This is a genomic window from uncultured Caulobacter sp., from assembly GCF_947036865.1.
Taxonomy (GTDB): domain Bacteria; phylum Pseudomonadota; class Alphaproteobacteria; order Caulobacterales; family Caulobacteraceae; genus Caulobacter.
The window spans coordinates 1-86,629 of record NZ_CAMQSF010000013.1 but is presented as its reverse complement, the minus strand read 5'-3'; the positions used below and the strand labels follow the sequence as shown (position 1 = coordinate 86,629).

The 86,629-nt window shown below is 69.3% G+C and carries 90 protein-coding genes and 3 pseudogenes; 60 read left to right on the top strand and 33 right to left on the bottom strand.

All coding sequences use genetic code 11. From position 1 onward, the window contains the following. The 3 genes and pseudogenes from Q0V34_RS10020 to Q0V34_RS10010 form a co-directional block, all read left to right on the top strand. Positions 1 to 151, top strand: a pseudogene (locus tag Q0V34_RS10020) (MarR family transcriptional regulator); the annotation flags it as partial. Beyond that, positions 148 to 849: a response regulator gene (locus Q0V34_RS10015; RefSeq protein WP_297511260.1), complete on the top strand. Its 702-nt coding sequence runs from the start codon at positions 148 to 150 to the stop codon at positions 847 to 849. The pseudogene Q0V34_RS10020 and the gene Q0V34_RS10015, both read left to right, overlap by 4 nt. A 3-nt stretch (positions 850 to 852) precedes the next feature. Beyond that, a complete protein-coding gene (locus Q0V34_RS10010; RefSeq protein ID WP_297511258.1) occupies positions 853 to 2,193 on the top strand; it encodes an ATP-binding protein in 1,341 nt (446 codons plus the stop codon). A gap of 48 nt (positions 2,194 to 2,241) precedes the next feature. Here Q0V34_RS10010 and Q0V34_RS10005 read toward each other — a convergent pair whose 3' ends face one another. The 4 genes from Q0V34_RS10005 to Q0V34_RS09990 all read right to left on the bottom strand — a co-directional run bounded on the left by Q0V34_RS10005 (position 2,242) and on the right by Q0V34_RS09990 (position 4,582). Further along, entirely contained in the window at positions 2,242 to 2,796 is a 555-nt protein-coding gene (locus Q0V34_RS10005) for a TetR family transcriptional regulator (protein WP_297511274.1), read from the bottom strand. Between the two features lie 40 nt (positions 2,797 to 2,836). After that, positions 2,837 to 3,619 (bottom strand): pyrroline-5-carboxylate reductase, encoded by a 783-nt coding sequence (gene proC, locus Q0V34_RS10000; RefSeq protein ID WP_297511256.1) that lies wholly within the window; start codon positions 3,617 to 3,619, stop codon positions 2,837 to 2,839. 56 nt (positions 3,620 to 3,675) lie between these two features. Continuing rightward, on the bottom strand, positions 3,676 to 4,182 hold the full coding sequence (locus Q0V34_RS09995) for a YbjN domain-containing protein (RefSeq protein ID WP_297511253.1): 507 nt from the start codon (positions 4,180 to 4,182) through the stop codon (positions 3,676 to 3,678). Positions 4,183 to 4,312: 130 nt separating this feature from the next. Further along, positions 4,313 to 4,582, bottom strand: a complete 270-nt coding sequence (locus Q0V34_RS09990) for an accessory factor UbiK family protein (RefSeq protein ID WP_297511251.1) — start codon at positions 4,580 to 4,582, stop codon at positions 4,313 to 4,315. Positions 4,583 to 4,748: 166 nt separating this feature from the next. On the opposite strand from Q0V34_RS09990, the gene lgt reads away from it, so the two are divergent. Genes lgt through pgeF form a run of 3 tightly spaced genes read left to right on the top strand, consistent with a single transcriptional unit; the run spans position 4,749 to position 7,604 of the window. After that, positions 4,749 to 5,669, top strand: a complete 921-nt coding sequence (gene lgt / locus Q0V34_RS09985) for a prolipoprotein diacylglyceryl transferase (RefSeq protein ID WP_297511249.1) — start codon at positions 4,749 to 4,751, stop codon at positions 5,667 to 5,669. After that, complete coding sequence (locus tag Q0V34_RS09980; RefSeq protein WP_297511247.1) at positions 5,656 to 6,819, top strand: class I SAM-dependent methyltransferase; 1,164 nt, start codon at positions 5,656 to 5,658, stop codon at positions 6,817 to 6,819. Before lgt ends, Q0V34_RS09980 begins: the two co-directional genes overlap by 14 nt. Then, positions 6,816 to 7,604 carry a peptidoglycan editing factor PgeF gene (pgeF, locus tag Q0V34_RS09975; protein ID WP_297511245.1) on the top strand — a complete coding sequence of 263 codons (789 nt, stop codon included), beginning with the start codon at positions 6,816 to 6,818 and terminating at the stop codon, positions 7,602 to 7,604. Before Q0V34_RS09980 ends, pgeF begins: the two co-directional genes overlap by 4 nt. 6 nt (positions 7,605 to 7,610) lie before the next feature. Here the strand turns inward: pgeF and Q0V34_RS09970 are convergent. Then, positions 7,611 to 7,727 (bottom strand): annotated as a pseudogene (locus tag Q0V34_RS09970) (hypothetical protein); the annotation flags it as partial. 189 nt (positions 7,728 to 7,916) lie between these two features. On the opposite strand from Q0V34_RS09970, the gene Q0V34_RS09965 reads away from it, so the two are divergent. The 5 genes from Q0V34_RS09965 (at position 7,917) to Q0V34_RS09945 (ending at position 12,847) form a co-directional block, all read left to right on the top strand. Continuing rightward, positions 7,917 to 8,855, top strand: a complete 939-nt coding sequence (locus Q0V34_RS09965) for a ribose-phosphate pyrophosphokinase (RefSeq protein WP_297511243.1) — start codon at positions 7,917 to 7,919, stop codon at positions 8,853 to 8,855. Between the two features lie 273 nt (positions 8,856 to 9,128). Then, positions 9,129 to 10,190, top strand: coding sequence for a hypothetical protein (locus tag Q0V34_RS09960; RefSeq protein WP_297511241.1), 1,062 nt, complete (start codon positions 9,129 to 9,131; stop codon positions 10,188 to 10,190). Between the two features lie 294 nt (positions 10,191 to 10,484). Continuing rightward, a complete protein-coding gene (locus Q0V34_RS09955) occupies positions 10,485 to 11,084 on the top strand; it encodes a 50S ribosomal protein L25/general stress protein Ctc (RefSeq protein ID WP_297511239.1) in 600 nt (199 codons plus the stop codon). A 204-nt stretch (positions 11,085 to 11,288) separates the two neighbouring features. Beyond that, on the top strand, positions 11,289 to 11,906 hold the full coding sequence (gene pth, locus Q0V34_RS09950) for an aminoacyl-tRNA hydrolase (RefSeq protein WP_297511237.1): 618 nt from the start codon (positions 11,289 to 11,291) through the stop codon (positions 11,904 to 11,906). A gap of 188 nt (positions 11,907 to 12,094) precedes the next feature. After that, positions 12,095 to 12,847, top strand: a complete 753-nt coding sequence (locus Q0V34_RS09945; RefSeq protein ID WP_297511235.1) for a hypothetical protein — start codon at positions 12,095 to 12,097, stop codon at positions 12,845 to 12,847. A 7-nt stretch (positions 12,848 to 12,854) separates the two neighbouring features. Here Q0V34_RS09945 and Q0V34_RS09940 read toward each other — a convergent pair whose 3' ends face one another. Genes Q0V34_RS09940 through Q0V34_RS09930 form a run of 3 tightly spaced genes read right to left on the bottom strand, consistent with a single transcriptional unit; the run spans position 12,855 to position 15,795 of the window. Next, the gene (locus Q0V34_RS09940; RefSeq protein WP_297511232.1) at positions 12,855 to 13,217 is read right to left on the bottom strand and encodes a hypothetical protein; all 363 of its coding nucleotides are present in this window, start codon (positions 13,215 to 13,217) and stop codon (positions 12,855 to 12,857) included. Further along, positions 13,214 to 14,113, bottom strand: coding sequence for a hydroxymethylglutaryl-CoA lyase (locus Q0V34_RS09935; protein ID WP_297511230.1), 900 nt, complete (start codon positions 14,111 to 14,113; stop codon positions 13,214 to 13,216). Before Q0V34_RS09935 ends, Q0V34_RS09940 begins: the two co-directional genes overlap by 4 nt. Continuing rightward, entirely contained in the window at positions 14,110 to 15,795 is a 1,686-nt protein-coding gene (locus Q0V34_RS09930) for a glycosyltransferase family 39 protein (protein WP_297511228.1), read from the bottom strand. Before Q0V34_RS09930 ends, Q0V34_RS09935 begins: the two co-directional genes overlap by 4 nt. 56 nt (positions 15,796 to 15,851) lie before the next feature. On the opposite strand from Q0V34_RS09930, the gene Q0V34_RS09925 reads away from it, so the two are divergent. Both Q0V34_RS09925 and Q0V34_RS09920 read left to right on the top strand, forming a co-directional pair. After that, a complete protein-coding gene (locus Q0V34_RS09925; RefSeq protein WP_297511226.1) occupies positions 15,852 to 16,589 on the top strand; it encodes a glycosyltransferase family 2 protein in 738 nt (245 codons plus the stop codon). Between the two features lie 108 nt (positions 16,590 to 16,697). Then, positions 16,698 to 17,120, top strand: a complete 423-nt coding sequence (locus Q0V34_RS09920; RefSeq protein WP_297511224.1) for a hypothetical protein — start codon at positions 16,698 to 16,700, stop codon at positions 17,118 to 17,120. Between the two features lie 22 nt (positions 17,121 to 17,142). Here the strand turns inward: Q0V34_RS09920 and Q0V34_RS09915 are convergent, their stop codons facing one another. Both Q0V34_RS09915 and Q0V34_RS09910 read right to left on the bottom strand, forming a co-directional pair. After that, positions 17,143 to 19,167, bottom strand: coding sequence for a protein arginine N-methyltransferase (locus tag Q0V34_RS09915; protein ID WP_297511222.1), 2,025 nt, complete (start codon positions 19,165 to 19,167; stop codon positions 17,143 to 17,145). 38 nt (positions 19,168 to 19,205) lie between these two features. Beyond that, a complete protein-coding gene (locus Q0V34_RS09910) occupies positions 19,206 to 19,670 on the bottom strand; it encodes a tRNA (cytidine(34)-2'-O)-methyltransferase (protein WP_297511220.1) in 465 nt (154 codons plus the stop codon). A gap of 203 nt (positions 19,671 to 19,873) precedes the next feature. Between Q0V34_RS09910 and petA the strand changes: the two genes are divergently transcribed. From petA to Q0V34_RS09895, 3 genes are read left to right on the top strand one after another with little or no spacing between them, the layout of a single operon-like run. After that, entirely contained in the window at positions 19,874 to 20,425 is a 552-nt protein-coding gene (gene petA, locus Q0V34_RS09905) for a ubiquinol-cytochrome c reductase iron-sulfur subunit (protein ID WP_297511218.1), read from the top strand. 5 nt (positions 20,426 to 20,430) lie between these two features. Continuing rightward, positions 20,431 to 21,717 (top strand): cytochrome b/b6, encoded by a 1,287-nt coding sequence (locus Q0V34_RS09900; RefSeq protein WP_297511216.1) that lies wholly within the window; start codon positions 20,431 to 20,433, stop codon positions 21,715 to 21,717. Between the two features lie 5 nt (positions 21,718 to 21,722). Further along, positions 21,723 to 22,574, top strand: coding sequence for a cytochrome c1 (locus tag Q0V34_RS09895; protein WP_297511214.1), 852 nt, complete (start codon positions 21,723 to 21,725; stop codon positions 22,572 to 22,574). Positions 22,575 to 22,637: 63 nt separating this feature from the next. Here the strand turns inward: Q0V34_RS09895 and Q0V34_RS09890 are convergent, their stop codons facing one another. Beyond that, on the bottom strand, positions 22,638 to 23,405 hold the full coding sequence (locus tag Q0V34_RS09890; RefSeq protein WP_297511212.1) for a hypothetical protein: 768 nt from the start codon (positions 23,403 to 23,405) through the stop codon (positions 22,638 to 22,640). 91 nt (positions 23,406 to 23,496) lie between these two features. Here Q0V34_RS09890 and Q0V34_RS09885 point away from each other — a divergent pair, with 91 nt between their 5' ends. Next, positions 23,497 to 24,198 (top strand): TMEM175 family protein, encoded by a 702-nt coding sequence (locus Q0V34_RS09885; protein ID WP_297511210.1) that lies wholly within the window; start codon positions 23,497 to 23,499, stop codon positions 24,196 to 24,198. Positions 24,199 to 24,244: 46 nt separating this feature from the next. Here Q0V34_RS09885 and Q0V34_RS09880 read toward each other — a convergent pair whose 3' ends face one another. From Q0V34_RS09880 to Q0V34_RS09870, 3 genes are all read right to left on the bottom strand, one after another. Next, on the bottom strand, positions 24,245 to 24,853 hold the full coding sequence (locus tag Q0V34_RS09880) for a TetR/AcrR family transcriptional regulator (protein ID WP_297511208.1): 609 nt from the start codon (positions 24,851 to 24,853) through the stop codon (positions 24,245 to 24,247). An 82-nt stretch (positions 24,854 to 24,935) separates the two neighbouring features. Beyond that, the gene (locus Q0V34_RS09875; protein ID WP_297511206.1) at positions 24,936 to 25,583 is read right to left on the bottom strand and encodes a TetR/AcrR family transcriptional regulator; all 648 of its coding nucleotides are present in this window, start codon (positions 25,581 to 25,583) and stop codon (positions 24,936 to 24,938) included. Beyond that, positions 25,580 to 25,810: a hypothetical protein gene (locus Q0V34_RS09870; protein WP_297511204.1), complete on the bottom strand. Its 231-nt coding sequence runs from the start codon at positions 25,808 to 25,810 to the stop codon at positions 25,580 to 25,582. Before Q0V34_RS09870 ends, Q0V34_RS09875 begins: the two co-directional genes overlap by 4 nt. A gap of 332 nt (positions 25,811 to 26,142) precedes the next feature. Between Q0V34_RS09870 and Q0V34_RS09865 the strand changes: the two genes are divergently transcribed. Together Q0V34_RS09865 and Q0V34_RS09860 are read left to right on the top strand one after the other, a co-directional pair. Further along, positions 26,143 to 26,346: a twin transmembrane helix small protein gene (locus Q0V34_RS09865; protein WP_297511202.1), complete on the top strand. Its 204-nt coding sequence runs from the start codon at positions 26,143 to 26,145 to the stop codon at positions 26,344 to 26,346. Positions 26,347 to 26,389: 43 nt separating this feature from the next. Then, the gene (locus Q0V34_RS09860) at positions 26,390 to 26,968 is read left to right on the top strand and encodes a cob(I)yrinic acid a,c-diamide adenosyltransferase (protein ID WP_297511200.1); all 579 of its coding nucleotides are present in this window, start codon (positions 26,390 to 26,392) and stop codon (positions 26,966 to 26,968) included. A 138-nt stretch (positions 26,969 to 27,106) separates the two neighbouring features. Here the strand turns inward: Q0V34_RS09860 and Q0V34_RS09855 are convergent, their stop codons facing one another. After that, positions 27,107 to 27,382: a hypothetical protein gene (locus tag Q0V34_RS09855; protein WP_297511198.1), complete on the bottom strand. Its 276-nt coding sequence runs from the start codon at positions 27,380 to 27,382 to the stop codon at positions 27,107 to 27,109. Positions 27,383 to 27,589: 207 nt separating this feature from the next. On the opposite strand from Q0V34_RS09855, the gene Q0V34_RS09850 reads away from it, so the two are divergent. The 4 genes from Q0V34_RS09850 (at position 27,590) to Q0V34_RS09835 (ending at position 33,727) form a co-directional block, all read left to right on the top strand. Then, positions 27,590 to 28,336 (top strand): electron transfer flavoprotein subunit beta/FixA family protein, encoded by a 747-nt coding sequence (locus Q0V34_RS09850; RefSeq protein ID WP_297511196.1) that lies wholly within the window; start codon positions 27,590 to 27,592, stop codon positions 28,334 to 28,336. Then, on the top strand, positions 28,336 to 29,277 hold the full coding sequence (locus tag Q0V34_RS09845) for an electron transfer flavoprotein subunit alpha/FixB family protein (protein ID WP_297511194.1): 942 nt from the start codon (positions 28,336 to 28,338) through the stop codon (positions 29,275 to 29,277). The genes Q0V34_RS09850 and Q0V34_RS09845 overlap by 1 nt, the downstream gene beginning before the upstream one ends. A 187-nt stretch (positions 29,278 to 29,464) precedes the next feature. Beyond that, positions 29,465 to 31,129 (top strand): ATP-binding protein, encoded by a 1,665-nt coding sequence (locus tag Q0V34_RS09840; protein ID WP_297511192.1) that lies wholly within the window; start codon positions 29,465 to 29,467, stop codon positions 31,127 to 31,129. Between the two features lie 132 nt (positions 31,130 to 31,261). Next, entirely contained in the window at positions 31,262 to 33,727 is a 2,466-nt protein-coding gene (locus Q0V34_RS09835) for a TonB-dependent receptor (RefSeq protein WP_297511190.1), read from the top strand. Between the two features lie 231 nt (positions 33,728 to 33,958). Here the strand turns inward: Q0V34_RS09835 and efp are convergent, their stop codons facing one another. Next, positions 33,959 to 34,525, bottom strand: coding sequence for an elongation factor P (gene efp, locus Q0V34_RS09830; protein WP_297511188.1), 567 nt, complete (start codon positions 34,523 to 34,525; stop codon positions 33,959 to 33,961). Between the two features lie 121 nt (positions 34,526 to 34,646). On the opposite strand from efp, the gene epmA reads away from it, so the two are divergent. From epmA to Q0V34_RS09795, 7 genes are all read left to right on the top strand, one after another. Beyond that, positions 34,647 to 35,693 carry an EF-P lysine aminoacylase EpmA gene (epmA, locus tag Q0V34_RS09825; protein WP_297511186.1) on the top strand — a complete coding sequence of 349 codons (1,047 nt, stop codon included), beginning with the start codon at positions 34,647 to 34,649 and terminating at the stop codon, positions 35,691 to 35,693. 222 nt (positions 35,694 to 35,915) lie between these two features. After that, positions 35,916 to 36,101, top strand: coding sequence for a hypothetical protein (locus tag Q0V34_RS09820; RefSeq protein ID WP_297511185.1), 186 nt, complete (start codon positions 35,916 to 35,918; stop codon positions 36,099 to 36,101). Then, the gene (locus Q0V34_RS09815; protein ID WP_297511183.1) at positions 36,092 to 36,520 is read left to right on the top strand and encodes a TerB family tellurite resistance protein; all 429 of its coding nucleotides are present in this window, start codon (positions 36,092 to 36,094) and stop codon (positions 36,518 to 36,520) included. The genes Q0V34_RS09820 and Q0V34_RS09815 overlap by 10 nt, the downstream gene beginning before the upstream one ends. Positions 36,521 to 36,582: 62 nt before the next feature. Next, a complete protein-coding gene (locus Q0V34_RS09810) occupies positions 36,583 to 37,284 on the top strand; it encodes a VIT family protein (protein WP_297511181.1) in 702 nt (233 codons plus the stop codon). 48 nt (positions 37,285 to 37,332) lie between these two features. After that, positions 37,333 to 38,370: a lysine-2,3-aminomutase-like protein gene (locus tag Q0V34_RS09805; protein ID WP_297511179.1), complete on the top strand. Its 1,038-nt coding sequence runs from the start codon at positions 37,333 to 37,335 to the stop codon at positions 38,368 to 38,370. A gap of 136 nt (positions 38,371 to 38,506) precedes the next feature. Then, positions 38,507 to 39,385: a 3-hydroxybutyryl-CoA dehydrogenase gene (locus Q0V34_RS09800; protein ID WP_297511177.1), complete on the top strand. Its 879-nt coding sequence runs from the start codon at positions 38,507 to 38,509 to the stop codon at positions 39,383 to 39,385. Positions 39,386 to 39,657: 272 nt separating this feature from the next. Further along, a complete protein-coding gene (locus Q0V34_RS09795) occupies positions 39,658 to 40,686 on the top strand; it encodes a helix-turn-helix domain-containing protein (RefSeq protein WP_297511175.1) in 1,029 nt (342 codons plus the stop codon). Positions 40,687 to 40,691: 5 nt separating this feature from the next. Here Q0V34_RS09795 and feoB read toward each other — a convergent pair whose 3' ends face one another. Beyond that, positions 40,692 to 42,602 carry a ferrous iron transport protein B gene (gene feoB, locus Q0V34_RS09790; protein ID WP_297511173.1) on the bottom strand — a complete coding sequence of 637 codons (1,911 nt, stop codon included), beginning with the start codon at positions 42,600 to 42,602 and terminating at the stop codon, positions 40,692 to 40,694. A 4-nt stretch (positions 42,603 to 42,606) separates the two neighbouring features. Continuing rightward, positions 42,607 to 42,927 carry a FeoA family protein gene (locus tag Q0V34_RS09785; protein ID WP_297511171.1) on the bottom strand — a complete coding sequence of 107 codons (321 nt, stop codon included), beginning with the start codon at positions 42,925 to 42,927 and terminating at the stop codon, positions 42,607 to 42,609. 189 nt (positions 42,928 to 43,116) lie between these two features. Here Q0V34_RS09785 and Q0V34_RS09780 point away from each other — a divergent pair, with 189 nt between their 5' ends. The 3 genes from Q0V34_RS09780 (at position 43,117) to Q0V34_RS09770 (ending at position 45,901) form a co-directional block, all read left to right on the top strand. Further along, a complete protein-coding gene (locus Q0V34_RS09780) occupies positions 43,117 to 44,394 on the top strand; it encodes an EAL domain-containing protein (protein ID WP_297511169.1) in 1,278 nt (425 codons plus the stop codon). Positions 44,395 to 44,492: 98 nt separating this feature from the next. Further along, positions 44,493 to 45,218 (top strand): methylated-DNA--[protein]-cysteine S-methyltransferase, encoded by a 726-nt coding sequence (locus Q0V34_RS09775; protein ID WP_297511168.1) that lies wholly within the window; start codon positions 44,493 to 44,495, stop codon positions 45,216 to 45,218. Beyond that, on the top strand, positions 45,215 to 45,901 hold the full coding sequence (locus Q0V34_RS09770) for a 2OG-Fe(II) oxygenase (RefSeq protein ID WP_297511167.1): 687 nt from the start codon (positions 45,215 to 45,217) through the stop codon (positions 45,899 to 45,901). Before Q0V34_RS09775 ends, Q0V34_RS09770 begins: the two co-directional genes overlap by 4 nt. 52 nt (positions 45,902 to 45,953) lie before the next feature. On the opposite strand, the gene Q0V34_RS09765 is transcribed toward Q0V34_RS09770, so the two are convergent. Continuing rightward, on the bottom strand, positions 45,954 to 46,520 hold the full coding sequence (locus Q0V34_RS09765; RefSeq protein ID WP_297511165.1) for an NnrU family protein: 567 nt from the start codon (positions 46,518 to 46,520) through the stop codon (positions 45,954 to 45,956). A gap of 145 nt (positions 46,521 to 46,665) precedes the next feature. On the opposite strand from Q0V34_RS09765, the gene Q0V34_RS09760 reads away from it, so the two are divergent. From Q0V34_RS09760 to Q0V34_RS09725, 8 genes are all read left to right on the top strand, one after another. After that, on the top strand, positions 46,666 to 47,526 hold the full coding sequence (locus tag Q0V34_RS09760; RefSeq protein ID WP_297511272.1) for a TIGR01459 family HAD-type hydrolase: 861 nt from the start codon (positions 46,666 to 46,668) through the stop codon (positions 47,524 to 47,526). Between the two features lie 59 nt (positions 47,527 to 47,585). Then, positions 47,586 to 48,008, top strand: a complete 423-nt coding sequence (locus Q0V34_RS09755; protein WP_297511163.1) for a MaoC family dehydratase — start codon at positions 47,586 to 47,588, stop codon at positions 48,006 to 48,008. After that, positions 48,008 to 48,949 (top strand): bifunctional riboflavin kinase/FAD synthetase, encoded by a 942-nt coding sequence (locus Q0V34_RS09750; protein WP_297511161.1) that lies wholly within the window; start codon positions 48,008 to 48,010, stop codon positions 48,947 to 48,949. Before Q0V34_RS09755 ends, Q0V34_RS09750 begins: the two co-directional genes overlap by 1 nt. Positions 48,950 to 49,182: 233 nt before the next feature. After that, entirely contained in the window at positions 49,183 to 50,289 is a 1,107-nt protein-coding gene (locus Q0V34_RS09745) for a trypsin-like peptidase domain-containing protein (RefSeq protein ID WP_297511159.1), read from the top strand. A gap of 164 nt (positions 50,290 to 50,453) precedes the next feature. Then, positions 50,454 to 50,498 (top strand): hypothetical protein, encoded by a 45-nt coding sequence (locus Q0V34_RS09740; RefSeq protein WP_175582077.1) that lies wholly within the window; start codon positions 50,454 to 50,456, stop codon positions 50,496 to 50,498. A gap of 77 nt (positions 50,499 to 50,575) precedes the next feature. Beyond that, positions 50,576 to 53,485, top strand: a complete 2,910-nt coding sequence (gene ileS / locus Q0V34_RS09735; RefSeq protein ID WP_297511157.1) for an isoleucine--tRNA ligase — start codon at positions 50,576 to 50,578, stop codon at positions 53,483 to 53,485. Between the two features lie 143 nt (positions 53,486 to 53,628). Continuing rightward, the gene (gene lspA, locus Q0V34_RS09730; protein ID WP_297511155.1) at positions 53,629 to 54,135 is read left to right on the top strand and encodes a signal peptidase II; all 507 of its coding nucleotides are present in this window, start codon (positions 53,629 to 53,631) and stop codon (positions 54,133 to 54,135) included. Positions 54,136 to 54,243: 108 nt separating this feature from the next. Next, the gene (locus tag Q0V34_RS09725) at positions 54,244 to 54,813 is read left to right on the top strand and encodes a DUF3035 domain-containing protein (protein ID WP_297511153.1); all 570 of its coding nucleotides are present in this window, start codon (positions 54,244 to 54,246) and stop codon (positions 54,811 to 54,813) included. A 232-nt stretch (positions 54,814 to 55,045) separates the two neighbouring features. Here the strand turns inward: Q0V34_RS09725 and Q0V34_RS09720 are convergent, their stop codons facing one another. Beyond that, a complete protein-coding gene (locus Q0V34_RS09720) occupies positions 55,046 to 55,984 on the bottom strand; it encodes a TraB/GumN family protein (protein ID WP_297511150.1) in 939 nt (312 codons plus the stop codon). Between the two features lie 57 nt (positions 55,985 to 56,041). Next, entirely contained in the window at positions 56,042 to 57,052 is a 1,011-nt protein-coding gene (locus Q0V34_RS09715) for a TraB/GumN family protein (protein WP_297511148.1), read from the bottom strand. A 143-nt stretch (positions 57,053 to 57,195) separates the two neighbouring features. On the opposite strand from Q0V34_RS09715, the gene mutL reads away from it, so the two are divergent. After that, positions 57,196 to 59,124 (top strand): DNA mismatch repair endonuclease MutL, encoded by a 1,929-nt coding sequence (mutL, locus tag Q0V34_RS09710; RefSeq protein WP_297511146.1) that lies wholly within the window; start codon positions 57,196 to 57,198, stop codon positions 59,122 to 59,124. Positions 59,125 to 59,280: 156 nt separating this feature from the next. Here the strand turns inward: mutL and Q0V34_RS09705 are convergent. The 4 genes and pseudogenes from Q0V34_RS09705 to Q0V34_RS09690 form a co-directional block, all read right to left on the bottom strand. Next, positions 59,281 to 59,385, bottom strand: a pseudogene (locus tag Q0V34_RS09705) (TipAS antibiotic-recognition domain-containing protein); the annotation flags it as partial. A gap of 40 nt (positions 59,386 to 59,425) precedes the next feature. After that, the gene (locus Q0V34_RS09700; protein ID WP_297511144.1) at positions 59,426 to 60,673 is read right to left on the bottom strand and encodes a hypothetical protein; all 1,248 of its coding nucleotides are present in this window, start codon (positions 60,671 to 60,673) and stop codon (positions 59,426 to 59,428) included. A gap of 96 nt (positions 60,674 to 60,769) precedes the next feature. Beyond that, positions 60,770 to 61,936: a hypothetical protein gene (locus Q0V34_RS09695; protein WP_297511142.1), complete on the bottom strand. Its 1,167-nt coding sequence runs from the start codon at positions 61,934 to 61,936 to the stop codon at positions 60,770 to 60,772. A 74-nt stretch (positions 61,937 to 62,010) separates the two neighbouring features. Beyond that, on the bottom strand, positions 62,011 to 62,604 hold the full coding sequence (locus Q0V34_RS09690; protein WP_297511266.1) for a GNAT family protein: 594 nt from the start codon (positions 62,602 to 62,604) through the stop codon (positions 62,011 to 62,013). 159 nt (positions 62,605 to 62,763) lie between these two features. Between Q0V34_RS09690 and Q0V34_RS09685 the strand changes: the two genes are divergently transcribed. Together Q0V34_RS09685 and Q0V34_RS09680 are read left to right on the top strand one after the other, a co-directional pair. Then, positions 62,764 to 64,068, top strand: a complete 1,305-nt coding sequence (locus Q0V34_RS09685) for an acyl-CoA dehydrogenase family protein (protein ID WP_297511140.1) — start codon at positions 62,764 to 62,766, stop codon at positions 64,066 to 64,068. Positions 64,069 to 64,253: 185 nt separating this feature from the next. Next, positions 64,254 to 64,793: a methylated-DNA--[protein]-cysteine S-methyltransferase gene (locus Q0V34_RS09680; protein ID WP_297511138.1), complete on the top strand. Its 540-nt coding sequence runs from the start codon at positions 64,254 to 64,256 to the stop codon at positions 64,791 to 64,793. On the opposite strand, the gene Q0V34_RS09675 is transcribed toward Q0V34_RS09680, so the two are convergent. From Q0V34_RS09675 to Q0V34_RS09665, 3 genes are all read right to left on the bottom strand, one after another. Continuing rightward, a complete protein-coding gene (locus Q0V34_RS09675) occupies positions 64,743 to 65,462 on the bottom strand; it encodes a hypothetical protein (protein ID WP_297511137.1) in 720 nt (239 codons plus the stop codon). The genes Q0V34_RS09680 and Q0V34_RS09675 overlap by 51 nt on opposite strands. A gap of 88 nt (positions 65,463 to 65,550) precedes the next feature. Beyond that, positions 65,551 to 65,976 (bottom strand): DUF4345 family protein, encoded by a 426-nt coding sequence (locus Q0V34_RS09670; protein WP_297511135.1) that lies wholly within the window; start codon positions 65,974 to 65,976, stop codon positions 65,551 to 65,553. A gap of 8 nt (positions 65,977 to 65,984) precedes the next feature. After that, the gene (locus tag Q0V34_RS09665; protein WP_297511133.1) at positions 65,985 to 66,368 is read right to left on the bottom strand and encodes a VOC family protein; all 384 of its coding nucleotides are present in this window, start codon (positions 66,366 to 66,368) and stop codon (positions 65,985 to 65,987) included. A 172-nt stretch (positions 66,369 to 66,540) separates the two neighbouring features. Here Q0V34_RS09665 and groES point away from each other — a divergent pair, with 172 nt between their 5' ends. From groES to Q0V34_RS09645, 4 genes are all read left to right on the top strand, one after another. Continuing rightward, positions 66,541 to 66,831 carry a co-chaperone GroES gene (gene groES / locus Q0V34_RS09660; RefSeq protein WP_010918572.1) on the top strand — a complete coding sequence of 97 codons (291 nt, stop codon included), beginning with the start codon at positions 66,541 to 66,543 and terminating at the stop codon, positions 66,829 to 66,831. 57 nt (positions 66,832 to 66,888) lie between these two features. Further along, the gene (gene groL / locus Q0V34_RS09655; protein WP_297511126.1) at positions 66,889 to 68,517 is read left to right on the top strand and encodes a chaperonin GroEL; all 1,629 of its coding nucleotides are present in this window, start codon (positions 66,889 to 66,891) and stop codon (positions 68,515 to 68,517) included. A gap of 255 nt (positions 68,518 to 68,772) precedes the next feature. Further along, positions 68,773 to 68,904: a hypothetical protein gene (locus Q0V34_RS09650; RefSeq protein ID WP_297511125.1), complete on the top strand. Its 132-nt coding sequence runs from the start codon at positions 68,773 to 68,775 to the stop codon at positions 68,902 to 68,904. Positions 68,905 to 68,942: 38 nt separating this feature from the next. Next, a complete protein-coding gene (locus Q0V34_RS09645) occupies positions 68,943 to 69,257 on the top strand; it encodes a hypothetical protein (protein WP_297511264.1) in 315 nt (104 codons plus the stop codon). Position 69,258: 1 nt separating this feature from the next. On the opposite strand, the gene Q0V34_RS09640 is transcribed toward Q0V34_RS09645, so the two are convergent. Then, positions 69,259 to 70,107: a hypothetical protein gene (locus Q0V34_RS09640; RefSeq protein WP_297511123.1), complete on the bottom strand. Its 849-nt coding sequence runs from the start codon at positions 70,105 to 70,107 to the stop codon at positions 69,259 to 69,261. A 142-nt stretch (positions 70,108 to 70,249) separates the two neighbouring features. Here Q0V34_RS09640 and Q0V34_RS09635 point away from each other — a divergent pair, with 142 nt between their 5' ends. Next, positions 70,250 to 71,401: a DUF3089 domain-containing protein gene (locus Q0V34_RS09635; RefSeq protein WP_297511121.1), complete on the top strand. Its 1,152-nt coding sequence runs from the start codon at positions 70,250 to 70,252 to the stop codon at positions 71,399 to 71,401. Between the two features lie 43 nt (positions 71,402 to 71,444). Here Q0V34_RS09635 and Q0V34_RS09630 read toward each other — a convergent pair whose 3' ends face one another. Beyond that, positions 71,445 to 71,627 (bottom strand): DUF1328 domain-containing protein, encoded by a 183-nt coding sequence (locus Q0V34_RS09630; RefSeq protein WP_297511119.1) that lies wholly within the window; start codon positions 71,625 to 71,627, stop codon positions 71,445 to 71,447. A 106-nt stretch (positions 71,628 to 71,733) separates the two neighbouring features. Here Q0V34_RS09630 and cobT point away from each other — a divergent pair, with 106 nt between their 5' ends. From cobT to Q0V34_RS09590, 8 genes are all read left to right on the top strand, one after another. Beyond that, the gene (gene cobT, locus Q0V34_RS09625; RefSeq protein ID WP_297511117.1) at positions 71,734 to 73,659 is read left to right on the top strand and encodes a cobaltochelatase subunit CobT; all 1,926 of its coding nucleotides are present in this window, start codon (positions 71,734 to 71,736) and stop codon (positions 73,657 to 73,659) included. Further along, on the top strand, positions 73,656 to 74,741 hold the full coding sequence (locus tag Q0V34_RS09620) for an esterase-like activity of phytase family protein (RefSeq protein WP_297511115.1): 1,086 nt from the start codon (positions 73,656 to 73,658) through the stop codon (positions 74,739 to 74,741). The genes cobT and Q0V34_RS09620 overlap by 4 nt, the downstream gene beginning before the upstream one ends. A gap of 204 nt (positions 74,742 to 74,945) precedes the next feature. Beyond that, a complete protein-coding gene (locus Q0V34_RS09615; protein ID WP_297511113.1) occupies positions 74,946 to 75,257 on the top strand; it encodes a hypothetical protein in 312 nt (103 codons plus the stop codon). A 252-nt stretch (positions 75,258 to 75,509) separates the two neighbouring features. After that, positions 75,510 to 75,809 carry a hypothetical protein gene (locus Q0V34_RS09610; protein WP_297511111.1) on the top strand — a complete coding sequence of 100 codons (300 nt, stop codon included), beginning with the start codon at positions 75,510 to 75,512 and terminating at the stop codon, positions 75,807 to 75,809. A 235-nt stretch (positions 75,810 to 76,044) separates the two neighbouring features. After that, the gene (locus Q0V34_RS09605) at positions 76,045 to 77,958 is read left to right on the top strand and encodes a PAS domain-containing protein (protein ID WP_297511109.1); all 1,914 of its coding nucleotides are present in this window, start codon (positions 76,045 to 76,047) and stop codon (positions 77,956 to 77,958) included. Between the two features lie 113 nt (positions 77,959 to 78,071). After that, positions 78,072 to 78,875: a prolipoprotein diacylglyceryl transferase family protein gene (locus Q0V34_RS09600; RefSeq protein ID WP_297511107.1), complete on the top strand. Its 804-nt coding sequence runs from the start codon at positions 78,072 to 78,074 to the stop codon at positions 78,873 to 78,875. Further along, positions 78,796 to 80,178, top strand: a complete 1,383-nt coding sequence (locus Q0V34_RS09595) for a radical SAM protein (protein ID WP_297511262.1) — start codon at positions 78,796 to 78,798, stop codon at positions 80,176 to 80,178. Before Q0V34_RS09600 ends, Q0V34_RS09595 begins: the two co-directional genes overlap by 80 nt. Beyond that, complete coding sequence (locus Q0V34_RS09590) at positions 80,178 to 80,420, top strand: hypothetical protein (protein ID WP_297511105.1); 243 nt, start codon at positions 80,178 to 80,180, stop codon at positions 80,418 to 80,420. The genes Q0V34_RS09595 and Q0V34_RS09590 overlap by 1 nt, the downstream gene beginning before the upstream one ends. A gap of 112 nt (positions 80,421 to 80,532) precedes the next feature. On the opposite strand, the gene rpmB is transcribed toward Q0V34_RS09590, so the two are convergent. Beyond that, positions 80,533 to 80,832, bottom strand: a complete 300-nt coding sequence (gene rpmB, locus Q0V34_RS09585; RefSeq protein WP_010918547.1) for a 50S ribosomal protein L28 — start codon at positions 80,830 to 80,832, stop codon at positions 80,533 to 80,535. 256 nt (positions 80,833 to 81,088) lie between these two features. On the opposite strand from rpmB, the gene Q0V34_RS09580 reads away from it, so the two are divergent. Then, the gene (locus tag Q0V34_RS09580; protein WP_297511097.1) at positions 81,089 to 81,541 is read left to right on the top strand and encodes a DUF3617 family protein; all 453 of its coding nucleotides are present in this window, start codon (positions 81,089 to 81,091) and stop codon (positions 81,539 to 81,541) included. Between the two features lie 312 nt (positions 81,542 to 81,853). Here the strand turns inward: Q0V34_RS09580 and Q0V34_RS09575 are convergent, their stop codons facing one another. Beyond that, positions 81,854 to 82,429, bottom strand: a complete 576-nt coding sequence (locus Q0V34_RS09575) for a methylated-DNA--[protein]-cysteine S-methyltransferase (protein WP_297511095.1) — start codon at positions 82,427 to 82,429, stop codon at positions 81,854 to 81,856. A gap of 82 nt (positions 82,430 to 82,511) precedes the next feature. Between Q0V34_RS09575 and Q0V34_RS09570 the strand changes: the two genes are divergently transcribed. Next, complete coding sequence (locus Q0V34_RS09570; protein ID WP_297511093.1) at positions 82,512 to 84,158, top strand: amidohydrolase; 1,647 nt, start codon at positions 82,512 to 82,514, stop codon at positions 84,156 to 84,158. A 12-nt stretch (positions 84,159 to 84,170) separates the two neighbouring features. On the opposite strand, the gene Q0V34_RS09565 is transcribed toward Q0V34_RS09570, so the two are convergent. Beyond that, positions 84,171 to 84,713, bottom strand: a complete 543-nt coding sequence (locus tag Q0V34_RS09565; protein WP_297511091.1) for a DUF1003 domain-containing protein — start codon at positions 84,711 to 84,713, stop codon at positions 84,171 to 84,173. A 126-nt stretch (positions 84,714 to 84,839) separates the two neighbouring features. Here Q0V34_RS09565 and Q0V34_RS09560 point away from each other — a divergent pair. After that, a partial coding sequence (locus Q0V34_RS09560) for a helicase-related protein (RefSeq protein ID WP_297511089.1) occupies positions 84,840 to 86,629 on the top strand: 1,790 nt, incomplete at its 3' end.

Below are 86,629 nucleotides of genomic sequence, written 5' to 3'. Positions count from 1 at the left end.
CGAGCAGCGCACGGCCGAGCGGCTGCGGGCGCTGCTGGCGCGCGCCTACCGCACCGGCGGGCTCGACGGCGTGGGCGGGGCCCGGCGCATCCTGGCGGCGCTGGCCGGCTCGCGGCAAGGCGTGGGCCCGGCCCGGCGGATGGTCCCATGACCCCCGACGAACGCCGCGAGCGCCACATCCTGGTCGTCGACGACGACGACCGCCTGCGCAAGCTGATCAAGGAGTTCCTCAGCCGCGCCGGCTTCCGCGTCACCGCCGCCTCGGACGCGGCCGGGGCCGATCGCCTGTTCGAGGCGTTGGACTTCGACCTGATGGTGCTGGACGTGATGATGCCGGGCGAGGACGGCATGGCCTTCACCAAGCGCCTGCGCGGCCGGGGCGGCGAGAGCGGCCGCACGCCGATCCTGATGCTGACCGCCCGCGACCAGACCGCCGACCGGATCGAGGGCCTGTCCAGCGGGGTCGACGACTATCTGGGCAAGCCGTTCGAGCCGCAGGAGCTGCTGCTGCGCATCGAGGCCATCCTGCGCCGCTCGGCCGCGCGGCCGGTGGGGCCCAAGGCGCTCAGCCTGGGTCGTTGCAGCTTCGATTCCGATCGCGGCGAGCTGACCTGCGACGGGGAGGCGGTGCGGCTGACCGAGGCCGAGGTCACCCTGCTGCGGCGCCTGGCCCGCTCGGCCCACGAGCCGGTCGACCGTCTGGAGTTGGCCCGCGACACCGCCGACGCCACCGGCCGGGCGGTCGATGTCCAGGTCACCCGCCTGCGCCGCAAGATCGAGCCCGACCCGAAGAACCCCCGCTACCTCCAGACGGTCCGAGGGATCGGCTACCGGCTGGCGCCGGACTGATTGATGCGCCCGCGCACCAAGCTCTACATCCCGCGCGTCATCAAGCGCTGGCTGCCGACCACGCTGTTCGGGCGCAGCCTGCTGATCATCGTGCTGCCGGTGGCGCTGATGCAGATCGCCGTCACCTGGGCCTTTTTCGACGCCCACTGGCAGACCGTGACGGCGCGTTTGTCCGAGGGCCTGGCCGGCGACATCGCCTGGGCCGTGCGCTCCTACGAGGACGACCCCAGCCCCGCCGCCGTCGACAAGCTGGCCAAGCGGGCCGAGGAATCGATGTCGCTGTCGATCGCCTTCCAGAAGGGCAAGAAGCTGCCGACCGGCCGCCGGCCCTCGCTGTTCGCGGCCCTCGACCGCTCGCTGCAAAAGGCGCTGGAGGAGCGGCTCGACAGTCCGTTCTGGTTCGATACCACCCGCTACACCGCCTATATCGACATCCGGGTGCAGGTGAAGGACGGAGTGCTGCAGATCTACGCGCTGCGGGACCGGGCCTACGCCACGCAGGGCCACATCTTCATCCTGTGGATGGTGGTGGCGACCATGCTGCTGACCGCCATCGCCATCCTGTTCATCCGCAACCAGGTGCGGGCCATCGAGCGCCTGGCCGAGGCGGCCGACGCCTTCGGGCGCGGCGAGGACAACGACTTCAAGCCGCACGGCGCGCGCGAGGTGCGCCAGGCGGCCCAGGCGTTCCTGGCCATGAAGGCCCGCATCGTCCGCCATATCGAGCAGCGCACCGCCCTGCTAGCCAGCGTCAGCCACGACCTGCGCACGCCCCTGACCCGCCTGAAGCTGGAGATGGCGCTGGCCGAGCCCAGCGAGCAGCTGGAGGCGATGAAGGGCGATCTCGCCGAAATGGAACACATGATCGACGAATACCTGGCCTTCGCCCGGGGGGAAGGCGGCGAGGCGGCCCAGATGGTGAACCTGTCCGAGCTGGTCGAGGGCGTCGTGGCCGACGCCGAGCGGGCCGGCGCGCTGGTGGAGACCGCGATCACCCGCGACCTCGAGGCCCGCCTGCGCCCGCTGGCCTTCCGCCGGGCGCTGGCCAATCTGATCGACAACGGCGTGGCCCACGCCCAGCGCGTGCGCGTGACCGCGCTCCCGCGCGCCGGCGGCGGGGTCGAGATCGCGGTCGACGACGACGGCCCCGGCATCCCTGAGGACCGCTACGAGGAAGCCTTCAAGCCGTTCTCGCGCCTCGACGAGAGCCGGAACCAGAACGAAAAGGGCGTCGGGCTCGGCTTGGCGATCGCCCGCGACATGGCGCGCGGGCTGGGCGGGGACCTGGTGCTGTCGCGCTCGGCGATGGGGGGACTGAGGGCGACGATCCGGTTGCCGGGGTAACCTCGGCCGTCTTCCCCGCTTTCGCGGGGAAGACGGCCTTGGTTGTCGCTAAAACCCCGCCCCGATCTTCCCGAGTTGCTCGGCCATCTGTTTCAGGCGCTTGTCTAGCTCGGCCATGGTGCGGTTCAGAGCGCCTTCGTCGTCGCGCCAGACCTGGACCGCTCGGGCCCAGACAGCGGTCATGGCCGCGAGGCGCGCGGCGGTGGCCTCGACGCCCGCCGCCTCCAGGATCGCGCGGGCGGTCTTTGGAAAGCGGATCGCCGCCGCCAGCGGACCTTCGGCCCGGGCGATGGCGATCAGGGCCGCGCGGTGCGGCTCCATCGCTTCCAGCCGCGCCATGGCCGCGTCGAACAGGCGGTCATGCACCGCCGCGCTCTCGGCGTAGTCGACGCCCAGGGCCGCGCGGTCGAAGCGGGCCGACAGGTGGGCCAGCACGCCGCGCTTGCTGTCGGCGGCGGCGTAGAGCTCGGCGAACGGGATCTCGGCCTTGCCGGCGATGTCGCGCAGGGCGATGGCGGGCCAGGGGCGATCGGCCGCCAGGGCCAGGGCGGCGGCGGCGGCGCGGTCGAGGATGTCGTCTCGGGCGGTCTGGGCGGCGGTCATGCGCGTCACATGGCGGCGCGATGCGACGAGAGCAAGACAGTCACCCCCCAAGTTCCTTCGAGCGCGCCACGGCGGCGTCCATCGCCCGAGGCAGGAGGTCGCCAAAGCCGCCCTCGCCCATCAGCACGGCGAGCGCGGCGGCGGTCGTACCGCCCGGCGAGGTGACTTGCTTGCGCAGCTCCGCCGGCTCCTCGCCGCCGCGTTCCAGCAGGGCCGCCGCGCCGATGATCGTCGCGCGCGCCAGCCGGGCGCTGTCGGCGGGATCCAGGCCCTGCCCCGCCCCGGCGGCCTCCAGGGCCTCGACGAAGGCGTAGAGATAGGCCGGCGCGGAGCCGGACACGGCGGTGGCCGCGTGCATCAGCTCCTCGCTGGCCAAGTCGACCACGGTCGCCACCGGCGCGAACAGGGCGTGGGCCGCCGCGCGGGCCTCGGCGTCCTCGGCGAAGACCGAGGCCGTCCCCCGCCCGATGGCCACGGCGGTGGTCGGCATCACCCGCGCCACGCGCCGACCGCCGAACGCCTCGGCGAGATCGGCCGCGCGGATCCCGGCGGCGATCGACACGATGACGGCGTCCGGCGCCAGATGCGGAACCACATCCTTGACCGCCTCGCGCCAGATCTGCGGCTTGACCGCCAGCAGCACGGTCCTGGCCGCGCCGAGCGCTTCGAGCGGCGGATTGACCAGAGCGCCCGTAAAGGCGGCGGGATCGATATTGGGGTCGCGGACGATCAGGTCCGAGGCGGCGAAGGCGCCGGCGACCCGCCAGCCCTCGATCAGAGCGCCGCCCATGCGGCCCGCTCCGAGGAGAAGGATGGGGGTCATGGAGCGCACCTCGATCTCTGTCCCCTTCTCCCGCAAGGGGAGAAGGATTTAAAGGCCTAAGCCTGGCCCACCGTCTCGAACATGCAGGCGGCCATGGCCTGGTCCGGGGTCTTGGCGCCTTGCAGCAGGAACTCGAAGGCCGGGAAGAAGCGGTCGGCCGCCTCCACCGCCGCGTCGATCATCGAGGCGGCCTGGGCCATCGTCGGGCGCTCGCCGGCCGGCAGGGCCAGGGCGTGGCGGAAGACCACCTCGCCGTCCTCGGTCCAGACCTCGAAATGGCCGAGCCAGACGCGCTGGTTGATCAGGGCCAGCAACTCGTAGGCGTTGGCCCGCTTGCTCTTGGGGGCGCGCAGATCCAGCGACAAGCACAGCTGCAGGCAGTCGGCCTCGGGCCGCCAGGCGAACCACAGCTCGTAGTCCTTCCAGTCGCCCTTCAGCGCGAAGGCGAGATCGCCATCCTCGGTGCGGTCGAACGTCAGGTTTTCCGCCGACAGCACGTGCTCGACCACCTCCAGGGGGTCCAGCGCGATCATGACGTCGTCTTCTTCCGGTTGGGTGTCCATGAGAATCCTACGTCCCCGGCGGCGCTGGCGGGGATGACCCCCACTCCAAATCGCCCACGTTCGAGGACTCTAATCTGCTTCGCGGCGTTCGTCTCAACTCGCTTCACGCCTTGAGCGAGCGCGCGGCTGGCTATTCGCCTGAACTCGCGGTTTTTCCCGGAGCGCTTTTCGCGGGCGTCTTCTTGGCGGCCTTCAGCGCGGCGACTTCCTCGCGCAGCGCCGCCACCTCGGCCTTCAGCGCCTCGAAGTCGTCGCGGCGGATCAGGTCGAACTCGGCCGCCAGACGGTCGGCCTGGGCCCGCATCGCGGTCTTCGCCTCCTCGCCGGCGGTCTGGGCGATGCCCATCGCCGCCTGGGTCAGCTTGGCGAATTCGTCGAGAAAGGGGTTCTGGCTGTGCATCGCGGTTCCGATGGCCCGACGGTGGGCCGACGCTCCATATATGGGAAACGCCGCGTGAATGCGAAGCCCGATCGCGTCCTTAGGCGCCGGTCGCCCGCCAAAAGCGCTCACACTTTCGCCTCGCCCGCTCTATAGGTGCGACGATCTGTCCCGACGGAGCCAGAGCGTGATCTTTCCGAACATCGATCCCGTGGTCCATCTCGGCCCCTGGGCGCTGCAATGGGGACCGCTGGCGCTGCGCTGGTACGCCCTGGCCTATGTGGCCGGGATCCTGCTGGGCTGGCGCTACGCCATCCGGATGACGCGGACGCCCGGCCTCTGGGGCGGTCGCGCCCCCACGGCGACGGCCTTGCAGATCGACGACCTGGTGCTGTGGGTCACGCTGGGCATCATCGTCGGCGGACGCCTGGGCTATATTCTCTTCTACATGCTGCTGAACGGCGACCAGCGCGCCTGGCTGCTGAGCCACCCCCTGGACGTTTTCAAGATCTGGGAAGGCGGCATGTCGTTCCACGGCGGCTTCCTGGGCGTCTGCGTCGCCGTCACGCTGTTCGCGCGCCAGCAGAAGATCGACATGCTGAAGCTGGGCGACTTGGTGGCGCCCGTGGCGCCGATCGGCCTGTTCTTCGGCCGGATCGCCAACTTCATCAACGGCGAGCTGTGGGGCCGCCAGACCGATGTGCCCTGGGGCATGGTGTTCTGCAACGAGACCATCAAGGCCGCCAACCGCGGAACCTGCCCGGCCGGCGGGTACCCGCGCCATCCCAGCCAGCTCTACGAGGCGGGCCTGGAGGGCGTGCTGCTGTTCCTGATCCTGGCCTTCTGCGTCTACCGCCTGAAGTGGCTGCGGCGGCGCGGGGCGATCGTGGCGACCTTCCTGATCGCCTACGGCCTGTTCCGGCTGTCGCTGGAGAACGTCCGCAATCCCGACATCGGCATGCCCGACTTCCCGTTCGGCCTGACCATGGGCATGATGCTGTCGACGCCGATGATCCTGGTCGGCGGGTGGCTGCTGTGGAAGGCTTTGACGGCGCCGCTCGAACCGGACCTCGAACAGGCGCAAGACGCGGCGCATGAGCCTGCTTGACCGCCTGAAGGCGCAGATCGCCCAGGATGGGCCGATCGGCGTTCCCGAGTTCTTCACCCGCTGCCTGCACGACCCGCGCGACGGCTATTACGCCACGCGGCCCGGGTTGGGCGCGACGGGCGACTTCGTCACCGCGCCGCTGGTCAGCCAGATGTTCGGCGAGCTGATCGGCCTATGGGCCGTCGAGACCTGGACCCGAATGGGCCGGCCCGCGCCGTTCCGCCTGGTGGAGCTCGGGCCCGGCGACGGGACGCTTATGAGCGACCTGCTGCGCGCGGCGCGGCTGGAGCCGGCGTTCCTCGAGGCGGCCGACCTGTGGCTGGTCGAGGTGTCCGCGCCGCTACGGGCCAAGCAGGCCGAACGCCTGGGCGACCGGCCCCGCTGGGCCTCGCGCCTCGACGAGATCCCCGGCGGCGCGCCGCTGATCCTGATCGCCAACGAGGTCCTCGACTGCCTGCCGGCGCGGCAGTTCACGCGCATGAAGGACGGCTGGGCCGAGCGGGTGATCGGGCTCGGCGAGGATGGGGAACTGGCGTTCGGGTTGCGGAGCTTGGGCAAATCCCCCCTCCCCCTTGATGGGGGAGGGGCGGGGGTGGGGGTGGCCGCTGAGCGCGATGCGGCGCGCCGTCGCCAAGCGGCTTCCGCCGAGATCACCCCCATCCCCGATCCTTCCCCCATCGAGGGGGAAGGGAGCATCTGGGAATCCTCCCCCGCCCAGGCCGCCCTCGCCGCGGACATCGCTCACCGCCTGGTCGCCGACGGCGGCGCGGCGCTGCTGATCGACTACGGCCGCGCGACGCCCGAGCCCGGCGACACGCTGCAAGCGGTCCAAGGCCACCGGAAGGTCGATCCGCTGGCGACCGCGGGCCTCGCCGACCTCACGGTCTGGGCCGACTTCCCGTCGGTGATCACCGCCGCGCGCGAGGCCGGCGCCAAGGCCGGTCCGATCCTGACCCAGGCCGCGTTCCTGCTGGCGCTCGGCGTCGTCCAGCGCGCCGAGGCCCTGGCCGCCGCCCGCCCCGATCGCGCCGACACCCTCGCAAGACAGCTTGATCGTCTGGTCGGCGAGGCGCAGATGGGCGTTCTGTTCAAGGTCGCCTGCCTTTGCGCGCCCGACCTTTCGCCCCCCCTCTTCGAGGACGCGACATGACCCATGCGCCCGACCTGCCGACGATCCAGTCGCCGCTGCTGTCCAGCCTGCCCGGCGTGCGGCACGCCTTCTTCACCCGCCAGGGCGGGGTCTCGAAGGGGATCTACGCAAGCCTGAACGTCGGGCGCGGCAGCCAGGACGAGCCCGCCGACGTCGAGGAGAACCGCGCGCGAATCGCCGCCTGGTTCGGCGGCGGCCCGGAGGACCTGAACGTCTGCTACCAGATCCACTCGACCATCGCGATCAAGGCCGACGGCTCGTGGGGCGACGCCCGCCCGCAGGGCGACGCGGTGGTCAGCAAGACGCCCGGCGTCATCTGCGGCGCCATGGCCGCCGACTGCGCCCCGGTGCTGCTGGTCGATCCCGAGGCTCGGGTCGTCGCCGCCGCCCACGCCGGCTGGCGCGGGGCGCTGGACGGCATCGTCCAGGCCGCCGTCGACGGCATGGTCGAGCTGGGCGCTCGCCCCGACCGGATCACCGGGGTCGTCGGCCCCTGCATCGGGCCCAAGTCCTACGAGGTCGGCCTGGAGTTCCTGCAGAAGTTCGAGGCCGATTGCCCAGGCTCGGGCCGGTTCTTCCGGCCGGGCGTGGCCGAGGACAGGCGATTCTTCGACCTGCCGGCCTTCGTGCTGGACCGCTTGGCCACCGCCGGGGTCCAGCGCCGCGAATGGGTCGGCCGCGACACCCGCGCCGAGGAGGCCTGGTTCTTCTCCAACCGCCGCGCCTTCCTGAACCACGAGGGCGACTACGGGCGCCTGCTGTCGGCGATCATGCTGGAGGCGTGACCGCTCGAAACCTCGCCCTTCGACAAGCTCAGGGTGAGGTTTCGATTGAAAAGCCGAGCGCTCGCCCTGGTCCTCACCCTGAGCCTGTCGAAGGGCGAGGACCACGCACGGTCTCCGTCCGATGACGGAACGTAGCAATTTGCCACGTTAACGCTTGCCCCCCCGCCGTTCGCTGCCATCGCCGATCGCGCGGCGATCGGCGAAGCCCTTGTAAAGTTTGCGCGTGGCGGGCGCCGAAACCGGGTTCCACTTTCGGCTGCCACGCTCTAGAAGGCCCCGCATCGGCGTCCCCCCACCCCCGAGCGATCTGCCATGAAGCTGCTGTCCGGCAACTCCAACCGCCCGCTGTCCCAGGCGATCGCGGAATATCTCGACATGCCGCTGACCCGCGCCCAGGTGCGCCGGTTCGCCGATCTGGAGGTGTTCGTCACCATCGACGAGAACGTGCGGGGCGAGGACGTCTTCGTCATCCAGTCGACCAGCTATCCGGCCAACGACAACCTGATGGAGCTCCTGATCTGCATCGACGCCCTGAAGCGCGCGTCGGGCAAGCGGATCACGGCCGTGCTGCCCTATTTCGGCTATGCCCGCCAGGACCGTAAGACCGGCGGCCGCACGCCGATCTCGGCGAAGCTGGTGGCCAATCTGATCACCCGCTCGGGCGCCGACCGGGTCCTGACCATGGACCTGCACGCCGGCCAGATCCAAGGCTTCTTCGACATCCCGACCGACAACCTCTTGCCCTCGCGGCTGCTGGCCGACGACATCCGCATGCGCTACCCGATGGGTCCCGACCTGATGGTCGTCTCGCCCGACGTCGGCGGCGTGGTGCGGGCCCGCGCCCTGGCCAAGCGGCTAGAGGACGCCGACCTGGCGATCGTCGACAAGCGCCGCTCGGGGCCCGGCCAGTCGGAGGTGATGAACATCATCGGCGACGTGCAGGGCCGCCGCTGCATCCTGTTCGACGACATCGCCGACTCGGCCGGCACGCTGTGCAACGCCGCCCAGGCGCTGATCAATCACGGCGCGACCTCGGTCAGCGCCTATGTCACCCACGGCGTCCTGTCGGGCGCCGCGGCCGAGCGCGTGGCCAATTCGGTGCTGACCGAGCTGGTGGTCACCGACTCCATCGAGGCCTCGGACACCGCCAAGGCCTGCCCCAAGATCCGCTACGTCTCGTGCGCGCCCCTCATCGGCGAGGCCATCCGCCGCATCGCCAACGAAGAGTCGGTGTCGAAGCTGTTCGACTAGAGTCTCGTTCCGATCCTACCGGCGAACGCCGAGGGCCCAGATCGCGCGCTTGGGACGACGGCGAGGCCCTGGCGTCCCTCGAAGACGCCCCAGCGCTTTTCCATCTGGGCCTCGGCCTTCGCCGGGGAAGCGGTGCTTGGGAGAATAGCCGCCAATCCGCTCGCCTCTCGCACGGCTACGCTTGTAAAAGCTTGGTTAACGGGGCGACAGTCACATTCCTGCCCGCCCGGGCTGCTATGCGCGCCGCCAAGACCTGATGGGGAAGTTCACAACATGCGATCCGTTTCGCGTACGCGCGTCGTCCTGACGACGACCGCCGCGGCCTTGGCCGCGCTCGTCGCCGCCTGTAGCTCCCCCGCGCCGCCGCCGCCGCCGCCGCCGGTGGTGCAGGCGCCGCCGCCTCCGCCGCCGATCACCCTGTCGGCCAGCGTCGTCGAGCGGGCCAGCGCCTTCCGGGGCTACATGGCCCGCGCCGGCGCCGTCTCGTCGGCGTTCCAGAACGGCGACCAGATCCAGGCCTCGCTGAAGATCGGCGCGGCCTACGAGCCCAAGTCGTTCATGAACGGCGCGGTGGCCTACGCCGCCGTGCTGGCGCTGCAGGACCCGACCTTCGTCGCCTCGGTGCGCGAAGTGGCGGCCAACCCGACCCAGCGCCAGGAGATGATCAACAACATCTTCTCCAACCCGTCCTACGCCGCCGTGTTCAAGGGCGCCGACAGCGCCGCCGGCCTGATCATCGACACCATCGGCGGCGACGGCCTGAAGGTCTACATGGCCGGCAAGGCCGTGAAGCAGGCGGCCTATGACGTGCAGAAGGCCTCGTGGTCGAAGAGCACGGTCGTCGACCGCGACGGACGCCTGGCCTCGACCAAGACCCTGTCCTCGACTCCCGCCCTGGCCGAAAGCGCCGATGTCGCGGTGCTGCAGCAGGCCTCGACCGGCGGTCAGTCGCTGGGCCTGTCGCCCCGCACGGCCGCGGCCCCTTACCAGCCGGTGGTGATCCGCGGCCTGGCCGTAGCGGCCCTGGCGGCCCTTGGCGCGGCCGGCGACCAGAACCTCGCCTCGATCGACGCGCTGAGCAATGATCCGGGCACGGCCAACTGTCTGAACATGGCCAAGCTGAACCTCTATCAGTGCCTGGCTGTGTCCAAGCCGCACTACGAGGACATCTTCTGCCTGGGCCAGCACATCCTGATGGACACCGGGGCCTGCATGGTGAAGGCCGCCGGCGCCAGCCTGCCGCCCGAACCGCCGCCGCCCCCGAAGCTGGAGCCGGTCAAGAAGACCGTCGCCAAGAAGGGCCCGGCCAAGAAGGCGCGCGCCAAGAAGAGCTGACATCCGATACGCCACCGTCATCCCGCGCTTCATGCGCGGGACCTATGTCTCCGCCGCAGGTGCGGAGCGGAAGCTTCCTCCCACCCGAAAGCTGAACCCTGGGTCCCGCGCATGAAGCGCGGGATGACGGGCGGGGTTTCGACCCTCTTGGAGGCTCCAAACCCCGAGATTGCGTCGCCCGGCCCTTTTGTGTATGTAGCGCGACCCCGAAACGACCGGGTGAGCGTGGCGATCCAGCCATAGGCGCCTTGGTCCTTAGAAGAGAGCATCCGGCTCTCTAGAAAGAACCCGACGATGGCCGAGATCATCCTGAACGTTGAAGTCCGCGACGGCGCCGGCACCGGCAATGCCCGCGCCACCCGCCGCGCCGGCAAGGTTCCGGGCGTCCTGTACGGCGGCGGCAAGGCCCCGGTGAACATCGCCGTGCGCGCCAACGAATTCCGCAAGTCGCTGTACACCGGCAAGCTGCTGGGCCACCTGGTGACCCTGAAGTACGGCGAAGAGACCCAGCCGGTCATCGCCAAGGCCGTCCAGTTCCACCCCGTCACCGACGAGCCGGTCCACTTCGACCTCTATCGCGTCGACGAGCACCAGCTGATCAAGATCGAAGTGCCGGTGCACTTCAAGAACCACGAAACCTCGGTCGGCCTGAAGAAGGGCGGCACGCTGGAAGTCATCCGTCACACCGTCGAGCTGGCCTGCCCGGCCGACCAGATCCCCGAGGAGCTGGTCATCGACCTGGCCTCGCACGACCTGGGCGACGTGATCCGCATCTCGGAAGTCAAGCTGCCGGCCGGCGTGAAGCCCGCCATGGACCGCGACTTCGTGATCGCCAGCATCAAGACCTCGGCCTCGGCCCAGTCGGACGCCGGCGACACCACGACCGAAGGCTAATCGTCTGGCGGTCGGATCACCGATCTGATTTGAGAAGGGCGGGCTTTCGGGTCCGCCCTTTTTCGTTCGAGGCCCCGCGTCCTTCGAGGCCCGCTATCGCGGGCGCCTCAGGATGAGGGACTCACCGCACTGAATGCCTCATCCTGAGGTGCGCGCTCGCGAGCGCGCCTCGAAGGACGCAGGGCCTCGCCACAGGGACCACGCATGCTGATCCTCGCCGGCCTGGGCAATCCCGAGCCCAAGTACGAGAAGAACCGCCACAATGTCGGCTTCATGGCCGTCGACGCCCTGGCGCGAAAGTGGGGGACCGCGCCCTGGCGCGCCCGCTTCCAGGGCCTGGCCTGCGAGGGCCAGGTCGGAACGCCCGACGGCCCGGTCAAGCTGCTGCTGCTGAAGCCCAAGACCTATTACAACGAGAGCGGCCGCGCCGTGGGCGAGGCGATGAAGTTCTTCAAGCTCAAGCCCGCCGACGTCATCGTCTTCCACGACGAGATCGACATGGCCCCGGGCCGCTTCCGGATGAAGGCCGGCGGCGGGGCGGCGGGCAACAACGGCATCCGCTCGGTGACCAGCCAGGTCGGCGACGCCTTCCGCCGGGGCCGCATCGGCGTCGGCCATCCGGGCCACAAGGACGCGGTCATGCACTATGTGCTGGGCGACTTCCACAAGGCCGAGCACCAATGGCTGGACCCGATGCTGGACGCCATCGCCGACGCCCTGCCCTTCGCCGCCGCCGGCGACGACGAGCGCTACCAGGCCGAGGTGATGCGCCTGGCCCCCGCGCCCAAGGCCGATCCGCGCAAGCCGGCCAAGGAAGACTGATCTCTTTCTCCGATCTTCCCCGCGAAAGCGGGGATCCATGCGGCGGTCGGGCATGCGTTCGGCCAGCGAGACAGGTTGAGAGTCAGCTTGGGTCCCCGCTTTCGCGGGAATAGTCGGTTGTTAGGGGCGCGAGGTTGACGGCCGCGCACCCGCGCGAGAAAGACCAGGAACACGTCTCGGGGTCGTCCATGTTCTCGCTGCCGCTGCCGCTGATCGGCCTGTCGTTCCTGATCGCGATCGCCCTGTGCGTCCACGTGGTGCGCACCCATCGCGAGATGTACTGGCTGTGGATCATCCTGGCGTTCCAGCCGGTGGGCGGCATCGTCTATTTCGTCGCGGTGATCGCGCCCGAGCTGTTCGGCGGCCGCACCGCGCGCAAGATGGGCCAGGCGGCGCGCAAGGCGCTGGATCCGCAGCGCGAATACCGCGAGGCCCGCCAGGCCGTCGACGACGCCCCCACCGTCGCCAATCGCGTGCGCCTGGCCGTCGCCGCCACCGAGCTTGGCAAGCACGCCGAGGCCGAGCGCCTCTATGCCGACAGCCTGACCGGCATGTACGCCGACGACGCCCAACTGCTGCTGGGCCGCGCCAACGCGCTGATCGAGCTCAACCGTCCGGCCGAGGCCCTGCCGTTGCTGGAGAAGCTGGGCGAGCAGCCGAACGCCGGCCGCACCCCGCACACCATGCTGGCCCTGGGCCGCGTCTATCACGCCCTGGGCCGCGAGGAGCAGGCGGCGACGGCCCTCTCCTGGGCCGCCGACCACTATCCGGGCTTCGAGGGCATCGCCCGTTACGCGGTGTTCCTGGCCCAGACCGGGCGCAAGGACGAGGCCCGCGCCCAGCTCGTGGAAATCGAAAAGCGCCTGTCCAAGACCCACGCCCACTTCCGCAAGGAAGCCAAGAGCTGGCGCGACTTCGCGGCCGCCGGGATCGGGGCCTGACGCGGCGCTACATCGGGCCGATGGTCTCGAACCGCAGCCGGTCCGGCCCTTCGATCGAGGTCGGCGCCTTGAGGTTCCGGTCTGGCAGCAGGGCGCGATAGCGCTGGTACATCGCGCGGGCGTCGCGGCCGGGCTTGGCCGTCAGGCACTGATCGAACTCGCCTTCACGTCCCCAGGGCTTGATTTCGGCGCGCGCGACGTCGCGGTCGGCCTTGACCGTCGCGGCGACCTTGTCAGCCAGCGCCCGGTCGATCCCGCCGCCATAGCTGCCGAACTTGATCGTCACGTCGCAGCGGGCGGGGCCCGGCGTGACCGGCGCGGCGGCGCAGGCCGAAAGGGCCAGGACGGCGAGGGCGGCGAGACGGATCATGCGGGGAACCCTCCGGCGCGGGCCAGGGACGAGGCGGGCGCCTTGCCCAGCTTGGCGCTGATCTCGCGACCCAGGGCCAGGGTCGCGGAGAGGTCGTAACCGGTCTCGAAGCCGGCTCGTTCCAGCATGTAGACCAGATCTTCCGTGCCGATATTGCCCGTGGCGTTCGGCGCGAACGGGCAGCCGCCCAGGCCGCCCACCGAGGCGTCCAGCACGTCCACGCCCGCCTCGACGCTGGCATAGGCGTTGGCCAGGCCCGTGTTGCGGGTGTCGTGGAAGTGCATGCGCAGGCGGGCGTCCGGCGCGGCCTCGCGAACCGCTTCGATCCGCCTACGGACGGTCGACGGATCGGCGACGCCGATCGTGTCGCCCAGCGCGATCTCGGGCACGCCCAGGGCGGCGGCCTCGCGAACGATGGCGACCACCTGATCTTCGCTGACCTCGCCGTCGAACGGGTCGCCGAACGCCACCGAAAGGGTCATGGTGATCGGCGGGCCGCCCTCGGCCGCCCGGCGCTCGACGATCGCGGCCAGGGCCTCGACCTGCTGGCGCACGGTGGAGCCCTGATTGCGCGTCGCGAAGCCGTCCGAGGCGCAGACCACGACATTGGCCTCGTCGCACTGGGCGGCGACGCAGCGCTCCCAGCCGCGCATGTTGAGCACGAGCCCGATCCGCGAATGCGTCAGGTCGGCCGGCAGGGCCGCCATGATCTCCTCGGCGCCGGCCATCTGCGGCACGCGGTTCGGATTGACGAACGACACCACTTCCATGCGCTTGGCCCCGCAGGCCTCGAGCTTGCGGATCAGGTCGAGCTTCTCCTCGACCGACAGGCTGAGCTTTTCGTTCTGCAGGCCGTCGCGCGGACCGACCTCGACGATCTGGATGAAGCGGCTCAAGGCTGGGTCTCCGGCTGGTCGTCGACCTGGGGCTCGCCGCGATAGATCGTCAGCCGCTCCTGGTCGCCGTCGGAATAGTTCAGGCCGGCGATCGTTCCGACGGGATGAGGGGTGAGGCCCAGCTGGGCCATGGCGGCGCGGAACGGCTTTTCCTCGCGGCCCTCGACCACCGCCGGGCGACCCTCGGAAATGGCGTCGGCGGCGCCGTCGCCGTCGGTCAGCTCGGTGGCCGTGCCCAGCTGGAAGATCAGGCTGGGCTCGGCATAGCCGGTCACGGCCACCGGCCCGGCGGCGCCCGAGCGCGGGGAGAGCCGGGCGCGGTCGAGCGCGTCGGCGACGTCCTTGGACAGGAACAGCGGCTCCAGGCGCGGCAGCAGGCCCGCCGTCAGGGCCACGTGCGCGCCGACGCCCAAGGCCCCGGCCATCACCAGGGCTCGCGCCGAATGGCGGCGCAGCAGCAGCACCGCGCCGACGATCCCGGCGGCCAGCGCCAGGGCGGCGGCCAGGATGGTCCAGGCAAGATCGGCGCCCGTCCCGAACTGCTTCTGGCCATAGATCGCGACGGCGGCCAGCAGCGCGCCCATCAGCACCGACAGCCCGCCGCCGATCCAGCGGACGACCCCGCCCAGCGGCGCGCGCACGGCCGCGGCCATCAGCATGGCCAGGGCGCCATAGGCCGGCAGCTCGTAATGAACGAGCTTGGTGGGCAGGGCCTCGAACATCAGCCAGGTCGGAACCAGCCAGCAGACGGCGAAGCGCACGCCCGGCTCTTTGCGCTTGGTCCAGGCCACGACCAGGCCCGCCGGCAGCAGCAGGGTGGCCGGAAACGCCAGCAGCGGCGCCAGCAGGGCGTGGTAGCCGAACGGCCCGGCGTGGCCCTCCTGGCCGCCGGCCATCTTCGGCGCGAGGTCTCCGCCCACCGCCGCGCCCCAGAAGCCGCCGTCGGTGGCGACGGTGATCATCATCGCCCACGGCAAGGTGACGGCGGCGAACAGGATCAGACCCCAGGTCCAGCCCAGATCCTTCATCCAGGCGGCCTTGCGGTCCCAGATCGCCAGGGCCACGAGGGCGAACAGCGCGACCAGCAGGCCGACCGGACCCTTGATCAGGGCGGCGACCGACAGGCCCAGCCAGAAGGCGAGCTTGGTCGGCTTGCCCGCCGACTCGCCCTTCAGCTGGGCGGCGTAGATCCGGGCCAAGGCCGCCATGGCCAGGGTCGTTGTTCCGCAGAGGGCCGCGTCGGTCTTGGCGATGAAGGCCTCGGACGACAGCAGGAAGGTCGCGCCCAGGATCGCGCCGGACAGCAGGCCCGTCCGCGGATCGAACAGCGCCGCGGCGCCCCAGGCGCAGGCCGCCGCCGCCAGCATCGCGCCCAGCAGCGACGGGATGCGATAGGCCCAGATCCGCCGATCCTCGGCGTTGGACAGCAGCGTGACGCTGGCGGCCTGCAGCCAGTGAATGCCGACCGGCTTCTTGAAGCGCGGCTGGTCCTGGAACTTGATGACCACGTAGTCGCCGGTCTCCAGCATCTGCGAGGTGGCCTGGGCGAAGCGCGACTCGTCGCGGTCCAGCGGCGGCATGGCGAACAGGCCCGGCAGGCCGGCGACCAGGGCCACCAGCGCGGCGAACAGAGGGCCGCGCCACCCTCGGCTCCAGTCGTCCAGGCGAGATTCAAGCGTCATGGCCGCAGCTTTAGCACGATCCTTTCGTGTCGCGACTTTTGCTGTATGAGGAGGCGATGAGCTCCCGCGCCATCGCCACGCCTGATTTCTCGATCGTCGTGCCCGTCTTCGACGAGGGCGAGGCCGCCCCGAAGCTGGCGCGCGAGATCGCGGCCGCCTTCGCCGGCGAGGCCTATGAGATGATCTTCGTCGACGACGCCAGCCGCGACGACACCAAGGCCCGGCTGATCGCGCTGAAGGCCGAGATTCCGCAGTTGCGCGTTCTGGGCCACCGCAAGAACTCGGGCCAGAGCCGCGCCGTGCGCAGCGGCGTCCTGGCCGCCCGCGCCCCCATCGTCATCACCCTGGACGGCGACGGGCAGAACGATCCCGCCGACGCGCCGCGCCTGGCCAAGGCGCTGCAGGCCGGTCCCGAGACCCTGGCCCTGGTCGGCGGCGAGCGGGTCAAGCGGCAGGACAGCCAGGCCAAGCGGCTAGCCTCGAAGTTCGGCAACGGCGTGCGCAAGCGCCTCTTGAAGGACACCGCCAACGACACCGGCTGCGGGCTCAAGGCCTTCCGCCGCGAGGCCTTCCTGCGCCTGCCCTATTTCGATCACATCCACCGCTACATCCCGGCCCTGATGCTGCGCGAGGGCTATGAGGTGGCGTTCCAGCCGGTGAACCACCGGCACCGCGAAACCGGCGTGTCGAAATACACCAATTTCGGCCGGCTGAAGGCTTCGGTCTCGGACCTGCTGGGCGTGATGTGGCTGCAGTCGCGGTCCCGCAACCCGCAGGGCGTCGACGAGGCCTGAGGCGCCAAAACCGCGTCCTGGGCGAGCCGGCTTCACCGCAACGGAATTTGCGGCTAGGGCTTAACCATGGCGATGAGGATGAACCACGACGCCAGAGGGGGAAATTCGATGTTCGCGGCCGTTCCGCTGCTGGCCTTGCCGGTGATCATCTACAATCTCGTGGCCCTGACCCTGGCGGGCGGCTTCAAGGCCGTCGACGCCGGCGCGCGGATGGGCGGGACGCTGTTCACCATTCACATGACCTCGCGGGCCGAGTGGGCGGTCAGCCTGGGCGACCTCTTGCTGGCCGCGTCGCTGGTGGTGCTGTTCGTCGAGCTGCTGAAGTCGACCACCAGCCGCAAGATCGCGATCATCAATCACTCGCTGTCGATGATCCTGTTCATCCTGTGCCTGGTCGAGTTCCTGCTGGGCCCGGCCTTCGCCACCTCGACCTTCTTCCTGATCACCCTGATGGTGCTGCTCGACGTGCTGGCCGGCTTCATCGTGACCATCGTCGCCTCGCGCCGCGACATCGACTTCGTCGAGCATTGAGGCCGAGCGCGTCCTCGCCCCTCTAGGCCAGCCTCAACCCCATCGCCGACAGCGGCCGCTCCAGCGGCGCGCCCAGGATGTTGGGCGAGCCCGCGTCGCCGTGCCACCAGGCGGCGTAGCCCAGGGATTTCAAGAGCTTCAGAGAGTGTCGGCTGCGCTTGTCGGGCTGGCATTCCATGTAGATCAGCGGCCGATGCCGCGCGATGGTCCGGCGCGCGCCGCGCAGCACGTCGATTTCCATGCCCTCGACGTCGATCTTGATCAGGTGGCAGGCGGCCAGGTCCAGGCTGTCGAGGGTGATCCGCTCGACCTCCTCGCCGGCCTCGTCGTCGCGATAGGTCAGGGTGCGCGCCCGCTCCCGATCGGGGGACAGGGTCATCATCCCGAAATTGCTGGGCTCGCCATAGTCGATGCTGGGCAGGCGCATCCTGCCCCGTCGCGCCCCGACCAGCTTCATGTGGCAGTGGGCGTTGGTCCAGCTGTTCAGGGCCACGGTGGCGACCAGGGCCTGGAACATGATCCGCTGCGGCTCGAAGGCGTGGACCGTCCCGGTCGGCCCGACGAAGTTGCAGAAGGCCAGGGTGTGCGAGCCCATATTGGCCCCGACGTCGAGCACGGTCTGGCCCGGCTGGATCAGCCGCGCGAACAAGTCCATCTCCTCGGGCGACCAGACGCCGGTCTCGCGGATGCCGGCGAAAACGAAGAGGTCGTTGCGGTTCAGCAGCATCGGGCCATAGCGCGACGGAACGATCTCGTTGAATTCAGGGCGCGGCGGCGGCTCGGGCGGCGGCATGTCGGCTTCGATGGCGACCGAGGCGAGGTCCTCCGGCGTCAGCCTCCGCGCGCCCGGACACGCCGTCCAGGCCCGCCAGAGCCAGGCGCCGACCGCCATCGGCGCGGCGTTCCCGGGCCAGGCCAGGGCGGCGTGGCGCAGGGCGGCGAGGAAGCCGTCGGCCGCCTGTCCGGCGCGCACGCCGATCAAGTCCTGACCGACCTGGCTCCACAGCAGTCCCTCCGCGATAGCCAGGGATGCGCCCTGGTCGGCCTCGGGCAGCAAGCGCGCCGGATCGGCGGTGAAGACGAGACGCGGATGGGCCATCACCACGTCGCCGCCGACCGCCGCCCCGACCACGGCCAGGGTGCGCAGCCGGATCAGGCCGAAGCGGCCGTCGAGGCTGGCGGCGGGGTTGGCGACGAGGGTCTCGGTCGAGACGCCGGCGCGCTCCGGCCGCGCTTCGGCCCAGGCCCTGATCGTTTCGGCCACGCCCGCCGAGGCGTTGCACAGATGCAGGTGGACGCTCCAGTCCGGCGCCGTGGTTTCCAGCCCTTCGGCCTGCCGCAGCGCCGCGCGCGCCTCCTGATCGCCGAGCGCCACGACCAGAACGGTGCGCGGCGCTCGTCGCGCGACGATGTCGAAGGCCTCCGGCGCGGCCAGGCCGGCTTCCGGCGCCCTCGCCGGCCATTCGACCTCTCGCCCCAGGCGCTCAAGCGCGGCGGCGAGGCAAAGCGCGGCGACCCCGTCGGACGAGGCGTCCAGGGCGACGGCCTGGCGGGCGGCTTCCACGCACCCGGCGTGATCGCCGCGCGCCAGTCGCACGACGGCGAGGCCGAACCAGGAGGGGCCGTGACGCGGCCCGTTCTCCAGGCCCCGGAGAAAGCACGCCTCGGCGGTGTCGAGATCCTCGCTGAACCTCAGGACCATGACGCCGCAGTTGTAGTGATGCTCGACGATCCCAGGCCAGCGGTCGCGCGCGGTCTTCAGCGCCTCGAAGGCCTTGTCCAACTCGCCGAGGCCGGCGGCGGCCAGGCCGAGATTGGACAGGGTCAGCCCCTGGTCGGCCTCGATCCCGAACAGGCGCTGGGCCGTCTCGGTCGCCTCGGCCATGCGGCGATAGCGCTGGTAGTGGAAGTCGCGCGTCGCCTGGATCAGCAGGTCCAGTTGCACGGGCTCCAGCGCGTCCCGGATCGACAGCGGCGCCAGCGGGATCCAGGACAGGCGCGCGCGCAGGTAGGCCATGTCCATGCCGGCGCGTCGGGAATCGCTCATGCGCCGATCTTAGCAGGCGCGGTCGCGAGGCCAGACCGTCAGGCCGCGCCGGGGAAGCCGTTGGTCTGCCGCAGCGCCTCGCCCAGGGCCATGGCCGCGGTGGTGGCCAGGTTCATCGACCGGGCGTCGGGGGCGATCGGGATCACCAGCCGCCCCTGCGCGGCCGCGTGGACCTCCTCGGGCGCGCCGCGGCTCTCGTTGCCGAACAGCAGCGTATCGCCGGGCGCGAAGGCGAACCGGTGGAAGGCCGTGGCCCCCTTGGTCGTGAACAGCAGAAGGCGCCCTTCGGTCCGTTCCGGCGCCTTAAGGAACGCCTCCCAGCCGTCGTGGCGCTTCAGGCGGGCGAGCGGACCGTAATCCAGGGCGGCCCGCTTCAAGCTCTTGTCGTCCAAGGGAAAACTGCACGGCTCGATGACGTCGAGCCCGACGTCGAAGCAGGCCGAAAGCCGAATGGCCGCGCCGACGTTCTGGGGAATACCCGGTTGAAAAAGTGCGATGCGCATAATAAGCGAACCAACCACAAGGGCAGCAGGGGCTTTGCCGCGAATCGAAAGGGCTTGCGGACTTTGTCCGCGCGTCCGATAGGACGATCCGACCGCTGCCTTGTGGCGGGGATCCGCGTGCGGGTCCAGCAAGATATGGCGCTGGAAAGCGCTTCTCCAAGCCGGCCGTTTCCGCGGCTGGCGGAATCGAAGGGTGACGTAAGGTGGCCGACACCGCCGTGGGCGCAACGACCGAGCCGGAACACGGGAGCGATCCCTCCCGGCGCGACTTCATTCATATCGCCGCGATCGCGGCCGCCGCCGGCGGCGCCGCGAGCCTGGTGTGGCCGTTCATCGACCAGATGAACCCGTCCGCCGACACGCGGGCCCTGGCCTCGACCGAGTTCGACCTGACCAAGGTCGCCGAAGGCCAGCAGGTCACGATCAAGTGGCGCGGCAAGCCGCTGTTCGTGCGCAACCGCACCAAGGCCGAGATCGCCAAGGCCGTCGCCGACGACAGCGCGGCGATGAAGGATCCGGAAAAGGACGCCGCGCGCGTGAAGCCGGGCAAGGCCCAATGGCTGATCGTCGGCGGCAACTGCACCCACCTCGGCTGCGTGCCCACCTTCGGCGGCGGCGAGTACGGCGGCTGGTTCTGCCCGTGCCACGGCTCGGTCTACGACACCTCGGGCCGTATCCGTAAGGGCCCCGCGCCCAAGAACCTCGTGGTTCCGGAATACGCCTTCCTGTCCGACACCAAGGTCAAGATCGGTTAATCCAGATGAGCGGACATTCGACCTATCAACCCAAGACCGGTTTCGAGCGCTGGCTCGACGCCCGTCTGCCGATCATCCGCCTGGGCTATGACTCGTTCGTCGACTATCCCACGCCGCGGAACCTGAACTACTGGTGGACCTTCGGCGGCATTTTGTCGCTGTGCCTGGCCTCCCAGCTGATCACCGGCATCATCCTGGTGATGCACTACACGCCGAGCGCCCAGGGCGCCTTCGCGTCGGTCGAGCACATCATGCGCGACGTGAACTACGGCTGGCTGATCCGCTACATGCACGCCAACGGCGCGTCGATGTTCTTCATCGCCGTCTACATCCACATGATGCGCGGTCTCTACTACGGCTCGTACAAGGCCCCGCGCGAAGTGCTGTGGCTGCTGGGCTGCGTGATCTACCTGCTGATGATGGCCACCGCCTTCATGGGCTACGTGCTGCCCTGGGGTCAGATGTCGTTCCACGGCGCCGTCGTGATCACCAACCTGTTCGGCGCCCTGCCGCTGGTCGGCGAGAGCATCACCACCTGGCTGTGGGGCGGCTTCGCGGTCGACAACCCGACCCTGAACCGCTTCTTCTCGCTGCACTACCTGCTGCCGTTCATGATCGCGGGCGTCGTGATCCTGCACGTCTGGGCGCTGCACGTGGTGGGCCAGAACAACCCGACCGGCGTCGAGCCGAAGTCGAAGGCCGACACCGTGCCCTTCACCCCGTACGCGACGGTGAAGGACGGCTTCGCGATGAGCGTCTTCCTGATCCTCTTCGCCTTCTTCGTCTTCTACATGCCCAACGCCCTCGGCCACGCCGACAACTATATCGAGGCCAACCCGCTGGCCACGCCGTCGCACATCGTTCCGGAATGGTACTTCCTGCCGTTCTACGCGATCCTGCGCGCCGTGCCGGACAAGCTGATGGGCGTGCTGGCCATGTTCGGCGCCATCGCCTGCCTGTTCGCCCTGCCGTGGCTGGACACCTCGAAGGTGCGCTCGATGCGCTACCGCCCGACCGCGAAGGTCTACTTCCTGTTCTTCGTGGTGGCCTGCTGCATCCTGGGCGTCTGCGGCGCCAAGCTGCCGGACGATCCGGTGATCCCGCACCTGACCACCTTCCAGGTGATGGGTTCGGACCTGAACAGCTTCGTGTGGCTGTCGCGCGCCGCCTCGCTCTACTACTTCGCCTTCTTCCTGGTCGTGCTCCCGGTCCTGGGTCTGGTCGAAAAGACCCTGCCGGTTCCGGACTCGATCGCCTCGCCGGCCCTGTCGGCCGAAGCTCACAAGGGTTGATCCCGATGCTCCGCAAACTCTCGGTTATCGCGGCGGTCGGTCTCCTGACGGTCGGCGCCGCCGCCCCGGCTCTGGCCCAACACGGCGCCCTGGAGCCCAAGGACGTCCACTGGTCGTTCGAAGGCCCGTTCGGCAAGTTCGACCAGGCCCAGCTGCAGCGCGGCTACAAGGTCTATCGCGAAGTCTGCTCGGCCTGCCACTCGCTGAAGCTGGTGTCCTTCCGGAACCTCGGCGACAAGGGCGGCCCGTTCTACAGCGAGAAGTATCCGAACTCGAACGACAACCCGTACGTCAAGGCGATCGCCAAGGACTACGAGGTCGCCGACATCGACTCGGAGACCGGCGACGCCATCAAGCGTCCGGCCACCGCCGCCGACCGCATCCCCTCGCCCTACGCGAACGAAGCCGCGGCCCGCGCCGGCAACGGCGGCGCCCTGCCGCCGGACATGTCGCTGCTGGCCAAGGCCCGCGAGGGCGGCCCGGCCCACATCTATTCGATCGTCACCGGCTACAAGGATCCGCCCAAGGGTCTGAAGGTCGGCCCGGGCCAGCACTACAACCCGTACATGGCCGGCGACCTGTCGTCGTACTGGTCGGGCAGCAAGGAACACGTCCCGCCGGGCGGCTTCATCGCCATGCCGCCGCCCCTGAAGGACGGCCTGGTCAGCTTCGACGACGGCACCAAGTCGACGATCGACCAGCAGGCCAAGGACGTCGCGGCCTTCCTGATGTGGGCCGCCGAGCCCAAGCTGGAAGAGCGCAAGCAGACCGGCTTCGCCGTGCTGATCTACCTGCTCCTGCTCTCGGGCCTGCTGTACGCCAGCTACAAGACGGTCTGGCGCAACGAGTCGCACTAAGCGGCTTTGAAGACCTGACAACGGAAAGGCCCGGCGGCGACGCCGGGCCTTTTTCGTTGCGGGTCAGTTGGCGATGGCCAGGCTCTTGCCGTCGGCCGCCAGGCGCAGGCGATGACGGGCCCACAGGCCTGTGCCCAGGGTTCCGGCGATCCCGTCGGGCAGATCGTCGGCGAGGCTGGCGGGGACGTTCTCGGCCAGCACGCCGTCCAGGGACAGCGCGCGAAGGGTCGCCGGCGCCAGATTGCGGGCGCTCGCGTCCAGCTTCCCCGTCGCGGCCGCGCCCCGCGACGCCAGCCGCGTCATCGCCTTCGACGCCGTGTCGAGGGCGAAGGCGCCGCTCAGGGCGCGCGGCCCATCGCTGACGGCGGCGGAGATCGTCGGAAGCCCGTCGATCACCATGACCGGCAGGACCACCTGCCGCCCCGCGCGCCAGGGTCGGTCGATGCGCAGCCGGCAGCGCCTGAAGTCGATCTCCACGCCATGGCCGGCCAGGACGTCCATGCCGATCACCCCGGCGATGGGGGTGACGAACCCCGCGCCCCGGGCGTCGAGATCGGCGACCTTCACCGAGACCCCCGCCGCCTTCAGGCCCGCGACCTCGACCGGCAGGGTGATTTCGGGGTCCGTGATCCCCTCCATCTGCGCCTTGGTCTCGTGCAGCAGGGTGCGCGGGGCCGAGAGGTCGATCACATAGTCCCCCGCCATCACCCCGATCACCGCCGGCGCGACGACGGCGCCGTTCTCGAACCAGCAGGCCGTCTCCCCCGCGCGCGCGGCGCCCGCCAGCGACAACGGCAAACCCAAGGCCAACAGAAGAACGCAACGACGCATTTCCGCAGCCTAGCTCAGCGCCGCCGAGCGCGCGACGGCCTCGACACGTGCGCCGAACCTTGTTCATCTTGGCGCGAGCGGAGGGGCGGGCATGATCGAGGGGCACAATCCGGAACTGGAGGCGGCTAAGCGCCTGGACGCCTTCGTCGACGCGGCCTTCGCCTTCTCGGTCACCCTGCTGATCATCGCCGGGGCCGAGCCGACGGTCAGCATCGAGGCGCTGTGGCGAGCGCTAGGCCGCATCCCGGCCTCGCTGGGGGCGTTCGTCCTGATCGTGATGTTTTGGATGGCCTATCGCGAGTACGGCCGGCTCGTCCCCCGTCGCGACACGGTGTCTACCCTGAACGCCCTGGCCATCGTGTTCACGGTGATGGTCTATGTCTTCCCGCTGCGGATGCTGGTGCAGGCCGGCTTCATCTGGCTGTCGCGCGGTTGGCTGCCCGGCGAGCCGATCGTCCGCACCCTGGGCGATCTGAGCGCGCTGTTCCGGGTGTATGGCGTGGGCTTCGCCGTGCTGGCCGGCCTGTTCGCCACCCTCTATTTCCGCGCCCTTCGCCATGCCGAGCGATTTGGCGTGGCTCCGGAGAGCCATCGCTCGATCCGCATCAGCATCGAGGTCTGGACGATCTCGTCGATCGCGGGACTGTTGTCGGCGGCCCTGACCTTCACCCCGGCGGCCAGCTGGGCCCCGGGCTTCGCCTATTGGCTCATTCCCGTGGCGATCACCCTGCGCGAACCGCTCCGCCGCGCCTGGTCCCGAAAGGGCGGCCAGCCCACGCGGAAGGCGTCTTGATCCGGCAGACGACCGCCACGGCGAGCCTCGCCCCGGCGCGGCGCCCCTATCTCGGCCGCCAGCCTTCGGCGATCATCGCTATCTGCCGGTCCATCGCCGCCGACATCTCGCCCGGCGGCAGATCGCCGCCCGCGGTCGCGGCCAGGCGATAGTTCCACGCATAGAGGGCCTTCAGGGTCTCGGCGATCAGCGGCAGGTCGAGATCCTCGCGAACCTCGCCCTTGCGCACGCCGTCCTCCAGCACGTCGAGCAGCATCTGGCTCAGGCGCGGGTTGCGGCCGTAGGGCGTGACGCCCGGGTCGTTGTTGGGATTGTAGGACGCGGCGATGTGCGCCAGGAACAGCTTCACCCGCCGGGTCTCGAACTCGTAGTGGATGGCGAAGATCGAGCACAGCCGGTCGGCGGTGCTGCCGCGCAGGTACGGCAGGACGCGATCGAACTCCGCGTAGAGTTCGGCGAGCCGATGGTTCATGACGTGACTGAGCACTTCGGCCTTGGAGGCGAAGGTCGTGAACACGCTGCCGACCGAGACGCCCGCCCGCTCCGCGATGGCGCGGATGGTGGTCTCCTCGTAACCGACGTCGTTGAACAGGTCACGCGCGGCTTCGAGAACCTTCTCCCGCGTCGCCGCCTTCTGTTCGTCTCTTACGCCCACGCACGTCCCCCTCGAACACGCCAGCGTCATTGTTGAAATCGAAGGCGCTCCGAACCCCCGAACGGAGCGCCTTCGTACGTCTTTAAGCGCGGGCGCCCGCGAGAATGACCTTCAGTTGTTCCGAAAGCCGCGCCAGCAGCGCCTCCACCGTCCAGCCGTCGTAGACCGCGCGACGATAATTGGCGAGATACACGTCGAAGGTCATTTCGGCCAGGAGCTTGGCGTCGATGTCGGCCTTCAGCTGACCTTGCTCCACGCCGCGCCGCAGAGCGTCGGCGAGCAGGCGGAAGATATGCTTCAGATCCGAGCGGGCCCGGCGCTCGGCGGCTTCCGAACGGGTCCACGAGACCGCGATGCTGGCCCGCAGCAGCGGCAGTTGCTCGACGTGGAAGCCGTAGGCGATGGCGAACAGGCCCAGCAGGGCCTCATCGACCGTCTTGGCGTTCCGCGACGCCTGGGTCATCTGAGCGTGGATGACCTCGTAGTCGGCGGTCAGAATCTCGTCGAACAGCTCCGACTTGTCGGCGAAGCTGGCGAACACCGCGCCGGTCGACATCCCGGCGGCCTGGGCGATGTCACGGATGGTCGCGCCTTCGTAGCCGCGCTCGCTGAACAGGCGGCGCGCGGCGGCCAGGACGCGTTCGCGGGTGCGCTGCTTGGCCAGCGCCCGGCGGGTCAGCTTCACCGGCGCGTCGGCGGCCGACTCGATCTTGACGGACACAAAGCTCATGCGGCGGCCTCCAGACGGGCGAGAGCGGCTTCCGCGCGCTTCTCGAACTCAATGCAGTACTCATCGACGACGTTTTGAAGGACGTCGGCGTAGCGGCGGGCCAGCTGACGGCCGTCCTGCGCGGCGTCGCGCAGGTCGATGATCAGTTGGCGGACTTCAGCCAGGGCTTCTTCGCGATCGGACGCGGAGAGCCCGGCGGCGGACGAGAGCGTGGCGCTCTGAGCCATTGCGGTTATCTCCTGCCTCCCCGCTGGGGTGGGTACAACGTCGAACGATCCGCGGTGAGGGGTTGATCATGTTCAACGAACGCGTACTGAAAAATAGGAAGCGGGCGCAATAGCGCCAGGGGTGGGCCATTGCAACCGCCAAAAAGAACAAAAATCGCCGAGTGACGACTTACGGTTAAGATATGACACCGGTCTCAAAGCGTCACTGCGACAAAAGAACTCAGCGAACAAGTTCGTCGAGCTGACTCAACGGACCGCGTTCCGGCCCCCGCGCGGCGGCGGACCGAAAGGCTCTATGGCGCGGCGGAGCTCCGCGCCCTATCTTCCGCGCCATGGCTCACCTGTTCGACTTCCTCGTCCCGATCGCCCTGGGCGCCGTTCTGATCGCCCTGGCCGCCGGCCTCTACGCCCTCTTTCGCGGCGGCGATTTTGGCCGGTCCTATTCGAACAAGCTGATGCGGTTGCGCGTCCTCTTGCAGTTCATCGCCATCATCGTCCTGGTCGCCGCCGCCTTCTGGTGGCGCCAGGGCGCGTGACGGACCCTCATAGCTCGGTTCGAAGAACGGGAGTCCGCGACCGATGGTCACGCTGAACCGCATCTATACCCGGACCGGCGACGACGGCTCGACGCGTTTGGCCACCGGCGCCCCGGTGAGCAAGGCTTCGCTGCGGGTCGAGGCCTATGGCGGGGTTGACGAGACCAACGCCGCGATCGGTCAGGCGCGACAGCATGTCGCGACCGATCCGACGCTCGACGCGATGCTGGAGCGGATCCAGAACGACCTGTTCGACCTGGGCGCGGATCTGGCGACGCCCGAACAGCACGGCAAGCCGGATTGGGAGCCGCTGCGCGTCCTCGACAGCCAGGTCGAGCGGCTGGAGCGCGAGATCGACCAGCTGAACGACGAGATGGCGCCCCTGACCTCGTTCGTGCTGCCGGCGGGGTCGCCCGCCGCCGCCGCGCTGCACGTGGCGCGCACCGTCTGTCGGCGGGCCGAGCGGACCTGCGTGGCGTTGGCGGAGACCGAGGGCGAGATCGTCGGCGAACCGGCGCTGAAGTATCTGAACCGCCTGTCGGACCTGCTGTTCGTCGCGGCCCGCTGGAGCAACGACAAGGGCCGCGCGGACGTGCTGTGGACGCCGGGCGCGACGCGCTAGGTATCAGGCGACCCCGCCATCGCGCGACGTTCGCGGGACCGATCTAGCCATCGCAAGCGAAGCGCGGACGACGCTCTCACGTAGAAGCTGAACCATGGGTCCCGCGCATGCCGCGCGGGATGACGATTAGGTTGAGATTTACTTCTTCTCGGAAGGCGCGGGAGCGGCCGCCCCCGCCTCCGGCTTGATCCGCGCCTCGCCATTGATCGGCGGCACATTGCTGGGGCGACGCGTCAGGGTCTCGATCGAATAGACCGTCGCGCACTTCATCCAGCGACCCGCCCAGGCGCCGCCGCGCGCCTCGCAGCGTTCCTTCGGCCAGACCCACAGGGCGTGATAGGCTAGCACCCCGGCGCTGCCGAGCAGAAAGAGGCCGAGAAAGATGTACTTCAGGCGCGTGAACGTCTTGGTCATGCCGGCCCCTTACCGCCTTTACGCCCTTAAGGGAATGCGGGCTCGCGAGCGGACACGGGCGGCCCGCGCGAGAAATCCTACAACCGTTTGAACCGCAGGCGCGTTATCGCATTACGCTTACGCAAAGGGAAACTTGCATTGCGGCGCCGAAACGCTAAGTCGGTTGCCCAGCAGGAGAAAACACAAGCCTGGAGGCGGTGGAAACCGATGAAGGTCCTAGTCCCGGTCAAACGGGTGATCGATTACAACGTGAAGGCCCGCGTGAAGGCGGACCAGACCGGGGTCGACCTCGCGAACGTCAAGATGTCGATGAACCCCTTCTGCGAGATCGCGGTCGAGGAAGCCGTGCGCCTGAAGGAAAAGGGCGTGGCCACCGAGGTGGTCATCGTCAGCATCGGCCCGGCCCAAGCCCAGGAGACCATCCGCACGGCCCTGGCCATGGGCGGTGATCGCGGCATCCTGATCACCACCGACACCGACGTCGAGCCGCTGGGCGTGGCCAAGCTGCTGGCCGCCGTGGTCGCCGAGGAAAATCCGAACCTCGTGATCATGGGCAAGCAGGCGATCGACGGCGACAACAACGCCGTGGGCCAGATGCTGTCGGCCCTGCTGGGCTGGCCGCAGGCCACCTACGCCTCGGCGGTCGAAGTCTCGGGCTCGAGCGCCAAGGTCACCCGTGAAGTCGACGGCGGTCTGCAGACCCTGGACGTCGACCTGCCGGCGGTGATCACCGCCGACCTGCGCCTGAACGAGCCGCGCTACGCCAGCTTGCCGAACATCATGAAGGCCAAGAAGAAGGAAATCGCCTCGAAGACCGTCGCCGACTACGGCGTCGACGTCGCGCCGCGCCTGAAGGTCCTGAAGGTCGCCGAACCGGCCAAGCGCTCGGCCGGCGTGAAGGTGGAAACCGCCGCCGACCTCGTTTCCAAGCTCAACACCGCGGGGGTGCTGTAATGGCTGTTCTCGTCGTCGCCGATAACGACAACGCGCACCTGCGCGACGCCACCCACAAGACCGTGACCGCCGCCCAGAAGATCTCGGGCGACATCGACGTGCTGGTCCTGGGCAAGGACGCCAAGGCCGTCGCCGACCAGGCCGCCAAGATCGCCGGCGTGCGCAAGGTGCTGCTGGCCGACAGCGACGCCCTGGGTCACGGCATCGCCGAGGCTCAGGCCGACGCGGTGCTGGCGCTGGCCGGCAACTACGACGCCATCCTGGTTCCGGCCACCTCGGGCGGCAAGAACTTCGCCCCGCGCGTCGCCGCCAAGCTGGACGTCGCCCCGATCAGCGACATCGTCGAGGTCGTCTCGGCCGACACCTTCACGCGCCCGATCTATGCCGGCAACGCGCTCGAGACGGTGCAGTCGTCCGACGCCAAGAAGGTGATCACCGTGCGTCCGACCGCCTTCGCCGCCGCCGCCGAGGGCGGCTCGGCCTCGGTGGAGACCGTCGGCGGCGCCGACGCGGGCAAGACCCGCTTCGTCAGCGAAGAAATGGTCAAGTCCGACCGTCCGGAGCTCGCCGCGGCCAAGATCGTCGTCTCCGGCGGTCGCGCCATGGGTTCGGCGGAAGAGTTCCAGCGCGTGATCGAACCGCTGGCCGACAAGCTGGGCGCCGCCGTCGGCGCCTCGCGCGCGGCCGTCGACGCCGGCTACGCCCCCAACGACTACCAGGTCGGCCAGACCGGCAAGGTCGTGGCCCCGCAGCTCTACCTGGCCATCGGCATCTCGGGCGCCATCCAGCACCTGGCCGGTATGAAGGACTCCAAGGTGATCGTCGCGATCAACAAGGACGCCGACGCGCCGATCTTCCAGGTGGCCGACTATGGCCTGGTCGCCGATTACAAGACCGCCGTTCCTGAACTGATGGAAGCCCTGGCGGCGGCGGGCAAGTAAATATCGGCCAAGATGGCTGAACACTCGTAAGGAAAAAGGCTCGGAGGCGACTCCGGGCCTTTTTGCTTCGCCGATACCACGCGCCGCCTTGCAACCACCGGACACCGCGCTATGAAGCTTGGTAACGGTAAAATTCCTTAGGGCGGGGGGCTCTTTGCCGCGATTTGCCGAGTGGCTTGACCAGGACGTGACCTCGGTCACGGCGCGCAGCCTTCCGACCCTGGGCGTGCGGCTGGCGATCTGCGCGGCGACCGCGCTGGTCTACGCTCTGGCGGTCGACATGCGCGGCGGCTTGCTGTGGGGCTTGGCCGTCGCCACCGCCGAGGCGGGCGTGTGGGTCTGCAGCCGTCCGCAGCGCGACGAGCGGCCGGTCGGCGCCGCCCAGCGCATGGCCTATGTGGCCGCCGTGACCTGGATGAACGTCGTCTGGTGGTCGCTGGCGATCATGCTCTGGCGGCGGGAGACCCCGGCGCTGCGGCTGGCGGCGTTCTGCGTCGTCTCGTCCTTCCTGGTTCACGCCCAGGCCTTCACCGCCCGGTCCAAGACCCTGCTGCTGATCATCGGCGGCGGATCCTCGACCCTGCTGCTGTTGCTGTGCGGCGTCTTCAACGACTTTCCGCTCTCGCAGCGCGTGGCGCTGTGCGCCTCGGCGATCATCCTGATCACCTATACCGCCAAGGCGGCGCAGACCAATGGTCAGCAGGGCCGGGCGCTGGAGCGGGCCAAGAGCGAGGCCGAGGCCGCCAGCCAGGCCAAGTCCGAGTTCCTGGCCCTGATGAGCCATGAACTGCGCACGCCGCTGAACGGCATGCTGGGCCTGTCCCAGGCCCTGAAGCTGGGTCGCCTGGCGGCGGAGCAGCGCGACCAGGTCGAACTTCTGGAGGAGTCCGGCCGCACGCTGATGGGCCTGCTAAACGACGTGCTCGATTTCGCCAAGATCGAGGCGGGCAAGCTGGAGATCGCGCCGATCGCCGGCGACCTGCGCCAGCTGGTCGACCGGGTGGTGCGGATCAACGAACCTCAGGCCCGGGAAAAGGGAACCACGATCACCCTGCGGGTCGACGACTCCGTCCCGGCCGAACTGGTCTTCGACCCGTTGCGCGTTCGCCAGTGCCTGGCCAATCTGATCTCCAACGCCGTCAAGTTCACGCCGTTCGGCCAGATCCTGGTGCGGGTGGCCTGCGAGCCCGCCGAGGCCGACCGCCTGCGCATCAAGGTCTCCGTCGCCGACACCGGCATCGGCATCCGGCCGGACGTGCTGGAGCGGCTGTTCACGCCTTTCGTCCAGGCGGACGCCGCGACCGCGCGGCGAACCGGCGGCACGGGCCTGGGCCTCAACATCACCCGGCGACTGGCCCAGATGATGGGCGGCGCGGTCACGGCCCGCAGCGAGGTCGGCAAGGGCTCGACCTTCGTCCTGACCTTCCTGTGCGACCTGCCCGTGGCCAAGCTCGCCGAGGCGGAGCCGGTGTCGCCGCTGCGGTTGCTGGTGGTCGACGACTATCCGATCAATCGCAAGGTCATCGAGCGGATGCTGACGCCGCTGGGCTATGAGGTCGCCGAGGCCGGCGACGGCGAGGGCGCGATCGAGGCCCTGGGCCAGGGCGACTTCGACATGATGCTGATCGACTTCAACATGCCGCGGATGAGCGGACTGGAAGCCACGCGCCGCATCCGCGCCGAGCGCCGCTGGGACAAGATGCCGATCATCTGTCTGACCGCCGGGGTGATGGACGACGAGCGCTCCGAGGCGCTGTCGGCGGGGATGGACGCCTTCATCGAGAAGCCGATCGAGATGGCGACCCTGGTCTCGACCATCGGCCGCCTGAACCGCCGCGCGGCGGCGGGCTGACGCAAGGCGACGGCGCGCGTTAACCACTGTTGCGGCGGCGCCACAATCACACGCCCGTCGCGGTTCTGTCGCGGCATCGTCTTATGGCGTCCCTATCCCCGGCCAATCGCACCGCGAAGGGGGATACCGCAGATGTCATCCACACGTTCGATCCAGCGCCAGACGACGCTCTGGTGCGGCGCGGCGATCGCCGCCCTGATGGCCGGCGCCGCCCAGGCCGCCGAGACCGCCCCGACGACGCCCGCCGCCGACACCGACGCCACCAATGTCGAGCAGGTCATCATCACCAGCCAGCGCGAGACGCGCTCGGCGGTGGCCATGGAAGCCCAGCAGATCCAGCGCGTCCTGCCCGGCGCCAGCCCGCTGAAGGCGATCCAGTTCCTGCCCGGCGTGATCTATCGGACCGCCGATCCGTGGGGCAACAACGAGCAGAACCTGTCGCTGTTCGTCCACGGCTTCTCGACCCAGCAACTGGGCTACACGATGGACGGGGTGCCGCTGGGCGACCAGCAGTACGGCAACTACAACGGCCTGTCGGTCTCGCGCTCGGTCACCAGCGAGAACGTCTCGCGCGTCACCCTGTCCTCGGGCGCCGGTTCGCTGGGCGTGCCCTCGACCAGCAACCTGGGCGGCGCGATCGAAACCTTCAGCCGCGACCCGGCGGCCGAGCGCGGCCTGACCGTCAACCAGACCGTCGGCAGCCACGACGCCTTCCGCACCTTCGTGCGTCTTGAGGGTGGCGACCTGGGCAACGGCTTCCGCGGCTACGTCTCGTACCTGCGCCAGGACGCCAAGGCCTGGGACTTCAACGGCCACCAGCGCGGCCATCAGGTGAACCTGAAGCTGGTCCGCGACACCGAGCACGGCGCCCTGACCTTCTACGCCGACTGGCAGATGAAGGTGGAGCCGAACGAGGACGCCACCGCCTTCGGCAACCAGCAGACCGCCGCGGCGCAGAACTTCACGCCCTATAGCCGCGCCTTCATCTATCCGGACCTGGCCGGCTGCGTCGCCAATCTGACCGGCGGCCCGGGCACCCCGCCGCCGGCCCAGGGCAACAACTTCTCGAACTGCTTCAGCGCCGCCCAGCGCGAGGACATCCTGTCGTACGTGAAGTACGCCTGGAAGCCGACGCCGAACTTCACCTGGACCAACCAGGCCTATTATCACTACAACTTCGGTCGCGGCATCGTGGCCGGTCCGGTCAACACCGCCGGTCTGCCGGGCCTGTTCGCGACCTACTATCCGAGCCTCGTGGTCGGCACGACCACCAGCCCCGCGACCCTGACCAACATCGTCAACCTGTTCGGCGGCACCGGCTACGCCGTGCGCACCACCGAGTACCGGATCAACCGTCCGGGCGCGATCTCGACGGTCGAGTGGACCCTGGGCGACCACCAGCTCAAGGGCGGCGTCTGGTTCGAGCACAACGAACCGGCCCAGCAGCGCGCCTGGTATCCGATGACCAAGGAGAACAACGACCTGTCGCCGTACGACGTGCCGCGCGGCAAGAAGGTGCTGACCCAGTACGCGGCCGAGTTCTTCACCAACGACATCCAGCTGCACCTGCAGGACCAGTGGCGCGTGACGCCGAAGCTGCTGCTGCAAGCGGGCTTCAAGTCCAGTCTGCAGACCGCGCACGGCAAGTTCCCGATCAACCAGCAGAACCTGCCCACGGTCGCCGTGCCGGTCCGCTATCCGACCGGCTCGATCGAGTCGAACAAGTGGTTCCTGCCGCAGGCGGGCCTGCTGTGGGACGCGACCGAGAACGAGCAGGTCTTCGTCAACGTCCAGCAGAACATGCGCCAGTTCATCCCGTACGGCGCCGGCAGCGGCTTCTACGGCTTCTCGGCCTGGAGCCTGGGCACGCAAGCCGCGTTCGAGCTGTTCAAGACGACGGTGAAGCCCGAGACCTCGTGGACCTATGAAGCGGGTCTGCGCAGCCGCCACAGCGTCAACTGGGGCGTGATCACCGGCTTCGAGGGCCAGATCAACGCCTATGACGTCAAGTTCAGCAACCGCCTGCTGAACATCGCGCCGTTCAACTTCATCAACCCGGCGCCGGCCATCCTGGCCAATGTCGGCGGCGTCACCACCAAGGGCGTCGACGTGGCCGGCACGCTGAAGTTCGGCGAGCACTTCCAGCTCTACAACGCCGTCTCGTACAACCAGTCCAAGTACGACAGCGACTACCAGTCGGGCACCACGGTCGTGAACGGCGTCACCCAGCCGGTCACGGTCGCCACCGGCGGCAAGTACGTGCCGCTGACGCCGAAGTGGATGAACAAGACGATCGCCCGCTTCAACTATGGCCGGTTCGACGCCCAGATCAGCGGCGACTATGTCGGCCGCCGCTACGTGACCTATCTGAACGACCTGTCGGTCAAGTCGATGATGCTGGTCGACCTGCAGGCCGGCTACACGTTCGACATGCCGGCGGGCGCCATGGTCAAGGGCGTGCGCCTGACGGCCAACGTCACCAACCTGTTCGACAAGAAGGGCGTCTCGACGGCCTCGGTGACCAGCAACTCGGGCGGCTACGGCGCCTTCCCGCAACCGCCGCGCATGGGCTTCCTGACCCTGTCGGCGGAGTTCTAGGCTGCCGCCGTTCTTCTTGAGAAGAACGGCGACGGACTTCGAAGGCCTAACCCACCTTGTCATCCCGGAAGCCTCGCAGAGGCTGTCCGGGACCCAGGAGCCACGCCCGGCGCGGTTGCCCTGGGTCCCGGCTCTCCGCTTCGCCGCGGCCGGGATGACAAGCTTTTCGGAAAATAAAAAGGCCCGGTGGTCTCCCACCGGGCCTTTCGTCGTTCGGAGGCCGAAGGACGCTTAGTCCTTGGCGCGTTCCACGTACGAGCCGTCTTCCGTCAGGATCACCACCTTGGTGCCCGAGGTGATGTAAGGCGGCACGGTCGTCTTGACGCCGTTGCTCAGCACGGCCGGCTTGTAGGACGAGCTGGCGGTCTGGCCCTTCACCGACGGTTCGGTGTCGACGATCTCCAGGATCACCGTGCGCGGCAGCTCGATGGCGATCGGCACGTCGTTGTGCGTCGACAGGATGACGGTCATGCCTTCCTGCAGGTACGGGGCGGCGTCGCCGACCACTTCCTCGGTGGCCACCAGCTGGTCGTAGGTCTCCGGGTTCATGAAGTGGAAGCCGTCGCCGTCCTGGTAGAGGAAGGTGTGGTCGCGGTCGTCGACGAAGGCGCGCTCGACCTGCTCGGTCGTGCGGTAGCGTTCCGAGACCTTCACGCCGTCCGAGATGCGGCGCATGTTCAGCTGGGTCACCGGGGTGCCCTTGCCGGGGTGGATGTTCTCGGCGCTCAGAACGACATAGAGCTTGCCGTCCATATCGACGACGGAGCCTTTGCGGAGCGAGCTGGCTGCGACCTTCACGTACGTACCGTCCTTGGGAAGAATGCGCGCGCGAGGTCGCGGGCGCGTTCGTGCTATTGATCCGTGAGCGCCCTCGTATAGCGAAAGGGGCGAAATCTCCAGCCTCTTCGGTTTCCGAGCCTTGACCACACCTTCGTCGACCTGGTGGCGCGCCGACGTCCACGCTGACCGGCGGCCGTTCCTGCTGGCCCGCAACCGGATCACCAAGGCCGTCCGCGCCTGGTTCGACCGCGAGGGCTTCGAGGAGGTCGAGGCCGCCGCCCTGCAGGTCTCGCCCGGTAACGAGGCTCATCTGCACGCCTTCGCGACGGAGGCTCTGACCACCTCGGGCGAGGCCAGCCCCCTCTATCTGCACACCTCGCCGGAGTTCGCCTGCAAGAAGCTGCTGGCGGCGGGCGAGGAAAGGATCTTCAGCCTGGGCAAGGTTTGGCGCAATCGCGAGCGCGGGCCGCTGCATCATCCCGAGTTCACGATGCTGGAGTGGTATCGCGCGGGCGCGGCCTACGAGGTCCTGATGGACGACTGCGCGACCCTGCTGGCCCTGGCGGCCGAGACGGCGGGGACGCGGCGCTTCGACTTCAGGGGCATGGCCTGCGATCCGTTCGCCGCGCCCGAGCGCCTGTCGGTGGCCGAGGCCTTCGCGCGCCATGCCGGGGTCGAGCTCCTGGCCAGCGTCTCGGCGGACGGGTCGACCGACCGCGACGCCCTGGCCGCCGCCGCCCGCGCCGCCGGGATCCGGGTGGCCGACGATGACGGCTGGGCCGACGTCTTCAGCCGCATCCTGGTCGAGAAGGTCGAGCCGCGCCTGGGCGAGGGCCGCGCGACCATCCTGTGCGAATACCCGATCTCGGAGGCCGCCCTGGCCCGCCCGAAGGCCGCCGATCCGCGCGTGGCCGAACGGTTCGAGCTCTATGCCTGCGGGGTGGAGCTGGCCAACGCCTTCGGCGAACTGACCGACCCCGCCGAACAGCGCCGGCGCTTCCTGATCGAGATGGACGAGAAGGCCCGCGTCTATGGCGAGCGCTATCCGCTCGACGAGGACTTCCTGGCCGCCCTGGCGCACATGCCCGAGGCCTCGGGCTCGGCCCTGGGCTTCGATCGGCTGGTTCTGCTGGCCGCCGGCGCGCGGCGCATCGAGGACGTGATCTGGACGCCGGTGGCGGGGTGAAGACGCCCTCCTCGGAAATTTTCGGAAAGGCCTCTTGCGGCCGCCAAGGCGTCGCCCAAATCCAATAGGCGGGCCGGGCCCCTCTGGCGTTTCGACACCCCTGGTCGAACGTGATGTCGGACCGCATCGGGTGCGCTCGATGTCGGGTCCAGGCGGCCGTCCCCTCCCGCCGTTCCCAAGCCCGCCGTCGAGCGCGCCCCCACATAAGGAGGAGCGCTGACCTTGACCTTGTTGAACGCCCGACAGATGCGCGCCGAGATCGCGCGGATGACGCGCGCCCTGTACGAGGAGGCCCGGAAGCCGACGCCGGACAGAGGCATGATGCGGCTTTGGGACCTTCGTCGCGAGCGCCTGCGCGAACAGCTCGGAGGCCTGGAGATGAACGCCACGGCCGCGCGATGGCGATAAGTCCCTTCGCGACCGGCGCGCTCGGCCCGGTCCAGGCCCTGGTCGCGGCGTGCCTGCTGATCGCCCAGGCCGATGGCGAGGTGACCCCTGACGAGCGCGGCCGGATGATCGAAAGCCTGGGGGCGCGCGCGCCGCCCTCTGGCGACGAGGGCGTCGCCTTCATCGACGACGCGCTGACGGCGTTCGAGGCCTTGGAGGCCGGCTTCGAGGCGCGACCGGAGGAAGCCTGGGCCGAAGCCGAACTGATGATCCGCGCCTTGAAGGGACGATCGGCGGCCCCCGACATCGCGGCCGCCGCCACGGCGGTGGCGATCGACGGCGGCTTGACGGCCGAGGAGCGGTCCCTGCTGCTCGACATTTGCGATTGGCTGGACGTGCGCCCGACGGCGCTCGTGCTTTGGCCCAGACCCAGCGCTTGACCGCGATCAACGCCCGGCGTCCCCTTCTGGTCCAAAGTGGCGCGAGCGAAGGGGAGCGGCCAATGGCGCGGGACAGGGCTCACGACGAACGACACGCCGTCTCGCGGATCGGCTGGCTGCGCGCGGCCGTGCTGGGCGCCAATGACGGCATCGTCTCGACCGCGGCGCTGATCGTCGGGGTGGCGGCGGCGCAGGCCACGCGCGGCCCGATCGTGCTGGCCGCGAGCGCGGGCCTCGTGGCCGGGGCGATGTCGATGGCGGCCGGCGAATACGTCTCCGTCGCGTCCCAGGCCGACAGCGAGTCCGCCGACCTGGCCCGCGAACGGCTGGAGCTGGAGACCCAGCCCGAGGCCGAACTCGAGGAGATGACGGCGATCTATGTCGCGCGAGGCCTGACGCCGGACCTGGCGCGACAGGTGGCGGTGCAGTTGAACGCCGGCGACGCCCTGGCGGCCCACGCCCGCGACGAGCTGGGGATCTCCGAGCACCTGACCGCCCGTCCCGTCCAGGCGGCCCTGACCTCGGCGACGACCTTCGCCGTCGGGGCGGTCATGCCGCTTCTGGTGGCGATCCTCGCGCCCCTGCCGGTGATCCTGCCCGTGGTCACGGTCGCCACCCTGATCTTCCTGGCCGTCCTCGGCGCGCTCGGCGCCTGGGCGGGCGGCGCCCCGCCGCTGAAGCCGATGCTGCGCGTGACGTTCTGGGGCGCGCTGGCCCTGGCCGCCACGGCCCTGATCGGCAAGCTGTTCGGAGCGGTGGTCTAGCCGGGGCATTTGCCTAAGCGCCGGAAATCCCGCATATCCCGGCCCCTCATGACCGCCGCCAAGACCCTCCGTGACGCGCGAGCTCTGGCGCGAGCCGGGCTGATCCCGCCCGAGCGCCTGCCGGCGCTGGAGGCGGTGGCCGCGCGCTACGCGGTGGCGATCACCCCGGCCATGGCCGCGCTGATCGATCCGGCCAACGCCAATGACCCGATCGCCCGCCAGTTCGTCCCCGCGCCCGAGGAGCTGATCGCCAGCCCCGGCGAGGACGGCGACCCGATCGGCGACGCGGTCCACAGCCCGGTCGAAGGCATCGTCCATCGCTATCCGGACCGGGTGCTGCTGAAGCCGACCCACACCTGCGCGGTCTATTGCCGGTTCTGCTTCCGGCGCGAGATGGTCGGGCCCGAGGGGCTGTCGACCCTGACCCCGGAGCAGCTGGACGCCGCCTTCGCCTATATCGCCGGCCGCCCTAAGATCTGGGAGGTGATCATCACCGGCGGCGATCCGTTCGTGCTGTCCCCTCGCCGCCTGGCCGACCTGATGGACCGGCTGGAGGCGATCGCGCACGTCAGGATCGTCCGCTTCCACACCCGCGTGCCGGCCGTCGATCCCGAGGCGGTGACGCCCGATCTGATCGCGGCGCTGAAGCGCTCGACCAAGACCGTCTATGTCGCCCTGCACGCCAACCACGTCCGCGAGCTGACCCCGGCCGCCCGCGCGGCCTGCGCGCGAATCGTCGACGCGGGGATTCCGATGCTGTCCCAGACCGTGCTGCTGCGCGGCGTCAACGACGACCCCGAGACCCTGGCGGCGCTGATGCGCGGCTTCGTCGAGACGCGGATCCGGCCCTACTACCTGCACCACGGCGACCATGCCCCCGGCACCGCCCACCTGCGCACGACCCTGGCCGAGGGCCAGGCGATCATGAAGGCCCTGCGGGGGACCGTCTCGGGCCTGGCTCAGCCGACCTATGTGCTGGACATCCCGGGCGGCCACGGCAAGGCGCCGGTCGGCCCCAACTATCTTTCCGACGGCGCGGTCGAGGACCCGAACGGCGCGGTCCACCCCTATCCGCCAAGGCCCTGACGCCCGGGTTCCCCCCTGCCTCATTGCGTCGCAGCAAAGCCTTGGCGAGCGCGGGGTTTCTCGTGCTAGAAAAGTCGTCACAGTCGAAGGCGTGGGCGCGAAGGCCCGGCGCAAATCAAGCGAAGGCTTGGCGTTCATGAGTGAAATCAAGACGGTCGGCGTGATCGGCGCCGGCCAGATGGGGTCGGGCATCGCGCATGTCGTCGCCCTGGGCGGCTATGACGTGCGTCTCCACGACGTCTCGCGCGAGCGGATCGACGGGGGCCTGGCCGTCATCGAGAAGAACATGGCCCGCCAGGTCGGCCGTGGGATCATCGACGACGAGACCATGAAGGCGGCCCTCGCGCGCATCAAGCCGGCGGAGACGCTGGAAGAGGTCGGGGCCACGGACCTGGCCATCGAGGCCGCCACCGAGAACGAGGAGATCAAGAAGTCGATCTTCCGCAGCCTGCAGCCGCACCTGAAGGAAGGCACGCTGCTGGCCTCGAACACCTCGTCGATCTCGATCACGCGTCTGGCCTCGGCGACCGACCGGCCCGAGCGCTTCATCGGCCTGCACTTCATGAACCCCGTGCCGCTGATGAAGCTGGTCGAGATCATCCGGGGCATCGCCACCGACGTCCCGACCTATGAGACGGCGGTCTCCTTCGCCAAGTCGCTGGGCAAGATCACCAGCAACGCCGAGGACTTCCCCGCCTTCATCGTCAACCGCGTGCTGGTGCCGATGATCAACGAGGCGATCTACACGCTGTACGAGGGGGTCGGCACGGTCGACGCCATCGACACGGCGATGAAGCTGGGCGCCAACCACCCGATGGGCCCGTTGGAGCTGGGCGACTTCATCGGCCTCGACACCGTGCTCAGCATCATGAACGTGCTGCACGAGGGTCTGGCCGACAGCAAGTACCGGCCCTGTCCGCTGCTGGTGAAGTATGTGGAAGCCGGCTGGCTGGGCAAGAAGACGGGGCGCGGGTTCTACGACTATCGCGGGGAGCACCCGGTCCCGACCCGTTGAGGTCGGCCGCCCCGCCGGGGCGAAACGCGCGCCTGATCGGAGGATCGGGCGTTTCGTCGGCGCGAAAAGGGGATCACGCCGACGACCCGCCCCGACCTCCCATGGGCATGGGAGGCTGGTCCGCCGGGCCCTGGGGGACCCAACGACCCATCGCGAAGCGCCCTGTACCCCACCGGCGCCCGCGAGCCCCCCTTTTGGCGCGCGAGCCGGGGGTCTGTCATTGACCGGCGATCCACGTTCTATTGCCCCACGGTTTTGGAGGCCGAGGCGTCATGGCGGATGATCGTCCGCGTAGAGATCTTTGGGTGCTGGACGCCCGCGAGCACGCGGACGCGGCCGAGCAATATCGCCGGTCCTGCGCTCACCTGTTCGACATCACCCTGTTGTCGCCCGAGGCCACGTTCCACAATTCGATGGACGGCTACAATCTGGGCGGCGTCGTGTTCGGCCTCTGCGAAGGCGCGCCGCAGCGGTTCGACCGCCGGCTGAGCCATGTCGCGGCCGACGCCTCGGACACCGTGATGGCGGTGCTGGAGCTGCGCCCAACCGGCTGGACGGCGGACTATGACGGGCGGGCGGCCAGCGGCGCGATGGGCGAGATTCGCCTGGTGGACATGGCGCGCCCCTTCAGCCTGACCATCGAGCAGCCGTTCGAGTCCCTGTACTTCGTTATCCCGCGCGCCCAGCTCGACCCGCAGGTGGCCGGCGTCGACTTCCATGGCCGCGTCGTCGCCGAGGCCGCCGGGCCCGGCCGGCTGCTGGGCTCGCATCTGCGGACCCTCTGGGAGGCGATCGGATCGCTGACGACCACCGACGCGACCTTGGCCGCCCGGGCCGGCGTCGCCCTGATGAGCGCGGTGATCCTGGCCCACGGCGAGCCGGCGGCCACCGATCCGCGCCCCATCGAGAAGATGCTGCTGGCCGAGGGTCAGCGATATGTCGACCAGCATCTGGACGATCCCGATTTGTCGCCCGAGACGGTGCGCCAGCACCTCGGGGTGTCGCGCAGCCTGCTCTACAAGGTGTTCGAAGCGCGGGGCGGGGTCAGCGCCTTCATCCAGGCTCGGCGGCTCGACCAGACGTTCGACGTCATCCTGCAGGACCGGACCGAACAGCACACCCTGGCCGAGATCGGCTATCGCCACGGGTTCCGCTCGGACGCCCACTTCAGCCGCGCGTTCCGGGCGCGGTTCGGCGTGACGCCCGGCCGGCTGCGCAAGCTGGGCGAGGCGGCGCGGCGGGAAGGCCTCTCGGCGCTGGAGCGGCCCGACGACGTCTGGGCCTGGTTTCGCAGTCTCTAAGGCGCTCAGCCGCCGCCCAAAGCCACGGCCACGTGATAGGTCACGAACGAGGCGAGGTAAGCGAGGCCCGTCATGTAGGCGAACATCACCGCCGGCCAGGTCCAGCCGTTGGTCTCGCGCTTGACGACGCCCAGGGTCGCCGCGCACTGCGGGGCGAAGACGTACCAGGCCAGGAACGACAGCGCCGTGGCCAGCGACCACTGGTGTTGCAGCAGCGTGCTCAAGGCGGCGTGGGAGTCGGCGTCGCCGCCGACGGCGTAGACCGTGCCCAGCGTCGCCACGGCCACTTCCCGCGCGGCGAAGCCCGGGATCAGCGCGACCGTCATCTGCCAGTTGAAGCCGATCGGCTGCATGATCGGGGCCAGCAGGTGGCCCAGCCGGCCCGCCAGGCTGTAGTCGATCGCCGGACCGGTCGCGCCCTCGGGCGGGTTGGGGAAGCTCGACAGCACCCAGACCAGCACCATCAGCGGCAGGATGATGCGGCCGGCCCGCTCCAGGAAGATCCGCGCCCGCGTCCACAGGTTCATGGCCACGTTGCGCGGCTCGGGCCAGCGATAGGTCGGCAGCTCCATCATGAACGGCTCGACCGCGCCCCGCCAGAACACGCGGCGGATCACGAACGAAACCAAGAGGGCGCTGACGATCCCGGCCGCGTAAAGGCCGAACATGACCAGGCCCTGCAGCGACAGGAAGCCATAGACCGTCCGCGCCGGGATGAAGGCGGCGATGATCAGGCCGTACACGGGAATCCGCGCCGAGCAGGTCATCAGCGGCGCGACCAGGATGGTCGTCAGGCGATCGTGGCGGTTGTCGATCACCCGCGTCGACATGATGCCCGGAATGGCGCAGGCGAAGCTGGACAGGAGCGGAATGAAGGCCCGCCCATGCAGGCCCGCCCCGCCCATGATCTTGTCCATCAGGAAGGCCGCGCGAGCCATGTAGCCGCTGTCCTCCAGCATCAGGATGAAGAAGAACAGGATCAGGATCTGCGGCAGGAAGACGAGCACGCTGCCGACCCCGGCGATCAGGCCGTCGGAGACGAAGCTGGCGAACAGCCCGCCGGGCAGGTGCTGACCGGCCCATGCGCCCAGGGCGCCGAAGGCCGCGTCCAGCGCGTCGGCCGGGACCTTGGCCCAGGTGAACACCGCCTGGAACATCACGAACAGCAGGGCCATCAGGATGGCCAGACCGGCGACCGGATGCAGCAGCACCGCGTCGACCTTCCCGGTGACGGTGTCGGGCCGTTCGGGCGGCTTAACGCAGGCCTTGAAGATCCGCTGGGCCTCGGCGTGGGCGGCGCGGATCTCGGCGGCGGTCGGCTCATGCCAGACGCTCGCGGCGGCGGTCGCGTGGTCGGCGGCGATCGCCTCGACCTTGTCGAGCAGCTCGCCGATACCGCGCTTGCGCGTCGCGACCGTGGTGACGATCGGCGCGCCGATCTCCTTGGACAGGCGCTCCAGATCAATCCGCAGGCCCTGGCGCTGGGCGATGTCGTACATGTTGAGGGCCAGCACGAACGGCCGGCCCACCTGCTTGAGCTCCAGCACCAGGCGCAGGACGAGGCGCAAATTGGTGGCGTCGGCCACGCAGATCAGCGCCTGGGGCGGGGCCTCGCCGGCCAGCTTGCCGAGCACCGCGTCGCGCGTGACCACCTCGTCGGGACTGCGGGCGCGCAGGGAATAGGTGCCGGGCAGGTCCAGCACCCGGATCGGGCGGCCGCTGGCCGTGGTCAGCGCGCCTTCCTTGCGCTCGACCGTGACCCCGGCGTAGTTGGCCACCTTCTGGCGGCTGCCGGTCAGGGCGTTGAACAGCGCCGTCTTGCCCGAGTTCGGATTGCCGACAAGGGCGATCCGGGCCGGGGCCGGGGCGGAAGCGGTCGTGTCGGCGGCGGCGGCGAAGCGGGTGTCGGAAGCCAAGGCCCTAGCGTCCGTCGAACTTCACGCTGACGGCGCCCGCCTCGCGGCGGCGCAGGGCGACCCGCGTGTCGTCCACCCGCACCGCGATCGGATCGCGGCCGAACAGGCCCTCGTGAAGCACCTCGATGGTCGCGCCCTCGACGAAGCCCATCTCCAGCAGGCGTCGCTCCAGCTCCTCGGCCGCCACCGCCTCGGCGGCGCCCGAGACGCCAGTGACTCGCACGATCACCCCCCGGTCGCCGCGCCGCGCCGAGGCCAGAGGGCGGGCGCCGGCGTCCGTCGCGGCGAGGTCGAATTGCGGGGATAGCGCGAGCGCCTGGGACATCATGGCTCCGTTCGTATTGCGAACGATTATCAGTCGAAGCGGAGAATGTCGATTCAGTGATCCTACGGATCTAGGATATGTTTGAATCTCTTCAGGGCCTTGAGACGGAATGGCGCAGTCGCGTTAATCCATTCGACTCCCGCCGCGCGGACCGGTCTGATTGTCCGTATCGATTCGTGTAGGCGAAGAATGCGTAAGCTGTCGTTCACGCTCTGGACTGTGGGGTATCTCAGCCTGGCCCTGATCGTCTCGCTCCTCCTCTGGAGGACGGGGGCGACGCCGGCCACGGGTCTGGCCGCGTTCATCGGCACGCTGGCGCTGTGCTACGCCTTCCACGGCCTGATCACCCAGACCCTGACCGACGGCGGCGTGCGGCTGGAGATCGAGACCATCCGCGAGGCGCACGCCATCCTGCTCGACCAGGTCGAGAAGGTGGACGCCCGGATCTCCGACCTCGTCGAGTCGGTCGCCCAGGACGCCCAGCGCCGCTCCGAGGCTCTGTCGACCGAGGTGCATCAGCTGGAAGACCTGATCCAGCAGATGAACGACCGGCTGGAGCACCAGCTGAGCCATCAGATGGCCGCCGCCTCGGCGCGCAGCACCAGCCTTGGCGGCCGCGAGCGCGCGCCGCACGCCAGCCACATGCTGCAGGTGGTGCAGGACGCCCTGGCCGAGAACCGGGTCGACCTCTATCTGCAGCCGATCGTCAGCCTCCCCCAGCGCCGGACCGTCTTCTACGAGAGCTTCTCGCGCCTGCGCGACGAGACCGGCCGGGTGATGATGCCGGCCGAATATCTGGCCGTGGCCGAGCCCGAGGGCCTGATGACGGCCATTGACAACCTGCTGCTGTTCCGCTGCGTGCAGATCGTCCGCCGCCTGGCCAAGCAGGACCGCAAGGTCGGGATCTTCTGCAACATCTCGCTGGCCAGCCTGGGCGACGAGAGCTTCTTCCCGCAGTTCCTGGAGTTCATGCAGGGCAACAAGGACCTGGCGGGCGCGGTGATCTTCGAGCTGGGCCAGGGCGCCTTCGAGCGGCGCGGTCCGGTCGAGGCCCGCCACATGGCGCGTCTGGCCAGCCTCGGCTTCAGCTTCAGCCTGGACAAGGTCAGCGACCTGGATCTCGACTTCCAGGACCTGGCCCGCGCCGACGTGAAATATCTGAAGGTCGGCGCCCAGATGATGCTGGACCAGCTGGAGGAGCAGGACGGCAAGCTGGTCATCGCCTCGCTGCCGGACCTGAACGCCACCGACTTCGCCGCCCTGACCCGCCGCTACGGCATCGAGGTCATCGTCGAGAAGGTCGAGGCCGAAAAGCAGATCGCCGAGATCCTGGATCTCGACATCGGCTACGGCCAAGGCCACCTGTTCGGCGAGCCGCGCGCGATCCGCGACGCGGTGCTGGCCGAGGCCGAGCCGCCGGCCGACTTCATCCGCGGCGCCATGCGTCGCCGCGCGGTGGGCTGGTAGGTCCAACGCTGCTGACAGGTTTGGGCGTCGCGCCGCAAGCTTCGGAATGATTTCCGGAGCGGTCGGGCGCAGGGTCTCCTCGCGAAAGGAGATCCCTCATGACCGCTCCGACCTATGCCGACGACGACGCGCGCTGGGCCGCCGCCCGCGCCAAGGACCGCGCCGCCGAGGGCGCCTTCTACATCGGCGTGCGCACCACCGGCGTCTATTGCCTGGCCAGCTGCGGCGGCCGGCCGCTGCGAAAGAACGTCGCCTTCCACGCCACCCGCGAGGCGGCCCGCGCCGCCGGTCTGCGAGCGTGCCTGCGCTGCAAACCCGACGAGGATCTGGAGACGCTGCGCTTCGGCCTGGTCGAGACCGGTCTGGGCCTGGCGCTCGTGGCGCGGTCCCAAGCGGGCCTGCGTCTCGTCACGCTGGGTGACGATCCCGAGGCGTTGCGAACCGAGCTCGCGACCCGCTTCAAGCGCGCGCGGATCGTGCTGGACCCCGAGGGCCTGGCCCAGGATCTGAAAGCCGTCGCCGAGGCGATCGACCATCCGGGGCGGGCGCTGGTCCTGCCGCTCGACGCCCGGGGCACGGCTTTGCAGCAGGCGGTGTGGGCGGCGCTGCGGGCGATTCCGGCCGGAACCACCGCCTCCTATGCCGAGATCGCCCGCGCCATCGGCCGGCCGACCGCCGCCCGCGCGGTGGCCCAGGCCTGCGGGGCCAATCCGCTGGCCGTGATCACGCCCTGTCACCGGGTGGTCCGGGGCGACGGCGGCCTTTCCGGCTATCGCTGGGGCGTCGAGCGCAAGCGGGCGCTGCTTCAGCGCGAGGCCGCGTGACCCTGGACTGGACCCGCATCGCCGCCGAGCTCGACGCGCGCGGCTGGGCCCTGACCGGCCCCATGCTGAAGCCCGAGACCTGCGCGGCGATCGCGGACCTCTATCCGCGCGACGAGGGCTTTCGGAGCCGCGTGGTGATGGCCCGCCACGGCTTCGGGCGCGGCGAGTACAAGTATTTCAGCTATCCCCTGCCGGACGTCGTCCAGCGGCTGCGACAGGGGCTCTATGGCCCACTCTCGACGATCGCCAACCGCTGGGCCGAGCGGCTGGGCGAGGATCGGCGCTTTCCGGAGACGCTGGACGGCATGCTGGACCGCTGCCGCGCGGCGGGGCAGACGCGGCCGACGCCGCTGCTGCTGACCTACGGCCCCGGCGACTACAACTGCCTGCACCAGGACCTCTATGGGGAGCATGTCTTCCCGCTGCAGGTGGCGTTCCTGCTGGACGGGCCCGGCCGCGACTTCGAGGGCGGCGAATTCGTGCTGGTCGAGCAGCGGCCCCGGCAGCAGAGCGCGCCGCACGTCGTGCCGCTGGCTCAGGGCGAGGGCGTGATCTTCGCGGTGCGCGAACGGCCGGCGCAAGGCGCGCGCGGCGTGCATCGGCGGATCTTGCGCCACGGCGTCAGCGAGGTCCGGGCGGGCCGGCGGCGGACGCTGGGCGTGATCTTCCACGATGCGACGTGAGGGGTAAAACGCTCCCCGCGCCTTGGGGGAGGAGGAGTGAAGACGCGCTGGCTCACCCCAGCGGCGAGACCCCGAACAGCACGCGGTGCAGGCCCATGACGAACACGGCGTAAAGCACGGTCCCCGCGACCACCGCGATCACATCGGCCATCGGCTTGGTCACGACCGGCGGCGGCTCGTCGCGCCCAAGCGCCGAGGCCAGGGCCGCGATCGCCCAGACCAAGAACGACCCGAACAGGATCGCCGAGGCCTGGTCGCCATTGGCCAGCAGGTGCCCCGCCGACCACAGGATGGTCCCCAGCAGCATCGGGTGGCGGACCGTCGCCTTGATCCGGCCGACCGGCCCATTGGCGCCCGCCAGCAGCACGAAGGCGATCCAGACCAGGGCCATGGTCGCGTGCCGCCCCCAGGCGGGCGGATCATACAGCAGCGGCGCGACGGGGCGGACCTTGATCCAGCCCACGATGATCAGAACAAAGCCCAGGCCCGAGGCCAGGGAATAGAGCCCCTTCCAGCGGCGCGGACTGGCGGCGATCTGGCCGTCGCGAAACGGCCCGGCCAGGATCCGCGTGGAGTGTACGCCCAGGAAAATCACCAGGCCCAGGATCAGAATGGTCATTGGCCCCTCCCAATTCACGGGAGGATAGCCACGGAACGCCGACCTTCGAAAGCTTCGCCGCGCGCGCCTTGAATTGCTCGCGATCGGACGTAGCTGAGACCTCGGCGCGTTGACGCCCAGCCTCTCGACCGGTACCGCCCAGACCATGATGGATTTTCCCGCCGGCCTCTCCGCCCTCTCCGAGCGCTACGACGTGGTGCTGTGCGACGTCTGGGGCGTGATCCACAACGGGGTGCGCAGCTTCCCCGAGGCCTGCGACGCCCTGACCCGGTGGGCGGAGACCCAAGGCCCGGTGGTGCTGATCTCGAACTCGCCGCGCCCGTCCAAGGATGTCGTGGCGCAGCTGGACGGCCTGGGCGTGCCGCGCTCGGCCTGGCGGGGCTTCGTGACCTCGGGCGACGCCACCCGCGCCCTCCTGGCGCCGCGCGCCGGCGCCAAGGTCTGGAAGATCGGCCCCGAGCGCGACGCGCCGCTGTGGGCGGGCTTCGACCTGACCCTGGCGTCTCCGGACGACGCCGACTTCGTGCTCTGCTCGGGCCTCTATGACGACGAGAACGAGGTCCCCGAGGACTATCGCGACCGCCTGAAGGTCGCCGCCGATCGCGGTCTGCTCTTCATCTGCGCCAATCCCGACCGCGTGGTGCAGCGGGGCGAGCGGCTGATCTTCTGCGCCGGCGCCCTGGCCGATCTCTACGAGACCCTGGGCGGCGCGGTGGCGATGGCCGGCAAGCCCTATGCCCCGATCTACGATCTAGCCCTGGCCGAGGCCGAAAGGCTGCTGGGCCGTCCCGTCGAGCGCCAGCGCGTGCTGTGCGTCGGCGACGGCGTCATCACCGACGTGAAGGGCGCCCACGATCAGAAACTGCCCTGCCTGTTCATCGCCAAGGGCATCCATGGCGAAAAGGCCTTGGGTCCTGACGGCAAGCTCGATCCGAACGCGGTGCTGGCCCTTCTCGAGGCCGAGCACCTTGGCGCGACCCACGCCATCGGCGATCTGGTCTGGTGACGGACGCGTGAACCGCTACAGTGTGTGCAACGCACAATAAAATCCGCAGGGGACGCGTCATGCAGGGCAAGTATCTCGAAGAACTGACCGTGGGCCAATCGGCCGAGCTGGTCCGCACGGTCGGCGAGGCCGACATCCAGGCCTTCGCCGAGGTCACGGGCGACAACAATCCGGTCCATCTGGACGCCGCCTACGCCGCGACCACGAGCTTCGGCGAGCGGATCGCCCACGGCATGCTGTCGGCCGGCTACATCTCCGCGGTGCTGGGGACCACCCTGCCCGGCCCCGGCGCGATCTATCTGTCCCAGACCCTGCGCTTCAAGCGGCCGGTGAAGATCGGCGACAGCGTCACGGCGCGGGCCACCATCACCGAAATCGACGAGGCCAAGGCTCGCGTCACCTTCGCCACGGTCTGCCTGGTGGGCGGCAAGCCGGTGGTCGACGGCGAGGCCGTGGTCATGGTCCCCCGCAAGGCCGCCTGATGCCCCTGAAGACGATCAACGCCTGGAAGAACCTGTCGCCGGAGGATCGCGGCGCGGCCGTGGCGCTCGGCAATTTCGACGGCGTGCATCGCGGTCACCAGCAGGTGATCGCCCAGGCGGCCAAGGCGGCGCTGGCTCAGCAGGTTCCGCTGGGCGTGATCAGCTTCGATCCGCACCCGCGCCGCCTGTTCCGGCCCAGCGAGCCGGCCTTCAAGCTGATGACCCACGCCCAGCAGGCCCGCGCCCTGGCCAGCCTGGGGGTCGACCGCTTCTACCTGCTGCCGTTCGACTTCGAGATGGCCAGCTTCGGCGACCGCGAGTTCGTCGAGAAGGTGCTGGTCGAGGGCCTGGGCGTCAAACATGTCGCCGCCGGCTTCGACATCTCGTTCGGACGCGGCCGCACGGGCAGCGGCGATCTGCTGAAGACCTATGGCGACGAGTACGGCTTCACCGTCTCGATCGCCGAGCCGGTGGCCGGCGGCGACGGCGAGAAGTTCTCCTCGACCGCGGTGCGCGACGCCCTGCGCGAGGGCCGCCCCGACCAGGCCGCCCGGATCCTGGGCCGGCCGTTCGCCATCGAGGGCGTGGTCCGGCGCGGCCAGCAACTGGGCCGGCAGCTGGGCTTCCCCACCGCCAATGTCGAGGTCGAGGACTATGTGGTCCCCAAGCTCGGCGTCTACGCCACCCGCACGCGCCTGCCCGACGGGCGCCAGGTGCCGGGCGTGGCCAATCTGGGCAACAACCCCACGACCGGCGAGGTCGAGACGCGGCTGGAGACCTGGCTGTTCGACTTCGACGAGGACCTCTACGGCCAGGTCATCGAGACGGACCTGATCGCCTTCCTGCGTCCCGAGCTGAAGTTCGACAGCATCGACCTCTTGGTCGAGCAGGTGCGCCAGGACGAGCAGGCCGCGCGGGCGATCGTGGCGCCGGGCTTCTGACGACATCCTACCCTCCCCCTTGATGGGGGAGGGGCAGGGTGGGGGTGATGCTGCGTGGATGCCGCGCCTAGGCGGCGGACGGTGTCACCCCCATCCCCAACCCTTCCCCCATCAAAGGGGGAAGGGGGTGATACGCACCGCGCCACCTCGCCCGTTGGCTCGCGGTTCGCGCGAAACCCTTTCCCCGATCCGCCCCACCCGTTAACCTTGGTTAACTTCCGGGTGGGGATCGGATGCTCAAGGGGCGCAAGTATCATCATTTCGCGCGGGCCAGGCGGCCGGTCGCCCGCCGCGCGCACGAGATCCTGGCCTATCCGGACGGCGCCCAGTTCGTGTTCGACACGGGCAAGGCCCAGGAGGTCGAGGGCGGCTATTGCGCCCTGCCCGACGGCGATCTCCTGGACGCCTATTCGAACGCCGTGGTCCGGGCCGTGGAGCGGGTGGGCCCCAGCGTCGTGCGCATCCATCCGATGCTGGACGATCCGCGCCTGTCGGGCGTCGGCTCCGGCTTCGCGATCGGACCGGCGGGCGAGGCCAGCGGCGGGCTGATCCTGACCAACAGCCACGTGGTCCAGGGCGCCAACCGCTTCGTGGTGATCACCGCCGAGGGCCGCAGCCTGACGGCCCGCTGCGTCGGCGACGATCCCGACACCGACCTCGCCCTGATCAAGATCGACCAGCCGGCCGACATCCCGACGGCCCGGCTGGGCGACAGCAAGCGGCTGCGGCGCGGCCAGCTGGTCATCGCGATCGGCGCGCCGCTGGGCTTCGAGGCCACGGTGACCACCGGCGTGGTCTCGGCCATGGGCCGCTCGCTGCGGGGCGAGCGCGGGCGGCTGATCGAGGACCTGATCCAGACCGACGCGGCGCTGAATCCCGGCAACAGCGGCGGGCCGCTGGTCAATTCCACCGGCGAGGTCGTCGGCATCGCCACGGCGATCATCGCCGGCTATCAAGGCCTGTGCTTCGCGGTGGCGGCCAACACCGCCCGCTTCGTCATCGCCGAGCTCCTGGCCCACGGCCACGTGCGGCGCGGCTCGATCGGCGTCGTCGCCCAGCAGGCTCCGATCCCGCCCGCCCTGGCCAAGGCCACCGGCGTCGCCCAGCCCTACGCGGTCTATGTGGCCTCGGTCGATGTCGGCGGACCGGCGGCCAAGGCGGGGCTGAAGGAAGGCGATTTGCTGATCGCGGCCGGGAACCAGGCCCTGACCGGCCTCGACGACCTCTTGCGGGCGCTGGACCACCACAGCATCGGCAAGGCGCTCGAGTTCCTGGTCATCCGCAACGCGCGCCTGATGACGGTGACCGTGACGCCGAGGCTGAGGAAGCCGGGGGCTTAGCCGCGCCAAGATGCTCGCCTCTGGGGGAGCTGTCGGCGAAGCCTGAGCGGGCATCTCCGCGTAAGCCGCGCAGCCCCCTCCGGTCGCTGCGCGACCACCTCCCCCAGGAGGGGAGGATCTTGACGCACTGGCCTTGCCGCCAACCCTCTGCTATCCCCACCGCCATGAGTTTCGTTCGGAAGATTTCGCGAATTATCCGCCCGGCGTGACGCCGCCGGTCGATGGTCCAGCGCGCGCCGGGTTTTCCCGCCCCCTTCCGATCCCTTTGACAGCCGGACACCGATCCATGGCCGACGACGCCACGCCCGCCCGCGACTATCGCGAAACCGTCTTCCTTCCCGACACCCCGTTCCCGATGCGCGCGGGCCTGCCCAAGAAGGAGCCCGAGATCCTGGAGGGCTGGGCCGCCCTCTCCGACAAGGGTCTCTACGGCGCGGTCCGCGCCAAGCGCCAGGCCGACGGCCGCCCGCTCTACGTGCTGCACGACGGCCCGCCCTACGCCAACGGCGCGATCCACATCGGCCACGCGCTGAACAAGATCCTCAAGGACTTCGTGGTCCGCAGCCGCTTCGCCCTGGGCTACGACGTCGACTACGTGCCGGGCTGGGACTGCCACGGCCTGCCGATCGAGTGGAAGATCGAGGAGCAGTTCCGCGCCAAGGGCCGCCGCAAGGACGAGGTCCCGGCCGAGGAATTCCGCCGCGAATGCCGCGCCTATGCCGGCGGCTGGATCGAGGCCCAGAAGACCGAGTTCCAGCGCCTGGGCGTGCTGGGCGACTGGTGGAACCGCTACGCGACCATGGACTTCTCGTCCGAGGCCACGATCGTCGCCGAGTTCCACAAGTTCCTGGCCACCGGCCAGCTCTATCGCGGCTCGAAGCCCGTGATGTGGAGCCCGGTCGAGCGCACCGCCCTGGCCGACGCCGAGATCGAGTACCACGACCACGTCTCGCCGACGATCTGGGTGAAGTTCCCGGTCACGCAGGGCTCCGATGCCGCCCTCGGCGCCAAGCTGGTCATCTGGACGACCACGCCGTGGACGATCCCGGCCAACCGCGCGGTCTCGTACAATCCGGACATCCCCTACTCGGTGTTCGAGGTGACGGCGCTTGAGGAAGGCCTCGAGTTCGAGCCCTGGGCCAAGCCGGGCGATCGCCTGATCGTCGCCGACAAGCTGGCCGAGGACGTCTTCAAGGCCGCCAAGGTCGCCGCGTGGAAGCAGGTCGAGGCCGTCGACTGCGAGGGCATGGTATTGGCCCACCCGCTGGCCGACCTCGACAGCCACTACGGCTTCGCGGTGCCGATGCTCTCCGGCGACCACGTGACCGACGACGCCGGCACCGGCTTCGTCCACACCGCGCCCGGTCACGGCGCCGACGACTATCAGGTCTGGCTGGCTCACGGCCACCGCGAGATCCCCGACACCGTCGATCCCGACGGCGCGTACTACGATCACGTCCCGCTGTTCGGCGGCCTGAAGGTGCTCGAAACCGAGGGCAAGAAGGTCGGCAAGTTCGGGCCCGCCAATGGCGCGGTCATGGAAAAGCTGATCGAGGCCGGCAATCTGCTGGCGCGCGGCCGGATCGAGCACAGCTATCCGCACAGCTGGCGCTCGAAGGCCCCGGTGATCTTCCGCAACACGCCGCAGTGGTTCATCCGCATGGACCACGCCGTCGATAGCCTCGGCGGCAAGACCCTGCGCGAGGTCGCGGTCCAGTCGCTGGCCGACACCGCCTTCCACCCCGAGGCCGGCCGCAACCGGATCGGCGCGATGGTCGAGACGCGTCCCGACTGGCTGATCAGCCGCCAGCGCAACTGGGGCACGCCGCTGGCCATGTACGTGGACAAGCACACCGGCCAGCCGCTGAATGACCCGGACGTCAACGCCCGGATTCTCGCCGCCATCCGCGAGGGCGGCGCGGACGCCTGGTTCACCCGGCCCGACGCCGACTTCCTCGGAAACCACGACCCGGCCCAATTCGAGAAGGTCACCGACATTCTCGACGTCTGGTTCGACAGCGGCTGCACCCACGCCTTCACGATCGAGGGCCGCGCCGACAGCCACTGGCCGGCCGACCTCTATCTGGAAGGCTCGGACCAGCATCGCGGCTGGTTCCAGTCCTCGCTGCTGGAAGGCTCCGGCACGCGCGGCCGCGCGCCCTACAAGGCCGTCCTGACCCATGGCTTCACCATGGACGAGAACGGCGAGAAGATGTCCAAGTCCAAGGGCAACACGGTCGAGCCGCAGGCGATCACCAAGGAGTCCGGGGCCGAGATCCTGCGCCTCTGGGCGGCCATGGTCGACTATTCGGAGGACCAGCGGATCGGCAAGACGATCCTGGCCACCACGACCGACGCCTATCGCAAGCTGCGCAACACGATGCGCTACCTGCTGGGCGCCCTGGCCGGCTTCACCGAGGACGAGCGCGTCACCGACTACGCCGACTTCCCGCCGCTGGAGAAGTACATCCTGCACCGCCTGTGGGAGCTGGATGGCCAGGTGCGCGAGGCTTACGAGAGCTACCGCTTCTCGGACGTCATCCGGCCGCTGATCGAGTTCTGCCAGGGGGATCTCTCGGCGCTCTATTTCGACGTCCGCCGCGACAGCCTCTATTGCGACCGCCCCGACGCCCTGAAGCGCCGGGCCTATCGCACGGTGCTGGACGAGGTGTTCAACCGCCTGACCATCTGGCTGGCCCCGCTGGCCAGCTTCACGATGGAAGAGGCCTGGGTGACCCGCTTCCCCGAGGCCGGCCCCGTGGCGCTGCGGGTGATCCCCGAGCGCGTGGACGCCTGGCGCAACGACGCCGAGGCCGCGCGCTGGGAGAAGGTCCAGGCGGTCACCTCGGTGGTTACCGGGGCGCTGGAAGTCGAGCGCCGCGAGAAGCGGATCGGCTCGGCGCTGGAGGCCGCGCCGGTGGTGCATGTCGCCGACGCCGACCTGCTGGCCGCCTTCGAGGGCCTGGACCCCGCCGAGGTGTTCCGCACCTCCGCCGCGACCCTGGTCGCCGGCGACGGCGGCGCGTTCCGAACCGACGAGGTCAAGGGCGTCTCCGTCGATCCGAAGCTCGCCGAGGGCAAGAAGTGCGCCCGCTCGTGGCGCATCCTGCCGGAGGTCGGAACCGATCCGCGCTATCCGGAGCTTAGCCTTCGCGACGCCGACGCCGTGGCCTACTGGGACGCGACGCACGGCTAGTTCTTTACCCTTCTCCCCTTGCGGGAGAAGGTGGCCTGCGAAGCAGGTCGGATGAGGGGTCTCGCCGAGATCGCCGCGCAACCCCTCATCCGTCGCTGCGCGACACCTTCTCCCACAGGGGGAGAAGGAAAGTTGAGGACGAAATGTCGTCACTGAACATCACCCGCCTGGGCTGGACCGCCTACGCCGTCGCCGCCGCCACCCTGATCCTGGACCAGGTCTCCAAGCTGTGGATCCTGTCCGTGCTGGGCCGCGAGCAGGGCGCGTCAATGCACCTCTTCGGGCCGCTGTACCTGACCATGGTCCACAATCACGGCATGAGCTTTGGCCTGCTGCGCGACACCGACTGGGGGCGCTGGCTGCTGATCGGCTTCTCGATCCTGGTCGTGGTCGGCCTGAGCTGGTGGGTGCGCAAGGCCAGCAAGCCGCTGCCGGCCGTCGGGATCGGCCTGATCATCGGCGCGGCGATCGGCAACAACCTGATCGACCGGGTGCTGTACGGCTATGTCGTCGACTTCATCGACGTCTCGCGGCTGCACTTCCCGTGGGTGTTCAACGTCGCCGATTCCGGGATCAATATCGGCGTGGCGCTGCTGCTGCTGGACAGCTTCCTGGGCGAGGAAAAGAAGCTCGCCCATCAAACCGAGTAATGGGCCGAATGACGCCGCAATCGCGTGGGAGATTGGCGCCCGCGCGATGATGTCGTATCGAGTGCGTCCGAAAATCGGGCCGGGGGTCGGCCGCTGGAGCATGGTTTGATGAGTTTCAATCGGGTCGCGACCGTGAGCGCCCTGACCGCCGTGGCCGCGATCGGCCTGGCTGGCTGCAGTTCGACCCAGAAGGCTCTGGGCATGAGCAAGGTGGTCCCCGACGAATTCCGCGTCGTCAGCAAGGCGCCGCTGGCCGTGCCGCCGGACTACGCGCTGCGCCCGCCGGCGCCCGGCGAGCCGCGTCCGCAGGAGCTGCAGCCCGAAAGCGCCGCCCGCGCCGCCCTGATCGGCCAGAGCAACGCCGCCAACCGCTCGGAAGGCGAAAAGCTGCTGGTCGCCCGCGCCGGCTCGGACAAGGCCGATCCGCTGATCCGTTTCGTGGTGGACGACGAGAACGGCGACCTGGCCCACAAGGACGAGAGCTTCGCCAGCAAGGTGATGTTCTGGAAAAAGGGTCAGCCCAAGACCGACGTGACCACCGCCGCCCAATCCGGCGCCAATTCCCCGGCCGAGGTCGACCCCGCCGCCGAAGAAGCCCGCCTGAAGAAGCTGGTCGGCCCGGGCGGCGTGGTGATCAGCCGCGAGAAGAAGGGCGGCATCAAGCTGCCGGGCCTGTAAGGCCGGACTTCCGCCGAGATTTGAGAACGGCCCGGAGGCGATGCTTCCGGGCCGTTTTTGTTTCTAGCGTTGTCCGGCGAGGTTGGGAAACTTGGTCCCCTCCCCCTTGATGGGGGAGGGGCAGGGGTGGGGGTGATGCGGCGGTGAAAGCCGCGCGCAGCCTAACCTCGGCAGGTCACCCCCATCCCCGCCCTTCCCCCATCAAGGGGGAAGGGAGAAGGCTGGGCCAGCCCTACCCGTCCCCCGGCGTCTTCACCGTGATCCCCCGCGCCCGCAGCTTGTCCAGCACGCCGTTCTCGGCGACCAGGGCCCGCAGGGGGAAGAACGCCACAGCGTGGCCGGGGGTCTTGAGGAGGTCCGTCAGGCCCTCGACCTCGTCGTCGACCAGTTGGCGCTTGAGATCGGAGACGCCGGGCATCAGCAGCTCGCAGCGCTCGGCGCTGCGCGGCCCGGCCAGGGCGTCCTTGACGCGGCCCTGAGCCCAGGCCTCGGCGGCGACGCGCACCGGAGCGGGGCCGGCCTCGACCGCGTCGAGGGTCTCGGACAGGCAGGTCAGCCCCGCCGCCTCGCTGTGCTCGCGCACCAGGGACGTCAGCATCGGCATGGCCTTGTGGACCGCCGCCGGCCGCGCCTTGACCCGCCGGTCGCGAGCCAGTTTCTGGATGGTCCGATCCGGCTCGGACATCTGCAGCTCGGCCTGCTTGTTGGCCTTGCCGTTCAGTCGCAGCGCGACGAACAGCGGCTTCCACTTGCGCCAGCCGTCGTCGTTCTTGTCGACCGCGGTCCACGCCTTCTGGGTCCGCGCCGCCAGCTCCGGCGCCCGCGCGGTCCAGCCGCCGTCGTCCTTCAGGCTGCCGCGCAGCCGGAGCATGGCGGGAATGTCGGTCAGCCCGGCCTGCCAGATCGGCGGCGTCAGCAGGGCGAAGGCGCCGTCGAGCCGCCGCTCCAGCACCGAGCGGTCCCAAGCCTGCCCCTTCGGCAGCGACGACGGCAGACCGAGCACATAGATCGTGGTGTCGGCGTCGGAGACCCGCCACCAGGCGGGGCCAGGCAGCTTGGCGCTGACCACCAGGGCCTCGACCACATTGGCCTGCGGATCGTCGATCGCCTGGGCGCGCGCGGCGCCGGCCAGCGCCAGAACAAGCCCCAGGGCCGTCAAGGTCACGCGCATGTCTTCCCCCTTCTTCGCCGCGCGACCCTGATCGGCCTCGATGGCGGAAGCTTGACCCTATTCCGGCGGCGTTACGGTGAAGCCCTTCGCCCGCAGGCGATCGAGCACCCCGTCCCGCGACAGCAGCGAGCGCAGCTCGATGATCGCCACGGCCTTGCCGGGCTTCTTCAAGGCCGTGGCGATGGCCTCCACGGCGTCGTCCTGGCCGTCCTTGAATTGGCGCGCGATCCACGGGGTCGAGGCCAGGCAGCGCTGGAAGCCGCGATCGGCCGAAACGACCTCGCGCACCTGGCCCCGGGCCCACTGGTCGGCGGTCTCGCGCACGCTGGCCAGACCGTTCTCGGCCTGGCGCAGGCCCGCGTCCAGGCAGAGCTCCTGAAGGGGCGGGGGCGCCTCGCTCAGCGACTTGACCAGGCCGATCAGGTCGTAGTCGTCGAGCTTCTTGATGCGGGGCGCGGACTTGAGGTCCTTGTCCTTCGCGAGGCTCCGAATGCGTTTGGTCAGCTCGTCGAGGGTCATGGTGACGTTTCCGCCCCGTCCCTCGGCGATCATGAAGCCGGCCAGGGCGGGCTTGAGGTCGTCGAACTCGTTGAGCGGCTTCTTCTGGGCGGCCAGTTGCCGCTCCAGGCGCGCGCGCAGGTCCGGCGGCAGGGTCTCGCGCATCGGCCGATCCATCAGGAACGGCTTCCCGCGACCAGGGATCAGGGCCAGCAAGCTGAGGATTCGGAACTCCGGCTGCTGGCCGATGATCAGCACGTTGGCCCCGTCCAGTCGTCGCCGCAGGACCGAGTCGTCGAAGTCGAGCTTGTCCGGAACGAAGGCCGGCATGCCCATCACATAGACGGTGGTGTCGGCGTCCGAGACCTTCCACCAGGCCGGCCCCGGCAGGCGGGCATTGACGATCAGCTCCTCGACGAGGTTGGCCTGGCTGTCGACCGGGGTCAGGTCCACCGGCTTGGTCTGGTGGATCGAGACCTCGTTCCTGCCCTCGACCTGGGCCAGGGCCGAGCCGCACAGCAGCAGGGAGAGCGCCAGGCCGGCGGCGGCGGCGATGCGGGGCGGGGTCAAGACGGCTGTTCCTCGAACGGCGGCGGAATCGCGCTAGATATGTCGGTCGTCCTTGCTTGGCCGACCGCCGTCCGGCCGGTCAAATTAAGGAGTCGCAATGGTGGCGCTCGGTCGCCGGCGCGCTCCGCCCGAAAGTCCGCTTGATGCCCATCCGCCGCCTGCCGCCCGAGACCGTCAACCGCATCGCCGCCGGCGAGGTGGTCGAGCGGCCGGCCAGCGCGATCAAGGAGCTGGTCGACAACGCCATCGACGCCGGCGCCACGCGGATCGAGGTCGAGGCCCACGGCGGCGGCCTGACGCGGATCCTGGTGGCCGACGACGGCTGCGGCCTGTCGGCCGAAGAGCTGCCGATCGCCATCGAGCGCCACGCGACCTCCAAGCTGGCGCCCGACGCCGACGGCCTGTGGGACCTCTTGCGGATCCACACCATGGGCTTCCGGGGCGAGGCCCTGCCGTCGATCGGCTCGGTGGCGCGGCTGTCGATCGCCTCGCGCGCCAAGGGGGCCAGCGACGCGTTCTCGATCCTGGTCGAGGGCGGCCAGGTCGGCGACGTCGCGCCGGCCGCCTTTCCGGGTCCGCACGGCGCGCGGATCGAGGTGCGCGACCTCTTCTACGCCACCCCGGCCCGCCTGAAGTTCATGAAGTCCGAACGCGCCGAGGCCCTGGCGATCACCGAGGAGATCAAGCGCCAGGCCATGGCCCACGAGTCCGTGGGCTTCTCGCTGGACATCGACGGCCGCCGCGTGTTGCGCCTGCCGCCGGAGCATCCGGGGCCGCGCGGGCGCCTGGCGCGCCTGGCCGCCGTGCTGGGCCGCGAGTTCCAGGACAACGCCCTGGAGATCGACCAGACGCGAGACGGCGTGCGCCTGTCGGGCTTCGCCGGCTTGCCGACCTATAATCGCGGCAACGCGGCCCACCAGTACCTGTTCGTCAACGGCCGGCCGGTGCGCGACCGGCTGCTGCAGGGCGCCCTGCGCGCGGCCTATGCCGACTTTCTCGCGCGCGACCGCCACCCGACGGCGGCGCTCTATGTGACGCTGGAACCGACCGAGGTCGACGTCAACGTTCACCCGGCCAAGGCCGAGGTGCGGTTCCGCGATCCGGCCCTGGTGCGCGGCCTAATCGTCGGCGCCCTGCGCCACGCCCTGGCCGGCGCCGGCCACCGCGCCTCGACCACGGTGGCCGCCCAGGCCCTGGACAGCATCCGCGCCCAGCAAAGCCCGTTCCCGGGGTATCAGCCCGGTCCCTCCGCCGCCGGCTTCTCGGCCTGGCGCGAGGGCGGCTGGACGCCGCCGACGCAGCGGCCGATGGACCTGCCGGGGCTGAACGAGGTTTCGGCGCGGGTGGAGGGAGATTTCCCCCTCCCCCTCGCGGGGAGGGGGCCAGGGGGTGGGGGCGCCGGCTCGGAATGGGCCGCGCCGGACTGGACCGACGCCGAGCCGACACCCCCACTCCCAACCCTCTCCCCGCAAGGGGGAGAGGGCTATGTCGACTATCCCCTCGGCGCGGCGCGGGCTCAGGTGCACGAGACCTATATCGTCGCCCAGACCCGCGACGGCATGGTCATCGTCGACCAGCACGCCGCGCACGAGCGGCTCGTCTATGAGCGGATGAAGGGCGAGATGGCGGCCGGCGGCGTGGCCCGCCAGACCCTGCTGCTGCCCGAGGTCGTCGACCTCGACCCGGCCGAGGCCGAGCGGGTGGTCGCGCGAGCCGACGAGCTGGCCAGCCTGGGTCTGGTCGTCGAGAGCTTCGGCCCGGGCGCGGTGCTGGTGCGCGAGACCCCGGCCCTGCTGGGCAAGACCGACGCGGCCGCCCTGGTCCGCGACATCGCCGACGACCTGGCCGAGAACGGCGCGGCCCTGGCGCTGAAGGAGCGGCTGGAGGAGGTCTGCTCGACCATGGCCTGTCACGGCAGCGTCCGCGCCGGCCGCCGCCTGAACGCCGCCGAGATGAACGCCCTGCTGCGCGAGATGGAGGCCACGCCCCACTCGGGCCAGTGCAACCACGGCCGCCCGACCTATGTGGAGCTGAAGCTGGCCGATATCGAGAAGCTGTTCGGGCGGCGGTAGGGCTTTAGCGTCTTTTCACCGTGTCATCCCGGCCGTAGCGCAGCGGAGAGCCGGGACCCAGGGGGTGAAGGAACGCCATGCGCACCGCCCCCGGGTCCCGGATAGCCTCTACGAGGCTTCCGGGATGACACGCGTTTTGATCCCGAGCCAGGCCTGCTACCGCCGCTCCGCGAACACCCGCATCGCCTCGGCGAGGTACTCGGTCAGGCCAGGCGCGATCGCCTCGTAGCGCGCGGTGAACTCCGGGTGCTCCTGGTAAAGGCAGGTCTGACGTCGCGTGAGGGTCAAGCGGCGAAATCCTTCAGGCGGCGCTTTGGGTCGCCAGTTCGCCGGCGGGGTCTTCGACCGGCCGGTCCAGCAGCGCGGTGACCGCCGGTCCCTGCACGCGCGCGACGCCCGCGACCTTGCAGGCCTCCAGCTCGACGGCCGAGGCGACATTGGCGACGCCCTGGGCCACGCCCTTGGCGGCGTAGGCGGACTTGCGCTCGACGAATTTGAGGATCTGCTTCAGGCGCGCCGGCTCGGTCTCGCCCGACAGGACCAGGGTGACGCTTTCCAGCAGCTCGGGGGGCAGGCCCTGGACGGGGAAGGTCGGATCGGTGATCCGCAAGTCCATGGCGGCGAAGGCCCCCGTCAGCAGCGCCCGCATCTGCTGCAACATGCCGATCGAGGCTTCGCGCGGGGCGCCATAGATCGAGGCGGTCAGTCGCGACCGCGCGTCGAGCGGCAGGCGCGACAGGCGCGCCTTATAGGCTTCCTGGGACGTGGGCGTGATCAGATTCCAGAACCCGAACGAGGCCTGGATTTCGCCGAAGGGGGCGGCCTTCAGCGCCGTCTGAAGGTCGGTGAGCGCGACGAGGTCCCGCTTCAGCAGCTTGGCGTCGTCCTCGGGCGGCGGCTCGCTCAGATCGGCCCGCATGCCGATCGCCGAACCGGCGAAGGCGCTCTTGGCCAGGTCATAGACGCCCCACCAGCCGGTCTCGGCCGGCTTGGCGGCGGCGGGCTTGGGCTTTTCGATCGGCGGCGGCGCGGGCGCGGCCTTGGCGGTCGGCTTGACCGGCTCCGGCGCGGGCGGCGGCGCCGCCGTCCGGGCCTTCTCGGCCGCGAGAGCCTTGGCCTCCTCGCGCGTGGCCGGCAACGGCTTGACGGCGTCGGCGGTGACCATGTGCACGCGGCCCGGATCGCCGCCGTAACCCTCGCCGGCCATCAGGGCCGCCAGCTCCTTCTGGGACAGGGCGGAGAAATGCAGGACGGCCGTCTCGTCGCCCTCGAACATCATCAAGGCGATCTGGCCGATGGGGCGGCTGGGGAACAGAACCTTTTCGAGCTGGATCGCCAGGCCCTGCACCTCGGCCGGGTCCAGCTGCTCGATGCGATGATCGGCCAGCACGAAGGCCAGCGGCGCGACGGCGCCGCATTTCCGGGGCGCGCGCCACTTGGCCTTTAGGAACGCATCCGCCACCCCCTGCGCCTTGTGCTTGGGGATATCGCCGGGGCGAATGTCGCCGTCGACGGTGAACAGGATCCGAAGGCAGGCGATAGCCGTCATGCGCGAAACATGCCCTGTCATTCCTCGCCAATTCGTTAGGCGGGGCTGGATTTTCCCGCCCCGTGGCGAAACGCCTCAGCGATCCGGCCCGGACCTTCAAGCCCTGAGCGGGAGCTCGCTCAGCGGGACCGCCTGGTCGGCGACCGGCGCCGCGAACAGGGCGCTCACCAGCGGTCCTTCGACGTACTGGGCGCCCATCCGCGCCGCGAGCTCCAGCTCGCGCGGCGCGCGCACTCCGGCCAGTCCCATCGTCAACTTTCGGCCCAGATACTGGCCGCGCGCCGACAGGAAGCGCTGGGCCTTGAGCAGGCGCGCCTTCTCGTCCTCGTCGGGCAGCTGGAGGAAGACGCGGTCGACCAGGGCGTCCGGCAAGGCCTGGGCGTAGAAGCCCGGATCGCTCACCCGGAGCCCCACCCGCGCGAAATGAGGCCGCACCAGCTCGCGCAAGGCGCCGATCGCCGAGAAGGGCGGATCGCGCGGCGCGTCATAGACGAGGGCGCCGAGCCGCTCGCGGACCAAGGGCGAAATCGCCGCAAACCGCTCGCCACAGGCGTCGCGCAGGCCGGCGCGCGCGATGCTCCAGAGGCGCACGCCGACCCAGGCCCGGAGCTGAGGAGCCTCCTCCAGGGCGGCCACGGCGCGTTCCAGCGCCAGGAGGTCCCTGTTCATGAAATCGGCGTCCGTCCGAGGCTCGACCTCGCCGGGCTTCAGGAAGGACTGGATATGGCTGGCCTCGAACCTCTGGCGGGGGAGGCTGTAGACGCCGCGCCAGCCGAGGCGCGCCGGGGCCGGCGGCTCGGCCTTGGGCTTGTCGGCGACCACCCGGGGCGTGGAGCCCCAGGGCGCGAGCTCGCGCACGCCGTCCTGGCTGACGATCCGGGTGCGGCCCGGCTGGGGCGGCGGCTCCTCGCCTCCGCGCATGCCCAGCAGTTCGGCCTCCGGCAGGGTGGTGAAGTTGAGAACCTGCTCCTCGTCGCCCTCGAAGGTCAGCATGCAGAGATCCTGCTGACCCTGGGCGCCGAACAGATGCCGTTGCAGCTCGGCCGCCATCTGGCGCAGCTCCTCGCCGTCCAAGGCCTCGGCGACGGGATCGATCAGCAGGTAGGCGCCCGGACCCACGCGGCCGTGACGGCGCGGCGCCCGCCAGCGCAGATCGATATAGCCCGCGGCCGCCTTGTCGATCTTGGCCGGCGTCACCCCGTCGATCGCGACGGTTCGCGCGCCGTGTTCGATGCAGATCCGCAGACAAGCCATCCCCGCCATGGGCGGGTATTCACGGCCAAGCTTGCTTTACAAATTATTGGTCCGGGCCGGCCCGCGTCCGAATGCCGCGGACGTCAGGCGAAGGTCTCGCTGAGCCGGAACTCCAGCCGCTCGCGCACGGCCGGCCAGTCGTAGTCGGTGATCGAGAACACCGCCGTGTCGCGGATATGGCCGGTCCAGGTGACCTTGTGATTGCGCAGCACGCCTTCCTTGGTCGCGCCGAGCTTGAGGATGGCGGCCTGGCTGCGGGCGTTGCGCACGTCGGTGACGAACTCGACCCGGATCGCGCCGCCGTCGAAGGCGTGCGCCAGCAGCAGGCGCTTGCTCTCCGGATTCACCGGACCCGAGCGCGCTTCGGGATTGAGGAAGGTCGCGCCGATCTCCAGCCCGCCGTGCAGCCGGCGGATGTTCAGGTAGCTGGACGTACCGACCACCTTGCCGTCGGACTGGCGGCGGATCGCGAAACCGATCCGTTCGCCCCGGTCGGTCTCGCCCTGCAGCGCGCCCCAGAAGTCCTCGAAGCCCTCGCCGCAGCCGTTGACCGACATGATCTCCCAGCTTTCGGGATCACAGTCGATCGCCCCCTTCAGTTCGTCGCGATGGTCGACGGTGATCGGTTCGAGCCGGACATAGCGGCCCTGGAGGGTGTCGGCGGTCAAGGTCAGCATGGGGCTGTTTTCGGACAGGACCCGCGCCATGACAACCCGCTCCCGCGCCGATTGCTTGTCCTTACGCGCCTCTGCCCGCTTGCCCCTCGCGTCAAGGCGGTGTTACAACCACTTCAAACAACTGTTTGACACACCGATAAGCGGGCAGAGGGAACGGCCATGGACTTCGACATCTCCCCCAAGCAACGCCTGTTCATGGATCGCGTCGTCGCGTTCATGGACGAGCACATCTATCCGGCCGTCCCGGCCTACGAGGCCGAGATGAACGTGCTGGGGGCCGAGCGCTGGAAGGTCGTTCAGGTCGTCGAGGACCTGAAGAAGAAGGCCAAGGCCGCCGGCCTGTGGAACTTCTTCATGCCGCCGCACAGCGGCCAGACCCATGTCGACGACACCTTCGAGTTCGAGGGCGAGCAGCTGACGAACCTCGAATACAGCCTGATCGCCGAGCAGATGGGCAAGGTCGGCTTCGCCTCGGAAGTGTTCAACTGCTCGGCGCCCGACACCGGCAACATGGAAGTGCTGATGCGCTACGGCACGCTGGCGCAGAAGGAGCGCTGGCTGCGCCCGCTGATGAACGGCGAGATCCGCTCGGCCTTCCTGATGACCGAGCCGGCGGTGGCCAGCTCGGACGCCACCAATATCGAGACCCGCATCGAGCGCGACGGCGACCACTATGTGATCAACGGCCGCAAGTGGTGGAGCTCGGGCGTCGGCGATCCGCGCTGCAAGGTGGCGATCGTGATGGGCAAGACCGATCCGACCGCCTCGACCCACAGCCAGCAGAGCCAGGTCCTGGTGCCGCTGGACGCCCCGGGCATCGAGGTCGTCCGCATGCTGCCGGTGTTCGGCTATGACGACGCCCCGCACGGTCACGCCGAGGTGGTGCTGAAGGACGTGCGCGTGCCGATCGAGGACGCGCTGCTGCTGGGCGAGGGCCGCGGCTTCGAGATCGCCCAGGGGCGCCTGGGCCCCGGCCGCATCCACCACTGCATGCGCACCATCGGCACGGCGGAAGTCGCGCTGGAAAAGATGGTCAAGCGCCTGATGACCCGGAAGGCGTTCGGCAAGTACATCTCCGACCACTCGGTCTGGGAGCAGCGCATCGCCGAGGCCCGCATCGACATCGAGATGTGCCGCCTGCTCTGCCTGAAGGCCGCCGACATGATGGACAAGGCCGGCAACAAGTCGGCCCGCCTGGAAATCGCGATGATCAAGGTCGCCGCCCCGCGCCTGGCCCTGAAGGTCATCGACGACGCCATCCAGGCGCACGGCGGCGGCGGGGTCACCACCGACTACGGCCTGGCCAAGGCCTATGCCGGCATTCGCACCCTGCGCCTGGCCGACGGTCCGGACGAGGTCCACTGCCGCACCATCGCCCGCATGGAAATGTCCAAGTACGGCGACCTCGCCTACAAGCAGAAGGCCGACAAGGAAGCCGCCCTGCACGTGCCGGGGATCCGGTAGGCTCCTTCTCCCCTTGCGGGAGAAGGGTCGGGGATGGGGGTGATCGCTGAGTTGGCGGCGTCGCGCCGCATCAACCACCGTGGTCACCCCCACCCCTGCCCCTCCCCCATCGAGGGGGAGGGATTCACTAGACAAACCGCAAATTCCGGGCGGACAGCCTGGCCTCGACCGGCGACCATCGCCGCATGAGTCGTCCCGCCCGCCTCGTCCTCGACCGCGCGCCTTCGCCGATCGGCGAGGTGCTGCTCGTCAGCGACGAGGCCGGCGTCCTGAGGGCGCTGGATTTCCATGACCACGAGCACCGGTTGGATCGCCTGCTCAGGACCCACTACGGCGCGCTACGCCCGGAGCCGGGCGCCGCGCCGGTCGCGGTCCGCCGGGCGCTCGAGGCCTATTTCGAGGGCGCGTTCGCGGCGCTCGCCGCCGTCCCCTGGGCGACGAACGGGACGGCGTTTCAGATCGCGGTGTGGACCGCGCTGACGCGGATTCCCGCCGGCCAGACGATCACCTATTCCGAGCTCGCGCGGCGGGCCGGGCGTCCGAACGCGATCCGCGCCGCCGGCCAAGCCAACGGGGCGAACCCCTTGAGCCTCGTCGCGCCCTGTCACCGGGTGATCGGCCTGAACGGGGCGCTGACCGGCTACGGCGGTGGGATGGAGCGCAAGCGCTGGCTGCTAGCCCACGAGGCGGGGGGCGGGCGCGCCGGCCACCTCGCCGCGTTGTAGGGCGCCCAGCAGCGCCTCGCCTTCGGCGCCGGCCCACCGGGTGCGGGCGTTGGCCCGCATCTCCGCCGTCGGCAGTTGACCGGGCTCGAGCTTGAGGTCTAGCGGCGCGCCGAACTGCCGGGCCAGCACCCGACCCTCTTCGTCGACCAACAGATTACAGGGCAGGTTGCCGCCCAAGCCGGAGCCGCCGGGCCTTTCGCGTAGGGCGAGCGTCTCGAGCAGGACGCGCGACCCCGGCGAACGGTCGATCGTCACCTCCATCGTCTCCGCGCCGACCTTGGCGAGCGCGGCGCGCGCTTCGCCCAGGGAGATCTCGCCCCGCGGCCCCGTCAGCACAGGCAGCATGCGAAAACGCTTGCCTTCAAAGAGCCGTCGCCGCGCCGCCAGATCCCTCAATTCCACCAGGCAAGGCGCGCACCAGGGCGCCCATAGCGACAACAGGGTCAGGCCGGGCTGGAATCGAAGATCGCGGAGGCCGGAAGCGCCCTCGACCTTGACGCGGGGGACGGTTAGGCCGGCCGGCGGTTGCTTGAAGCTCAGCGCCAGGATGTTTCTCTTCAGCGCGGGCGTGTCGAGGATGTCGGCGCGTGGCGTCGGGTCCTTGTAGACCACGGGCGGCTTGCTCCCGTCGTCCGCCCGCGCCGCGCCGGCCGCGATGGCGGCCGCCAAGGCGCCGCCGATCAAATCTCGCCGTGAAGCCGTCATGCCTCTCTCCCACAATCTCCGGGAGAGCTAGAGCGGGACCTTGCGGCGGAAATTAGGCCAACGCCGCGCCGCGCAGCAGAACACGGCCGACTTGGAAAAACGGCAGGCTGAGCGTGATCCCGATCAGGGCGTTGAAGACCATCGATCCGGCGTTGAAGCGCCCCGCCTCGCCGTCCAGCGCCGCCGAGAGCGCTCGGCCCGCCGCCGCCCCCAGCCAGGCGACCGCCAAGGCGAGCGCCATGGCCGCGCCGATCCTCGGCTGATAGCCCAGATACAGCGCCGCCACCCCGTGCGAGGCGATCAGCACGCCGCCCATCGCCCGGCCCTCGGCGAACAGCGGCGGCTTGGGCGTGTCCTCGTCGGCCAGACCCGCCAGACCCAGCATCGTCTGCGGCCGCGCCAGGATCATGCCGCCCAGCGCCCCGCCGATGACGCAGGCCACCACCGCCAGGAACAAGGACAGGACATAGCTCGACATGGTTTTCCCTACTCCGGCGACCGACAGACGGCCTCGACGTTGAAACCGTCCGGATCCAGAACGAACGCGCCGTAATAGTCCGGATCGTAATGTGGGCGAAGTCCAGGCGCCCCATTGTCTTTTCCGCCGGCGCGCAGCGCGGCGTCGTAAAAGGCGTCGACCTGGGCGCGGGTCTCGGCCGCGAACGCGACATGCAGCCTGCCGCGCGTGGCGTTGTCGCCGCTCACCCAGAACATCGGGCGCTCTCGACCGTAGCCGACCACGTCCACGCCGTTCGTGAAGGCCTTGGGAACGACATAGAGCTGTCGGACGCCCAGCGGCGCCAGGGCGGCGTCGTAGAACGCCGTCGAGCGCTGGAAATCAGCCGTCCCCAAACCCATGTGGTCGAACATCGATGCCTCCCCTTGGCGTATTTCGAAAAAAGTTCGCCGGCGCCGTTCTTGACTCCCTTCGAGCCACTGCCTAACTCACCGGCGTCGTTGGCACTCGAAGGGAGCGACTGCTAACAGCAGCGCCTCCTCGGTCGACGAAGCCATTATTAAACCGTTCCGACGGAGAACCAGAATGAAGTTTCGTCCCCTGGGCGACCGCGTCCTCGTGAAGCGCGTCGAAGAAGAAACCAAGACCAAGGGCGGGATCATCATCCCCGACACCGCCAAGGAAAAGCCGCAGGAAGGCGAAGTCGTCGCCGTCGGCCCCGGCGCGCGTAACGACAAGGGCGACGTCGTCGCCCTGGACGTCAAGGCCGGCGACCGCATCCTGTTCGGCAAGTGGTCGGGCACCGAAGTCAAGGTCGACGGTCAGGACCTGCTGATCATGAAGGAAAGCGACGTCCTGGGCGTGGTCGAGGCCTAAGGCCTCCCGCTCCCGAGCGCTTTCTCCCCCTAACCTCATTCCAGAAAGGCACCTAAAATGGCCGCCAAAGACGTCTATTTCTCCTCCGACGCGCGCGACAAGATGCTGCGCGGCGTCAACGTCCTCGCCAACGCGGTGAAGGTCACCCTGGGCCCGAAGGGCCGCAACGTCGTCATCGAAAAGTCGTTCGGCGCCCCGCGCACGACCAAGGACGGCGTCTCGGTCGCCAAGGAAATCGAACTGGCCGACAAGTTCGAGAACCTCGGCGCTCAGATGATCCGTGAAGTCGCCAGCAAGACCAACGACAAGGCCGGCGACGGCACCACGACCGCCACGGTCCTGGCCCAAGCCATCGTGCAAGAAGGCCTGAAGTCGGTCGCCGCCGGCATGAACCCGATGGACCTGAAGCGTGGCATCGACAAGGCCGTCGCCATCGCCGTCGAGGACATCAAGGCCTCGTCGAAGAAGGTCACGACCAACGCCGAAATCGCCCAGGTCGGCACCATCTCGGCCAACGGCGACAAGGAAGTCGGCGAGATGATCGCCAAGGCCATGGACAAGGTCGGCAACGAAGGCGTCATCACCGTCGAAGAAGCCAAGACCGCCGAGACCGAACTCGACGTCGTCGAAGGCATGCAGTTCGACCGCGGCTACCTGTCGCCGTACTTCATCACCAACGCCGACAAGATGGAAGTTCAGCTGGAAGAGCCGCTGATCCTCCTGTTCGAAAAGAAGCTGTCGTCGCTGCAGCCGCTGCTGCCGGTGCTGGAAGCCGTCGTCCAGTCGGGCCGTCCGCTGCTGATCATCGCCGAGGACGTCGAAGGCGAGGCCCTGGCCACGCTGGTCGTCAACAAGCTGCGCGGCGGCCTGCGCGTCGCCGCCGTCAAGGCTCCGGGCTTCGGCGACCGCCGCAAGGCCATGCTGGAAGACATCGCCATCCTGACCGGCGCTCAAGTCGTCAGCGAAGACCTCGGCATCAAGCTCGAGAACGTCTCGCTCGACATGCTGGGCCGCGCCAAGAAGGTCTCGATCACCAAGGACGACACCACGATCGTCGACGGCATTGGCGAGAAGGCCGACATCGAGGCCCGCATCGCCCAGATCAAGCGCCAGATCGAGGACACCACCTCGGACTACGACAAGGAAAAGCTGCAAGAGCGTCTGGCCAAGCTGGCCGGCGGCGTCGCGGTCATCCGCGTCGGCGGCTCGACCGAAGTCGAGGTGAAGGAAAAGAAGGACCGCGTCGACGACGCCCTGAACGCTACCCGCGCGGCCGCCGATGAAGGCATCGTCCCGGGCGGCGGCACGGCCCTGCTGAAGGCCTCGAAGGCCCTGGCGGGCGTGACCGGCGACAACGACGACCAGACGGCCGGCATCGCCATCGTGCGCCGCGCCCTGCAGTCGCCGATCCGCCAGATCGCCGAGAACGCCGGCGTCGAAGGCTCGATCGTGGTCGGCAAGATCCTGGAAAGCGACAGCAGCTCGTTCGGCTTCAACGCCCAGACCGAGCAGTATGTCGACCTGGTCGCCGACGGCGTCATCGACCCGGCCAAGGTGGTCCGCACCGCCCTGCAGAACGCCGCTTCGGTGGCCGGTCTGATGATCACCACGGAAGCCGCGATCGTCGAGGCTCCGAAGAAGTCGGCTCCGGCCGCGCCGGGCGGCATGGGCGACATGGACTTCTAAGGAAGTCCATACAGTCGCCCATTCTCCAAAGAGATCTGGATCGGCCAGGCCGATCCAGAGCGGCGACATGGACTTCTAAGAAGTCCATCAAGTCCGAAAGCTGAAACGGATGAGGGCGGAGCCGCGAGGCTCCGCCCTTTTTCGTGCGTCGCGCGGGCGCCCCGACACTTTTTCGCCGGTTTTTGACATCGCCCGGCGTGCGCCCGGCCACGGTCGCGTTAACGCTTTCGCGAGACCTTGAGCATGGAGGCGGTGATGTCGTTCGTGCGTATCCTTCCCAACCATCGTCGGCGGCGGACGCCGAGGTCGGTGCTGGTCGTGATCGGCCTGTCGGCCTGGCTGGCGCTGGGCCTGGTCAGTCAGGCGGCGTTCCAGCTGATCGGCTGACCCTTTCGCCCGGCGGCGCGCGAGGCTACATGCGGCGGATGTTCCGCCAGCGCCCCGACGCCGATCTGATCGTTCAAGGCTGGGTCATCGGCGTCATGGTCGAGGTCCCGGGCGAGCGCGCGCCCGTCCGCCACTACTTCGCCGTCGGCAAGGCCGACCGGGCCCAGGCCGAGTGGGCGGCCGTGGACCTGGCGATGAACGCGGGCTCCGTGGCTTCGAGCCCCGTCGGCGGCCAGGAGCCCGTCGAGGCCCTGCGCGAGATCGTCGCCTACCGCATGCGCGAGCTTGGCCTCAAGCCCGGAGAGGCGCGGGCCCTGGGCGACAAGAACCCCCGCCGGTGGCTGTCGCTCTGACCTAGTGGGACTTGCCGCCGCCGCAGCCGCCGCAGCCGCCCCCGCCGCCATGATAGCCGCCGCCGATGTGGATCGAGCTGGACGCCGAGGCCGAGGCCGAGGCGGACGCCGAGCTTGAAGCGCTCCCGCGGGCGTAGCCGCCGCTCCAGCCGCCGCCCGTCAGGCCAGGGCCGCCATAGCCGCCGCCGCGTCCGCCCGACTGCGCGCCGATGTAGCCCATCGGCAGCGGGGGCGGCTCGACATAGTCCGGGTTCCAGCCGCCGCCCGAGCGGTAGCGTGACCGCGACCACGTGGCGCTCTCGTCGTATCGGTACTGCTCCTGGTAACGATCGTCGCGGGAGACGCCGCAGACATCGCAGCTTGGCGCCGGCCGCGCGTCATAGCCGCAGGCGTCGGGACAGGCCGGCGCTTCGCGAACGGGCACATAGACCGGACGGTCGACATAGACATAGATCGGCACCTGGACGATCTTCTCCACGACCTCTCCGCCTTGATCGCAGCCCGAATGACAGGGCCCCGGTTGCGGCGGCGGCGGCGGCGCCGGGCTTGGCGCGGGAGCCGGCGCGGGCCGGTCGATATAGACCGGCTTCTCGACGATCTTCTCGACCGGAACCTCGACGCGCTTCTCGACGATCCGCTCCACCGGGTGGTCGACATAGACCGGCACGCGCTTTTCCACCACGACCGGCCGATCGACATAGACGACCTTCACCCTCGGCTTGGCCCGTTTCGGCGCGGGCGCGTGGCGGACGGGGGCGCCGGGGAAGCCGTCGGCCAGGACGGGCGAAGCGGCCGTCACACTGGCGACAAGGGCGGCCAAGGCGGCGCCGAGCAGGGTTTTGAGGCTCATGGCCGACCTCGATGCGAACACAGGACGTCCCGAACTGGGACAAGCGTCCTTCGCGCCGCAAGGCCGGCGCCAAGGCCCTTGGCGGGCGGCCGGCTTTGTGGGCATGCTCCGCCCCAAACGAGCGTTTGAGGGAGGGGAGACCATGAAGACGATCCTGGCCGCGCTGGGCCTGACGGCCAGCCTGACCCTGGCCGGCGTCGCGAGCGCCCAGACGCCGGCGCCGGCCGCCAACGACTACGGCAAGACCGAGTCCTGGCTGTGCCTGCCCGGCCGGCAGGACGCCTGCGCCGTCGATCAGACCACCACCGTGGTCCAGGCCGATGGCAAGACCTCCATCGAGACCTTCAAGCCCGCCGCCGATCCCGGCTTCGACTGCTTCTATGTCTATCCGACCGTCTCGGTCCAGCCGACCGGCAACAGCGACATGACCGTCACGGCCGCCGAGCGCGGCGTGGTCGAGCAGCAGCTGGCCCGCTTCGCCGGCCAATGCCGGGTCTACGCGCCGATGTACCGCCAGGTGACGCTGACCGCCTTGCGCGCGGTGATGATGGGCATGCCCTCGCCGGGCAATGCCGCCCTCGCCTATGGCGACGTCCGCGACGCCTGGGCCTGGTATCTGGCGCACGAGAACAAGGGCCGCGGCGTCATCCTGATCGGCCACAGCCAGGGCTCGCGGGTGCTGCTGGAGCTGCTGAAGAACGAGGTCGATGGCAAGCCGGCCCAGAAGCGGATGATCGCGGCCTATGTGCTGGGCATGAACACGCCGGTGGTCGACGGCAAGTACGGCTCGATCCCGCTGTGCGCCAAGGCCGATCAGGCCGGCTGCCTGGTGACCTATGTCTCGTTCCGCGAGACCAGCCCGCCGCCGGCCAACAGCCGGTTCGGCAAGACCGACGAGCAGGGCCGCCGAGCCGGCTGCGTGAACCCAGCCGCCTTGCTGGCCGGCAAGGCCTCGACCGACGAGACGCCGCTGCGGTCGTATCTCGGCGCCAAGCCCTTCGCGTCGAGCGCCGCGCCCAAGCCGTTCGCGACGGGCGTCACCGTCTCGACGCCGTTCGTGTCGCTGCCTGGCCTGATCTCGGCCAAATGCGCCAGCGCCGGCGACTTCACCTATCTGTCGGTCAAGGTGAACGCCGACCCGGCCGATCCGCGCACCGACGAGATCACCGGCGACGTGGTCGTGGGCGGCGCGGTGCTCAAGGACTGGGGCCTGCACCTGATCGACGTGAACCTGACCATGGGCGACCTGGTCGCTCTGGCCGGCCGCCAGGCCAAGGCCTACGCGGCGAAATGATCGCGGCGCGCCGCTTCCGCCCCGGGAGCGGCGCGCTCGTTTGCTACTTCGGTCCCGTCGCGGCCTTGAACACCGTCACGCCCAGCAGGCCGACGACGATGAAGCCGATCAGGAACAGGAAGAACAGGATCTTGGCGATGCCGGCGGCCGCGCCGGCGACGCCGGTGAAGCCCAGCGCCCCGGCGATCAGGGCGACGATGGCGAGGATGATGGCCCATTTGAGCATTGGCGTATCCTTGGCTGAGCGCGCGAGCGGCGCCGTGGCGCATTCAACGCGGCGTCCGCGCACGCCGTTCCTTGTTTTCGCCCCCGGTCGCCGCTAACTCGAAGCCATGGCCTCCAAGCCCGAAAGCCCGACCGAACCCTTCAAACGCGCCCTGGCCCACGCGGCCCGTTCGCTGGCCGAGACCCCGGACCTCGAGGTCGTGTTCTCGGGCGACGGCCCGCAGCTCCTGGGCAAGCGCGCGGTGCTGCCGCATCCGCCCCGCGACCTGTCGGGCAAGGAGGCCGCGCGCATCCGGGGCCTGGCCGACCAGATGGCCCTGCGCCTGGCCCACCACGACGCGGTCGCCCACGCCAAGGCGCGCCCCGCCTCGCCCGACGGCCAGGCGGCGTTCGAGTCGATCGAGCAGGCCCGGCTGGAGGCGATCGGCGCCAACGCCCTGGGCGGCGTCCGCGCCAATCTGACCGCCGCGCTTGAGGCCCGCCTGGAAAAGCAGGGCCTGACCCGCGCCGTCGCCACCGACCGCCAGTCCGCCCCGATGGCCGAGATCCTGGGCCTGATGGTGCGCGAGCGCCTGACCGGCGACGCCCCGCCCGACGGCGCCAAGGCCCTGGTCGACATCCTGCGCAACGACATCGAGATGAAGGCCGGCAAGGACCTCGACCGTCTGGCCGCCGCCATCGACGACCAGGCCGCCTTCGCCCGCGTGACCCGCGAGATCCTGCGCGACCTCGACCTCGGCGAGGAGATGGCCGACGCGACCGAGAGCGCCGACGAGGACCAGGGCGAGGACGACGCGCCGACCGAAAATTCCGACGAGGACCAGGGCGAGGGCGAAGGCGAGCAGCCCGAGGGCTCGTCGCCGCAGGAGAGCGAGGCCTCGGACCGCGAGAGCGAGGCCGGCGACGAGGAAATGGTCCAGTCGGACCAGGACGGCGAGCCCGAGGAGAGCGACGAGCCGCCCGAGATGGGCGACGGCGCCAAGCCCGCCCGCCCCGACACCAGCGCCTCGCAAGGCGGCGAGCCGCTCTACAAGATCTTCACCACCGCCCACGACGAGGTGATCGACGCCGAGGACCTGTGCGACGCCGAGGAATTGACCCGGCTGCGGGCCTATCTCGACCAGCAGCTGACCGCCCTCTCCAGCGTCGTCTCGCGCCTGGCCAACAAGCTGCAGCGCCGCCTCCTGGCCCAGCAGAACCGCGCCTGGACCTTCGATCTCGAGGAGGGGATGCTGGACGTCGCCCGCCTGACGCGGGTGATCATCGACCCGACCGCGCCGCTGTCCTTCAAGCAGGAAGAGGACCAGGAGTTCCGCGACACGGTCGTGACCCTGCTGATCGACAATTCCGGCTCGATGCGCGGCCGACCGATCATGGTGGCGGCGATCTGCGCCGACATTCTCGCGCGCACCCTGGAGCGCTGCGGGGTCAAGACCGAGGTGCTGGGCTTCACCACCCGCGCCTGGAAGGGCGGGACCAGCCGCGACGAGTGGATCAAGGCCGGCAAGCCCGCCGCGCCCGGCCGCCTGAACGACCTGCGTCACATCATCTACAAGGCCGCCGACGCGCCCTGGCGCCGGGCCCGCAAGAACCTCGGCCTGATGATGCGCGAGGGCCTCCTGAAGGAGAACATCGACGGCGAGGCCCTGATGTGGGCCCACCAGCGGATCATCGCCCGGCCCGAACAGCGCCGCATTCTGATGGTGATCTCGGACGGCGCGCCGGTGGACGACAGCACCCTCAGCGTCAATTCAGGCCACTATCTGGAGCGTCACTTGCGCCAGGTCATCGGCGAGATCGAGGGCAAGAGCCCGGTGGAGCTGATCGCCATTGGCATCGGCCACGACGTGACGCGCTACTATCGCCGCGCGGTGACCATCGTCGACGTCGAGCAGCTGGGCGGCGTGCTGGTCGAGCAGCTGGCGGCCCTGTTCGAGGAAGAGCCCCGCGCCGTGACCCGCACGCGCGGCCTCTTGGCCCCGCCGCCGGTCGTCACGCCCCAGGCGGCCAAGGCCGGGAAAGTCCCGGCGTGATCGGGCTCCGCTCGGTCCTCGTCCTGTCGATGATCGGCGGCCTGGGCAGCGTCGCCACCCAATGCACGCCGCGCAAGCCGCCGCCGGTCGTCGCAACGCCGGCCGCGCCCGTCAAGGCCGGTCCGGAGATCGAGGTCGTCGCCACGCCCGTGCCGCTGGACGCGTCCAATCCGGCCCGGACGACCGTGGACGGCGGCTTCACCTATGCCGGCGGCCTGGCGCTGACCAGCCCGACGACCAGTCGGCTGCACGGCCTGTCCGACCTCGCCGTCGGCGCGGACGGCCAGCTGACCGCGATCACCGACGAGGGCGACCTGTTCGAGGCCAGGATCCAGCTGGACGCCGCCGGCCGCCTCGTCGGCGTCACCGACGGCAAGCTGCGGCCGCTGATCGGCCTCGACGGCCAGGCGCTGCAAGGCAAGCAGCAAGGCGACGCCGAGGGCCTGGCCATGCTGCCGAGCGGCGAGCGCCTGGTCAGCTTCGAGCGCGACCACCGCATCTGGCTCTATCCGGCCGGCGCGAACGGCGCCTGGGGAACGCCGCGCGCCGCTCCCAAGCCCGCCACGGTGTTTCCGGACAACGAGGGCATGGAGGCGCTGGCCGCCTATCCCGCCGCCGGGCCCGACACCTATCTGGTGGGCGGCGAGGAGGGCGAGGTGTGGCTGTGCCGGCTGTCGGCCGACTGCAAGGCCCTGCCGCCCCAGTCGGGCCCAGACTTCACCTGGGGCCTGACCGCCTTCGCGCCGTTCGCCGGGCCGGCCGTGGCGACCCTCCACCGAGGCTACGACCCGATCCGCGGCTGGCGCGCGGTGGTGCGGTTCATCTCCGACCCGACCCTGCCGGCGGCGCGCCAGCGGACGACGGCGACGCTGCGCCTGGACGGCTCGCTGGTTCACGGCAATTTCGAGGGCCTGGCCCTGACGCGCTCGCCCAACGGCGGCACGCGCCTCTATCTGGTCACCGACGATGGCGCGCCGGGAAGCCAGCAGACCCTGCTGGTGGCCTTCGATTGGGTCGCCCCGCCCGCGCCTCCGCCCCTGCCGCCCAAGCCGACGCGCAAGAAGCCATCTCGCAAGCGCTAAGCCGTTTCGTTTCCGACGATACGGTTTCGTTGACAACCATCTGATCTAATTGACTTTTTCGTCACCAAAAGTGACTTCGCGCTTGCGGCAGACACCGGTGTCAGGCATAGATGATTCCGACGGACGACGAGGCGAGATCCCGGGGCCGTCAGAGGAACGCGCCGGGAGGCGGTTGAACCCAACCTCCTTTCCGGGACCATCACCATGATCCGTCTGCTCGTCATCGCCATCTCCGCCCTGATGGCCACCGCCGCCGCCACCTCGGCCAGCGCCGAGGACATCGTCGTCAAGGTCGCCGGCCGCGCCACGCCGGACGTCCACGCCGACATCGTCCAGGCCGCCAAGCGCCTCTGCCAGGAAGACCTGGCCGGCAACCCCTACGCCGCCGACCTCTCGACCTATTGCGTGCGCGAAGTCACGCGCGACGCGGTGATCCGCACCGGCAGCCGCAACCTGAAGGCCTATGACCGGGCCCAGGCGCGCAGCACCTACTTCGTCAAGATCGCCACCCGCTAAGCGGACGCCGGACGACCATGGAAAACCCGCGAGACCGAGGTTTCGCGGGCTTTTTCGTCATCGACACGCGTCTTTCGCGCGCGAAACAGTCATGCCGCTCAGCTTTGAGTGCAGTGCAATATAATCGTTGATAACCTACAAGAACGTTGCTATACGCGTTCTGACGGTCCCACAGGCGACTAGACCGGGGACGGGCCGTCAGAGGAACGCGTCTGGAGGTGGTTGATCCCAACCCCCTTTCGGAACATCGAGATGATCCGCTCCATCGTTCTGGCCGCCTCGGCCATCGTTCTCGCCGCCGCCGCTCCGGCCTCGGCCGCCGAAATGCGCGTTCAGGTCGCCGGCAAGCCGGCCGCCGAAGTCCGCGCCGACATCGTCAAGGCCGCCTCGACGGTGTGCTGGAAGGACGTCCGCGGCGAAGCCATGGCCGGCTACCTGTACCCGGCCTGCATCCGCGCCTCGGTCAACGACGCCGTCGCCAAGCTCAACAGCCCGGCCCTGACCGCCTACAACGCCGCCAACCCGGCCACGGGCGCCGTCGTCTCGCGCTAAAGCGCAGACCTCAAGTACCAAGCTTTCCAAACCCGCCGCGGCATAGGTCGCGGCGGGTTTTGCTTTGTGGGGTGGAGGGGAGCCCCGCCGCGTGGCCTGCCGGAACACTTGACTCCCGGTCGCCCGGCTGACCGCCGTCGCCGAGCGCCTTCCGGGCGCCGCCGCGCCGAAGGTTTGCAGAACCCCGTATTTAAGCGCAGGTTGGCGCCGAGCAGCGTTGGATTGAGGAAACCCAATGTCCTTAGAGCCGACCTCGCGCGCGACGGAGATCGAGGACCGCCTGCAAGCGATGGCGCATCGGCTGTCAGGAACCGCTGATCCCGACACCGGCCTGTTGTCGATGCTTCTGGAGGATATCCGCGAGCGCCGCCGCGTCGAAGCCGAGCTCGCCGAATCTCGCCAATGGTTGGAGCTCGCGCACGAGGCCGCCGGCGTCTGCGCGTACAGCTTCGACCCCGCGTCTGGCACGCTTGAATGGTCGGCTTCCACGCGAGCGCTATACGGCTTCGAACCAGGCGACGCGCCGACCATCGAAACCTGGCTGGCGACCATACACCCCGAGGATCGAACGCGCGTCGCGTCCGTCGCCGAGAGGGCCATCGCCCAGGGCGCGTCGATCGATCAAGGTTTTCGCGTGGTCTTGCCGGACAGCCGGGTGCGTCACGTCCGTGATCGAGGCCGCGTGCTCAAGGACGAGGCTGGACGGCCGGCCAAGGTGGTCGGCCTCAATATCGACGTCACCGAGCTTGTCGAAGCGCGGGAAGCCGCCGAAGACGCGCAGAGGCTCGCGGTGCTCTCCAGCGTCTTTCCAGGTCAGGATGTGCGATCGGGGGGAATCCAGGCCTTTCTCGATGCTCTACCCACCGGCTTGATGCTGACGAACACCGCGCGCGAGGCCACCTACGTCAACAAGACCCTCAACGACATGTGGCGCGGGCGGCAGGAGCTTCCGGACGCGGCCGCCTGGAACAAGTACGTCGCCTGGTCGGCGTCGACCGGCGAGCGCATCGCCGACGCCGACTGGCCGTTGGCGAGGGCGGTGCTTTCGGGCCAGCCCCAGCCGGTCGAGGAGCTCAGATTTCAGCGGTTCGATGGCTCCATGGGCTACATGCTCGTGTCGGCGGTGCCCTTGCTCGACGCGAACGGGGCCACGGTCTCGGCGGTCGCGATAGCACAGGATGTCTCGGACTGGCGGGCGGCCGAACGACAGGCGCAGCTCGAGACGGCGCTGTTGCGCAAGCTGGGCGACGTGACGCCGGACTACCTCTTCGTGAAGGATCGCGAAGGACGTTTGCTGTACGCCAACAGCGCGGTCGTCAGCTCGATCGCGCGACCCTGGTCCGAGATCGTCGGGCGAACCGAGTTCGAATGGCACCACGACCCCGACGAAGCCGCCGCCATCCATGCCAATGACGAGCGGATCATGGCCTCGGGCGCCAGCGAGACCCTAGAAGAAGTCTATACGACCGAGGCCGGGACGGCCGTCGTTCGCGCGACGAAGACACCGATCACCGACGATTTCGGACAAGTGATAGGCCTGGTCGGCGTCGGGGTCGACGTCACCCGCGAGCGCAAGGCTCAAGAACATTTGGAACTACTCGTCAACGAGCTGAACCATCGCGTCAAGAACACGCTCACCATCGTCCAGTCCATGGCGCGCAACGCCTTTCGGGGCATCGACGTCGCCGAGGACGCGTATCGGAGCTTCGAGGATCGCCTCGTCGCCCTGGCCAGCGCCCATGACCTATTGTCAGAAGGGTACTGGGCGGAAGCCCAGCTTGAGGACGTCATTCGGCGCACCTGTGGGCCGCACGTTGCTGATCGCTTCGAGATTTCCGGCGATAATGTGCAGGTCTCCTCGCGCATTGCCCTCGCGATCTCGATGGCCGTGCACGAGCTCTGCACCAACGCCACGAAGTATGGCGCGCTCAAGGGCGGCGGTCGCGTCCGCATCGGTTGGACAGTCGATGACGATCAACTCTCGCTCAGTTGGCAAGAGCGTGGCGGTCCCGCCGTGCGCCCGCCCGAAAAGATGGGTTTTGGCTCCCGGATGCTCCAACAGGCCATCGGCGCGCTCCCGGGCGGCCGGATCGAGACCACCTATGAGACGGCCGGGCTCCAATGCAGCCTCCATTGCAGCCTCGGCTAGGCGAACGCCTCGGCGGGTCTTCGAAATCGTCGAGGTTGAAAGCCCGACAGCCGGAAAAGTGACGTACCCGCCGCCGATTGCGCCGCTCCAGCCGACGTGAACAAGTCTTTGGCATGATCGCCATCCCCACCTCGCCGTTGGCCCACGTCGCCTTCGATCTCGCCGGCTGGCTGGCGGGCGTGGCGCTGAGCGTGGTGCTCTATCGTTGGCGACTGAAACCGTTGGCGCAGCGGATCGCCGGCCGGATCGACGGCGGCTACTTCGTGGCGCTCGTCCTCGGGGCCCTGCCCGGCGCATGGGTCGCCGGGTCGATGAACAGTCTGCGCGGTCCCGATCCGGCGTTGTCGCACAGCGTCGTCGGGGCTTTGGTCGGCGCCATCGCGGCCATCGAGATCTACAAGGCTTTCAGAGGGATCAGGCGCTCGACCGGCGGGGTCTTCACGGGCCCCTTCGCGGCGGGGGTCGTGATCGGACGCCTCGGCTGTTTCTTCGCGGGCAAGGCCGACGGCACCTACGGCGTCGCGACGCGGCTACCCTGGGGCGTCGACCTCGGCGACCACGTGTCCCGCCATCCCGTGCAGCTCTACGAGAGCCTGTCGATGGCGGTGTTCCTGACGGCCTATATCGTCGGCCTGGCACGGCGCGACGACTGGGCGATGCGGCGCGGCTTCTACGCCCTGTGCATGGCCTACGGGGCGCAGCGGTTCGCCTGGGAATTCCTAAAGCCCTATCCCAAGTTGATCGGGCCGTTTAATCTCTTCCATGTCTTGTGCGCGGGGCTGGTGGCTTATGGATGGATCTACGACCGTCGCGAGCGCGCGCAAGGCGGCGCCGTATCTGTTCCTGGGCCAGACCACCAGCCTGTGCGAGGCCTGCCTGGCCCTGGTTCCGGCCAAGATCATCGCCGAGGACAATGACGTCTTCCTGCTCAAGCGGTGTCGCGAGCACGGCGTACAGAAGACCCTGATCGCCGATGATCTTTCGTATTGGAAATCGCAGCGGGACTGGCTGAAGCCCGGCGACCGGCCGCTGAAGGTTCAGACGCGCACCGATCATGGCTGCCCCTACGATTGCGGCCTTTGCCCCGACCACGAGCAGCATTCGTGTCTGGCGATCATCGAGGTCAACGAGGCCTGCAATCTCTCTTGCCCCGTCTGTTTCGCCGACTCCTCGGTCAAGCGCGAGGGCCATCGGTCCCTGGCCGAGATCGAGCGCATGTTGGACATCCTGGTCGATTCCGAGGGCGAGCCCGATCTGGCGCAAATCTCGGGCGGCGAGCCCACCCTGCACCCCCAGTTCTTCGAGATCCTGGAGGCGGCGCGGCGGCGGCCCATCCGTCACCTGATGATCAACACCAACGGCCTTCGCATCGCGCGCGAGCCGGGCTTCGCGGAACGGCTGGCGACCTTCATGCCGCGCTTCGAGGTCTATCTGCAGTTCGACAGCCTCGGGCGCGAGCCGCTGATGGCGCTGCGGGGCGCCGACCTGACGCGCGTGCGCCAGGACGCCCTGCAGGCCCTTGAGCGCAACAACATCTCGACGACCCTCGTGGTCACGCTCAAGAAGGGCCTGAACGACGGCGAGATCCCGGACATCGTCCGTCACGCGCTCACCTGGCGATGCGTGCGCGGCGTCACCTTCCAGCCGATCCAGGACGCCGGGCGCAATGACGGCTTCGACCCGAAGCGCGACCGGATCGTGCTCACCGAGGTTCGCCGGCGGATCGCGGAGGCGGGCGTCTTCGCGCTGGAAGATCTGATCCCCCTGCCCTGCAATCCGGATCAAATCTGCATCGGCTATGGCCTGCGCAACGGCGGCGAGGTCCTGCCGATCACGGCGATGCTGCCGCGCGAGCTCTTCGTCGCGGCCGCGCCCAACACCGTCACCTTCGAGGCCTACCCGGAACTCCGCAAAGGGATCTTCGATCTGCTGTCCCTGTCGACCGCCCAGGCCGATACGTCGGAGAAACTCGCCAGCCTGCTGTGCTGCCTGCCCGAGGCGGCCGTCCCGCGTGACATCGCCTATGAGAACACCTTTCGGGTGGTGATCTCCCAGTTCCTGGACCGCTACAATTTCGACCTGGGCACGGTGAAGCGCTCGTGCGTCCACTTCGTGGAGCCCGACGGTCGGATCATTCCATTCGACACCTACAACACCTTCTACCGTCCGGGCGCACCGGGAAACGAAAGCCTGCGGCGCGGCCGGAAGGAGCCGAACTGATGGCGGAACAAGACGAAATCGGTCGGCGCGTCGCCAAGCTGTTCGGGGCGTTCCTGATGGCGGTTGGGGTCCTGATCGCGGGCCTCTGCGGCCTGTGCAGCGCGACGGTGCTTGTCATGATGGCCGGACCCCAGGGCAAAGGCCTGATCAGCGCGCTCCTCCTCGTCGCGGTCTTCGGCGGCGTTCCGATCGCGACCGGCGTCGCTCTCTTCAGAGTCGGCCGCGCCATGTGGCGCGACTAAGTCGCTAGGGTCTAAGCGGCGACGCCGCGGTCAGCCCCGCCCGATAACGAAAAACCCGCCGGGATCGCTCCCGGCGGGTCTTCGAATTCACAGACGTGAAACCCCGTCAGCCTCAGGCGGCTTGAGCGGCGGCCTTCGCCTTGGCCTTCACCTGGGCCTTGATCTTCAGGGCGCGCGGCGACAGCTGCTCGTCCTTGGCGCCCAGCAGGAAGGTGTCCAGGCCGCCCTTGAAGTCGAGCGTGCGCAGGGCCGCGTTGCTGATGCGCAGCTTGAAGCTCTGGCCCAGCGACTCCGACTGGAGCGTGGCGGGCGACAGGGCCGGCAGGAAGCGGCGCTTGGTCTTGATGTTCGAGTGGCTCACATTGTGGCCGACCATCGGACCGATACCGGTAAGTTCGCAACGGCGCGACATGGTGGTTACCTTGGCTTGGGCGAAGCCGCGCCCTCTGTTGAGGAGAGCCAGGCCCGCTAAGATATGAATTCGGACACGCGGTTCCGGCAGGCCGGCCGCGCGAGAGCGGGCGATATAGGCGAAGGCCGCCCCTTGAGTCAAGGCGTCCAGCCCCGATTACCCGCGCCGCCGTCGGAACCCCGATCGCGCCCCGGCCTTCAAGCACGGTTCATCCAACGCTCTATATAGGGAAGCGCCCATGCAGGAGATCCGTCGTATGCGTTCCGCCGTCCTTGCCGCTTCCGTCCTGGCGCTTTCGTCGGGCCTCGCGGGCCTCGTCCTCGCCCAGCCCGCCGCGCGCGCCGCCAGCGCGACGATCCTGCCGGGCCAGTGGGAGTACGACTACAAGATCGGGCCGATCCCGGTCAGCAGCGAGACCAAGTGCCTGAAGCCGGCCGATGTCGAGCAGTTCTCGCGCGGCATCTGCACCAAGCGCTATCGCTGCGACTACACGACCAATGTGGTGCGCGACGGCAAGATCCAGCTGCGGGGCACGTGGACCGACAAGAAGGACCGCGTGTCGCCGGTGACCGCCGAGGGGGTCTATGCGCCCGAGCGGTTCAAGATGGACATCCACATCAAGACCATCAGCGGCATGCCCCTGGCCGGCAGCCTGACCGCGCGGCGGGTCGCGGCCGAGTGCCCGGTCGAGGAAACCGCCTCGAAGTAGCGGTCGATGAAACCGATTTGTGGTTAACGCGCTTTGAGGTACAATAGCTTGTAGGGAACAAACGCTGAATCGGCGAACGTCGCTGATTCGGTCATGATTCGTTTCGCCCCTGTTCAGCCAAGCGTTACCGCGCGTTAAGCGCCGTCGGCGGACGATTTTTCCAAAGGCTATTTCCGATCTTCCCGGCGAATGCCGGGACCCAGATCGAAAGGCGCTTAGGATGGCTGGAAAGACGCGGCGCCCCCTGGATCCTCCTCCATGGGCTTCCATCTGGGCCCCGGCATTCGCCGGGGAGACGGACTGAGCAAGGCCCTAGACGCCGCGCGGCGGGGCGACCGAGAATTCCAGGTCGAACAGGGTCGGCGTCTCGCTGGTTCGGGCGCGCTCGATCGTCAGCAGGCGCGCCTTGGTGTTCGTCCCGCCATTGGCCGAGAAACCGCCCATGCCGCCGGAAGCGGCCAGCACGCGGTGGCAGGGCACCACGATCGGCCAGGGATTCTCGCCCAGCGCCTTGCCCACGGCCCGCGCCGCGCCCGGCTCGCCCATGGCCCTGGCCACCTCGCCATAGGTCGAGGTCTGGCCCGGCCGGATGGCGCGGGCGATCTCGTAGACCCGCTGGTTGAAGGCCGGTTGCCCCTCCAGCGCCAGCGGCACATCGGAAAGATCGTCGCGGCCGCCGGACAGGAGATCCCGGATGCGGCCGATGATCAGCTCGATCTCGGCGGGCGGGTCGGCCTCCGCCGCCTCGGGGAACCGCTTGCGCAGGCGCGCCCAGGCCGCGCCGGGCGACGCCTCGGGCAGTTGCACGCCCACGAGGCCAAGGTCGCTCCAGGCGACGCCGCAGCGGCCGATGATCGTATCGAAAAGGGAGAACCCCTGGGCGGTCATGCGGAAAATCTAGCAGCCCTGTTGCGACTTTCGAGGCCCCGCCCTTACGATTTCGAAAACTCGCCTTGCCTGGAGATCGCCCGTGCGCCGTTTCGCCCTCGCCGCCCTGCTGGCCGCGACCTCGCTGTCGACCGCCCTGGGCACTTCGGCCCGCGCCGGCAACCTCCTGATCCATGGCGGCCCGATCCACACCGGCGTAGAGGCTAAGCCGACGGCCGAGGCGGTGCTGATCCGCGACGACAGGATCCTGTTCGTCGGCGATCTGGCCGCCGCCCGCGCCAAGGCGGCCAAGGACGCGGCCGACATCGACCTCAAGGGCGCGGCCGCCTATCCGGGCTTCGTGGACGCCCACGCCCACCTGACCGGCATCGGCCTGCGCGAACTGACGCTCAATCTGGACAAGACCACCTCGGTCGCCGACCTCGTGGCGACGGTGAAGGCCTACGCCGCCGCCCATCCGGAGGGCGCGATCTATGGCCGAGGCTGGATCGAGACCCACTGGCCGGAGAAGCGCTTCCCGAACAAGGCCGATCTGGACGCCGCCGCGCCGGGACGGGTCGTGGTGCTGGGCCGCTCGGACGGTCACGCCAGCGTCGCCTCCAGCGCGGCCCTGGCCAAGGCCGGGGTCACGGCCGCGACGCCCGATCCGGCCGGCGGCAAGATCCTGAAGGGCGCCGACGGCCAGCCGGACGGCATGCTGATCGACCACGCCCAGAGCCTGGTGAAGGACGTCATCCCGCCGCCGGACGCGGCGCTGATCCGCAAGGCGCTGGACACCGCCGGCCAGCTCTACGCCGCGCGCGGCTGGACGGGTCTGGCCAATATGAGCGTCATGGCCCCGGACCTGGCTCTGCTGCGCGAGGAGGCGGCCCAGGGGCGGTTCCATATCCGCGTCGACAACTACATGGACCCCAGCGGCGCGGCCGAGGTGCTGGCCAAGGGTCCCCAGACCGACGTCACGGGCCTGATCCGCACGCGGGGGATCAAACTCTATATGGACGGCGCCCTGGGGTCGCGCGGCGCGGCCCTGCTGGAGCCCTATAGCGACGCCGAGGGCCTGGGCCTGCAGCTGACGCCCTACGACAAGGGCGTGGCCTTGATGAAGCAGGCCAAGGCGGTCGGGGCGCAGGTGGCCATGCACGCCATCGGCGATCGCGGCAACCGCATGACCCTGGACTGGTTCCAGGAGGCGCTGGCGGGCGACACGACGGCGCGCTGGCGGATCGAGCACGCCCAGATCGTCGCCGACACCGACGTGCCGCGCTTCGCCAAGCTGGGGGTCATCGCCTCGATGCAGCCCAGCCACGCGATCGGCGACCTCTATTTCGCGCCGGCCCGCCTGGGCCAGGCCCGTCTCCACGAGGGCTATCGCTGGAAGGATTTCCTGACCGCCGGGGTCGTGGTGGCCGCGGGCTCGGACGCCCCGGTCGAGGTCGGCGACCCGCGCATCGAGTTCTACGCGGCCGTCTATCGCCACGGCCTGGACGGCTTCGCCAACGCCGACTGGCACCTGGAGGAGGCCGTCACCCGCGCCGAAGCGCTGAGGATGCTGACCCTGGCCCCCGCCTACGCCGTGTTCCGCGAGAAGGAGCTGGGCACGCTGGAGGCCGGCAAGAAGGCCGACGTGACGGCCTTCGACCGCGACCTGATGACGGTCGAACCCAAGGCGATCCTGACCGCCCAGCCGGTGCTGACCGTGGTGGACGGCAAGGTGGTGTTCCGGCAGTAGCCTTGGCGCCAGCTAGCGGCCGTCTTCCTCCGCCAGCCGGTCCAGCACCGCTTCGGGCGCGATGTCGCGCCGCAGCTCGTCGACGGTCGGATCGCGCGCCTCCCGCACGTCCAGCTTGGCGGCGATCGCGACGACGAGGCCGATCAGCCGCGTCACCTCGTGCTCGGTCAGCAGATTGACCTGCAGGTCCAGGTCGGCGCGGCGATCGGCGGTGCGTGCGGCGCGGTTCTGGCTGATCAGGACGAAGGTCGACAGAAAGATCGCCTCGACCGACGCGGCCGTGGCCAGGATGACGAAGGTCGGGTCGAAGCGGGGGACACCCGGCAGGAGACCGCAATTGGTCAGCACCCAGGCCAGCACGATCACCAGGTGGACATAGACGAAGGTCATGCTGCCGGTGAAGGCCGTGACGGCGGCGGCGAGCTTGTCCCCGGCGCTGGCCTCCCGCTCCTCGCGCCTGGCCCGGTCCCGCAGGGCCTCGATATTGCGGGCCATGGCGGAGGTCAGACCGTCCGGCTCGGGCGGCGGCACGGTGGGCGACGACGGCTCTGTCATGGCGCGGAAGAATCCTTTCGGGCGGCGGAGCGCGGACGGCGCGAGATCAACGCGCCGACCCGCCCTTCGGTCGCCCGCGCGGCGCTTGAGCTTGCCCCGCCTCGATTCCCGCCCCACCTTCGGGCCATGAGCGACCGTTCGACCGGCCTGGCCCCCTCGAAACTGACCGCGGTTCTGGGGCCGACCAACACCGGCAAGACCCACCTGGCCGTCGAGCGGATGCTGGGCCACGCCTCGGGCATGATCGGCCTGCCGCTGCGCCTGCTGGCGCGCGAGATCTACGACCGGATCGTCAAGCTGCGCGGCAAGGCCAGCGTCGCCCTGATCACCGGCGAGGAAAAGATCGTGCCGCCGCGCGCGGCCTATTTCGTCTGCACAGTCGAGGCCATGCCGCTGGCCCGCGAGGTCGAGTTCCTGGCGGTCGACGAAATCCAGTTGGTCGCCGATCCCGAGCGCGGCCACATCTTCACCCACCGGCTGCTGCACGCGCGGGGCAAGTACGAGACCATGTTCCTGGGCGCCGGGACCATGGCCCCGCTGGTGCGCCGCCTGCTGCCCGACGCCGAGATCATCGGCCGCGAGCGCTTTTCCAACCTCTCCTACGCCGGCTCCAAGAAGCTGACCCGCCTGCCCCGCCGCAGCGCCATCGTCGCCTTCTCCACCGACGCGGTCTATGCGATCGCCGAGCTGATCCGTCGCCAGAGGGGCGGCGCGGCCGTGGTGATGGGGAGCCTCAGCCCCCGCACCCGCAACGCCCAGGTCGCGCTCTACCAGTCGGGCGAGGTCGACTTTCTGGTCGCCACCGACGCGATCGGCATGGGCCTGAACATGGACGTCGACCACGTGGCCTTCGCGGGCCTGCGCAAGTTCGACGGCAAGCGCACCCGCTGGCTCTATCCGCAGGAGGTGGGCCAGATCGCCGGTCGCGCCGGCCGCTACACCCGGGACGGCACGTTCGGGGTGACCGGCGACTGCGAGGAGATCGACGAGGACCTCGTCGAGGCCGTCGAGAGCCATACGTTCGAGCCGATCGTCGCCGCGGAATGGCGCAACGCGCGCCTCGACTTCGGCTCGCTGCCCGGCCTGCTGCGCTCCCTGGCCGAGACCCCGCAACGGGGCGGGTTGAAGCTGTCGGAAGAGGCTCTGGACGAGCGCACCCTGCGGGCCCTGGCCCAGCAGGAGGACGTGATCAAGCGCTGCAAGACCGACCGCTCGGCCCTGATCCGGCTGTGGGAGGTCTGCCAGACGCCGGACTTCCGCAAGACCACCGACGATGAGCACCAGCGCATGGCGCGCACCCTGTTCGACGACCTGACCACCGGCCGCAAGCGCCTGCCGGAGGACTGGGTGAACGGCCAGTTCAAGGCCCTGGACCGCGTCGATGGCGAGATCGACAGCCTGGCCGCGCGCCTGTCGGGCGTGCGCACCCTCAGCTACATCGCCCACCGTCCCGACTGGGTGGCCAATCCCGCCCACTGGCAGGGCCTGACCCGCCAGCTGGAGGACCGGATCAGCGACACCCTGCACGAAAAGCTGATGGCCCGGTTCATCGACCGCCGCACCAGCGCGCTGATGAAGCAGCTGGGCGAGCGCGAGACCCTCTATGCCGGCGTCGGCCAGGACGGCGAGGTGACCGTCGAGGGCCACGTGGTCGGCCATTTGTCGGGCGTGACCTTCACGCCGGAAAAGGGCACCTCGCCGCTGGAGGAGCGGGCGTTGCGCAACGCCGCCCAGCGCGCGGTCGGGCCCGAGATCGCTCGGCGCCTGGGCCTCTTGGCCAGCGAGCCGGACGAGGCCTTCACCCTGACGCCCGACGGCGCGATCCTGTGGCGCGGCGAGGCGGCCGGCGCGGTGCGCCGCGACCTGCCGCTGCTGTCGCCCCGCGCCCGCCTGCTGGGCGAGCTGGGCCCCGCCGC

Coding starts and splice junctions, on each gene's coding strand:
- Q0V34_RS09835 (WP_297511190.1), top strand. CDS start 31,262: ATGTCATCCACACGTTCGATCCAGCGCCAGACGACGCTCTGGTGCGGC.
- Q0V34_RS09955 (WP_297511239.1), top strand. CDS start 10,485: ATGGCCGAGATCATCCTGAACGTTGAAGTCCGCGACGGCGCCGGCACC.
- Q0V34_RS09885 (WP_297511210.1), top strand. CDS start 23,497: ATGATCGAGGGGCACAATCCGGAACTGGAGGCGGCTAAGCGCCTGGAC.
- Q0V34_RS09865 (WP_297511202.1), top strand. CDS start 26,143: ATGGCTCACCTGTTCGACTTCCTCGTCCCGATCGCCCTGGGCGCCGTT.
- Q0V34_RS09640 (WP_297511123.1), bottom strand. CDS start 70,107: ATGAGCCTCAAAACCCTGCTCGGCGCCGCCTTGGCCGCCCTTGTCGCC.
- Q0V34_RS09650 (WP_297511125.1), top strand. CDS start 68,773: ATGTCGTTCGTGCGTATCCTTCCCAACCATCGTCGGCGGCGGACGCCG.
- Q0V34_RS09995 (WP_297511253.1), bottom strand. CDS start 4,182: ATGGACACCCAACCGGAAGAAGACGACGTCATGATCGCGCTGGACCCC.
- Q0V34_RS09900 (WP_297511216.1), top strand. CDS start 20,431: ATGAGCGGACATTCGACCTATCAACCCAAGACCGGTTTCGAGCGCTGG.
- lspA (WP_297511155.1), top strand. CDS start 53,629: ATGTCGTCACTGAACATCACCCGCCTGGGCTGGACCGCCTACGCCGTC.
- Q0V34_RS09665 (WP_297511133.1), bottom strand. CDS start 66,368: ATGTTCGACCACATGGGTTTGGGGACGGCTGATTTCCAGCGCTCGACG.
- Q0V34_RS09925 (WP_297511226.1), top strand. CDS start 15,852: ATGAGCTCCCGCGCCATCGCCACGCCTGATTTCTCGATCGTCGTGCCC.
- Q0V34_RS09600 (WP_297511107.1), top strand. CDS start 78,072: ATGATCGCCATCCCCACCTCGCCGTTGGCCCACGTCGCCTTCGATCTC.
- Q0V34_RS09580 (WP_297511097.1), top strand. CDS start 81,089: ATGCGTTCCGCCGTCCTTGCCGCTTCCGTCCTGGCGCTTTCGTCGGGC.
- Q0V34_RS09720 (WP_297511150.1), bottom strand. CDS start 55,984: ATGCGCGTGACCTTGACGGCCCTGGGGCTTGTTCTGGCGCTGGCCGGC.
- Q0V34_RS09850 (WP_297511196.1), top strand. CDS start 27,590: ATGAAGGTCCTAGTCCCGGTCAAACGGGTGATCGATTACAACGTGAAG.
- Q0V34_RS09810 (WP_297511181.1), top strand. CDS start 36,583: ATGGCGCGGGACAGGGCTCACGACGAACGACACGCCGTCTCGCGGATC.
- Q0V34_RS09945 (WP_297511235.1), top strand. CDS start 12,095: ATGTTCTCGCTGCCGCTGCCGCTGATCGGCCTGTCGTTCCTGATCGCG.
- Q0V34_RS09615 (WP_297511113.1), top strand. CDS start 74,946: ATGATCCGTCTGCTCGTCATCGCCATCTCCGCCCTGATGGCCACCGCC.
- Q0V34_RS09630 (WP_297511119.1), bottom strand. CDS start 71,627: ATGCTCAAATGGGCCATCATCCTCGCCATCGTCGCCCTGATCGCCGGG.
- Q0V34_RS09635 (WP_297511121.1), top strand. CDS start 70,250: ATGAAGACGATCCTGGCCGCGCTGGGCCTGACGGCCAGCCTGACCCTG.
- rpmB (WP_010918547.1), bottom strand. CDS start 80,832: ATGTCGCGCCGTTGCGAACTTACCGGTATCGGTCCGATGGTCGGCCAC.
- Q0V34_RS09920 (WP_297511224.1), top strand. CDS start 16,698: ATGTTCGCGGCCGTTCCGCTGCTGGCCTTGCCGGTGATCATCTACAAT.
- Q0V34_RS09685 (WP_297511140.1), top strand. CDS start 62,764: ATGGACTTCGACATCTCCCCCAAGCAACGCCTGTTCATGGATCGCGTC.
- Q0V34_RS09765 (WP_297511165.1), bottom strand. CDS start 46,520: ATGACCATTCTGATCCTGGGCCTGGTGATTTTCCTGGGCGTACACTCC.
- Q0V34_RS09800 (WP_297511177.1), top strand. CDS start 38,507: ATGAGTGAAATCAAGACGGTCGGCGTGATCGGCGCCGGCCAGATGGGG.
- Q0V34_RS09760 (WP_297511272.1), top strand. CDS start 46,666: ATGATGGATTTTCCCGCCGGCCTCTCCGCCCTCTCCGAGCGCTACGAC.
- Q0V34_RS09960 (WP_297511241.1), top strand. CDS start 9,129: ATGCGATCCGTTTCGCGTACGCGCGTCGTCCTGACGACGACCGCCGCG.
- groL (WP_297511126.1), top strand. CDS start 66,889: ATGGCCGCCAAAGACGTCTATTTCTCCTCCGACGCGCGCGACAAGATG.
- Q0V34_RS09965 (WP_297511243.1), top strand. CDS start 7,917: ATGAAGCTGCTGTCCGGCAACTCCAACCGCCCGCTGTCCCAGGCGATC.
- cobT (WP_297511117.1), top strand. CDS start 71,734: ATGGCCTCCAAGCCCGAAAGCCCGACCGAACCCTTCAAACGCGCCCTG.
- Q0V34_RS09870 (WP_297511204.1), bottom strand. CDS start 25,810: ATGGCTCAGAGCGCCACGCTCTCGTCCGCCGCCGGGCTCTCCGCGTCC.
- Q0V34_RS09690 (WP_297511266.1), bottom strand. CDS start 62,604: ATGCTGACCTTGACCGCCGACACCCTCCAGGGCCGCTATGTCCGGCTC.
- ileS (WP_297511157.1), top strand. CDS start 50,576: ATGGCCGACGACGCCACGCCCGCCCGCGACTATCGCGAAACCGTCTTC.
- Q0V34_RS09815 (WP_297511183.1), top strand. CDS start 36,092: ATGGCGATAAGTCCCTTCGCGACCGGCGCGCTCGGCCCGGTCCAGGCC.
- Q0V34_RS09605 (WP_297511109.1), top strand. CDS start 76,045: ATGTCCTTAGAGCCGACCTCGCGCGCGACGGAGATCGAGGACCGCCTG.
- Q0V34_RS09805 (WP_297511179.1), top strand. CDS start 37,333: ATGACCGCCGCCAAGACCCTCCGTGACGCGCGAGCTCTGGCGCGAGCC.
- Q0V34_RS09695 (WP_297511142.1), bottom strand. CDS start 61,936: ATGGCGGGGATGGCTTGTCTGCGGATCTGCATCGAACACGGCGCGCGA.
- Q0V34_RS09680 (WP_297511138.1), top strand. CDS start 64,254: ATGAGTCGTCCCGCCCGCCTCGTCCTCGACCGCGCGCCTTCGCCGATC.
- Q0V34_RS09980 (WP_297511247.1), top strand. CDS start 5,656: ATGAGCCTGCTTGACCGCCTGAAGGCGCAGATCGCCCAGGATGGGCCG.
- Q0V34_RS09795 (WP_297511175.1), top strand. CDS start 39,658: ATGGCGGATGATCGTCCGCGTAGAGATCTTTGGGTGCTGGACGCCCGC.
- Q0V34_RS09890 (WP_297511212.1), bottom strand. CDS start 23,405: ATGCGTCGTTGCGTTCTTCTGTTGGCCTTGGGTTTGCCGTTGTCGCTG.
- Q0V34_RS09645 (WP_297511264.1), top strand. CDS start 68,943: ATGTTCCGCCAGCGCCCCGACGCCGATCTGATCGTTCAAGGCTGGGTC.
- Q0V34_RS09590 (WP_297511105.1), top strand. CDS start 80,178: ATGGCGGAACAAGACGAAATCGGTCGGCGCGTCGCCAAGCTGTTCGGG.
- Q0V34_RS09750 (WP_297511161.1), top strand. CDS start 48,008: ATGCCCCTGAAGACGATCAACGCCTGGAAGAACCTGTCGCCGGAGGAT.
- Q0V34_RS09670 (WP_297511135.1), bottom strand. CDS start 65,976: ATGTCGAGCTATGTCCTGTCCTTGTTCCTGGCGGTGGTGGCCTGCGTC.
- Q0V34_RS09860 (WP_297511200.1), top strand. CDS start 26,390: ATGGTCACGCTGAACCGCATCTATACCCGGACCGGCGACGACGGCTCG.
- Q0V34_RS10015 (WP_297511260.1), top strand. CDS start 148: ATGACCCCCGACGAACGCCGCGAGCGCCACATCCTGGTCGTCGACGAC.
- Q0V34_RS09725 (WP_297511153.1), top strand. CDS start 54,244: ATGAGTTTCAATCGGGTCGCGACCGTGAGCGCCCTGACCGCCGTGGCC.
- Q0V34_RS10010 (WP_297511258.1), top strand. CDS start 853: ATGCGCCCGCGCACCAAGCTCTACATCCCGCGCGTCATCAAGCGCTGG.
- Q0V34_RS09565 (WP_297511091.1), bottom strand. CDS start 84,713: ATGACAGAGCCGTCGTCGCCCACCGTGCCGCCGCCCGAGCCGGACGGT.
- mutL (WP_297511146.1), top strand. CDS start 57,196: ATGCCCATCCGCCGCCTGCCGCCCGAGACCGTCAACCGCATCGCCGCC.
- Q0V34_RS09915 (WP_297511222.1), bottom strand. CDS start 19,167: ATGAGCGATTCCCGACGCGCCGGCATGGACATGGCCTACCTGCGCGCG.
- Q0V34_RS09745 (WP_297511159.1), top strand. CDS start 49,183: ATGCTCAAGGGGCGCAAGTATCATCATTTCGCGCGGGCCAGGCGGCCG.
- pth (WP_297511237.1), top strand. CDS start 11,289: ATGCTGATCCTCGCCGGCCTGGGCAATCCCGAGCCCAAGTACGAGAAG.
- Q0V34_RS09940 (WP_297511232.1), bottom strand. CDS start 13,217: ATGATCCGTCTCGCCGCCCTCGCCGTCCTGGCCCTTTCGGCCTGCGCC.
- Q0V34_RS09610 (WP_297511111.1), top strand. CDS start 75,510: ATGATCCGCTCCATCGTTCTGGCCGCCTCGGCCATCGTTCTCGCCGCC.
- Q0V34_RS09990 (WP_297511251.1), bottom strand. CDS start 4,582: ATGCACAGCCAGAACCCCTTTCTCGACGAATTCGCCAAGCTGACCCAG.
- pgeF (WP_297511245.1), top strand. CDS start 6,816: ATGACCCATGCGCCCGACCTGCCGACGATCCAGTCGCCGCTGCTGTCC.
- Q0V34_RS09910 (WP_297511220.1), bottom strand. CDS start 19,670: ATGCGCATCGCACTTTTTCAACCGGGTATTCCCCAGAACGTCGGCGCG.
- Q0V34_RS09845 (WP_297511194.1), top strand. CDS start 28,336: ATGGCTGTTCTCGTCGTCGCCGATAACGACAACGCGCACCTGCGCGAC.
- Q0V34_RS09775 (WP_297511168.1), top strand. CDS start 44,493: ATGACCGCTCCGACCTATGCCGACGACGACGCGCGCTGGGCCGCCGCC.
- Q0V34_RS09895 (WP_297511214.1), top strand. CDS start 21,723: ATGCTCCGCAAACTCTCGGTTATCGCGGCGGTCGGTCTCCTGACGGTC.
- Q0V34_RS09930 (WP_297511228.1), bottom strand. CDS start 15,795: ATGACGCTTGAATCTCGCCTGGACGACTGGAGCCGAGGGTGGCGCGGC.
- Q0V34_RS09575 (WP_297511095.1), bottom strand. CDS start 82,429: ATGACCGCCCAGGGGTTCTCCCTTTTCGATACGATCATCGGCCGCTGC.
- Q0V34_RS09875 (WP_297511206.1), bottom strand. CDS start 25,583: ATGAGCTTTGTGTCCGTCAAGATCGAGTCGGCCGCCGACGCGCCGGTG.
- groES (WP_010918572.1), top strand. CDS start 66,541: ATGAAGTTTCGTCCCCTGGGCGACCGCGTCCTCGTGAAGCGCGTCGAA.
- Q0V34_RS09755 (WP_297511163.1), top strand. CDS start 47,586: ATGCAGGGCAAGTATCTCGAAGAACTGACCGTGGGCCAATCGGCCGAG.
- Q0V34_RS09700 (WP_297511144.1), bottom strand. CDS start 60,673: ATGACGGCTATCGCCTGCCTTCGGATCCTGTTCACCGTCGACGGCGAC.
- Q0V34_RS09855 (WP_297511198.1), bottom strand. CDS start 27,382: ATGACCAAGACGTTCACGCGCCTGAAGTACATCTTTCTCGGCCTCTTT.
- Q0V34_RS09780 (WP_297511169.1), top strand. CDS start 43,117: ATGCGTAAGCTGTCGTTCACGCTCTGGACTGTGGGGTATCTCAGCCTG.
- Q0V34_RS09785 (WP_297511171.1), bottom strand. CDS start 42,927: ATGTCCCAGGCGCTCGCGCTATCCCCGCAATTCGACCTCGCCGCGACG.
- proC (WP_297511256.1), bottom strand. CDS start 3,619: ATGACCCCCATCCTTCTCCTCGGAGCGGGCCGCATGGGCGGCGCTCTG.
- Q0V34_RS10005 (WP_297511274.1), bottom strand. CDS start 2,796: ATGACCGCCGCCCAGACCGCCCGAGACGACATCCTCGACCGCGCCGCC.